This window comes from Streptomyces sp. NPDC023481, from assembly GCF_055560195.1.
On record NZ_JBVHJE010000001.1, the window covers coordinates 503249 to 616262 of the forward strand.

Here is a 113014-nt window from a genome sequence, read left to right on the forward strand (position 1 = left end):
GCGTGGTTGGCGCACGGGCGTCCTACTGTGCAGCCATGGATACGGGTGCCGATGCGGGTACGGGGGGCGCCGAGCCGGACTCGAACGTCGAGTTCCTGCGCTGCTTCGGCCGGCAGATGAAGCTGCTGAGGGAGGCGGCCGGGCTGACCCAGCCGCAGCTGGGGAGCCTGGTCGGGTACGGCGAGGCGCAGATCGCGGCGGTGGAGCAGGGGCGGCGCATTCCCAAGCCGGAGCTGATCGACGCGGTGGACCGGGCGGTGGGGGCGCGGGGCGTCCTGGTGGCCATGAAGGAGGAGGTGGCCAAGGCGCGGTATCCGTCGTTCTTCCGGCGGTACGTGCAGGTGGAGGCGGAGGCTGTCGAACTGCACGCGTACATCAGCCATGTGGTCAAGGGACTCCTGCAGACGGAGGAGTACGCGCGGGCCGTGTTCCAGATGTGGCGCCCGCTGCTCAGCGAGGAGTCGATCGAACAAGGAGTGTCCGCCCGCATGGAAAGGCAGAAGCTCTTTTCGCGCCGACCTGCTCCGCTCCTGAGCTTCGTCATCGACGAGAATGTGCTCCGCCGACCGTTGGGCGGTCAGGAAGTCTGGCGCGGCCAACTTGAGCAGCTTCTCATCTACGGCCATCAACGCAATGTCGAGATGCAGGTCATGCCGCTCTCGCGGGAGGAACATGCCGGACTGGCGGGGCCGTTCACATTGATCCACTCGCCCAGAGGGCGCAGGATGGCCTACATGGAGGTGCAGGACGTGAGCGCCCTGTACGCGGAGCCGAAGAAGGTCAGTCCGCTCGAAGCGACGTATGGCGTTCTCCGAGCACAGGCGCTGACTCCTCGTGAGTCGCTGGCCTTCATCGAGAAGCTGTTGGGAGAGCTATGAAGGAAGTCAGCCCCGAGCCTGCTGTCGGCGAGCTGAGCTGGTTCAGGAGCAGCTACAGCGCGGGCAATGGCGGCGACTGCGTCGAGGTCGCGGCCGCGGGTACGGCCGTGCTGGTCCGTGACTCCAAGCGGCCGGAGGAAGCGTTTCTCTCCGTGGGCGCCGATGAGTGGGCGGCGTTCGTACGGATGGCCGCGCGCGGCTGAACGGTGCGACGGAGGGGCGGTCGGCTGTGGACCGTCCCTCTGCGCCCGCTTGCCCGCTCCTCTTCCCGCGCCCTACCGCTCCAGCGCGTCCAGCGCGCCGAGCTGCTGCATCAGCCCCAGCTGGTCGTGCTGCCACCAGATCTCGGCGATCTTGCCGCCGTCGGCGAACCGGAACAGGGTCATCCCCGTCATGGTGACCCGCCTGCCGGTGGGCGCGATCCCCAGGAAGTCGCCCGTGTGCGTCGCGCGCCACGTCCAGCGCGCGCACGCACGCCCGCCCTGGGCGATCACGTCCTCGACCGTGAACGCGAAGTCGAAGCCGCCGCGCCACATCCGGAACTCCGCGCGGGCGTTGTCCAGCCCCAAGGTGTCCTGCGGGTTCACCGGGTCGTGGCTGTGGACGTCCTCGTCCAGCAGGTCGTTGAGCGGCGGCAGCTCGCCCGGGACCGCGAGCGCCTCGAAGAACCGCCGGACCGTGTCCACCATCAGGCTCTCGTCCCGTACGACGTCCAGGTCGACGAAGGTCGGCAACTCGTCGCACAGCGCGACCAGCCCCCGGAAGATCCGGTCGGTCTCCGGGAGGTTCGAGTTCCGCATCGCGTCCTCGTACGACGGGAACTCCACCAGTTCCACGACGTGCGACGCGTCGGAGCGGTCCGTGCCGACCACCGCGTGCGTCGCCGTCCGCTTCCCCTTGGTCTGCTCGACCCAGTCGTCCATGAGCCGGTTCATCTCGTCCAGCCGGCTCGTCCTGCACTCGATGAGCTGTACGAAGGTCATGGCGTCGCCTCCGGCCCCCCTGGCCCGGTACCGTCCCGCCCATTTTCCCACCGGGACGGCGGCGCCACCCGCCGCTACCGCGGCCCGTACTTACGCCCGGTCCGGGAGGTGATCCCGCCCAGCAGCCCGCGCGGGGCCACCTTCACCAGACCCATCAGCGCCTTGTACCGGGGATCGGGGATGGACAGCGTCCTGCCGCGCGCGAGATCGGCCAGGGCCGCCGCGACCAGCTTGTCGGCGTCCAGCCACATCCAGCCCGGGATGTTGTCCGTGCCCATCCCGGCGCGCTGGTGGAACTCGGTGCGCACGAAGCCCGGGCACAGCGCCATCAGCCGGACCCCGCTGCCCGCCAGGTCCTTCGCCGCGCCCTGGGTGAACTGCACCACCCACGCCTTGGAGGCGCCGTACGTGCCGCGCGGCAGGAACGCGGCCACCGAGGCGACGTTCACCACCCCGCCCCGGCCGCGCTCGCGCATCGCCTCGGCCGCCGCCGACGTCAGGCGCAGCACCGCCTCGCAGTGCACCTTCAGCATCGCCAGCTCGTCCGCCATGGGCACGTCCAGATAGCGGCCCTTGAGGCCGAAGCCGGCGTTGTTGACCAACAGGTCGACCGGGTTCCTCCGGTCGCCGAGCCGGCCGGCGACCGCCTCGATGCCCTTGTCGGCGGACAGGTCGGCGGTCAGCACCTCCACCTCGATGCCGTGGCGGTCGTGCAGTTCCGTGGCCTGCTCGTGCAGCCGCCCGGTGTCCCGGGCCACCAGCACCAGGTCGTGCCCGTCCGCCGCCAGCCGGCGCGCGAACGCGGCACCGATCCCCGCCGTCGATCCCGTAATCAGAGACGTTGTCATGGCGCAAGGGTAGTGACCGGCACCTATCGCCCCCGCTGACCGGCTCGCCCCGTCCGGTTGGTCTCCTGATGGCCGCTCAGGCCCCGTGCTCCGCCACGTACGCCCGGGCCCGTGCCAGCGTCTCCGTGTGCAGGGCCTCGCCCGCCGCGAGCAGCCGGGGCAGCAGCTCCCGCTCGGTGGTGACCGCGCGGAACTGCATCTCCGCCGTGATCCCGTGGTCCGGCCGGTGCACGATCTCGACCGGATCGCCGGCCCGGATCTCACCGGGTTCGATCACCCGGAGGTAGGCACCCGTTGCGCCCTTCCGTGTGAACCTCCTGAGCCAGCCGCGCTCGCCCAGATGGCCCTGGAACGTGTTGCACGGGACGCGGCCCGAGGTCACCTCCAGCACCACCTCGGACCCGATCCGCCAGCGCTCGCCGATCAGCGCCCCGGAGACGTCCAGGCCCTCCGTCGTCAGGTTCTCGCCGAAGGAGCCGTTGGCCAGCGGCCGCCCGAGTTCGCCCTCCCACCCGTCGAGGTCCTCGCGGGCGTACGCGTACACCGCCTGGTCGTCCCCGCCGTGGAAGCGCCGGTGGCACACCGCGTCCCCGGCGAGCCCGCTCCCGGCGATCCCCTTGGGCCCCGGCGCCGCCACGCGCACGGGCCCGTCGGCCGGGCGCTTGTCGATGCCGGTCAGCCCCTCCGGCTGGCTCGTGTAGGAGACCTGCCGTGGGCGGCCCAGATTGACGGAGAGAAGCTTCATGTCGGCACGGTAAGTGATCGGGACCCAAAGTGTCGACGCGTGATCGGGCGACACACCCAAGGCTGCCTTATGCTCAAGGGGTGATCGAGGCCCGTCATCTCCGCGTCCTGCGCGCCGTCGCCACCACCGGCTCCTTCTCCGCCGCGGGCCGCCAACTGGGCTGCACCCAGCCGGCCGTCAGCCAGCAGATGAAGGCCCTGGAGACCTCGGTCGGCACCCCGCTGCTGGTCCGCACCGGCCGCGAGATGCGCCTCACCCAGGCCGGCGAGGCCCTGGTCCGGCACGCCTCCGGCATCCTCGCCGGGCTCACCGCCGCCGAGGAGGAGGTCGCCGCCATCGCCGGGCTGCGCGCGGGCCGGGTCCGGCTGGTCTCCTTCCCCAGCGGCAGCTCCACGCTGGTCCCCACGGCCCTGGCCGCCCTGCGCGCCGCCCACCCCGGCACCCGGGTCTTCCTGGAGGAGGCGGAGCCCCCGCGGTCCGTCGAACTGCTCCGCGAGGGCGACTGCGACCTGGCCCTGGCCTTCCGCTACGAGGGCGCGGCGGTCGCCGAGGACTGGGACGACCTCGTCGTACGCCCCCTGCTGACCGACCGCCTGGTCGCCCTGGTGCCCGAACGGCACCGGCTCGCGCGCGCGGAGGCCGTCGCGATCGGCGAACTGGCCCGGGAGCCCTGGATCGCGGGCTGCCCACGCTGCCGCGGCCAGCTGATCGAGGTGTGCGAGGGGGCCGGATTCACCCCGCGCATCGACTTCGCCACCGACGACTATCCGGCCGTCGTCGGCCTGGTCGGCGCGGGGCTCGGCGTCGCCGTACTGCCCCAGCTGGCCGTGGAGTCGGTGCGGCCCCGGGGCGTGCGCATGGTACGGCTGGAACCGGCGGTACGGCGCGAGATCGTCGCCCTCACCCTGCCCGACCTGGCACAGGTGCCGGCCGTGTCGGCGACGCTGGAGCAGCTGGCCCGGGCGGCGCGTCCGGGCGGGCGCGGCTAGGTCCGACGAGAGGGCCCCGGAGCCGGCGCGGCCAAGGGTCACGCGGAGCGGGGTCACGCGGAGTGGGGTCACGCGGAACGGGCACGGGCACGCGCGAGCGTGCCCGGTCGTGGTTCGAAGGGATGAAACGGATGAAAAAACGTTCCTTCAGTGATCCGAGGCGGGATCCCCGCTGGTGGTCGTCGCCGCCACCAGGCGGTTGCGCGCCCGCCCCATCAACTCCTCACGCTCGTCCTCGGTCAGTCCGCCCCAGACCCCGTACGGCTCGCGCACCGCCAGCGCGTGCGCCGCGCACTCCGCACGGACCGGGCACCTCATGCAGACCTCTTTGGCCGAGTTCTCGCGAGCGCTCCGAGCCGCCCCGCGCTCGCCCTCCGGGTGGAAGAAGAGCGAGCTGTCCACCCCGCGGCAGGCTGCGAGCAGCTGCCAGTCCCACAGGTCCGCGTTCGGTCCGGGAAGGCGGGAGAAATCTGCCATTACGTGACCCCTTGTCGCCGTTCTGGGCGGATACGGTGCCAACGACCGTACATCTCCGGTCTAAGGAGATGAAAATATGACTCATTGCGAATCTAGCCCCGGACACTACGAAACGGGAAGAAAATGGGCCAAATGGGGCATAGGTTGTGATGAAAAGTTGAGAGTCCGACGGGCATGTCTGCACCGTGTCGACCCCCTCACATAGAGTGCCGAAGACGGCACGCGGCCCCGTAACTCTTTCGAGTGACCGTCGTTGAGAGTGCGGAGGCGGTTGAAAACACAAGCGCTCGGGCAGGCGTCCGAGACGGTCGACCGCACAGGTGACGATTCCGTACCAGCCTGGAGGCTCAAGGTGACGCGCATCAGCTGCGGAGGGCGGTCATGACATCCGTCCTCGTCTGCGACGACTCCCCGCTTGCCCGAGAAGCACTGCGCCGCGCGGTAGCGACCGTGCCCGGTGTCGAGCGCGTGACGACGGCGGCCAACGGCGAGGAAGTCCTCCGCCGCTGGGGCGCCGACCGCTCGGACCTCATTCTGATGGACGTGCGCATGCCCGGCCTGGGCGGCGTCGAGACCGTGCGCCGGCTGCTGTCGGCCGACCCCGGCGCACGCATCATCATGCTCACCGTCGCCGAGGACCTCGACGGCGTGGCCCTCGCGGTCGCCGCCGGCGCGCGTGGCTACCTGCACAAGGACGCCTCGCGCGCGGAACTGCGCGCCACGGTGACGCAGGCCCTCGCCGACCCGACCTGGCGGCTCGCCCCACGCCGCCTGCGCTCGGCCGAGATGGGCGCAGCGCCCACGCTCACCGCGCGCGAGATCCAGGTCCTGGAGGGCATGAGCCACGGCCGCTCGAACGCCGAGATCGGCCGCGAGCTGTTCCTCTCCGAGGACACCGTCAAGACGCACGCCCGGCGCCTGTTCAAGAAGCTCGGCGCCTCGGACCGGGCCCACGCGGTGGCCCTCGGCTTCCGCTGGGGACTGGTCCGCTGACCCGGCGCGGGGCCCTGCGGGCCGCCTGACACGGGGGACCGTCCGGTCGGGCCCCGGTGCGCGGCGGCCGGCGGAGCGGGGGGCCGGCTCGCCGGTGAAGGCCCGCGTGGCGGCGGGCTCCGGCCGAGCCGCCGGGCTGGTCGAAGGGCAGGGCGACGGGACCGGCCGGGTCGTACGGCAGCGCCGTACACACCGGCCCGCCGGCGCCCGGGCCCCGCCGTCCCCGTCGTGCGCCCCCGTGCTCCGGTAGCACACGCACCACCCCCGCGAGCCCCCGGAGGGGCCCGTGCAAGGCGGCCCGCCGGACGCGCGCTGCTTGTTTCGGCGCGGATGCCGCATCCTTGAGATGTGGAGTCTCTCGGGGACGAGTCGGTCGAGCGGAAGGGGAGGGCGCAGGGAATGAGTGCCGGCGCACCTGCTCATAACGCTTCGGTGCACAACCACGAGCACGATGCGACGGACCGGACGGCCGCAGGGCACCATGGACCGATGCGCGACGACGAGGCGGGCACGGCCCACGGGGCGATCGGTGCGCTCGTACATCGCGCCGTCGACGGGGACGAGCAGGCCACGCACGATCTGCTCGCCCACGTCCACCCGCTGGCGTTGCGCTACTGCCGCACCCGGCTGTCCCGGCTCCCCGGCGACGCGCGCCACTTCGTGGAGGACCTCGCCCAGGAGGTCTGCGTGGCCGTCCTCCTCGCCCTGCCCCGCTACCGGGACACCGGCCGCCCCTTCGAGGCGTTCGTCTTCGCCATCGCCTCCCACAAGGTCGCCGACCTGCAGCGCGCGGCGATGCGCCACCCCGGGTCGACCGCGGTGCCGTCCGACGAGATGCCCGAGCGGCCCGACGACTCCCTCGGCCCCGAGGAGCGCGCCCTGCTCAGCAGCGACGCCGAGTGGGCCAAGAAACTGCTGGCCAACCTGCCCGAGAACCAGCGCGAGCTGCTCCTGCTGCGTATCGCCGTGGGCTTGACCGCGGAGGAGACCGGACAGATGTTGGGAATGTCACCCGGTGCGGTCCGCGTGGCCCAGCACCGGGCCCTGAGCCGCCTGAGGGCGCTCGCCGAGCAGTAACCGCCCTGCGCGGAGCCGTCGTCACTCCGGCGCTGAACGGGCCCGCCGTCGTTTCCGTACGAACATACGAAGCCTGAAGCGACCCCCTACCGTGGAATTTGCTAGCGATGCTTCCCGTTAGCATGGACATCCGCACCGAGCAAGGCCATTTGGGAAGGTGTCATGACTGCCAACGTCGACGGAGTGCCCGGTAAATTCGCGACACTCGGGCTGACCTACGACGACGTGCTGCTGTTGCCGGGCGCGTCGGACATGGCACCCGACGAGATCGACACCGCCTCGCACGTCTCGAAGAACGTGCGGGTCAACATCCCGCTGCTGTCCGCCGCCATGGACAAGGTGACCGAGTCCCGCATGGCGATCGCGATGGCCCGTCAGGGCGGCGTCGGCGTCCTGCACCGCAACCTCTCCATCGAGGACCAGGCCAACCAGGTCGACCTGGTGAAGCGCTCCGAGTCCGGCATGGTCACCGACCCGATCACCATCCACCCGGAGGCCACGCTCGCCGAGGCCGACGCGCTGTGCGGCAGGTTCCGCATCAGCGGCGTCCCGGTGACCGACGGCGACAAGAAGCTGCTCGGCATCGTCACCAACCGGGACATGGCCTTCGAGAGCGACCGCAGCCGCCGCGTGCACGAGGTCATGACCCCGATGCCGCTGGTCACCGGCAAGGTCGGCATCTCCGGCCCGGAGGCCATGGAGCTGCTGCGCAAGCACAAGATCGAGAAGCTGCCGCTGGTCGACGACGAGGGCGTCCTCAAGGGCCTGATCACGGTCAAGGACTTCGTCAAGGCGGAGAAGTACCCGAACGCCGCCAAGGACGCCGAGGGCCGCCTGCTGGTCGGCGCCGCGGTCGGTGTCGCCGGTGACGCCTTCGAGCGCGCCCAGGCCCTGATCGAGGCGGGCGTCGACTTCATCGTCGTGGACACCGCGCACGGCCACTCCCGGCTGGTCGGCGACATGATCGCCAAGATCAAGTCGAACTCGTCGGGCGTCGACGTCATCGGCGGCAACGTCGCCACCCGCGACGGCGCCCAGGCCCTGGTCGACGCGGGCGCCGACGGCATCAAGGTCGGTGTCGGACCGGGCTCCATCTGCACGACCCGCGTGGTCGCCGGCGTCGGCGTCCCCCAGGTCACCGCGATCTACGAGGCCGCGCTCGCCGCCAGGGACGCCGGTGTCCCGGTCATCGGCGACGGTGGCCTGCAGTACTCCGGCGACATCGCCAAGGCCCTGGTCGCGGGCGCCGACACGGTGATGCTCGGCTCGCTGCTCGCGGGCTGCGAGGAGTCCCCGGGCGAGCTGCTCTTCATCAACGGCAAGCAGTTCAAGTCGTACCGCGGCATGGGCTCGCTCGGCGCCATGCAGACCCGCGGCGACCGCAGGTCGTTCTCCAAGGACCGCTACTTCCAGGAGGGCGTCGCCTCCGACGAGCAGCTGATCCCCGAGGGCATCGAGGGCCAGGTGCCCTACCGCGGCCCGCTGTCCTCCGTCGTCCACCAGCTGGTCGGCGGCCTGCGCCAGTCGATGTTCTACGTCGGCGGCCGGACCGTGCCCGACCTCCAGGCGAACGGCCGCTTCGTGCGGATCACCTCGGCGGGCCTCAAGGAGAGCCACCCGCACGACATCCAGATGACGGTCGAGGCGCCGAACTACAGCAGCAAGCGGTAGTCCTCGGGTAGCACACGCGCGCCGCCACGCGCGCGTGAAGGCGGTGAAGGGCGGCCCCGGAACATCCGGGGCCGCCCTTGTCGTACCCGTCGGCGATACTGGAAGGCGCTGCAACGCATAGGGAAAGGCCACCAACGTGACTGAGATCGAGATCGGGCGCGGCAAGCGCGGCCGCAGGGCGTACGCCTTCGACGACATCGCCGTCGTCCCCAGCCGCCGTACGCGGGACCCGAAGGAGGTCTCGATCGCCTGGCAGATCGACGCCTACCGCTTCGAGCTGCCCTTCCTGGCCGCCCCCATGGACTCCGTGGTCTCCCCGGCCACCGCGATCCGCATCGGCGAGCTGGGCGGCCTCGGCGTGCTCAACCTCGAAGGCCTGTGGACGCGGCACGAGGACCCGCAGCCGCTGCTGGACGAGATCGCCGAGCTGCCCGCCGAGCAGGCGACCCGCCGCCTCCAGGAGATCTACGCGGCGCCCATCAAGGAGGAGCTGATCGGCGCCCGCATCAAGGAGGTCCGCGACTCCGGCGTGGTCACCGCCGCCGCGCTCTCCCCGCAGCGCACCGCCCAGTTCTCCAAGGCGGTCGTGGACGCGGGCGTGGACATCTTCGTCATCCGGGGTACGACGGTCTCGGCGGAGCACGTGTCGTCCTCGCACGAGCCGCTGAACCTGAAGCAGTTCATCTACGAGCTGGACGTCCCGGTGATCGTCGGCGGCTGCGCCACCTACACGGCGGCCCTGCACCTGATGCGGACGGGCGCCGCGGGCGTGCTCGTCGGCTTCGGCGGCGGCGCCGCGCACACCACGCGCAACGTGCTCGGCATCCAGGTCCCGATGGCCACGGCCGTCGCCGACGTGGCCGCGGCCCGCCGGGACTACATGGACGAGTCCGGCGGGCGGTACGTGCACGTGATCGCCGACGGCGGCGTCGGCTGGTCCGGCGACCTGCCCAAGGCGATCGCCTGCGGCGCCGACGCGGTCATGATGGGCTCCCCGCTGGCCCGTGGCACGGACGCGCCCGGCAAGGGCCATCACTGGGGCATGGAGGCGGTCAACGAGGAGCTGCCGCGCGGCAAGAAGGTCGACCTCGGTACGGTCGGCACCATCGAGGAGATCCTCACCGGCCCGTCCCACACCCCGGACGGCTCGATGAACTTCTTCGGCGCCCTGCGCCGCGCCATGGCCACCACCGGCTACAGCGAGCTGAAGGAGTTCCAGCGCGTCGAGGTGACGGTCGCGGACAGCCAGCACCGGCGCTGACCACCGGCGCGGCCACGGCCGGCGACGCCCTGAGGGCCGGGCACCCCGAGCGGGGGTGGCCGGCCCTTCGCGTGCCCGCGCGCCCCCTTCACAGCCGGTGCGCCGCCCCCGTGGGCGTGGCGCCCCGGGTGTCCAACAGCAGCTGGGCCTTCACCGACAGGCCCTGGAGGTCGTACGTGCGGTGCTGCTGGAGCAGGATCGTGAGGTCGGCGTCGGCGGCGGCCTCGTACAGCGAGTCCACCCGCTCCACCGGTTTGTCCTGGACGCTCCACGCGGGCACGTACGGGTCGTGGTAGGTCACGTCCGCGCCCAGCCCTCTCAGCCGTACGGTGATCTCCTGGGCCGGAGTGCCCTGCAGGTCGGCGATGTCGGGCTTGTAGCTGACGCCGAGCAGCAGCACCCGGGCCCCGCGCGCGGACTTGCCGTGTTCGTTCAGCAGCGTGGCCGCGCGCTGGACGACGTACCGGGGCATCCGGTTGTTGACCTGCTGCGCCAGCTCGACCATGCGCAGGGTGCGGGTCGCGTGCCCCGTCAGGTCCTGCGCCGCGCCGTGCCCGCCGACGCCGGGGCCGGGCCGGAACGCCTGGAAGCCGAAGGGCTTGGTCTCCGCACAGCGGATGACGTCCCACAGGTCCACGCCCAGCTCGTGGCAGAGGACGGCCATCTCGTTGACGAGCGCGATGTTGACGTGCCGGTAGTTGGTCTCCAGCAACTGCACGGTCTCCGCCTCGCGCAGCCCGCGCGCGCGGACGACCTTGTCGGTGAGCCGGCCGTAGAAGGTGGCGGCCGACTCGGTGCAGGCGGGGGTGAGGCCGCCGATCACCTTGGGGGTGCCGGCGGGCGTGCGGTCCCGGCTGCCGGGGTCGACCCGGCTGGGGGAGTAGGCGAGGTGGAAGTCGCGGCCCGCGCGCAGCCCCGAGCCCTCCTCCAGCAGCGGACGCAGGAAGTCCTCCGTCGTCCCCGGGAGCACCGGCGACTCCAGGATGACCGTGGTGTGCGGGCGCAGCCGCGCGGCCAGCGTGCGGGCCGCCGCCTCGACCTGGCCGAGGTCGAGGGCGCCGTCGGTGCCGCACGGGGTGGGCGCGCAGATCACCGCGGTGCGCACCCGGCCGAGCTGGGCCGGGTCGCTCAGGGGCCGGAAACCGGCGGAGTGCATCCGGCGCAGCTCCGCCGGGCTGAGGGAGCCGACCTCGGGGCCGGTGGCATAGCCGACGGTGGAGACACCGGCGGCGACGGCGGCCTGGGCGAGCGGCAAGCCGTAGGGACCGAGTCCGATGACGGCGAGGTCTGCGGGCATGGCGTGGGCCGTCCTTCCCAGTAACCGAAGCGGGACAGGTGCGCAACCGCTGTGGACAGCATGAGCGAGTGCACTGCCAGACTAGGTACACATATGACCGTTATGTGTGATTGTGTTTGTGTGTCTTCCCAAGGGTTGTGCGTGAGTTGTCCACAGGTGGGGAGCCCGTGGTGGCCGTGGCCGGACAACACCGTCAGAATTTGGGCATGAGGAGGGGATGAACCGGGCTTCGCCCGCCGGGTGCGGCCGACGCGAGTGAGTGTTGCGACAGCGGGAGGCAGCGGTGAGGACAGCGACTCTGGGGCCGGCGCAGCGCGCCGAGGCACTGGCGGCGATGGCGGAGCGCGAGCTGGACGTGCTGGTGGTCGGCGGCGGAGTGGTGGGCGCCGGCACCGCGCTGGACGCCGTCACACGCGGCCTGTCCACCGGCCTGGTCGAGGCCCGCGACTGGGCCTCCGGCACCTCCAGCCGGTCCAGCAAGCTGATACACGGCGGCCTGCGCTATCTGGAGATGCTCGACTTCGCCCTGGTCCGCGAGGCCCTCAAGGAGCGCGGCCTGCTGCTGGAGCGGCTCGCCCCGCACCTGGTCAAACCGGTCCCGTTCCTCTACCCGCTCCAGCACAAGGGCTGGGAGCGGCTGTACGCCGGCTCGGGCGTCGCGCTCTACGACGCGATGTCGATGGCCCGCGGCCACGGCAGGGGCCTGCCCCTGCACCGTCACCTGACCCGCCGTCACGCCCTGCGCGTGGCCCCCTGCCTGAAGAAGGACGCCCTGGTCGGCGCCCTGCAGTACTACGACGCCCAGATGGACGACGCCCGCTTCGTGACCACCCTGGTGCGCACGGCCGCGTCCTACGGCGCGAAGGTGGCCAACCGCGCGCGCGTGACCGGTTTCCTGCGCGAGGGCGAACGGGTCGTCGGCGCCCGGGTGCAGGACGTCGAGGGCGGCGGGGAGTACGAGATCCGCGCCCAGCAGGTCGTCAACGCCACCGGCGTGTGGACCGACGACACGCAGGCCATGGTGGGCGAGCGCGGGCAGTTCCACGTCCGCGCCTCCAAGGGCATCCACCTGGTCGTGCCCAAGGACCGCATCCACTCCACCACCGGCCTGATCCTGCGCACCGAGAAGTCCGTCCTGTTCGTCATCCCCTGGGGCCGGCACTGGATCGTCGGCACCACCGACACCGGATGGGACCTGGACAAGGCCCACCCGGCCGCGTCCAGCGCCGACATCGACTACCTGCTGGAACACGTCAACTCGGTGCTGGCCGTGCCGCTCGGCCGCGACGACGTCCAGGGGGTGTACGCGGGGCTGCGCCCGCTGCTGGCCGGCGAGTCCGACGCCACCAGCAAGCTGTCCCGCGAGCACACGGTCGCCCATCCGGCGCCGGGGCTGGTGGTCGTGGCGGGCGGCAAGTACACGACGTACCGGGTGATGGCCAAGGACGCCGTGGACGAGGCGGTGCACGGCCTGGACATGCGCGTCGCCGACTGCGTGACCGAGGAGACCCCGCTGATCGGCGCGGAGGGCTACCAGGCGCTGTGGAACGCGCGGGCGCGCATCGCCGCCCGCACCGGACTGCACGTCGTCCGCGTGGAACACCTGCTGAACCGGTACGGCTCCCTGGCCGAGGAGGTCCTCGACCTCGTCGCCGCCGACCCCGCGCTCGGCGAGCCGCTGCACGCCGCCGACGACTACCTGCGCGCCGAGGTGGTGTACGCCGCCTCGCACGAGGGCGCCCGCCACCTGGACGACGTCCTCACCCGCCGCACCCGCATCTCCATCGAGACCTTCGACCGCGGCACCCGCAGCGCCCGCGAGGCCGCCGAGCTGATGGCACCGGTCCTCGGCTGGGACAAGGGCCAGATCGAGCGCGAGGTCGAGCACTACGAAAAGCGCGTGGAGGCCGAGCGCGAGTCCCAACTCCAGCCGGACGACCAGACGGCGGACGCGGCGAGGCTGGGGGCGCCGGACATCGTGCCGCTGTGAGCCGCCCGGCCCGCCGGCACGGGCGAGCGGTGCCGCGCGACCGGGTCCGCGGCGGCCGGGGCCGGCGGCAGCGCCGGACACACCGGTATGGGCAGGACTGTCCGAAGGGTCGGCATCCCGGTTCCTCCCTTCTTACGACCCATCATCCCGATAAGCGGAACGGCCACTTCAGCAGGGCTCGGGGGCCGCGGGGGGTGGGCCGGGGGCCGGGACACCCTGGGCGCCGGGCACTTGCCGGGTGAGAGACAATGGAGGCTCTGTCAGGGCGGGTTGTATGAGGGGACGCATGTCGGAGGCGGAGCGGGCGGGAACATCTCGTCAGGAGACTCGTCAGGACAAGAGCGCGCGGCGTCTCCTCGCCGGGCGGTACCGGCTGGGAGACGTGCTGGGCCGGGGCGGCATGGGCACGGTCTGGCGGGCCGAGGACGAGACCCTGGACCGGACGGTCGCCGTCAAGGAGCTGCGGTTCCCGTCGAACATCGACGACGAGGAGAAGCGGCGCCTGATCACGCGCACCCTGCGCGAGGCCAAGGCGATCGCCCGGATCCGCAACAACAGCGCGGTGACGGTCTTCGACGTGGTCGACGAGGACGACCGGCCGTGGATCGTCATGGAGTTGGTCGAGGGCAAGTCCCTGGCCGAGGTCATCCGCGAGGACGGCGTGCTGGAGCCGAAGCGCGCCGCCGAGGTGGGGCTCGCCATCCTCGACGTGCTGCGCTCCGCGCACCGGGAGGGCATCCTGCACCGGGACGTGAAGCCGTCCAACGTGCTCATCGCCGAGGACGGCCGGGTCGTGCTCACCGACTTCGGTATCGCGCAGGTCGAGGGCGACCCGTCCATCACCTCCACCGGCATGCTCGTCGGCGCCCCCTCCTACATCTCGCCGGAGCGGGCCCGCGGCCACAAGCCGGGCCCGGCGGCCGACCTCTGGTCGCTCGGCGGTCTGCTGTACGCGGCGGTCGAGGGCACGCCGCCGTACGACAAGGGCTCGGCGATCGCCACGCTCACCGCGGTGATGACCGAGCCGCTGGAGGAGCCCAAGAACGCGGGACCGCTCCGGGACGTCATCTACGGCCTGCTGTCGAAGGACCCGGCCAAGCGGCTCGACGACGCCGGGGCCCGGGCCATGCTCAACGCGGTGATACACGCGCCCGAGCCGGAGCCGATGGACGCCACGCGGGTGGTCCCGCTGCCCGCGCAGCCCGGCGGCCCGGAGGGCGAACGCGGCGAGGAGAGCGGGGAGAAGCGGCGCGGCGCGCTGCGGTCGGTCCGCAAGGCGGCCGCGCTGGCCACCGGCGCGGCGGCGGCGCGGATCAAGGGCGGCGGCGAGCCGGCCGCCCCGGGTGCGGGCGGCGGCACGCCGGGCACCGGGGGCGCGGTGTCCGGTGGGACGCGGCCCGCCGCGCCCGCAGCGCCCGCCGCTCCGACGGCGCCGGGAGCCGGGTCCGCCGCGCGGCCCGGGACGCCCGTGTCCGGTGCCTCCCGTGCCGCCGGTGTCTCCGGTGCGGCCGGCTCCGGCGCGAAGAAGACCGGTTCCGGCTGGCCCGTGGTGCCGCCGCCGGACCTGGACCTGCCGCCGCGACCGGTGCCGAGGGCGCCGCTGACCGACGTGGTGCCCCGGCGCACGCTCATCGTCATCGCCGTGGTCGTCGTCCTCGCGGTGCTCGGAACCGTGCTGGCCCTCACCCTGGGCGGCGACGACGGCAAGGGCGACAAGAGCGGCGCCAGGGCGGTGAGCAGCGCCAGTGCGTCCACCAAGCGGGACAAGAACGGGGGGAGCGGCACGGACACCGGGAAGCGGACGGACGGGACGTCGTCGTCGACCCCGCGGGACGGCTCCGGCTCGCAGGGCACGGGGGAGGCCGGGGCGAGCCCGTCCGCCGACGGCTCCGCCTCCGCCTCCGGCTCCGACGCGTCTGGCGGCTCCGGGTCGAAGGGCGACGGCGCCGCCCCGGCGGTCTCGACGCGCAAGGCCCCCCAGGGCTACTCGATCGGGCTGCCCAAGGGGTGGAAGTACCAGTCCACCGGAGCCGCCGGCGACCGCTACACCGGCCCCGACGGGCAGAGGCTGCTCCTCGGATGGACGAGCACTCCCAAGAGCGACCCGGTGGCGGACTGGAGGAACCAGGAGCACGACATGGTGCGCTCCCAGTACCACCGGATCCGTATCGAGAAGGTCGGCTACCGCGGCTGGAACACCGCCGACTGGGAGTTCACCTACGTCGACGGCGGCACCCGGTACCGGTCGATCGACCGCGGGTTCGTGGTGAACGGCCGTCTCGGCTACGGGATGATGTACACCGCGAAGGACGCCGACTGGCACAGCGGTCTGCGCGAGGACACCTGGAAGACGTTGACGGAGACCTTCACGCCGAAGTCGTAGGCACCGGGCGCCTCTTCGGCGCGTGAGAATCCGTCATCTCTCGATGCGGGGTTGCCTCCGGCACGTATCGTGAAGGATCGCGGACCGTACGCAGCCGCATGCGTGAGCGAAACGGACCGCGAGGCGATCGGACATGACCAACCGGGCGGCCGGGGGAGGCACAGTGGACGACTACGCGGGCCGGGTGCTCGCCGACCGCTACCGCCTGCCGCTGCCGCCCTCCGACGAGTACGAACTCACCGAGACCCGGGCCTTCGACACCTACAGCGGTCAGGAGGTCCTCGTCCGGCAGGTGCCGTTGCCGGAGGTCGTCGAGGCCGAGGTGCTCGACGCGGAGGGACTGCCCGAGGGGTTCACCGCACGGCAGGGCGGCCGCCGGCCGCCCGACGGCAGGACCGCCACCCGGCAGCCCGCCGACCCGGCGGTGCGGCGCGCCGTCGAGGCGGCGCAGGCCGCGGCCGGCATCCCCGACCACCCGCGCCTGGACCAGGTCTTCGACGTGTTCGCCGAGGGCGGCTCGCTGTGGGTCGTCAGCGAACTGGTGGCGGCGCGTCCGCTGGCCGCACTCCTCGCCCAGCAGCCGCTGTCGCCGTACCGGGCGGCCGAGGTCGCCTCCGACGTGCTCATGGCGCTGCGGGTGCTGCACGCCCACGGCTGGGTGCACCGCAATCTCACCGCTCGTACCGTCCTGGTCTGCGACGACGGCCGTGTGATGGTCACCGGTCTGGCGGTCGGCGCGGCGGAGGAGGCGCTGTGCGGGTACGACCCGGTGCCGGCGCCCGAGGCCCCGGACCCGGCCGGTGAGCCGTACTCCGCCGACGGCCCCCTCGGCTTCGGTCCCGGCGCGGCGGGCACGGAGGCGCCCGGTGACCCGGTCGCGGACCTCGATCCCGAGGCCGCGCGGCGGGCCGCGATCCAGGCACGGGCGGCCGGCGGTCTCCCGGCGCCGGACGCGAACGGGGTGGCACGCCCCGCGGGACAGCCGGCCCCGGAGAGCGGCGCCGACATCCGGGCCGCCCGGGCGGGGGCCATCGCGGCCTACCGCGCGGGCGCCCGCGCCGCCTCCCGGATGCACGAGGCGCAGCAGAGGGGGCGCGCGGCTCTGCCCGGTGCGCGCTCCTCCGGGGAGGGCGACGCCGGCACGGGAGGCCAGGAGGGCACGGGGGCGGCGTCGTTCTCCCCGGACGCCGGGGCGGCGCGGTATCCGTACGACTCCCCGGACGCCGGGAGCGCGGGGCCGCCCGGGCGGACAGCCGACCCCTACGGGGTGCGGGGTGCCCCCTGGCGCGGTGCCGCGCCCCGTACCGGAGCCGGCGGCGCGCCCCCGGCCTCCCTGGACGCCGGTCCGCTCCGGCCGGGGCTGCCCGCGGCGGATCCCCGGCCCTCGCGCGCCTCCGTGCCGGGCCAGGGGTACGGGCCGGACGCCGAGCCGGGCTCGCGGTCCGCCGTGCCCGCGCAGAGCGGCGGCCGGTGGGACGAGCCGGGTGCCGTACGCCGGGGGCCCGGGACCGCGCTGGCCGCCGAGCGGGCGCGGCAGGTGCGGATGACCGTGGTGGGGCCGGTGACCGAGCGCTGGGCGCCGGAACAGGCCGGCCCCGTGCACGAGAACTGGCAGCTGGCGGCGCCGATCGGCCCGGCGACCGACCTGTGGGCGCTGGGCGCCCTGCTGTTCCGGGCCGTACAGGGGCACGCGCCCTACCCGGAGGATTCGACGGCCGAGCTGGTGCAGCTGGTGTGCGCCGAGCCGCCCGCCTTCGCCGAGGAGTGCGGCCCGCTGCGCCCGGTCGTGGAGTCGCTGCTGCGTCAGGACCCCACCGAGCGGCCCGACGTGGAGGAACTGAGCGGCTGGCTGCGGTCGCTGGTGCGGTCCGCGCCCGAGCCGGACGCCGGTACCCGCGTGGTGCCGGTGCCGCCCGCCGACCCGAGCCGGCTGCCGATCGTGCGGCGCCGCGGCGAGTTGGTGCGCCGGCGGCGCGCCGGACTGCCCGCGGCCCATCCGCACGGCCGGCACAAGCGGGCCCGGGAGGAGGCCCGTTCGCCGCGCAGCCTGGGCCGGACCCTGCTCCTGCTGGTCCTGCTCCTGCTGGCCGGCGCGATCGCGTACGCGATGCTGTTCATGCCGAAGCAGGGCGCGAGCGGCGCGGCGGGCGGCGACCGTACCGGCAGCGCCGGACAGGCGAGCCCCGCGCCCTCGAACACCGGGCAGCCGTCAGGCGGTCCGGGCACACCGGGCGGTGAAGCGACCGCCTCCGCGCCCGCGACCGAGACGCAGACCGGCGGGGACCCCTCCGTTCCGGACGGGTTCACGCTGCGCAAGGACCCGGACGGCTTCCAGGTCGCCGTCGCCGAGGGCTGGGACCGCACCCCGAAGAACGGCAGCGGCCAGGTGGTGTACACACACGGGAACTTCGAGCTGATCGTCGTACCGGGCCGGGACGGCACGTCCGCGTACGGCAGCGATCCGATGGTCTACCAGCGGGACAAGGAGCGCGAACTCCAGCCGTACCGCGACTCCAGCTGGGCCACGGCCGCCGGGCTGCGGACCATCGAGGTGGGCGGACGGACCATGGCCGAGGGGCAGTTCACCTGGACCGACGGGCAGGGCCGGGACCTCTTCGTGCGGAACATGGCCCTGCTGCTGAACGGGAGATACCACATCGTCCAGGTGCGCGGCCCCGAGGCCGAGCGCGACGAGGTGACACGGCTGTACGAGCAGGCTACCGCGACGTATCGCTACACCGGTTGAGCAGCGCGTACACGAGGGCGGACGAAGTGGCTCCGGTTCCCTTTCTCGCGCGGAAATGACCATCGTCACAGTGCGGTTTCCTTGGGACCCCACTGGTTCCCTGCGAGCAGGCCGGTCCTTAGTCTGACCCAGTCAAGAGCATTGCGGGGCAACGTGAATCAGATGCAGGGCCTGCTCATAGCGGGCCGCTACCGGCTCGCCGACTCCATCGGCAGCGGCGGCATGGGCCGGGTGTGGCGCGCCCACGACGAGGTGCTGCACCGGCAGGTCGCCATCAAGGAGTTGACCGCCGCGCTCTACGTCTCCGACAGCGACCAGGCCGTCCTGCTCGCCCGCACCCGGGCCGAGGCGCGGGCCGCCGCGCGCATCAACCACTCCGCCGTCGTCACCGTGCACGACGTGCTGGAACACGACGGCCGCCCGTGGATCGTGATGGAACTGGTCGAGGGCGCCTCGCTGGCCGACGCGGTCAAGGAGCGGGGGCGCGTGGCGCCGGCGGAGGCCGCGCGGATCGGGCTGTGGGTGCTGCGGGCGCTGCGCGCCGCGCACTCCGCCGGGGTGCTGCACCGGGACGTCAAGCCGGGCAACGTGCTGCTCGGCGACGACGGCCGGGTCCTGCTCACCGACTTCGGCATCGCCCAGATCGAGGGCGACACCACCATCACGCGCACCGGGGAGGTCGTCGGCTCCGTCGACTACCTGGCGCCCGAACGGGTCCGCGGCCACGACCCCGGGCCCGCCTCCGACCTGTGGGCGCTCGGCGCCACGCTCTACACGGCGGTCGAAGGGCGCTCGCCGTTCCGGCGCACCTCGCCGCTGACCACCATGCAGGCGGTCGTCGAGGAGGAGGCCGGCGAGCCGCTGCACGCCGGTCCGCTCGCCCCGGTCATCGCCGCGCTCCTGTGCAAGGAACCGGCCGGGCGACCGGGCGCGGAGGAGGCCGAGCAGATGCTCGCGGAGGCCGCGGAGGGGCGCCGCCCGCGCGCGGCCCAGGCCTTCGTGCCGACCCACGGCTCGGGCATCCACACCCGCCCGGACCGGGACGCGCCCGCCTCCGACCACGGCGTGGACCGCGGGACATCGGGCGCCGGCCAGGGCTCGGGCCCCTCCGGCGGTGGCTACGGCCCCGGTTCCGGGACTTCGTCCCCCGGGCACGGCGCGGTGGCCACCGCTGGCGGTGGCGGCGGTGGTCGTTCCGCGACCGGGCCGACGGCGGTGGCGCCGGCGGACGGCGTGTTCGCGGCGGGCGGCTCGGCGCCGGCCCGGCCCCGCCGGCGGCTGCGCACCCTCGCGCTGGTCGTCGCCGTCGCGGCGGTGCTCGGCGGCGCCGGGGCGATGGCGATCCAGCGGTGGGGCGGCACGGACACCGGCTCCGGCGGCGGTACGAGCCCGGCCCCGGCGCCCGCCGACAGCGCCACGCCCGCCGCCGAGGGCGCGCTCCCGGCCGACTGGAGGACGTACCACGACCCGCTGGGCTTCAGCCTCTCCCTGCCCAAGGGCTGGAAGCGCAAGGTGTACGGCATCGACGGCGACCTCAAGCAGATCGACTACACCCCGGACAAGGGCCTCCACTTCGTCCGCATCGCCATCGACACCTCACCGGACTACTTCGACGCCCTCTCCCACCAGAAGGACCTGGAGCTGCAACTCCAACGCCTGGTCGACTACCGGCGCATCACGCTGCAGGAGAACCTCTACCGCGACCGCAAGGGCGCGCGATGGGAGTACACCTGGACCGCGCTGAAGAAGGACCCGCCCTACGTGGCCGGTCCGCGCCACGCCGTCGAGGAGACGTACTTCTCGCGCCAGGGCACCGAGTACGCGATCTACATGTCCTCACCGGCCGGTGACTGGTCGACGACCGGCAAGCAGTTCTCCTGGGTGCTGCGCGGCTGGCAGCAGCCGGACGAGGGCTGAGCCGACCGCACCGGCGCGCCCGAGTCGGCCGAAAATGGCTGGCTGCGCGGGGTGTCTTGGCCGGGCTGCGCCCCGGAGGGCGGGCGTCCCGTGCGGCATGATGGGGCGCATGGGGACCGAGGGAGCCGGCTTCCGGCTGATCGCGGGCCGTTACCGCCTGGAGGAACGCATCGGGCGCGGCGGCATGGGCGTCGTGTGGCGGGCGAGCGACCAGGTGCTCGGCCGCCGGGTGGCGGTCAAGGAACTCCTCCCGGACGACTCGCTCCCGGACGACGACGCGCGCCGCCGCCGTGACCGCACGTTCCGCGAGGCCCGAGCGGTCTGCCAGTTACGGCACCCGCACATCATCGTCGTGCACGACGTGGTCGAGCAGGACGAACGGCCGTACCTGGTCATGGAGTTGATCGACGGCTGCTCGCTCGCCGAACGGATCGTCCGGCAGGGCCCGGTGGACGCCGCCGAGGCCGCGCGGATCGGGGTCGCCCTGCTGAGCGCGGTACGCACCGCACACGAGGCGGGGGTGCTGCACCGGGACATCAAGCCCGCGAACGTCCTGATCGAGGCCGGCACCGACCGGGTCGTCCTCACCGACTTCGGTATCGCGCAGGTCGAGGGCGCCACCACGCTCACCGAGACCGGTTCGTTCGTCGGTTCGCCCGAGTACACCGCGCCCGAGCGGATGTCCGGGCTGCGCACCGGTCCGGAGTCCGACCTGTGGTCGCTGGGCGCGCTGCTGTGCACGGCGCTCAGCGGCGAGTCGCCCTTCCGGCGCGACTCGCTCGGCGGCATCCTGCACGCCGTCGTCACCGACGACATCCGCCCGCCGGTCCAGGCCGAGCCGCTGCTGCCCGTCGTACGGGGCCTGTTGGAGCGCGACCCGGACCGGCGGCTGGGCGCGGCGGACGCCGAGCGGATGCTGCGGACGTACCTGGAGACCGGCCGGACGCCGGACGCGCCGGGCCAGGGCGCCCCGGGGACGCACGGCGGGCTCATCCACCGCATCGGCGCCGGCCGCGCGGCGAAGCCCCCGGTGCCCTACTCGCCGGCCCGACCGGACCCGCCCCACGGCACACCGCCGCCCGCGGAGGCGGCCCCGGCCCGCTCGTCCCGGCGCGCGGTCCTGGTGGCGGCGCTGCTCGTCGCCGCGCTGGCCGGGGCCGGCGTGTCGGCCGCGACGCTGCTGCTGCACCGGGGCGGGGACGGGGGCGGCGGCACCCCGGGCGGTACGGCGACGACCCCGGCGACCCCGGCGAGCCGGACCGGTACGGCGGGTACGTCCGGTACGGCGACGTCCCGGACCGGTACGGCGGGTACGTCAGGTACGGCGACGTCCCGGACCGGTACGGGGGGTACGGCCGGGTCGCCCACGCCCACCGGGACCCGGCCGGGGCCGACGGCCACCGCCGGTCCCGGCGGCTCGCACACCGCGCCCTCCGGGTACCGCACCGCCCGGGACCCGGCCGGCTTCTCCCTCGCCGTACCGGAGCACTTCACCCGCAGCGCACAGGACCAGCGCGTCTTCTACCTCTCGCCCGGCGAGGTCTTCCGCCTGGGCATCAGGATCGGCGCGCCCCAGCCGGGCGGTCCCGAGAGCGTGATGAACCGCTCGGCCGCCGCCGGCCCCTCCACCAACCCCGGCTACCACGACGGCCGGGTCACCCGCACCGCGCACGACGGACACCCGGCCGCGTTCTGGGAGTTCACCTGGGACGGCTTCAGCGCGGCCGAGGGCCCCCGGCACACCTACGACCTGTGCTGGGAGCAGAACGGGCTGCTGTACGACGTATGGGTGTCGGCGCCGGTCGGGAAGGTGCGGGAGGCGCGGGAGTACTTCGACGTGGCGGTCGACACGTTCTCGGCCCCGGGCGCGTGACGGGTTCGCCGTACCGGTCCGCCGTACCGGTCCGCCGTACCGGCTCGCTGTACTGGTGAGCGTGCGGGCCGGGGACCCGGGGCCGCACCGGTCAACGCGCCGCCGCTGGCACCCGTTTCGACAACGGCCCGCCGCGCACGGTACTCATGGGGCATGACCGAAGACGGCGAACACCCGCCCGACGCACGTCTGATCGGTGGCCGCTACCGGCTGGCCGGGCGCCTCGGGGCCGGACCGGCCGGGATCGTGTGGCGGGCCCGGGACGAGCCGGGGCGGCGCGAGGTCGCCGTCAAGGAGCCGCTGCTGCCGGGCGATCCGGCCGCCGACGAGGACAGCGGGCGCATCGCGCACCGGCTGCACCACGAGGCCCGGGCCGCCACCCGGGTGCGCCACCCCTCGGCCGTCACGGTGTACGACGTCGTCAGCGAGGCCGGAGTCCCCTGGATCGTCATGGAGTTGGTGTCCGGCGAGTCGTTGCGCGAGGTGCTACGGCGCGGGCCGCTGCCGCCCGAGGAGGCCGCCCGCATCGGTCTCGCGGTGCTCGGCGCGCTGCGCGCCGCCCACGCCGTCGGCATCGTCCACCGGGACGTCAAGCCGGCCAACGTCCTGCTGGAGTCCGGCACCGGGCGGGTCGTCGTCACCGACTTCGGTGTCGGCGGCGGTCACGCGCCGGACGGGCCCGCCGGTTTCGTCGCGCCCGAGCGGGCGGCGGGTCCCGGCGCCGGCCCGGCGAGCGACCTGTGGTCCCTGGGCGCGCTGCTGCGTGCCGCGGTGGGCGACACGGACCCCGGCCCGCTGGGCCCCCTGCTGGACCGGCTCCAGGCCCAGGAGCCGGCGGCCCGTCCCGACGCGGCGGAGACGGAGGCCGCGCTCCAGGCCTACCTGCGCCTCACCGCCGTACCGCAACGGACACAGGAACCCGCCGGGGAACCCACCACACCGACGCCGACCCTCCCGGGCCCTACGACCGTGAGCCCCGGCCCTGCATCCGCCGCTCCGGAGGCCGCCGCCCCCGGGCCCGCCGTTCGGGGCCCCGCGTCCGCCGCCCCGGGCTCTACGCCCGCCGTCCCGGGCTCTATGACCGTGAGCCCTGGCCTGGCATCCGCCGTCCCCGCGCCCGCCGTTCCGGACCCAGCGCCCGCCACCTCGGATGCCGCACCCGCCACCCCGGCCCCCGCACAAGACACCCCGCCCCCCGAGCCTCCCGCCCCCCGCCGCACCCCCCTGGCCGCGCTCGGTCTGCTCCTGGCGCGAAAAAGCGAAGGGGACTGATCGTTCCCGGCCCGCTCCCCTCAACGCCCTGATCAGCGCGTTGTCTGCCAGTGATCGCTGGCAGCGTGTGAGCGGTCGGTGAATCCCCGTTACCGACGGGTACACAAAGCCTCCGCCGCGGCATACCCTGCGCGTCATGACGGACACGCAGGCCTCGGACATCGCCGGTACCAACCCGCTCGCGCCCGCCCCCGAAGGCGCCCGCACCGCCGCCGACGTGGTCACGCCGGAGTGGGTGGCCCAGCTCACCAAGGGCGTCATCGGCTCCGGCCGTACCGCCAACCACACCCCGTTCACCGGCGAGAGGCTGGCCGAGCTGCCCGAGTCCACCCCGGAGGACGTCGGCAAAGCCTTCCAGGCGGCCCGCGCCGCCCAGGCCGTATGGGCGAAGGTCCCGGTCCGGCAGCGGGCCGCCGTGCTGCTCCGCTTCCACGACCTGCTGCTGGAGCGGCAGGGCGAGGTCCTCGACCTGGTCCAGCTGGAGACCGGCAAGGCCCGCCTGCACGCACACGAGGAGGTGCAGGCCGTAGCCGTCGCGGCCCGCCACTACGGCCGGCGCGCCGCCGCCTACCTCAGGCCCAAGCGGCACACGGGCGCCGTACCGACCCTGACGAAGGTCACCGAACTGCGCCACCCGCGCGGGGTCGTGGGCCAGATAGCCCCCTGGAACTACCCGCTGGAGCTGTCCGTCGGCGACGCCCTGCCCGCCTTCGCCGCCGGCAACGCCGTCGTGATGAAGCCGGACACCGAGACCTGCCTCACCGCGCTGTGGGCCCGCGACCTGCTGATCGAGGCCGGGCTGCCCGACGGCGTGTTCCAGGTCGTCCTCGGCGAGGGCCCGGTCGTCGGCCCGGAACTGGTCAGGCACGCCGACTACGTCTCCTTCACCGGCTCCACCCGCACCGGCCGCGAGGTCGCCGTGGGCGCCGCCTCCCGTCTGGTCGGCGTCTCCCTCGAACTCGGCGGCAAGAACGCCATGCTGGTGCTGGAGGACGCCGACATCGAGAAGGCCGCCGCCGGCGCCGTACGGGCCTGCTTCTCCTCCGCCGGGCAGCTGTGCATCTCCATCGAGCGGCTCTACGTCCACGAGTCGATCGCCGACGCCTTCCTGGAGCGGTTCGCCGCCCGCACCCGGGCCATGCGGCTCGGTAACTCCCTCGCCTACGGCGCCGACATGGGCTCACTGGTCGGCGAACGCCAGCTGGAGACCGTCGAACGGCATGTGCGGGAAGCCGTCGACAAGGGCGCGAAGGTGATCGCGGGCGGGGTGGCCCGCCCCGACATCGGCCCCTACTTCTTCGAGCCCACCATCCTCGACGGCGTCGAGCCCTCCATGTCCGTCTGCGAGGAGGAGACCTTCGGCCCGGTCGTCTCCGTCTACCGCTTCAAGAGCGACGACGAGGCCGTCGAACGCGCCAACGCCACGCCGTACGGCCTCAACTCCTCCGTGTGGACGACGAACGCCCGCCGCGGCCGGGACGTCGCCGCCCGCCTGCGCACCGGCACGGTCAACGTCAACGAGGGCTACGCGCCCGCCTACGGCAGCGTCCAGTCCCCGATGGGCGGCATGAAGGACTCCGGCCTCGGCCGCCGCCACGGCTCCGAGGGCATCCTGAAGTACACGGAGGCCCAGACGGTGGCGCAGCAGCGGCTGCTGCCGATGGCGCCGTCGCTCGGGATGGACGACGAGTCCTACGCCCGCTTCATGAGCACGAGCCTCCGCCTGATGAAGGCGTTCCGGTTCCGCTAGACCACCGCGTCACCACCACCCCCGATACACGCACCCCCGATACACGCACACCCGTTCAGACCACCCCGTTCAGACCACCCCCGTTCTCGACGAGGAGAGCACGTGTCGCAGGAGAAGTCCGTCCAGACCCGGGACGACGAGGGCGGGTACGACTACGACGTCATCGTGATCGGATCGGGGTTCGGCGGTTCCGTGTCCGCCCTGCGCCTGACCGAGAAGGGATACCGGGTCGGTGTCCTGGAGGCCGGCCGCCGCTTCACCCGCGAGGACCTCCCCAAGAACTCCTGGGACCTGAAGAACTACCTCTGGGCCCCGAAACTCGGCATGTACGGCATCCAGCGCATCCACCTGCTGGGCAACGTCATGGTGCTGGCCGGCGCGGGCGTCGGCGGCGGCTCCCTGAACTACGCCAACACCCTCTACGTACCGCCGAAGGCCTTCTTCGACGACCCCCAGTGGCGGCACATCACCGACTGGCAGGAGGAGTTGAAGCCGTACTACGAGCAGGCCCGGCGCATGCTCGGCGTCCGGCTCAACCCCACCATGACCCCCTCCGACGTGCACCTGAAGGCGGCGGCCCAGCGGATGGGCGTCGGCGACACCTTCCACATGGCCCCGGTGGGCGTGTTCTTCGGCGACGGCGAGGACGCCGACGGCACGTCGAAGGCCCGGCCGGGGGAGACGGTGAACGACCCGTACTTCGGCGGCGCCGGTCCCGCGCGCACCGCCTGCACCGAGTGCGGCGAGTGCATGACCGGCTGCCGGCACGGCGCGAAGAACACCCTGAACGAGAACTACCTCTACCTCGCCGAGAAGGCGGGCGCGGTGGTCCACCCCCTGACCACGGTCGTGTCCGTCACGGACGACTCGCGGGGCGGCTACGCGGTGGCGACCCTGCCGACCGACCGGAAGAAGAAGGGCGAGGGCCGGCTCTTCACGGCCCGCAGGGTCGTCCTCGCGGCCGGCACCTACGGCACCCAGACCCTGCTGCACCGCATGAAGGCCGGCCGCCAGCTGCCGTACCTGTCCGCCCGGCTCGGCGACCTCACCCGCACCAACTCCGAGGCCCTGGTCGGCGCGCAGACCGACAACCGCCGCTACGGCAGGGCGCACGGCGCCGCGAAGGCCGACTTCACCCGGGGCGTCGCGATCACCTCCTCGATCCACCCGGACGAGAACACCCACATCGAGCCGGTCCGCTACGGCAAGGGCTCCAACGCGATGGGCGGCCTGTCGATCCTGCAGGTGCCGTACGCCGAGGGCTCCTCGCGTGCGCTGGCCTGGCTGGCGAACGCGGCCCGGCACCCGGTGCTGGTCGCCCGCTCGCTGTCCAACCGGCGCTGGTCGGAGCGGACCATCATCGGGCTGGTCATGCAGTCGCTGGACAACTCCCTGACGACGTACCTGAAGCCCGGCGGCGTCGGCAAGGGCCTGCTCACCGCCCGGCAGGGGCACGGCTCACCGAACCCCAAGCAGATCAAGGCCGCCACGGAGGCCGCCTCCGCGCTCGCCGCCGAGATCAACGGCTTCGCCGGCAGCAACGTCGGCGAACTGATGGGCACCCCGCTCACCGCGCACTTCCTCGGCGGCTGCCCCATCGGCGACTCCGCGGAGACCGGTGTGATCGACCCGTACCACCGGCTCCACGGCCACCCCGGCATCTCGGTCGTGGACGGCGCCGCGGTCTCGGCGAACCTGGGTGTGAACCCCTCGCTGACGATCACCGCGCAGGCCGAGCGGGCGATGTCGTTCTGGCCCAACAAGGGCGAGCGGGACCCGCGGCCGGCGCCGGGGGCGGCGTACGAGCGGCTGAAGCCGGTGGAGCCGAAGGCCCCGGTGGTCCCGGCGGACGCGTTCGGCGCGCTGCGGCTGCCGTTCCTGGGGATACCGGCGGTGCCTCCGAAGGAGTGAGCGCGGCGGCGGGTGCAGAGGGACCTGCCTCCCCCTCCGAAGGCAGGTCCCTCTCACCGTTTGTTGATCCGGGAGGTTTGATCGGCGAAATGTGAGAAGGGTTGCTTCGGAGGCCCGGGATTGTCGTGTGAGCCGGGTCACATCGAGTGGTGGCTGTCCGAGCGTGGGCATGACGAAGGGCCCCACGGGACGGTGAGGCCGCGGGGCCCTTCGCTCGGTCAGCACCGGCGTCAGGGCAGCGCCGGTGCCCGGGAGCGGCGCCGGGGGGGGGTGCGCCGCGTGTTCGTGTGCCCTGTGCCTGTCTTCAGTTGTCCGCCGGCCGGCCCCGGGCGTCCCCGGAGCCGGCCGTTCTCTTGGGTGACCGGGCTGCTGTCCCCTGCCGTCCGGTCACTTCCTGGAGCGAGGTCCCACGGCGTGCGGCACGACCCGTACGCCTCATCGCTCCAGCGAGCCACGCGTGGTTCTTCGGGCCCGCCCCTGGCTGGCACGGACACCCCGCTCAACGAAGCGGTGCGCGGGCCGGTCACGCGCCGTACGGGTGAGAGCGGGGCCGAACTCAGATACGACCCCGGCTCAGCTCCAGCAGGGTCATGGCGAGGTGGGTGCCGGGCTTGCCGAGGGCGTCCCGGTAGCGGGCGAGGATCTCCATCTCGCGGGAGAGGTGCACCCGCCGGCCGCCGGAGGCGATCCGGGTCTGCTGGACCACGGTGGAGACGGCCACCCGTTCCTGGATGAGGCCGATGATCCGGTCGTCGAGCGCGTCGATGCGCTCACGGGCGTCGGCGATGACCGCTTCGGGGCCGGCCGTGGCTTCCGGGCCGGCGGTGGCTTCCGGGCCGGCGGTGGCCTCCGGACTGATGATGGCTTCCGGGCTGGTGGTGGTCATGTGGGGCTCCTTGTCGGGGAGGCGGCCGCCCTGGAACGACAGGACCCGGAAAACGACAGGCGCCCCGGGCCTTGTCGGCCCGGGGCGCCTGGTAAGTCGCTTGGCGGTTCGCTCAAGCAGCACGACCATGGCAGCCGGCGGGCCGGATGCCATAGGTAAAGACGAAGGTCGAGTGCTTGCGCATGCGGCCAGTATGCCACGGCGCCCGTCCCCGGGGTCGGCGGCCATGTCGTCGGGAAGCGGAGGTCCTGAGCCCCCCCGCCGCGAACCACGGGCCCCGCGCCTTCCCTTTCCCGCCGCGAACCGCATCCTCCCGGGCCACCCCGCCGCGAACCGCGGGCCCCCCGCTCACCCCGTTAGAATCGGAAGTACAGACCCCCGCCCGACCACCAGAAGGCACCCCGTGTCATCAGCGACCCAGTCTGCCGCCACCTCCGACACCGTCCTGGTCGTCGACTTCGGCGCGCAGTACGCCCAGCTCATCGCCCGTCGCGTCCGCGAGGCGCGGGTCTACAGCGAGATCGTGCCCAGCACCACACCGGTCGCCGAGATGCTCGCCAAGAACCCCGCGGCGATCATCCTCTCCGGCGGCCCCTCGTCCGTGTACGAGGAGGGCGCCCCCACCCTCGACCGCGAGATCTTCGAGGCCGGCGTCCCCGTCTTCGGCATGTGCTACGGCTTCCAGCTCATGGCCCAGGCCCTCGGCGGCACCGTCGACAACACCGGCGCCCGCGAGTACGGCCGTACCGACCTGCACGTCGCCAAGAACTCCTCCACCCTCTTCGAGGGCACCCCGGCCGAGCAGCACGTGTGGATGTCCCACGGCGACGCCTGCTCCGCCGCCCCGGAGGGCTTCTCGGTGACCGCGTCCACGGACGTCGTCCCGGTCGCCGCGTTCGAGAACGACGAGAAGAAGCTCTACGGCGTCCAGTACCACCCCGAGGTCATGCACTCCACGCACGGCCAGCAGGTGCTGGAGCACTTCCTGTACCGCGGTGCCGGGCTGAAGCCGAACTGGACCACCGGCAACGTGATCGAGGAGCAGGTCGAGGCCATCCGCGCGATGGTCGGCGACAAGCGCGCGATCTGCGGCCTGTCCGGCGGTGTCGACTCCGCCGTGGCCGCCGCCTTGGTCCAGAAGGCCATCGGCTCCCAGCTGACCTGTGTCTACGTCGACCACGGCCTGATGCGCAAGGGCGAGACCGAGCAGGTCGAGAAGGACTTCGTCGCGGCCACCGGCGTCCAGCTGAAGGTCGTCGACGCCGAGGAGCGCTTCCTCAACGCCCTCAAGGGCGTCTCGGACCCCGAGGAGAAGCGGAAGATCATCGGCCGGGAGTTCATCCGCGTCTTCGAGCAGGCGCAGGCCGAGATCATCGCCGACGAGGGCCCGGCCGTGGAGTTCCTGGTCCAGGGCACCCTGTACCCGGACGTGGTCGAGTCCGGCGGCGGCACCGGCGCCGCCAACATCAAGTCACACCACAACGTCGGCGGCCTGCCCGAGGACCTCGAGTTCAAGCTGATCGAGCCGCTGCGCAAGCTGTTCAAGGACGAGGTCCGCATGGTCGGCCAGGAGCTGGGCCTGCCCGAGGAGATCGTCCAGCGCCAGCCCTTCCCCGGCCCCGGCCTGGGTATCCGGATCGTCGGCGAGGTGACGAAGGAGCGGCTCGACCTGCTCCGCGAGGCCGACGCCATCGCCCGCGAGGAGCTGACCGCGGCCGGCCTGGACCGGGACATCTGGCAGTGCCCGGTGGTCCTGCTCGCCGACGTCCGCAGCGTGGGCGTCCAGGGCGACGGCCGCACCTACGGCCACCCGATCGTCCTGCGCCCGGTCTCCTCCGAGGACGCCATGACCGCCGACTGGTCCCGGCTGCCGTACGACGTCCTCGGCCGCATCTCCACCCGGATCACCAACGAGGTCCGGGACGTCAACCGGGTCGTCCTGGACGTGACCTCCAAGCCGCCGGGGACGATCGAGTGGGAGTGAGCCCCGCTCGCTGACGCTCAGGTCCGCCTGAGCGTCCGCAGGGGCCGCCCGGGCTTCCAGACCTGGGTGACCAGATACGTGTCGTCCTCGACGGTGGTCCGTACGACCTCCGTCAGCTCGGTGCGGAAGAGGTGGAACGGCTGCGGCGGTTCCACCTCTTTCCCGTACGCCGCCTTGACCGCGCCCTCCTCCACCTCGAACGCCCGCCCACCGATCCGGACGTCGCCCCCGCCCATGCCCGTCCCCTCGCCGGGGTTCGCCTGGAGGGTGAAACGCGGGTCGCGGTGCAGGTCGAGGGACTTCAGGGAGCCCGGCATCATGCCGAACCACAGCTCCCCGTCCAGGAAACGGACCTCGATCCCACAGGTGCGGGGCGAGCCGTCCGCGCGGAGGGTCGCGAGGACGTGGTGCCGGTACGCGCCGAAGCGCTCCTCGGCGGTCTGTGCCAGCCCGGGTACGGCGGTGCGGAAGTCTCCCCAGTTCATACGGGGCAGCTTCCTCCGGAATCCCGACACCTCGTGTCGGGTATGCGTGGCGCACGGCATCTTTACAGAACAGCCCTGCCCTTTTGCGCCGGCCGAAGGTACCTTCCGGCCGTACCGCCATTCCCGCACGGGAGGATCTATGCCCGGGCCCACCCCGCCCCTGCCGCTGCCCACCGACCGGCTGCGGTTCGCCATGCCGCCCAAGCACGAGTCCACCGAGGACGAACGCCGGCACCGCAAGGAACGGCTCGCGGGCGCCCTGCGGATCTTCGGCCGGGCCGGGTTCGAGGACGGGGTGTCCGGCCACATCACCGCCCGGGACCCGGAGTTCACCGACTGCTTCTGGGTCAACCCGTTCGGGATTCCGTTCAAGCACGTCACCGTCAGCGACCTCGTCCTCGCCAACCAGGACGGACAGGTCATAGAGGGCCGCTACCACGTCAACCAGGCCGCCTTCACCGTGCACGCACAGGTGCACGCCGCACGGCCCGACGTCGTCGCCGTCGCCCACTGCCACTCCGTGCACGGCCGCGCCCTCGCCGCCCTCGGCGACCTCATCGACCCCCTCACCCAGGAGAGCTGCGCCTTCTACGAGGACCTCGCCCTCTACGACGCCTACACCGGCGTCACCGTCGACGCCGGGGAGGGCCGCCGCATCGCCGCCGCGCTGGGCTCCCACAAGGCGCTCGTCCTGCGCAACCACGGCCTGCTCACCGTGGGCGACTCGGTGGACGCGGCGGCCTGGTGGTTCCTGTCCCTGGACCGCTCCTGCCAGGTGCAGCTGCTGGCGAAGGCGGCCGGCCGACCGGTGCTCATCGACCACAAGCTCGCCGTCGCCACCCGCGAACAGCTCGGCGGCGACCTGGTGGCCTGGATCAACTACCAACCCCTGTGGCAGGACATCAGCCGGGCCGAACCCGACCTGTTCGGCTGAGCCCGCACCCGGAGCCGGACACCCACACCACCCGGACACCGCCCCGCCGGAGGACACCGCCCCGCCGGCGGACGCCGTGCCGCCGGAGGACACCGTGTCGTCAGAGGAACCGCACGGGCACCGGCACCGGCTGCCGTACGGCGTTTCCCGCGGCCGGGTCAACACGGCGGCCCCGGCTTCACCCCCGCTGACCCGGACCGCCGCCCCGAAGGGCCCGATGTAGGGCACAATGCGCTCTCGTCACCGGGGAGTTGCCCGGCCGTCGTGCGCCCCGCCGGGGCGGGCGGACGGAACGGCAGGTCGTGGGGAAGGCGGGCGTCGGGCGTGGCGGTGCAGGAGGCGAGAGGGGACACGGATGCCGAGGGCGTCCACGAGGGCGGCTGCACCTGCGAGGAGTGCCCGCACGGCGCCCGGCAGGGGCACCGGCGGGCCGTCGCCGCGTTCCTGCGCCGGCGCGACGAGTTCGCCGCCGGCCGGGGACTGCCGGCGGGCGTGGCGCACTCCGCCTCGGCGTCCCGCCAGTGGGTCTCCGAGGAACTGACCCAGCGGGCCGAGGCCGTCGCCGAACGGAGCCGGGCCGAGGGCGCCGCCCGGCTCGCCCGGCTGTGGCTGCGGACGGTGAGCGCCGTGTGGGGCGCGGTCGTCGCGCTGCTGCTCGCCGAGGCGCTCACCGCGATCGGCGCGGGCTGGACCGGCGCCCGCACCGCGGCCCTGCTCGCCGCGCTGGCCGTCGCCGGCGCGCTGACCGCCGCCTGCTTCCTCCACCGGGCGCGCGGCGGAGCGCTCGCCCCGGTGATCGGCGAGGACAACCGCATGTCCACCTCCCGTACCGTCGCCGCCTGCTGGGTGCTGTTCGTCGGTTACGCCGTCCTGCTGCTGGCCGCCCGCCTGGCCGCCGCCTCCGACCACGCCGGACGCGACGCGCTGATCTCCGGCCTCGATCTCGCGCGCGGCGCGGGCGTGGTGACCGTCCTCGCCGTGGTGTGCGGCATCGCCGTCCTGGTCCGCCGGGTGGTGGGCCTGCGCGTCCTCTCCCAGCGGCTGCAGAAGGTGCCGGCCCACCGCCCGCGCGCCGCCGACCTGCTCACCGACGACTCCGGCAAGGGCGCCTTCGCCGACATCCAGTACGTCGCCATCAGCGCCGTCGCCCTGCTGTTCGCCGCCGTACGGCTGGCCCGCCGCCCCGACCAACTGCCCGACCTGCCCTGGGGCCTGGCCGTGGTCGTACTGATCTCGGCCGCGACCTACCTGGCCGGCAAGTACGCCGAGGGCGGCCGGCCGGTGATCCTCTCGGTGGTCCGTGCCCGCGAACCCGGCGACCTGGACGGCCCGATCCGCACCGGCGACGACATCGAGATCCGCGGCAGCGGCTTCGTCCCACCCGGCGCCCAGACCGCCGACCGGCTCTCCCGCATGGTCGTCCGCATCGGTGCCGTCGACGTCCACGTCCCGCTGGTTCCCGTCGCCGGCGGCTTCCGCAACCCCACGGACCACGCCCTGACCGTCCCCGTACCCGCGGACGTGGAGCCCGGCGCCGTGGACGTCCAGGTGGTGACCGCGGCCGGTGTGGCGACCAACCGGTACCCCCTCCGGGTGGCGGAGTGAGCGCTGGGCAGGTTCGCGAGGGCGCCCGAAATCCGGAAAATCATCTGCGAGAGGGTTGAACCGACTCCCTTCGTCATACGTATGGTCAAGCGAGGGGTGCACGGCGGGCGAGAGGCGGCTGCGGCGATGACTCACGGCATGCGGACCGAGACACACACCACCGGGCCGTGGGGCCCCCGCACCTGGCGGGACACCGCCGCCCACTACGCCCTGCTGCCCCTGCGCGTCTTCCTGGGCATCACCTTCCTCTACGCCGGCCTGGACAAGCTCACCGACAGCGCGTTCATGCGGTCCGCCGGCAGCGGCTCGATCGGCGACACCATGCGCGCGGCCCGCGACTCCTCCGCGATCCCGGCCCTGGTCGACCTGGCCCTGAAGAGCCCGGTCGGCTTCGGCTACGCCGTCGCCCTGGGCGAGCTGGCCGTCGGCATCGGCACCCTCCTCGGGCTGCTCGGCCGGCTGGCCGCGCTGGGCGGCGCGCTGATCTCGCTCAGCCTCTGGCTGACGGTGAGCTGGGCCACCACCCCCTACTACTACGGCAACGACCTCGCCTACCTGATGGCCTGGATCCCCCTCGTCCTGGCCGGCGCCCCCTACCTCTCCGTGGACGCGGCCTGGCGGGCCCGGCGCCGACGGCCCCACGGCTACCTCTGACCGCCCTCCGCTTCGACCTTCGCACCGGTCCGTCTGCGTATCCCCCGGGTCAGCGCGGCCGTCATGCCGGCCAGGCAGAGCCCGCCCACGACCAGCGGCACGACCGCGAACCACGGGGCGTCCCACCGACCGCCCGCGTTCCCCGCGTACACCGCGGCGGTGGCGGTGAGGAAGAGCCCGGCGACCAGCTTCCCGGGCTGGAACTCATGACGCAGCACGGCTGACCTCCACCTGTCCCACTCCGACGCCCAGCGTCAGATCCAGCGTGCCGGCCTTCCCGGCATCCCCGGCCGGCGCCAGCGTCACCTCCTGGTGCCTGCCCGGCCGCATGTCCACGTCCCTTGTGCTGTCCCCGGGCAACCGGAGGTCCCCCATTCCCACATCGATGCTCATTTGCACGGTCGTGTCGGCCGGCACGACCACCTTCAGCTCTCCCGCCCCCACCCGGGCGTCCGTCGAGACCGTCCGGCCCCTGCCCGGGTGCACCCGGGTCAGGTCCAAGGTCCCCCGCCCGGTGCCGAGGTGGTACTCGGGCCGCACCTGGGCCGCCGCGGCCGGCTTCCAGGACGTCTTGCGCCAGTCGGTGGTGATGTCCCGGGGCAGGGCCGCCGCCCCGGCGAGCAGAGCCGCCGTGAGCAGCGCCAGGAACACCGTCCCGGATCCGGTCCGGCCCAGGACCGCGCTGACCGCGATGCCCAGTCCGAACACCGCCAGGGCGCCCGCCAGGCCGGCCTGCAGGCTGATGCCCAGTGGCTGCGTGTGCCAGCCGAGCCCGGTGCCCAGGCCGCCCGCCAGCAGGGCCAGCAGGAACACCCAGCCGCCGATCCGGCGCGGGCCGCGCGGTCTCGCCGGCGCGGGCCGCGGCGGCCGTATCACCCCCGGGTGCGTCCAGGGGTTGGCCATGCCGACGTCCACGACCGAGACCAGGTCCCGCTCCCGGGCGTCCTCGCCCGGCCCCCACAGATAACCGGTCCCGCCGACATGGGAGCCGTCCTTGACGATCGGGTCCCGCCACCACGACGGGTAGACGGTGACGACCGGCGGCGCCTGCGCCTCCGGCGGGGCGTCGGCGGCGGCCTGCGCGGCGAGCGGGTCGGGGCCGGGGGCGCCACGGCGCGGCGACCAGTACCCCGCGCCCGCGAGCAGCAGTGAGAGCACCGCGGCGAACGTCAGCACCCCGCCGTTCTTCAGCAGGGTCAGCAGGATTCCGCAGCCGACCAGCGTGAACAGCACGGCGGCCAGCGCCTGGCCGTCTACCCGGGCCGTGAAGAGCTTGCGCAGCTCGTTCTCCTCCTCGTCCTCGTACGGCACCAGGAGCCAGACGAAGCCGTAGAAGATGAGGCCCAGGCCGCCGGTCGCGGACAGCACGGCCAGCGTGATCCGGAAGATCACCGGATCCATGTCGGTCTGCCGGCCCAGTCCCGCGCACACGCCCGCGATCATCTTGTGCCGGCGGTCGCGCCGGAGCCGGCCGGGGGCGCCGGCGCCCTCCTGCCGCGCGGGCTCGTCCGTGGGCGAAGGGGCGCCGGCGCCGGCCGCTCCCGTCTCTCGCGTCGCGGCGGGCGCGGCATCCGTCGGCCCGGTGCCCGGGGCCGGGCGCGGGCCGGGGCCGGGTCCCGGACCCGTCGCGGCGTGCTCGTGATCCGTCATGCGTTCCATGGTGACGGCCCGGCCGCCGCGACGGCAGTCGGGACGACCCTGGGCGAACCCTGAAATCGGCCCTGAGACGAGGCGGGGAAGCGTCCGACCGGCCCGCACCGGCCGCCTTCCCCCTCACCCGGACCGCCCCCCGACCGAAGATCAGGGGCGTCTCGGGGACCGACCCTGATGCCTCCTCCGCCCGGCCGTGTGACCATCGTTGGCATGCCGGAAGCCGCAAGCCTGCCACTCGACGACCCGCGGCCGCCGCGCAAGCTCTACCGCAGCAGCGACGGACGCTGGCTCGGCGGGGTGGCGCGGGGCCTCGCCGGGCATCTCGGGCTGCCCGTCGTCTGGGTGCGGCTCGTCTTCGTCGGCCTGTTCCTGGCCGACGGCCTCGGAGCGCTGCTGTACGCCGCGTTCTGGTTCTTCGTCCCGCTCGGTGTCGGCGGCGTCGGCGACCAGAAGCCGCCGCTGGTGGGCACCGAGAGCTGGCCCGACGGCCGCCGCAGACTCGTCGCCCGCAAACCGGACCGGGGCCAGATCGTCGCGCTGCTCCTCATGGTCGTCGTGTCCATGGTCTTCGTGAGCAGCGTCGACCTGGACAGCGCGGCCAAGGCCTATCTGGTGCCCGCCGTCCTCGTCGCGGCCGGTGTCGCCCTCGTCTGGCGCCAGGCGGACAACGCCCGCCGGGCCCGCTGGGTCGAGGCCGGCCGCCGGCGCCGCACCCTCACCCTGCTGCGCACCGCCGGCGGCGTCCTGCTCGTCACGGCCGGTGTCACCGTCGTCTTCGTCCTCCAGGGCTCGGCCGCCCACCTGGGCGCGGTGCTGCAGGCCGCGCTCGCCGTCCTCGTCGGTATCACCCTGCTCGCCGGCCCCTACCTGGTCCGCATGACCCAGGACCTGTCCGAGGAGCGGCTGATGCGCATCCGCGCCCAGGAACGCGCGGAGGTCGCCGCCCACGTCCACGACTCCGTGCTGCACACCCTCACCCTGATCCAGCGCAACGCCGACCAGGCGGGCGAGGTGCGCCGCCTCGCCCGCGCCCAGGAGCGCGAACTGCGTGCCTGGCTGTACAAGCCGGAGGGCACCGGCAAGGAGGAGGCCGACGAGCCGGACACGGTCGCCGAGGCGGTGCGTCGCAACGCCGCCGAGGTGGAGGACAAGCACGGCGTCCCCATAGAGGTCGTGATCGTCGGCGACTGCCCGTTGGACGAGCGGACCGGTGCGCAGATGCAGGCCGCGCGCGAGGCGATGGTGAACGCCGCCAAGTACGGTGGCGAGGGCGGTGCCGTACAGGTCTACGCCGAAGTCGAGGGGAAGACGGTCTTCGTGTCCGTACGGGACCGCGGACCCGGCTTCGACCTCGACGCGATACCCACCGACCGTATGGGTGTCAGAGAATCGATCATCGGCCGCATGGAACGCAACGGCGGCACGGCCCGGCTGCGGGCGGTGCCCGGCGGCGGCACCGAGGTCGAGCTGGAGATGGAGAGGGCGGAGAAGACGTCATGAGTGACGCGACCGAGGCGAACGGCACGGCGGGGGCGGGGGAGCCGGCCGAGCCCGGCGGCGCGGGCGGGCGGCACGTACGGGTGGTCCTCGTGGACGACCACCGGATGTTCCGTGCGGGCGTGCAGGCCGAGATCGGCCGGACCGCCGAGACCGGCGTCGAGGTGGTGGGCGAGGCCGCGGACGTCGACGAGGCGGTCACGGTCATCACCGCGACCCGGCCCGAGGTCGTCCTCCTCGACGTCCACCTGCCGGGCGGCGGCGGGGTCGAAGTGCTGCGCCGGTGCGCGGCGTTGACCGCGGACGCCGAACATCCCGTCCGGTTCCTCGCGCTGTCCGTGTCGGACGCGGCGGAGGACGTGATCGGGGTGATCCGTGGCGGCGCCCGGGGCTATGTCACCAAGAACATCACCGGCGGCGACCTGGTCGACTCCGTCTTCCGCGTCCAGGAGGGCGACGCCGTGTTCTCCCCGCGGCTCGCCGGGTTCGTGCTGGACGCCTTCGCCTCCACCGACGCCCCGCCGGTGGACGAGGACCTGGACCGCCTCACCCAGCGGGAACGCGAGGTACTGCGCCTGATCGCCCGTGGCTACGCTTACAAGGAGATCGCCAAGCAGCTGTTCATCTCGGTGAAGACGGTCGAGTCCCATGTCTCGGCGGTCCTGCGCAAGCTCCAGCTGTCCAACCGGCACGAGCTGACCCGCTGGGCGACAGCACGCCGACTGGTCTGACCCTGCCCCGATCCGGCCCTCAGGCCACCCTGGCCGCCCCCGCGAACGGCATCTCGTCGATCGGGGCCAAGCGGACCGGTGCCGACGGGTTGGGGGCGTGGATCATCAGGCCGTTGCCCACATAGATGCCGACGTGACTGACCCCGGAGTAGAAGAACACCAGGTCGCCCGGCTGGAGTTCGGAGCGGGAGACCCTGCGGCCGGCGCTGATCTGGGCGTAGGTGGTGCGGGGCAGGGAGATGCCGGCGGAGCGGTAGGCGGCCTGGACCAGGCCCGAGCAGTCGAAGGCGGTCGGGCCGGTCGCCCCCCACACATAGGGGCTGCCCAGCTTGCCGTAGGCGTAGGCGACGGCCGCCGCCGCGCGGGTGGTGGGGGCCGGGGCGGTCCCGGCCGGTTCCAGTGGCTCCCGTGGGTCCGCGGCCGACCGGGAGGCGCGGGGCCCGGCCGCCGCGCCGGCGCCGGTGACCTCGGTCCGCTGCCGCGGAGTCAGCCGGGCCAGCAGCCGGCGGGCCTCGCCGAGCTTGCCGGTGACGATCTTCTTCTGCCGGTTAAGCTCGGCCTGCCGGGACCGCAGGGAGGCCAGCTCGACGCGGGCGGCACCGCGCAGCCGTTCGATCTCCCGCAGCTGTCCGCGCACCTGCGAGACGGCGGCGGCCTGCCGGTCACCGGCCCGCTCGGCGAGCGCGGCACCGTCGAGATACCGGTCGGGGTCGCTGGAGAGGGCCAGTTGCCAGGCCGGATCGATGCCGCCGTCCCGGTACTGGGCCGCCGCGACCGAACCCAGTGCCTCCCGGGCCGAGTTCAGTTTCGTCTGCTCGCGGGCGGCCTCGTCCTGGAGGGAGTGCAGCCGCCGCTGGGAGGTGTCCGCCTTCTCCTTCGCCCCGTTGTACTTCTCGGTGGCGGCCTCGGCCTCCCGGTACAGGGTGTCCACCTTGGCCTTGACCTGCTCCGGCGTCAGCTGTGGCTCGGCGTGTCCCGTCCCGTCGAAACCCGTCGCGGTGGCCGCGCCCGCCAGGGCGAGGGTGACGGCCGTGCGGGCCGTATGGCCGCTGAACGGGCGTTGCGAGGGTTTGCGGTGCGCTGCCACCTGAACGGTCACGTCCTTCCGTACGACGCGTACGACCGGTCTCAGCCGGTCACTTGGGGGAGGACGCTAGGCCGGACGGTGACGAGAAGGTAACGCGCTGTGCGGAAGTGGTGCGAACGGACCGGCTTGTGACCGTACGTGACCACGGAGGAGTGCTGGAGCCGTCACGTTTACGGAGTGTGGTGACCGAAGCGGGGAAAGCGGGACCGACGGCGAGCACGGGCTGCTATAGCTCGCATTTATGCAAGATCTTTCCCGGTGGTCCGGGGTCTGCCCCTCGGGCCGCCGGGGTCTTTCGGCGGGCCCGGTGGCGGGGCGGCCGGAGTCCCCTGGCTAGGCTCCGGGCCCATGGACGTACTCACCCATCTCTTCGTCGGCCTGCACATCGTCGGTATCGCCGCGCTGCTCGGCGGTTTCCTCACCCAGATGAAGGCGATGGGCCAGGGCACGGCCCGGTTCGTACCCGGGATGCTGCACGGCGCGCTGACCATGCTGGTCACCGGCGTCGCCCTGGTCGGCCTCAACCAGGCCGACGACCACCACGTCAACACGATCAAGATCGGCGTGAAGCTGGCCCTGCTGATCGTGATCCTCGGCCTGGTCTACGTGAAGCGGGACGAGGAGCGGATCGACAAGGGCCTCTTCGGTGTGGTCGGCCTGCTCACCACGGCCAACATCTTCATCGCCGTCCTCTGGACCTGACCCCCACGCGCCCCGGGTCTCAGCCCGGCCGCACCACGCTGTGGACGGCCGACTCGCCGATACCGGAGACCGGCTCCTCACGGACGTACGCGCCCGGCCTGGGGGCGTGGATCACCATGCCGTCGCCCGTGCAGAGCCCGACGTGGCTGACGTCGTCGTGGAAGAAGACGAGGTCGCCGGGGCGGGCGTCGGCCGGCGGTACCGGAGTGCCCGCTTCGGCCTGCTCCCGCGCGGTGCGGGGGAGGGTGACGCCGGCGGACTTCCAGGCGGCCTGGGTGAGGCCCGAGCAGTCGTAGGAACCGGGGCCGGCGGCGCCCCACACGCACGGCTTGCCGACCTGCGCGCGGGCGAAGGAGATCGCCTTCCTGGCCTTGGTCGCGTACGTGCCGGACGGGGCGGCGGCGGCCTGCGCCACGTGCTGGGACAGCAGCACGCGCGCGTGGGCGAGCTTTGTCTGCACGGCGGCCTTGGCGGCCTTGGGCCCGCTTGCGGCGGGGCCCGGGCTGCCGGCGGCACCAGCGGCAACAGGGGCAGTCGTGGCCGCGGCCGACGCTCCGTGGCTCGCCGCGCTGACGGCGCTGTGGGGGAGGGACGGGATCACGGCGGTGTTCTGCGCCGAGACCGCGGGTCCGGTGCTCTGGACCGGCTGCTCGATCCCGTCCCGAACCGGCGGGGCGACTCGCGTGTCACGAGCGTGCCGCGCGGCTCGGGTGCCTGACGAAGGCCGGGTGACGGTCAGCTTCCCGACGGAGGATGCGGTGCCCGAGCCCCCGATGGCCGGGGAGAGGGCCGTGTCCCCGAGGAAGGGTGCGGCGCCTGAGCCCCCGACGGTCGGAGAGAGGGCCGTGTCCCCGACGGAGGGTGCGGTGCCTGAGCCCCCGACGGCCGGGGAGAGGGTCGTATCCCCGAGGGAGGGGGAGAGGCCCGTGCCGCCAAGGGGCGGTGCGATGTCCGCACCCCCCACGGTCGGCATGACCGCCGTACTCCCGGCGGGACCCGCGCCGCGCTGGGCCGGGATCATGCCGCGCAGGCTCGGAAGGGCGCGGTGCTGTGCACGGCGGGCAACCTCGTCCCGCAGCCGCTGGAGGCTGTCCGCACGGCGCCCCGAGGCCTCGGCCCTCTCGGCGCCCTCGACCCGTTCACCGCGCCCGGAACCCTGTTCCGCCGGCCCCCCGGCCCAGCGCTCGACCCGCTCGGCCCACCCCTCGCGCCGCCCGATCCCCTGCACCGGCCCCCCGGTCACAGGCTCGCCGCTCCGGGCACCCTGCTCGACCCGCTCGGCCCACCCTTCACGCCGCCCGGCGCCCTGCACCGACCTCCCGGCCCCGCTCTCGCCCCGCCCGGACTGCCGCTCGCTCCTGGCGACCCCCCGCTCGCCCCGACCGGCCCCCCGTTCCACCCGGCCGCCCCACTCCTTGCTCGCGGCGGAGGTCTCGGCGGCCGATTCCGCGCGGCGGTAGAGGTCGTCGATCTTCCGCTCGACCTCTTCCGGGCTCGGCGCGGCGTGCCCGGGGGTCTGGGGGAGCACGGCCACGGAGGTGGGCGCGGGGGTGCTGATGCCCGTTCCCGGGGTCCCGCCGGGGCGCGGCTTGCGGTGCGACGCCAAGGGAGGCGACTCCTTCCGTACTGCCGCCTACCGGGTCAGCGGTGGGGGCCCCAGGCCTCGTGGGCTCTGGGGGAGGGTTCGGGCGGACGCTCGGAAGGTCGCCCTACGGCGTCGTCCCGGGCGGGAGTCGGCCGATTCGCCCCAGGATGGGTGGGTCCCCGGCTCCGGGCACCGTGCGGGCGCGCCGGACTCGGCGGAGGCCGTGCGGCCCGGCGAGGTTCGCCGGAGAGGGGTCGTACGGCCTGACGGAAACCTAGCCAACTCGTGTGTCTTCTGTGAAGGTTGGTGTGCGGTATGTCCGATACATTTCCGTGACCTGGAGCCGGTTTCACATCCGCGTCACCGGCCGCTTCCGCTGTGTGAGCGGCGCGGACGCGTTTTCGGTACGAAGATCAACTCGCCGTCGGTGCCGCGATGTTCCGGGGACGGTGACCGGTTGTCGGTGGGGCGCCCTAGACTCGGAGAGCGATGAGCAGCCTCTTTGACGACAGCTTCCTGGCGGACCTCCAGCCCCCTCGCGGGCATCAGGAGGAGCCCCCGCCGCCGCCCGAGGACGATCACGCTCCGGAGTCGATTCCGGACGATCTGTTCGGCGGGAAGTTCGACGCGCCGCCGGACCGGGACGCCTACTACCGCGACGGCGCCCCACGCCCCGTGCTCGACCCGGCGGCCCTCCTGGAAGGGCTGAACGAGAACCAGCGCGCGGCGGTCGTGCACGCCGGCTCCCCGCTGCTCATCGTCGCCGGCGCCGGCTCCGGCAAGACCCGCGTGCTGACCCACCGCATCGCGCACCTGTTGGGCGAGCGGGGCGTCCACCCCGGCCAGATCCTCGCGATCACCTTCACCAACAAGGCCGCGGGCGAGATGAAGGAACGCGTCGAGCAGCTCGTCGGACCGCGCGCGAACGCGATGTGGGTGATGACCTTCCACAGCGCGTGCGTGCGCATCCTGCGCCGCGAGAGCAAGAAGCTCGGCTTCACGTCGTCCTTCTCGATCTACGACGCCGCCGACAGCAAGCGCCTGATGGCCCTGGTCTGCCGGGACCTGGACCTGGACCCCAAGCGCTTCCCGCCCAAGTCCTTCAGTGCCAAGATCAGCAACCTGAAGAACGAGCTGATCGACGAGGAGGACTTCGCCGCCCAGGCCACCGACGGCTTCGAGAAGACCCTCGCCCAGGCCTACGCGCTCTACCAGTCGCGGCTGCGCGAGGCGAACGCGCTGGACTTCGACGACCTGATCATGACGACGGTCAACCTGCTGCGCGCCTTCCCGGACGTCGCCGAGCACTACCGTCGCCGCTTCCGGCACGTCCTGGTGGACGAGTACCAGGACACCAACCACGCCCAGTACGCGCTCGTACGGGAGCTGGTCGGCACCGGCGCACACGACGAGGACGTGCCCCCCGGTGAGTACGACATCCCGCCCGCCGAACTGTGCGTCGTGGGCGACGCGGACCAGTCGATCTACGCCTTCCGCGGCGCGACGATCCGCAACATCCTCCAGTTCGAGGAGGACTACCCGGACGCGACGACGATCCTGCTGGAGCAGAACTACCGCTCCACGCAGACCATCCTGTCCGCCGCCAACGCGGTCATCGAGCGCAACGAGTCCCGCCGCCCGAAGAACCTGTGGACCAACGCCGGCCAGGGTGCGCGGATCACGGGGTACGTCGCCGACACCGAGCACGACGAGGCCCAGTTCGTCGCCGACGAGATAGACCGCCTGGTCGACGCGGGCGAGGCGCGCGCGGGAGACGTCGCCGTCTTCTACCGCACCAACGCCCAGTCCCGTGTCTTCGAAGAGATCTTCATCCGCGTGGGCCTGCCCTACAAGGTCGTCGGCGGCGTCCGCTTCTACGAGCGCAAGGAGGTCCGGGACGTCCTGGCCTACCTGCGTGTCCTCGCCAACCCCGAGGACTCGGTGCCGCTGCGCCGCATCCTCAACGTGCCCAAGCGGGGCATCGGCGAGCGCGCGGAGGCCATGGTCGACGCCCTCGCCCAGCGCGAGAAGATCAGCTTCCCGCAGGCCCTCAAGCGCGTGGACGAGGCCTACGGCATGGCCGCGCGCTCCACCAACGCGGTCAAGCGGTTCAACACGCTGATGGAGGACCTGCGCACCATCGTGGAGTCCGGCGCGGGCCCGGCCACCGTCCTGGAAGCGGTCCTGGAACGCACCGGTTACCTGGCCGAGTTGCAGGCCTCCACCGACCCGCAGGACGAGACCCGGATCGAGAACCTCCAGGAACTCGCGGCCGTCGCCCTGGAGTTCGAGCAGGAGCGCGGTGAGGGCGAGCAGAGCACGCTCGCCGAGTTCCTGGAGCAGGTCGCCCTGGTCGCCGACTCCGACCAGATCCCCGACGAGGAGGACGGCGACGGCGTCATCACGCTGATGACCTTGCACACCGCCAAGGGCCTGGAGTTCCCGGTCGTGTTCCTGACCGGCATGGAGGACGGCGTCTTCCCGCACATGCGCGCCCTCGGCCAGACCAAGGAGCTGGAGGAGGAGCGGCGCCTGGCGTACGTCGGCATCACACGCGCGCGGGAGCGGCTGTATCTCACGCGGTCGGCGATGCGCAGCGCCTGGGGCCAGCCGTCGTACAACCCGCCCTCCCGTTTCCTGGAGGAGATCCCGGCCACCCACGTGGAGTGGAAGCGGACGGGGGCGGCGGCGCCGGTGTCCTCCGGGCCGGCGTCCGGGATCGCCGCCTCGCTGTCCTCCAGCCGTTCGCGTTCGTCGGCGTCGGGCGCGTCCGGGTTCGCCACGCGGCGCACCGCGGAGAAGCCGGTGGTCGCCCTGGCCGTCGGTGACCGGGTCACGCACGACCAGTTCGGGCTCGGCACGGTCGTCGCGGTGAAGGGCACCGGCGGGAACGCGGAGGCGACGATCGACTTCGGCGACGACAAGCCGAAGCGGCTCCTCTTGCGGTACGCGCCGGTGGAGAAGCTCTAGACGGAGGAAGGGGCCCCGGTGAGGGGCCCCTTTGCGGGTGGTTCCTAGGTCGGGTCCAGCCCGTGGCTGCGGAGCCACGGCAGGGGGTCTATGGCCGCCCCGCCCGCCGGCCGGACCTCGAAGTGCAGGTGCGGGCCCGTGGAGTTGCCGGAGTTGCCGGAGTAGGCGATCGGCTGGCCGGCCTTGACGGTCGCACCGGTGGCGACGCGGTAGCTGGAGAGGTGGCAGTACCAGGTCTCCGTGCCGTCCTTCGCCGTCAGGATCAGCATGTTGCCGTAGGCGCTGTTCCACTTGGTGGTGACGGTGCCGTCGGTGGCGGCCATCACCGTGGTGCCGTAGGAGACCGGGAAGTCGATGCCGGTGTGCACCGACATCCAGTTGATGCCCGCCTGCCCGAAGTAGGCGCTCAGCCCGTGCTGCGTGACCGGCAGCGCGAACTTCGGGCGCAGCCGCTCCTTCAGCGCGGCCTCGGCGGCCGCCTTCTTCTTCTCCAGGTCCTGCTGGGCCTTGAGGTCGATCCGCTCCTGCGTACGGCTCGCCCGGTCGGCGAAGTCGGTGGCGCCGGCCGACAGCGTCTTGAGCTGGCTGTCCAGCTTGTCGTTGGCGATCGACGGCTTGACCGGCTGCGCGTCCGCCGCGGTGGTGGCGGTGTCCTTGGAGTCGTCGGTGAGCGCGCCGACCGAGGCGGCGGCGATCCCGGCGACCCCCATCACACAGGCCGACGGTACGGCGACGGTCAGCAGCGCGGAGCGTTTCGCAGGCGTACGACGCCGGGAGCGCGCCCCGCTGCGTGAGCCCGCGCGGGTCGCCGGCGCCGGGCTGATCTCCTCCTGGTCGTCCAGCAGGCCGGTGACGGCGGGCAGTTCACCGGTGGAGTCCGGCTCGCCCGCGCCGGAGGCGTGTTCGCCGAATTCGGCGGCCTCGTACGGCACCTGCTCGAAGCCCGCGGTCGCCTGCGGGTCACCGGCCTGCTCGAACCCGGTCTGCCGGTCGCCGACCGCCTCGAAGGTCGCGGTGGCCTGCTGGTCGAACGGTTCGCCGCCCCGCTCGGACTGCGCCGGCACGCTCTGCCCCGCGGAGTTCCACTGGGTGGCGTCGTACGCGCCGGTGTCGAAGGTCTGGGTGCCCCACTCCCACTGCTGGGTGGCGTCGGCGCCGGCGGACTGGTCGGGCCGCAGCCAGGCGCCGGTGTCCCACTGGCCGCTCACGTCGTTCCCGGCGGGCTGTGCGGGGGCGTTCCAGGCGGTGCTGTCGTAGGCACCGGTGTCGTAGCCGGTGTGCTGGGCCGCGTACGGGTCGTAGGCCGGGGCCGGGGCGGTGCCGGACTGCCACTGCGTGCTGTCGTACGCCCCGGTGGCCTGCTCGCTGCCCGGGAGGCTGCCGAAGAGTGGGTCGGCGTGGAAGGCCGTGGTGCTTCCGGGACCACCGGCGAAACCGGTGGCGTCATAGCCGCCGTACGTGGTGAGGTCGTCGTAAGGAGCTTCCTGCGCTCCGTACTGCGCGTAGTGCGCGGTGGAGGCGTCGGAAGCCGGGGCCGGGGTGGTCATGGTCCCCGACGGGTGACGGTCGTTCACCAACTTCTCTTTCGCCTCGACAACAGGGGCTGCCAGAGCAGTGCGGCGACTGTACCCGGCGGTACCTGGGCGCGACAATCTTCGGCCTGTTTCGCGTGGGCCGGAAACGGGCATTCGGCCGTGTTTAGGGGGAGCGCGGACGCTACCTTGGCCTGACGTTCGAAGAATGTTCGATGTCGATCGGCGATGGGGCGGTGTGTGCCCGTCTCTCAGGCCACCGTCAGGCCGCCCGCGGCCCGGTCCACGGGGTTCGGGACCTCCAGCGCCTCGCGTATACCGGCGGCCACGGCCGGGTGCACGGGCAGCGCGAGGTGGCCGATACCGGACACCCGGACGTTCTGCGCGTCGAGGTCGGGATGCTCCAGGCAGGCCGACTCCAGCGGGTCCATCAGGGAGTCCAGGTCGCTCCAGAAGCTCACGAAGCGGGTCCGGCAGCCGGCCGCCGGCCGGGCCAGCTCCTCGATCACCGCTGATCCGGGCCGCATCTGCCGCACGATCGGATGCGCGTCCGCCAGCGGAGCCACCCGGGTCCCCGAGTGCGGTGTACCGAGCGTGACCAGGGTGCGAACCCGCAGGTCACCGCCCAGGCACTGGACGTAGTAGCGCGCTATCAGACCGCCGAGGCTGTGTCCCACGATGTCGATCCGGGCGCTGCCGGTGCGCTCGCAGATCTCCTCGATGTGCCGGCCGAGCAGCTCGGCGGCCGCGCGGATGTCGCAGGTCAACGGAGAGTAGTTGAGCGACTCCACGCGCTGTCTACCGTGCTGGGCCAGGGTGCGGCGGAGCAGGACGAACACCGACCGGTTGTCGATGAAACCGTGCAGCAGGACCACCGGCGGGGCGGGACGCAGCGGCAGCCGGGCCGTGCCGTCCGGGTCGGGCAGGACATCGGAGCGGCGCTCCTGGATCAGGCCGGTCGGATACAGCAGGAGGTGACCCGCCAGGATCGCGGCCTCCAGGGCCGTCGCCCGCAGCAGTGTCATGGACAGACCGGCCAGTCTGCCGGGCCACAGGCGGCGACAGAGCGGGTAAAAGAGCGGCAGCACCCCGGTGACCTTCATGGCCGACCTCCTGTCGGCACGCCGGAGGACGGCTAGGTCCCCCGTGTGCCCTCATGTCCCACCATGTGATTTCCCCCTCCCCGCGTCCCGTAAAACTGCTCGCTGCGGGATGCTGGAGATAACGTTCGTTCACTTCGCGGCGGTGGCGGAGCACGCCGGAAGTGCGGTACTTGTCGGTACGGACGGAAGCCGATCGCTTCCGGGCTCGCTTGATGGAGGCAGTGATGGGTGTGGCAGCCGGTCCGATCCGCGTGGTGGTGGCCAAGCCGGGGCTCGACGGCCACGACCGCGGGGCCAAGGTCATCGCGCGCGCCCTGCGCGACGCCGGCATGGAGGTCATCTACACCGGGCTCCATCAGACGCCGGAGCAGATCGTGGACACCGCCATCCAGGAGGACGCCGACGCGATCGGCCTGTCCATCCTGTCCGGCGCGCACAACACGCTGTTCGCGGCGGTCATCGACCTGCTCAGGGAGCGGGAGGCCGAGGACATCCTCGTCTTCGGCGGCGGCATCATCCCCGAGGAGGACATCCCGCCGCTGAAGGAGAAGGGCGTCGCGGAGATCTTCACCCCGGGCGCGACGACCACGTCGATCGTGGAGTGGGTCCGGGAGAACGCCCGTCAGCCGACCGCGTCCGGGGGCTGAGCGGCGACCTCCCCAGGGGTGGGCGGGGCCAGCTCACGTCTCATCGCCGCCCGCAAGCGCAGCGTCGTGACCAGCCGCTGGAAGGCCTCCGACCAGTACCCGCCGGCTCCCGGGGCGGCGTCCTCCCGTTCGTCGGGTATCGCCAGCAGCGCCTCCAGCCGTACCGCCTCCGACGGGTCCAGGCAGCGCTCGGCCAGCCCCATCACCCCGCTGAAGCTCCACGGGTAACTGCCCGCGTCCCGGGCGATGTTGAGGGCGTCCACGACGGCCTGGCCCAGCGCGGGGGCCCACGGGACCGCGCACACCCCGAGCAGTTGGAACGCCTCCGACAGGCCGTGCGTGGCGATGAACCCGGCGACCCACGCGGCCCGTTCGGCCGGTTCCAGCGCGGCCAGCAACTTCGCCCGGTCCGCCAGGGACACCGCGCCCGGGCCGCCCGCCTCCGGTGCCGACGGCGAGCCGAGCAGCGCCCGCGACCACGTGGCGTCCCGCTGCCGCACCGCCGCCCGGCACCAGGCCGCGTGCAGTTCGCCCTGCCAGCCGTCCGCCACCGGCAGCGCCACGATCTCCTCGGCAGTCCGCCCGCCGAGCCGCCGCGGCCAGGTGCCGAGCGGTGCGGCCTCCACCAACTGCCCCAGCCACCAGGACCGTTCACCCCGGCCCGTGGGCGGTGTGGCCACCACGCCGTCCCGTTCCATACCGGCGTCGCACTCGTGCGGCGCCTCCACCGCGATCGTCGGCGCGCCCCCCGTACGGTCCAGGGCCACACACGCCGTGGCCCGCACCGCCATCCGCGCGGCGAGCGCCGAGTCCGGCAGCCCCGACAGCAGTTCCGCCGCCGTCGCCCGGACATTGCGGCTGCGGTCGCCCAACGCCTGCTCCAGGAACGGCTCGTCCGCCGCGGACAGGCCCGTGCGCAGCGAGTCGAGGAACATCAGCCGGTCCTCCGCCCGTTCCGTCGCCCAGGTCGACACCAGCAGATCGCGGCCCAGCGCGGGCGTACGGGTGCGCAGCGCGCCCAGCAGCGCCGCCCGTTCGGCGAACAGCCCCTCCTGCCACAGCCGGCGCACCGCCTCGGCGTCCTCCGGGTCGGGCAGGGCGGCGCCGCCCCCGGAAGTGGTGCGCAGAGCGAACCGCCAGTCCGGGTTCAGCCGGGCCAGCCACACCGCGCGCGGACCCGCGAACGCCAGCGCCGCCGGGCGCAGATCCGTACGCCCCCGGGCCGCGTCCAGCAGCGCGGGCAGCGCCTGCGGGGGTGCCGCGTACCCGTGGGCGTTGGCCGCCGCGAGCCACTGCGGGAGCAGTTCCATGAGGTCCGGGGTGCTGCCCCGCCGGCCGCCGGACCCGCCGCCGGACCGGTCGGCCAGCAGGGTGGTGAGCCGGCGCGCCGCCGCTGCGGGCAGTGCCGGGCGGGGGTCGGCGGGCGCGCGCCCGGGCCGTCGCGCCGCCCGCGCGGGCCGCAGCCCGGCCCGCCGCCGTACGGTCGCCACGGCGGCCGCGTCGAGCAGCGCCAGCGGCGCCGGCCGGCCGGGCGTCGCGTGCGCCGGGGCGCGCCGGTCCGTGCCGAGGACCGCGGTCGTCACCAGCTCTTCCCAGGAACTCTCCGGTGAGCGTTCCGGCATGCTTTCGGGCGCAGCGGTGTCCCCACCGGCCGGTGTCCCCTGCATCACGTCCCTTCCCCTTCCCTTGCTCTCTTCCCGTCGCCTGCCTGCGCGTGGGTGTCCGTACGGCCGGTCAGCACAGCGGCACCGCCTCGCCCGCCTCCTCCGGCCAGGCTGTGAGCGGGGTGAAGCCGCGATGGCCGCACTCGCCGAAGACCGTGACGGGGGCGCCGCCGGACAGCGCGACCAGCCGCCACAGACCGGGCCGCGACCGGGCGGCCCGGCTCAGCGGCAGGGCCGCGTCCGTGTCGGCGTCGGCCAGCTGCCACCGGTCGCCGTCCGGAACCGGTACCACCCGGCCCAGGGTGACCGGGACCGAGTCCAGCCAGGGGTCGTCGGTGAGGGCCGTGCCGTAGCGGGCCGCCGCCTCGGCGGTGGTCACGCCCGGCGGCCGGAACCCGGCCGGGGCCGGCGGGGCGAACCGCTCGCCCAGCGCGGCCCGGGCCTGACCGGAGCCCGGATACGCCGTCAGCTCCGCCTCCAGGGCCAGGCCGACCGGCAGGGACAGCTCGGGTGCCCGCCCCGCCGCGCCGTAGCCCAGCAGCAGCCTGGTAGCGCCGGACGCGGCGCCGTGCAGCCATATCCGGCGCGTCGTCAGTTTCGGGTCCGCCGTGTCGTACTGGGCGAGGACCAGCCAGCGGTCGCGCACCGGCGGGCCGTCCGGCGAGGCGGGCAGGCCGAGCCGGGAGCGGACCGTGGCCGCGAGGGCCTCCGGCAGCCGGTCGCGGCGCAGCCAGCCCTGGTCGAGCAGATGCAGCAGCGCGCACTCCTCCAGCAGCCGCGCCGGCCAGCCTGCGCCGGACGCCGGCACCGCCCCCAGCTCCCGCACCCGCGCGGCCAGACCCGGCGCCTGGGCGTCGACCATGCGGGCCGCCGTCTCGTCCCACACGCCGTACCCCGCCTGCTCGGCCGTGGCCAGGCCGCCGCGCAGCAGGTCCGCCAGGCGCTGCTCCAGCTCGCTCGCCCCCGCCGTGACCCGCTCGGCCCGGCGCTCGGCCCGCCGCCGGGCCGCCTCCGGATCCGCGGGCGCCGCCGCCGAACCGCCCTCGCCCCGCGCCTCCTTCGTCCGCGCGCGTCCGCGCCGGCCGGTGAGCCACTGCCCGGCCCATTCCGGCGGCAGCGCGCCGGCCGGCACCGCTCCCTCCTCGCCCGCCCACAGCAGGAGCAGGCCGAGCGCGTGCTTGCACGGGAACTTACGGCTCGGGCAACTGCACTTGTACGCCGGTCCGGCAGCGTCGGCCAGGTCCACCACCGTCTGGTACGGCCTGCTGCCACTGCCCTTGCACAGTCCCCACACCGCCCCCTCTCCGCTCCCGGTCCCGGACCACGGGCCGGCCACGCCGAGTCTGCTCCCCGCCTTGCGTGACGCGGCGTCAGGCGCCAGTGCCAGCACCTGCTCCGCGGTCCGTCGCACCCCCTGCTCAGTCATGCCACCGACGGTAGGTCCCGCCACTGACAATCGACCCGGCGAGCGTATCCGTGCAGGTCAGAGCAATTGTCAGTGGCGTGGTGCACGGTGGGTGCCAGAACCGAACCGGCCGAGCTGGAGGGGGCCTCAGCCATGACTGTGTCCGTGGAACCGACGATCGCCGCACCCGACCGCGACCAGGCCGCGCAGGCGTTGCGACCGCACGCCGAGCACGCCTTCGCGGCCGAACTCGCCGCGCTCGCCGCACAGGACGACCGCCCGCGCCCGGCCCGCTGGAAGCTGTCGCCGTGGGCGGTGGCGACCTACCTGCTCGGCGGCACCCTGCCCGACGGCACGGTGATCACACCCAAGTACGTGGGCCCGCGCCGCATCGTCGAGGTCGCCGTCACCACGCTGGCCACCGACCGCGCCCTGCTGCTGCTCGGCGTGCCCGGCACCGCCAAGACCTGGGTGTCGGAGCACCTGGCCGCCGCGGTCAGCGGTGACTCGACGCTGCTGGTGCAGGGCACGGCCGGCACCCCGGAGGAGGCGATCCGGTACGGCTGGAACTACGCGCAGCTGCTCGCCCACGGCCCGAGCCGCGACGCCCTCGTGCCCAGCCCCGTCATGCGCGCCATGGCCGAGGGCATGACGGCCCGCGTGGAGGAACTGACCCGTGTCCCGGCGGACGTGCAGGACACGCTGATCACGATCCTGTCGGAGAAGACCCTGCCCATCCCCGAGCTGGGCGCGGAGGTCCAGGCGGTCCGCGGCTTCAACCTCATCGCCACCGCCAACGACCGCGACCGCGGGGTCAACGAGCTGTCCAGCGCGCTGCGCCGCCGCTTCAACACCGTGGTGCTGCCGCTCCCGGAGAGCGCCGACGCCGAGGTCGACATCGTCACCCGCCGGGTCGAGCAGCTCGGCCGCTCCCTCGACCTGCCGGCCGCGCCCGACGGCATCGAGGAGATCCGCCGGGTCGTCACCGTCTTCCGCGAGCTGCGCGACGGCGTCACCGCCGACGGGCGTACGAAGCTGAAGTCCCCCAGCGGCACGCTGTCCACGGCGGAGGCGATCTCCGTCGTCACAGGCGGCCTCGCGCTCGCCACACACTTCGGCGACGGCGTGCTGCGGCCGGGAGACGTCGCCGCGGGCATCCTCGGCGCCGTCGTCCGCGACCCGGCGGCCGACCGGGTCGTCTGGCAGGAGTACCTGGAGACGGTCGTCCGCGAACGCGAGGGCTGGACCGACTTCTACCGCGCGTGCCGCGAGGTGAGCGCATGACCGGCACCGACGGGAGCACGGCGTACGCCGCCGGGCCGCTGCTGCTCGGCGTACGGCACCACGGGCCCGGTTCCGCGCGTGCGGTGCGGGCCGCCCTGGACGCGGCGCGCCCGGCCGCCGTCCTGATCGAGGGCCCGCCCGAGGCCGACGCGCTGATCCCGCTCGCCGCCGATCCGGGCCTGCGGCCGCCGGTCGCGCTGCTCGCCCACGCCGTGGACGAGCCCGGCCGCTCGGCCTTCTGGCCGTTCGCCGAGTTCAGCCCCGAGTGGGTGGCCCTCCGCTGGGCCGTGGAACAGGGCGTCCCGGCCCGCTTCATCGACCTGCCGGCCACGCACACGCTCGCGGGGGAGCGGGGGACGTGCGACGCCGGTTCCGAAGAAGAGACGTCCGAGCCCGACCGCGGTGACGAGGTCCGCGTCGACCCGCTCGCCGTGCTCGCCGAGACGGCCGGGTACGACGACCCGGAGCGCTGGTGGGAGGACGTCGTCGAACACCGGGGGCCGGGCGCCCGCGACCCCTTCGCGCCGTTCGCGGCGGTGGCGGAGGCGATGAGCGCGCTGCGCGAGCGGTACGGCACCGGCGGGCACACCCGGGACCTCGTCCGCGAGGCGCACATGCGGCTCCGGCTGCGGGACGCGCGCAGGGAGTTCGGGGACGCCGTGGCCGTCGTGTGCGGGGCCTGGCACGTGCCCGCGCTGCGCGAGAGGACCACCGTCACCGCCGACCGGGCCCTGCTCAAGGGCCTGCCCAAGGTCAGGACCGACCTGACCTGGGTGCCGTGGACGCACCGCAGGCTGGCCCGCGCCGGCGGATACGGCGCGGGCATCGACTCCCCGGGCTGGTACGGCCATCTGTTCCGCGCCCCGGACCGGCCGGTCGAGCGGTGGCTCACCAAGGTGGCCGGGCTGCTGCGCGCGGAGGGCCGGGTCGTGTCCTCCGCGCACGTCATCGAGGCCGTACGGCTCGCGGAGACCCTGGCGGCGTTGCGCGGCCGCCCGCTGCCCGGCCTGGGCGAGACCACCGACGCGGTGCGCGCGGTGCTGTGCGAGGGCTCGGACGTGCCGCTGGCGCTGGTGCACGACCGGCTGGTGGTCGGCGACGTCCTCGGCGAGGTCCCGGAGTCGGCGCCCGCGGTGCCGTTGCAGCGGGACCTGGCCCGGCAGCAGCGCTCGCTGCGGCTCAAGCCGGAGGCGCTGGAGCGCGAGCTGGAGCTGGACCTGCGCGGGGACACCGACGCCGGCCGCAGCAGGCTGCTGCACCGGTTGTGGCTGCTCGGCGTCGGCTGGGGCGAGCCGGGCCGGTCCCGGGGGAGCACGGGCACCTTCCGGGAGACCTGGCGGCTGCGCTGGGAGCCCGAGCTGTCCGTGCGGGTCGCCGAGGCGGGCGTGTGGGGGACGACCGTACGGGCGGCGGCCCGGGCCAGGGTGGAGGCGGACGCGGCGGCCGCGCGGGCCCTGGCCGACGTCACCTCGCTCGCCGAGCAGTGCCTGCTGGCCGGGCTGCCGGACGCGCTGCCCGTGGTCATGCGGGTGCTCGCCGACCGGGCGGCGCTGGACACCGACGTCGGCCACCTCGCGCAGGCCCTGCCCGCCCTCGTCCGCTCCCTGCGCTACGGCGACGTGCGCGCCACCGACACCGGCGCGCTGGCCGAGGTCGCGTCTGGTCTCGCCGAGCGCATCTTCGTCGGCCTGCCCCCGGCCTGCACCGCACTCGACACGGACGCGGCGGAGGAAATGCGCGACCACGTGGACGCCGTCCACACGGCGGTGGGCCTCCTGACGGAGAGCCTGCCCGAGGCGCCGACGGGCGGGGTGGCCGGCGCGGAGGGGGTGGCCGGGGGCGGCGCCGGGGCCGACGGCGGCGGCAGCGGGCCGGGCCCGGGCCGTGAGAAGCGCGAGGAGCACCGGGCGTACGAGCGCGGTGGTGGGCTTCGGGGGCGTTGGCGTGCGGTGTTGCGGGTGCTGGCGCTGCGGGACAACGCGCCCGGTGTCATCCGGGGGCGGGCCGTGCGGCTGTTGCTGGACGACGGGGCGCTGCCGGCCGAGGAAGCGGCCCGGCTGATGGGGCTCGCCCTGTCGCCGGGCACCGCGCCCCCCGCTGCCGCCGCCTGGATCGAGGGGTTCGCCGGTGGTGGGGGCGGGCTGCTGCTGGTGCACGACGAGCGGCTGCTCGGCCTGCTCGACACCTGGCTGACCGAGGTGCCGGCGGAGGCCTTCACGGATGTGCTGCCCCTGCTGCGGCGCACCTTCGCGGCGTACGAGCCGGGGGTGCGCAGAACCCTTGGCGAACTGGTCCGACGCGGCCCCGGGGACCGGCCGGGCGGACCCGCCGCCCAGCACGCCACGCTCCCCGGCTTCGACGCCGAACCGGACAGCGACCGCGCGGACGCCGTGCTCCCGGTACTGCGGCTCCTGCTCGGCCTCGACGGGGACCACGCCCCCGCACCCGGCGCGGCACCCACCGCGCCACCCGGCACGAACACGGCGCCCACCCCGTCCCCCGGCGCACGGCCCGACACGGCGACCGCCGTGGCGGACAGCATGGCGACCGCCGTGACACGCGTCCCGGGACACGGCGCCCCCGACATCCCCTCGCGCGGCGCACGGCACAGCAGGACGCCCGTCGCCGCGGGCACCCAGCCGCGCGTCGCATAGCCCGGCACAGCGGCCGTCGACGCACACAGCACCGGGCACCCCGCAGCACACCGCCCCGGCCCCCGACCCGACAGCCCCCAGCCCGACCGCCCCCGACCCGACCGCCCCAAGGCCCAAGGAGGTAGGCCCATGACAGACACGACGGCCGAGCCGCAGCACCCCCCGCAGGACCCCCCTGCGAACACCCGGGGGGAGCGGTTGCGGCGGTGGCGGTTGGTGCTGGGCGGGGAGCAGGCCGACGGGACCGGGTGTGCGCTGGCGGGGCGGGACGCGGAGATGGATGCCGCGCTGGCCGCGCTCTACGGGAGGAGCGAGAGAGGAGCGCGGTCGGGGCGGGACCGGTCGGCGGGGCTCGGGGCCTCCGCGCCGTCCGTGGCGCGCTGGCTGGGGGACATCCGCCGCTACTTCCCGTCCTCCGTCGTCCAGGTGATGCAGCGCGACGCGATCGACCGGCTCGGCCTCGCCTCGCTGCTGCTGGAGCCGGAGATGCTGGAGGCGGTGGAGGCCGACGTCCACCTGGTCGGGACGCTGCTCTCGCTGCACAAGGCGATGCCGGAGACCACGAAGGAGACCGCCCGCGCGGTGGTGCGCAAGGTGGTGGAGGACCTGGAGAAGCGGCTCGCCACCCGCACCCGGGCCACCCTCGCCGGCGCCCTGGACCGCAGCGCCCGGGTCAGCCGCCCCCGCCACCACGACATCGACTGGAACCGCACCATCGCGGCCAACCTCAAGCACTACCTGCCGGAGAACCGCACGGTCGTACCGGAACGGCTCGTCGGCTACGGCCGGGCCGCCCGGTCGGTGCGGAAGGAGGTCGTGCTCTGCATCGACCAGTCCGGGTCGATGGCGTCGTCGGTGGTGTACGCGTCGGTGTTCGGCGCGGTCCTCGCCTCGATGCGGTCGGTCAGCACCCGGCTGGTCGCCTTCGACACGGCGGTGGTCGACCTCACCGACCAGCTGGACGACCCCGTCGACGTGCTGTTCGGCACCCAGCTCGGCGGCGGTACGGACATCAACCGGGCGCTCGCCTACTGCCAGGAGCGGATCACCCGGCCGGCCGAGACCGTCGTCGTGCTGATCAGCGACCTCTACGAGGGCGGCATCCGCAACGAGATGCTCAAGCGGGTCGCGGCGATGAAGGCGTCCGGGGTGCAGTTCGTGTCGCTGCTCGCGCTGTCGGACGAGGGGGCGCCCGCGTACGACCGCGACCACGCGGCGGCGCTCGCCGCGCTCGGCGCACCGGCCTTCGCCTGCACCCCCGACCTGTTCCCCGAGGTGATGGCGGCCGCCCTGGAGAAGCGGCCCCTGCCCCTACCGGACACCGCGTGAGTGGAACCGGCCGGGCGTGGGCACCCGGTGGGCAGCCGGTCCGAGGGTTCGGAGCAGCTCCGCGGGGCGGCCGGCCCGGGTGGCCGAAAGCCGTCGGTCCGTCCAGGAGGTGCCTCGCGGGCGGGACGGGTGGTCCCCATTGGGGTGGGGACCAAGCGTCCCGGCCCCGGTCGCCCGGGGCCGCCAGGGGGGTCTCACCGGGTACACCCCAGCCCGGTGAGGCCTCGCACATCGCCCGTACCGCGACGATGCGGCGGCACCCCGTGCCAGGGAATCCGGCATCATGTGACAGGTATCACCGCTCAGGTGTGACCCGCGATTTAGAGGGCCCCCGCAAGCAGAGATAACCTGCGAGACGGACATGCCGCGCGCTCGGACACCGTGTGCGCCCCCCTAGTGACATGCGGACGTCACGTTGCCCTTCGCGGCACGCCCACGCATCCAACGAACCGCGAGATCACTGATAGGGACGGAAGCGCGTGGACCTGTTCGAGTACCAGGCGAGGGACCTCTTCGCCAAGCACGATGTACCGGTGCTGGCCGGTGAAGTCATCGACACGCCTGAGGCGGCGCGCGAGATCACCGAGCGTCTGGGCGGCAAGTCCGTCGTCAAGGCGCAGGTGAAGGTCGGTGGTCGCGGCAAGGCCGGTGGCGTCAAGCTGGCCGCCTCCGCGGACGAGGCCGTCGCCCGCGCGACGGACATCCTCGGCATGGACATCAAGGGCCACACGGTCCACAAGGTCATGATCGCCGAGACGGCTCCGGAGATCCTCGAGGAGTACTACGTCTCCTTCCTCCTCGACCGTGCCAACCGCACCTTCCTCTCCATCGCCTCCGTCGAGGGCGGCATGGAGATCGAGGAGGTGGCGGCCACCCGTCCGGAGGCCGTCGCCAAGACCGCGATCGACCCGATCGACGGCGTGGACGAGGCCAAGGCCCGCGAGATCGTCGAGGCCGCCAAGTTCCCGGCCGAGGTCGCGGACAAGGTCGTCAACGTCCTGATCAAGCTGTGGGACACCTTCATCAAGTCGGACGCCCTCCTGGTCGAGGTCAACCCGCTCGCGAAGGTCGCCTCCGGTGAGGTCATCGCCCTCGACGGCAAGGTGTCGCTCGACGACAACGCCGAGTTCCGTCACCCGGAGTACGAGGAGCTGCACGACAAGGCAGCCGCCAACCCGCTCGAGGCGGCCGCCAAGGAGAAGGGCCTCAACTACGTCAAGCTCGACGGCGAGGTCGGCATCATCGGCAACGGCGCCGGTCTCGTCATGAGCACCCTGGACGTCGTCGCGTACGCCGGTGAGCAGCACGGCGGCGTCAAGCCGGCCAACTTCCTGGACATCGGCGGTGGCGCCTCCGCCCAGGTGATGGCGAACGGCCTGGAGATCATCCTGGGCGACCCGGACGTCAAGTCCGTCTTCGTGAACGTCTTCGGTGGCATCACCGCCTGCGACGAGGTCGCCAACGGCATCGTGCAGGCCCTGAAGCTCCTGGAGGACCGCGGCGAGAAGGTCGAGAAGCCGCTCGTCGTCCGTCTCGACGGCAACAACGCCGAGCTGGGCCGGAAGATCCTCACGGACGCCGACCACCCGCTGGTGCAGCGCGTCGACACCATGGACGGCGCGGCCGACAAGGCCGCCGAGCTGGCCGCCGCCAAGTAAGCACGAGGACGAGGACTCACACCACCATGGCTATCTGGCTCAACAAGGACAGCAAGGTCATCGTCCAGGGCATGACCGGCGCCACCGGCATGAAGCACACCAAGCTCATGCTCGGTGACGGCACGAACGTCGTGGGCGGCGTCAACCCGCGCAAGGCGGGTCAGACCGTGGACTTCGACGGCACCGAGGTACCCGTCTTCGGCAGCGTCAAGGAGGCCGTCGAGAAGACCGGCGCCAACGTCTCCGTCATCTTCGTGCCGGAGAAGTTCACCAAGGACGCGGTCGTCGAGGCCATCGACGCCGAGATCCCGCTGGCCGTCGTGATCACCGAGGGCATCGCGGTGCACGACTCGGCGTCCTTCTGGTCGTACGCCGGCAAGAAGGGCAACAAGACCCGGATCATCGGCCCGAACTGCCCCGGCATCATCACCCCGGGCCAGTCGAACGTCGGCATCATCCCGGGTGACATCACCAAGCCGGGCCGTATCGGCCTGGTGTCGAAGTCCGGCACGCTGACGTACCAGATGATGTACGAGCTGCGGGACATCGGCTTCTCCACCGCCGTCGGCATCGGTGGCGACCCGATCATCGGCACCACGCACATCGACGCCCTGGCCGCGTTCCAGGACGACCCCGACACCGACCTGATCGTGATGATCGGTGAGATCGGTGGCGACGCCGAGGAGCGCGCGGCCGCGTTCATCAAGGAGAACGTGACCAAGCCGGTCGTCGGCTACGTCGCGGGCTTCACCGCGCCCGAGGGCAAGACCATGGGCCACGCCGGCGCCATCGTCTCCGGTTCCTCCGGCACCGCCCAGGCCAAGAAGGAGGCCCTGGAGGCCGCGGGCGTCAAGGTCGGCAAGACCCCGACCGAGACGGCCAAGCTCGCCCGCGAGATCCTGAGCGCCTGACCTTCTCCGCTCCGCTCGGTAGGCCCGTTCCCCATGCCGGGGGCGGGCCTACCGCCGTTCGCGCCGCGTCGGCACCGCCCCTCCCGGGGCGTGTCCGCAGTTCTCACCGCGGCTCCGGGAACACCCGCTCCGGGCCGGTCGTCCGCCGGCGCAGCTTGGCCCGCAGGGCCTGCTCCTTGTGGGAGAGGGGGCCCGCGGCGACCGGGGGCGGGACGCCCTGCACCGCCTGGGCGGGGGCCACCGGGGCCTCGTAGCGCGTCGGTGCCGTGCGCAGCGTGAGCGTCGTCGCGCCGATGATCGTGACCGTGAAGGCGATGGCCGCCCGGGTCCAGAAGACGTTCCGGCGTTCGCAGCCGGTGCGCACGACCGTCGGGCCGGCCGCCCGCAGATGCTCCGTCGAGGCCAGTTCGAGCAGCCGGCGGTGCAGCTCGGCGGGGTCGGACAGCTCCGGCAGCCGCGCGGCCACCGCCTCGCGCGCGTGGGTGAGCCGGCTGGCGGCGGCCGGTGTGCTCGCCTCGGTCTCCGCCGCCGTCTCCGGCAGGTCGAGGCCCACACCGTCGTACAGCACGAGTGTGCGCCGGTACGACGCCGGCAGTTCGAGCAGCGTGTACAGCAGCGCCCGGTGCGCCGGGTCGGCGGGCGGGGGTTCCGGGGACCGGTAGCGGGGGCGGAAGCGGTGCCAGGGGGAGAGCGCGTAGTCGTACGCCACAGCCCGCACCCAGCCGGCCGGGTCCCGGTCCCGGGCCACCTCCGGCCAGCGCTGCCAGGCCAGCTGGAAGGCCCGCTCCACGGACTCGCGGGCGAGCTCCCGGCGCCCGGTGAGCAGATAGGTCTGGCGTACGAGGGCGGGTGCGCAGAAGGCGTACAGCGCGTCGAAGGCCTGAGCGGGCGTCAGCGGAGGTGTCTTTTCGGTCGTCAGACCCGCCTGGGGCGACCGTTCCTGAGGGGCCGTCGGCCCGGCACTCTGTGTCGCCATCATGCACCCTTCTGTACGAAAAAGAACATAAACGTATATTGAGCGACACTTCGGAAGTTCGCCTGTTACGACGGGAAAGCGCGTGTCGTTGGGAGCATGGCGTGCGTGATCCACATGACCGCTCGCCGCTCTCCGTCGCCGCTGCTGTCGACCCGCATGCGCGACCGCTCGCCCGGCCTCGGCGCGAGCCTGCTGGGCGGTGCCGTCGCGGCCGGACTGGGCCTCGGTTCGTTCGCCGTGCTCGTCATGGTGCTCTGGGTCAGCTCGCCGTACCCGGACAGCGGACCGGACGGCGCGCTGCACATCGCCGCCGCCCTGTGGCTGCTCGCGCACGGCGTCGAACTGGTCCGCACCGACACGCTCTCCGGCACCCCCATGCCCGTCGGCCTCACCCCGCTGCTGCTGCTCGCCCTGCCGCTGTGGCTGGTCTACCGGGCGGCACGGGACGCCACGGACGCCTCCCCCGAACCGGACGGCCCGCCGCCGGTGGGGGCGCGTACCGCGTGGACCGGTGTGGTCCTCGGCTATCTGGGTGTCGGCACCGCCGCGACGCTGTACTGCTCCGGCGGCGAACTGCGCCCGCAGTGGGCCTGGGTGACGCTGTGTCTGCCGCTGGTCGCGGCGAGCGCGGCCGGCGCCGGGGTGTGGTCGGCGCACGGCCGTCCGCCCGAGCCGGTGCTGAGCGTGCTGGTGGTGGTGCCGGGGCCGGTGCGGCGGCTGGTGTTCGGCACGGACGCGCGGGCCCGGCTGGGTGCCGCCGTACGCGCCGCCGGCGCCGCGACGACCGTGCTCTTCGGCGGCGGCGCCCTGCTGGTCGGGGCGTCGCTGGTGTGGCACGGCGAGCCGGCGCGGACCTCCTTCCTGCAGCTGACCGAGGGCTGGACGGGCCGGTTCGCGGTGCTGCTGCTCGGCATCGCCCTGGTCCCCAACGCGGCGGTCTGGGCCGCGTCCTACGCGCTCGGCCCCGGCTTCCTCCTCGGCACCGGGCACCTGGTCGACCGGTTCGCCTCCCACCCGGCCCCGCTGCTGCCGCCGTTCCCGCTGCTGGCTGCGGTGCCCGGGCCGGGCCCCGGCACGCCGTACACGTGGGCGGTGGGCGCGGTGCCCGCGGTGGCCGGGATGACGGCGGGGTGGTTCGTGGCGCGGGCGGCCGTGGAGCGGCCCGCGTCCGGGGCGCCGGCGCGGGCCCGCTGGTCGGCCGGCCGGACCGCCGGGGTGGTCCTGCTGACGGCCCTGGTCTGCGCGGGGTTCGTCGCCCTGCTCGCCGGGCTCGCGGGCGGCTCGATGGGCGTGGCCGCGCTGGCCCACCTCGGCCCGCTGTGGTGGCGGACCGGGGGTGCGGCCGGGGCGTGGACGCTGGTGTTCGCGCCGCCGGTGGCGCTGACCGCCCGCCTCTGGCGGCTGCGCCGCCGGCGCCGGCCCCGCGGCGGCGTCCCCGCACAGGGCACGCAGACGGGGGCCCCGACCGGGGCGAAGAGCGGTGGCGTGCAGCCGGCGGGGGAGACCGCGGGGGCCGGGGGCACTGCTGCGGGAGCCGCTACGGCCCCCGACGCGGCCACGGCCGGCGAGGCACCGGCCACGGCCGCCGACGGCGACACCCCGGGCGCGGCGGCCGCGGGCGGACGCGGCCCGTGGGGGCGGGGCAAGGACCCGGTCAAGGGGGGTACGGCCGCTCAGGCGGCCGGTGCGGACGAGGAGGAGCCGTACGAGGTGCTGCCCGCCGCCGACGCGTTCCCGACCACCTATCCGAGCCCCTTCCCGACCTCGTTCACCGAGCCGTTCCCCTCGGGCTGGCACGACGACGTCGCCCGGGCCTCGCGCTGGGCGGCCCTGAAAGAGGTGGCGGGCACGCCCGGACTCCCCGAGGACGACGCCGACACCACACCGCCGCCGGGCCCCGCGACCAAGCCCGAACCCGAACCCGAGGCCGAACCCGAGCCCGGTGCCGAAGCCGAGCCCGGTGCCGGTCCGCGTCCGGAAGCCGCCGAGTGAGGGGCGTCAGCCGTTGTCCACGCCCAGGACGCCGCGCAGCTCCCGGGGGAGCAGGGTGTCGCAGGACTGCTTGGCCTCGTGGGTGAGCGCGTCGTTCACGCAGGTGTAGTAGTCGCGGTAGACGAGCTGCACGGTGAACGTGGACGCCACCAGGACCAGGGCCAGGGACGCCGTGACCAGGCCGCTGACGGCCGCCGTCGTCTGGGGGCGGCCGGTCTGGGCCGCCGGAGCCCCCGGAGTTGCCGGGGCCGCCGGGGCGTCCGGGGACGGCCGGAGCGGCTTGGCGCGCAGCGCGCTGATGCCCCAGTACAGGGCCAGCGCGCCCAGCAGCAGCGCCACGTAGGGCCAGCTGAACAGGGCGAAGAAGACCGACCACATCCCGCAGAGCAGGGCGTACCGCGCGCGGCGCTGGGCCGGGTCCGTCGGGTCCCAGCGCATGCCGGGGCCGGCCGGTCCGCCGGGCCCATGGGGGCCGCCGCCGGGCCGTTCGCCGAAGCCGTCGGGGGAGCGGCCGGGCTGCCGGTCACTCCACTGACTGCCCCAGGGGGAACCACTACCGGGCCCCTGACCGCCACCCTGCCCGTGCCCGTGCCCGTGCCCGTGCCCGTGCCCCTGCCCGTGTCCGGACGCGCCCCCGGGGTGGCGGGGCTGCCACGGCCGGTCGGGAGCCCCCTGCGGCGGCGGCGCGAACGGATTGTCGTCCTGCGATCCGCGACCACGCCCGGAGTCACCCTGGCCCGAGCGGCCGTGTCCCGAGTCGCCCCGCCCGGAGCCGCCGCCCCAGCCGGAACCGCCCTCGCCCGATCCGCCCTGCCCGGAGCCGCCCTGGCCCGAGTCGCCGGGGCCGCCCCCCGGTGTCTCGGTCGGCGGTGAGGTCGGGCGCTCCCGCAGCAGCGCGGCGCCACGCTCGCCCCCCTGGGCCGGGCGCGGCGGGAACGTGAGGAGTCGCAGGCTGCGGTCGGGCATCAAAAGAGCGTCTTCCCCTAGGTGACTACGGCAGTCCGTCATGAGCTTCCACCCCCGTGAACGCACCGCACGACGACCGCGTTCCCGAGGCTGCTCCTTCGTGACTCCTTGCGAACGCTACCGTCCGGCCGGCCACCCGTCCCCGGGGCCCCTTCCCGAGTGCCGGTATCGTTGCTGGCGGTCGGCCGCTTCGTAGACTTCCCCGTATACCGGGGCGCGAAGCATTCGTACGACTGTACAAACCGCCCGGCCGGCCGACGGCCGGACCCGTCGTTTCCCGAGAAAGGGCCCCACCGTGGCCGCCACCACCCCTGGCCCAGCGGTCAAGCGCCTCGTCGTGCTGGTCTCCGGATCCGGCACCAACCTGCAGGCGCTCCTGGACGAGATCGAGCGCACCGGAGCCGAGGCGTACGGCGCGCGGATCGTCGCCGTCGGGGCCGACCGGGAGGGCATCGAGGGACTGGCCCGCGCCGAGCGCGCCGGGATCCCCACCTTCGTCCGCAAGGTCAGGGACCACGGCTCTCGCGAGGAGTGGGACGCGGCGCTCGCCGGGGCCGTCGCCGCGTACGAGCCCGACCTCGTCGTCTCCGCCGGCTTCATGAAGATCGTCGGCAAGGAGTTCCTGGCCCGTTTCGGGGGACGGTTCGTCAACACCCACCCCGCCCTGCTGCCCAGTTTCCCGGGGGCCCACGGGGTCCGTGACGCGCTCGCGTACGGCGCCAGGGTCACCGGCTGCACCGTCCACTTCGTCGACGACGGCGTCGACACCGGCCCGATCATCGCCCAGGGCGTGGTCGAGATCCGGGACGAGGACGACGAGAGCGCGCTGCACGAGCGCATCAAGGAAGTCGAGCGAAGGCTGCTCGTCGAGGTCGTGGGGCGGCTCGCCCGCAACGGCTATCGCATCGAGGGACGAAAGGTAGTTATCCAGTGACCGCCGAGAGCAACAAGCGGGCCATCCGTCGCGCGCTGGTCAGCGTCTACGACAAGACCGGTCTTGAGGAGCTGGCCCGCGGGCTGCACGAGGCCGGGGTGGAGCTGGTCTCCACCGGGTCCACGGCCGGCCGGATCGCCGCCGCCGGTGTCCCCGTCACCAAGGTCGAGGAGCTGACCGGCTTCCCGGAGTGCCTGGACGGCCGGGTGAAGACCCTGCACCCGAGGGTGCACGCGGGCATCCTCGCCGACCTGCGTCTCGACAGCCACCGCGAGCAGCTCGCCGAGCTGGGCGTGGAGCCGTTCGACCTGGTCGTCGTCAACCTGTACCCGTTCCGGGAGACGGTCGCCTCCGGTGCCTCGCCCGACGAGTGCGTGGAGCAGATCGACATCGGCGGCCCCTCGATGGTCCGCGCCGCCGCCAAGAACCACCCCTCCGTCGCCGTGGTCACCAGCCCGGAGCGGTACGCCGACGTGCTCGCCGCGGTGCAGGACGGCGGCTTCGACCTCGCCGCCCGCAAGCGCCTGGCCGCCGAGGCCTTCCGGCACACCGCCGAGTACGACATCGCCGTCTCCTCCTGGTTCGCCTCCTCCTACGCCCCGGCCGACGACTCCGCGTTCCCGGAGTTCCTCGCCACCAGCCTGCAGCGCGCGCACACCCTGCGTTACGGCGAGAACCCGCACCAGCCCGCCGCCCTCTACACCTCCGGCGAGGGCGGCCTCGCGGCGGCCGAGCAGCTGCACGGCAAGGAGATGTCGTACAACAACTACGCCGACACGGACGCCGCCCGCCGTGCCGCGTACGACCACGCCGAGCCCTGTGTCGCGATCATCAAGCACGCCAACCCGTGCGGCATCGCGGTCGGCGCGGACGTCGCCGAGGCGCACCGCAAGGCGCACGCCTGCGACCCGCTGTCCGCGTTCGGCGGTGTGATCGCCGTGAACCGGCCGGTCACCAGGGAGCTGGCCGAGCAGGTCGCCGAGATCTTCACCGAGGTCATCGTGGCCCCGGACTACGAGGAGGGCGCGCTGGAGGCCCTCACCCGGAAGAAGAACATCCGCGTGCTGCGCTGCCCCGACGCCCCGGCCCATCCGGTCGATGTCAGGCCGATCGACGGCGGTGCGCTGCTCCAGGTCGCCGACCGGCTCCAGGCCGAGGGCGACGACCCGGCCCACTGGACGCTGGCCAGCGGCGAGGCGCTCCCCGCGGAGGAGCTGAGGGAGCTGGCCTTCGCCTGGAAGGCGTGCCGCGCGGTGAAGTCCAACGCGATCCTGCTGGCCAAGGACGGCGCCTCGGTCGGTGTCGGCATGGGCCAGGTCAACCGCGTCGACTCCTGCAAGCTGGCCGTCGAGCGGGCCGGCGAGGAGCGGGCCCGCGGCTCGTACGCGGCCTCCGACGCCTTCTTCCCCTTCCCCGACGGCCCGAGGATCCTCATCGCCGCCGGTGTCCGGGCGATCGTCCAGCCGGGCGGCTCGATCCGGGACGAGCAGGTCGTGGAGGCCGCCAAGAAGGCGGGCGTGACCATGTACTTCACGGGCACGCGCCACTTCTTCCACTGATCGTGCGCCGCGCCCCGGGGGCGCACGCACAAGGTCCCGCCCGTCGGCCGACGGGCGGGACCTCGTCTTCGTGTACGGCGGCTCACCGCCGCCCTGCCGGCGGGGTGCCGGGTGACTCAGTACTGCGGGCGGTTGAACCAGGCACCGCCGCCCTTGTTGGCGCAGAACACGATGATCAGGATGCCGAGCACCAGGCTGATGAGCGCGAAGACGTTGGCGGTCAGCAGGCTGATCAGGCTGAACAGCGTGACCACCGAGCCGTAGACGATCGCCGAGACGCGCGCACCGCCGCGCCCGCCGGAGAACTTCACGCCGGTGAAGACCGCCCAGAAGGCGAACGCCAGGACGATGACGCCCAGGACGACCAGCGCGCCCACGCCGTAGCTCGTGGCCTTGTCGGCGTCGTCCGAGGAGACGCTGCCGTCCGACGAGATGAGGTTGCGGATCCGGTCGGCGAAGACGACGCTGCCCACGACGAACAGCAGGCCGGCGAGCGCCTGGAAGCCGCCCAGGATGAACAGGAACACGCGCGCGGCCTTCACCCCGCCCGGCATCTCCACGGGACCGGCCGGGTAGCCGTAGCCCGGCTGCTGGACCGCGGGGGCGGCCGGGTAGCCGTAGCCCGGCTGGCCCTGGGGGGCGGCGGGGTAGCCGTAGCCGGGCTGCTGCTGGCCCTGCGGGGGACCGTAGGGGTTCTGGGGCTCGCCAAAGCTCATGGCGGTCTTTCCTCCGTTGCTCAAGTGCGGGGACGACGCGCGGCACGGTTCGGAGGAGAGTTCTACAGATGCGGTCCGTCCCCCCGGCACTGCCCGCGGCACTGTGCGCCCATCGTTCTTTAACGGGCTCTTACTTGTCCAGCCGGATCCCCAGGTGTTGTGCAAGTGCAACATCACTGATCAAGCCGTGACACCCGGATTGGAACCGGGGCCGGGTCATCCGCGAGGATGGGACCCATGACCGCCCAGATTCTCGATGGCAAGGCCACCGCAGCCGCGATCAAGTCCGATCTGACCGCCCGCGTGGCGGCGCTGAAGGAAAGGGGCGTCACGCCCGGCCTCGGCACGATCCTCGTCGGGGAGGACCCCGGCAGCCAGAAGTACGTCGCCGGCAAGCACCGCGACTGCGCCCAGGTGGGCATCGCCTCCATCCAACGCGAGCTGCCGGCCACGGCGAGCCAGGAGGAGATCGAGGCGGTCGTACGCGAGTTGAACGAGGACCCGGCCTGCACCGGCTACATCGTCCAGCTGCCGCTGCCCAAGGGCATCGACGAGAACCGCATCCTGGAACTCATGGACCCGGCCAAGGACGCCGACGGGCTGCACCCGATGAACCTGGGCCGCCTGGTGCTGAACGAGCCGGCCCCGCTGCCCTGCACCCCCAACGGCATCCTCAGCCTGCTGCGGGCCCACGGCGTGGAGATCAAGGGCGCCGAGGTCGTGGTCGTCGGCCGCGGTGTCACCATCGGTCGCCCGATGCCGCTGCTGCTCACCCGGCGCAGCGAGAACGCCACCGTCACCCAGTGCCACACCGGCACCCGTGACCTCTCCGCCCACCTGAAGCGGGCCGACATCATCATCGCCGCGGCCGGCTTCCCGCACCTGATCCGCGCCGAGGACGTCAAGCCCGGGGCGGCCGTCCTCGACGTCGGTGTCTCCCGCAACGCCGAGGGCAGGATCGTCGGCGACGTCCACCCCGACGTGACGGAGGTGGCCGGCTGGATCTCCCCGAACCCCGGCGGTGTCGGCCCGATGACCCGGGCGCAGCTGCTGGTCAACGTGGTCGAGGCGGCGGAGCGCAGTGCCGGCTGAGGACGCACCCGGATCCGCGGAACCGACCGTGCGCGACGCGATCAGCGCCCCCGACGCCGAGGGGCGCCCGCGCCGCGTCACCCGCCGCTTCCCGCTGTTCACCAAGGACACCGCACGCCCCGAGGGCGGCGGTCGGGCCGCGGCCGGCGACGCCCCGGCGCCCGCCCGGCAGTGGCCGATGCTCGTGGTGGTGTCGGCGGTCGCCCTCGGCCTGCTGCTGACGGCGCTCGACATGCTCCGCGCCGGCACCCTGCTGATCGGCGCCGCCCTGCTGGCCGGGGCGGTCCTGCGCTGGATGCTGCCGAGCGTCGGCATGCTCGCCGTCCGCTCCCGCTTCACCGACATCGTCACCTACGGCGTGCTGGGTCTGGTCATCTCCCTGCTGGCGCTGATGATCCAGCCCGACCCGCTGCTGAAGATGCCGTTCCTGAAGGACATCCTTCACCTCACGGTCACCAAGTAGCGGCCCGCGTACGGCCGGTGGCCCACGCCTCCCCCGGGGACGCGGGCCACCGTCGTACCCCCCGTCCCGACGACGCTACGGCCGTCCGCCGCGCGGCGCCTCAGCCGCCGGGTTGAGCCGCCCACCCACCTGCGGGCGCAGCCGGCCCGGGAGGTGCAACTTCCGCGGTACCGCGTGCGGTTGATCCCGGCGTGCGCCCGTGCGGGTTACCCTGCGGCGATGCGACTGAGGACCCCCCGCCCGCTGGTCGTGGACGCGCTGATCGCGGTGGCCATGACCGTGGTGGCCGTCCTGCTCGGTCAGGAGTCCCGCTCGCAGGGATGGCCGGAACTCGACACCCGCGCCTACGTCCTCGTCGCCTTCGCCCATCTCCCGGTCGCCCTGCGCGGCCGCCGCCCCCTCGTCGTCTTCGCCGTCATCGAGGCCGCAGCGGTCGTCTTCGTCACCCTCGGCTACTGGCCCGTGGTGTGCACCTTCGGCGTCATGCTCGCCCTGTACACCGTGGCCTCCGTCCGCCCGGTGCGCACGGCCCTGGCCTGCGCCGCCTGCGCGACCGCGGTCTGGGTGTACGCCGGTGTGGTCAGCCACAGCCCCTCCATGGCGTCCGTGGTCGGCCAGGCGCTGCTGTACTGCTCGGTGCTCGTCTGGTTCGGGCAGCTGGCCCGGCGCAGCGCCGAACTCACCCGGCGGCTGCGGGACGAACAGGCCGAGCGGGCCCGGCGCGCGGTCGCCGAGGAACGCGGCCGGATCGCCCGCGAGCTGCACGACGTCGTCGCCCACCACATGTCGGTGATCTCCGTGCAGGCCGGACTCGCCCGGTTCGTCTTCACCTCCGACCCAGCGAAGGCGCGGGGGGCGCTCGGCACCATAGCGGACACCAGCGGCGAGGCCCTGGAGGAGCTGCGGCGCATGCTCCAGGTGCTGCGCGAGGAGGACCCCGAGGCGCCCGAGCGGGCCCCCATGCCCACCCTGGCCCGGCTCGGTGAACTCGTGGACCGGGTCCGGGCCGGCGGCCTGCCCGTGGACCTCGTGGTCGAGGGCACCGCCCGGCCGCTGCCGCCCGGCGTCGAACTGTGCGCCTACCGCGTCGTCCAGGAGGCCCTCACCAACGCCCTCAAGCACGCCGGGCCCGCACACGCGCACGTCGAACTCCGGTACGACACAAACGAGTTGAGCGTCCGCGTCACCGACGACGGCGAGGGCGCGGATCCGGCCAGAGTGCCGGCGGGCAGTGGCCACGGCTTGATTGGCATGCGGGAGCGGGCCAAGCTCTACGGGGGGACGATCACCGTCGGCCCTCGCTCCGAGGGCGGCTACGAGGTCCGGCTGACCCTGCCGACGACGGCCGCCGAACGCGGCCGCGGGGGCACGCCGGAGGCGGAGCGGTAAGGCAGCGCACGTCGGGGGGACGACCGTACGGCATGATCAGAGTGCTCGTCGTGGACGACCAGTTCCTCATCCGCGCCGGACTCGTCGGCCTGCTGGACGCCGCGCCCGGCTTCGAGGTGGTGGGCGAGGCGGGGGACGGCGAGGAGGCCGTACGGCTCGCCGCCGAGACCCGCCCCGACGTCATCCTCATGGACATCCGGATGCCCGGAGTCAACGGCATCGAGGCCACCGAGCGGATCCTCGCCGAGGCCGCCGACCGCCCGCCCCGGGTCCTGGTGCTGACCACCTTCGACCTCGACGAGTACGTGTACGGGGCACTGCGGGCCGGTGCCTCCGGGTTCCTGCTGAAGGACTCCGGGCCCGAGCGGCTGCTCGCCGCGGTCACCGCGGTCGACGGCGGTGACGCGTTGTTCGCGCCCAGTGTCACCCGGCGCCTGGTGGAGGCCTTCGCCCGGCAGCAGGAGCCCGCGCAGAGCGCGCCGCCGCCCGACCTCGGCGTGCTCACCTCCCGTGAGGTGGAGGTCCTCAAGCTCACCGCCCGCGGCCTGTCCAACCTGGAGATCGCCGACCGCCTCTACATCAGCGAGGCCACCGTCAAGACCCACCTCAACCGCACCATGACCAAGCTCGACCTGGGCAGCCGGGCGCAGGCGGTGGTGCTGGCCTACGAGTCGGGCCTGGTGACCCCGGGCGGCTGACCGCCCGCTCCCGTGCACGGCTCCCCTCGGGGAACTGGGATCCTTGGTCAGCGCGGAAAGCGCGGCAAGGAGCACGGGGGAAGAGGGGAAGAGGGGATAGGCGATGCCTCGCTGGGAAGCCCTGCCGGAGGATCTGGAACCGCAGATCGAGGAACTCACCGGCCGTTTGCGGCGGTTGGTGGACGACAGCGGCCTGAGCATCGCGGCACTGGCCGAGCGCACGGGCTACGGCACGAGGTCCTGGGAACGGTATCTGGGCGGCCGGCTGCTCGCGCCCAAGGGTGCGGTCATCGCCCTCGCGGAGGCCACCGGCACCGAGCCCGCCCGGCTGACCCCCCTGTGGGAACAGGCCGAACGCGCCTGGACCCACGCGCACCTACGCCGCCCGCAGGCACGGGCCGCCCTCGACGCCACGGGGGGCGGCGCCGCCGACACGGGGGGCGGGGGTGGCGGTGCCGCTTTTACGGGGGGTGCGGGTGGCGGTGCCGTCGCGTCGGGGGCCACGGGTGCGGGTGCCGACGTGCCGGGGGCCGCTGGTGCGGGTGCCACCGTCGTGCCGGGGACCACGGGTGCGGGTGCCGCTGGTACGGGGGGCGGGGGTGGTGGTGCCGCCGTTGTGCCGGGGAGCGCCGATGCCGGTGCCGCCGTCGCCAAGGGCAGGGGTGGCGGTGCCGCTACCGCGCCGGGGACCGCGGGTGCGCCGGGGACCGCCGGTGCCCCGCCGAGGACACCGGGCCGGCCGACGGACGCAGGCACGGACAACGACACCGACACCGGCGCCGACATCCAGGACAGCGCCCCGAAGGGCTCCCGTTCCGCTTCCGAGGGCACCGACGCGCCCCCCGGCAACTCCTGGGGCCTGGCCGGTTACCGGGGCCCGTCGAAGGCGACGGCCCGCAGGGGTGCCCGGCCGCAGGAGGATTCCGCCGGCAGCCAGCCGTCGGCCGAACCTGCCGGGGACCGGCCGACGGTCGACCCCACCGGCTCCCGGTCGTCGGCCGAGCCCGCTGATTCCCGGTCGTCGGCCGAGCCCGCCGGCCCCCGGTCCTCGGCTGAGTCCAGCGGCTCCCGGTCGCAGGCGGATTCCGCCGACATCTGGCCGTCGGCAGCACCTGCCAGCCCTTGGCCGTCGGTTGAGTCCACCGGCGCCGGGCCGCAGGCCGAGGCTGCTGATTCCCGGTCCTCGGCTGAATCCAACGGCTCCCGGTCGCAGGCGGATTCCGCCGGCAACCGATCGTCGGGTGTACCCATCGGCCCCCGGTCCTCGGCTGAGTCCAGCGGCTCCCGGTCGCAGGCGGATTCCGCCGACATCTGGCCGTCGGCAGCACCTGCCAGCCCTTGGCCGTCGGTTGAGTCCACCGGCGCCGGGCCGCAGGCCGAGGCTGCTGATCCCCGGCCGTCGGCCGATCCCACTGGCACCCGGTCGCAGGCCGATCCCACCGGAATCCGGCCGCAGGCGGATCCCACCCCCGCCCGGCCGCAGCCCGCACCCGCCAGCCCCTGGCCGTCCGCCGCATCCGCCAGCCCCTGGCCGTCGGCCGGATCCCCCGGCACTCGGCAGCCGGCCGCATCCGCCAGCCCCTGGCCGTCGGCCGAACCCACCGCCGCCCGGCCGCAGCCCGCATCCGCCAGTCCCTGGCCGTCGGCCGGATCCACCGGTGCCCGGCAGCCGGCCGCACCTGCCGGCCCCCGTTCGTCGGCCGCGCGCACCGGCACCTGGCCGCGGGGCGACTCCACCGGCGCCCGGCCGCAGGCGACCCCGGACGGGTCCGCCCCGGCCTCCACCGCCCGGGAGGCGTCGTCGCCGCGGTGGCAGCAAGTCGTGATGTTCTTCGCGGGGCTGGTCGGTGTGGGTGCGCTCATCGCCGGGGTCTTCTACTTCACCCACGGGGACCACGACGGGCACAAGAACGGCGGTGGGCGGGCGCCCTCGGCGTCGGCTTCGGCGCGTACCAGTCCGCCGCCGGGGGTGAAGTGTGTCGGGGACGCCTGTGCCGGCAAGGACGCGGAGGCCATGGGGTGCAGCGGGGAGTCGGTGACGACCGCCAAGACCGCCACCGTCGGGACGACCACCCTGGAGGTCCGCTACAGCAAGGTGTGCGGCACGGCCTGGGGGCGGATCACCAGCGGCGCACCGGGGGACACCGTACGGGTCCTCGTGGGGAGCAAGCGCCTGGCGGGTGGCATCACGGCTGCCGGGGACACCATCGGATACACCCCGATGATCGTCGTACGGGACCCGGCGCAGGCCAGGGCCTGTGCCACGCTCGCCACGGGGCAGACGGGCTGCACGGAATGAGGGACCGGGCGGCCTGAGGAACAGGAAGTTCCGGTGGGGCGGCATAGGGGGCCCGCCTCCGGGGCAGGCGAACGGTACCCCCACGGGAGTCCGGTACCCCGGTACCCCCCACCGGCGGCCGCCTCCGTCCCCCCTCTCCCGGACGGGCGGCCGCCCCCGCGTACCCCGCCCGTGCCGCGGCCGGCACGGCGATACGTCCCCGCTGATCCCCTTGTGGGGTGAGCCACACGGCCCCGGACGTCCCACCTGCCGGATGCGCGATAGCCTGACCGCTGGATCTCTCTTGATGCCAAGAGATCGATCATCCGCCCGGGGCAGTGACGCCCCACCGCCAGCTGTCATACGGAGAACGCCATGACCCGCACTCCCGTGAACGTCACCGTCACCGGCGCGGCCGGCCAGATCGGTTACGCCCTGCTCTTCCGCATCGCCTCCGGCCAGCTGCTCGGCGCGGACGTGCCGGTCAAGCTGCGCCTCCTGGAGATCACCCCGGCCCTGAAGGCCGCCGAGGGCACCGCGATGGAGCTGGACGACTGCGCCTTCCCGCTGCTCCAGGGCATCGAGATCACCGACGACCCGAACGTCGCCTTCGACGGCGCCAACGTAGCCCTGCTGGTCGGCGCCCGCCCGCGCACCAAGGGCATGGAGCGCGGTGACCTGCTGGAGGCCAACGGCGGCATCTTCAAGCCGCAGGGCAAGGCCATCAACGACCACGCCGCGGACGACATCAAGGTCCTCGTCGTCGGCAACCCGGCCAACACCAACGCGCTCATCGCGCAGGCCGCCGCTCCGGACGTCCCGGCCGAGCGCTTCACCGCGATGACCCGCCTGGACCACAACCGCGCGCTGACCCAGCTCGCGAAGAAGACGGGCGTGACGGTCGCCGACATCAAGCGCCTGACCATCTGGGGCAACCACTCCGCCACCCAGTACCCGGACATCTTCCACGCCACCGTCGCCGGCAAGAACGCCGCCGAGGTCGTGAACGACGAGAAGTGGCTGGCCGAGGACTTCATCCCGACCGTCGCCAAGCGCGGTGCCGCGATCATCGAGGCCCGCGGTGCCTCGTCGGCCGCCTCCGCCGCGAACGCCGCCATCGACCACGTGCACACCTGGGTCAACGGCACCGCCGAGGGCGACTGGACCTCCATGGGTATCCCGTCGGACGGCTCCTACGGCGTCCCGGAGGGCCTGATCTCCTCCTTCCCCGTCACCACCAAGGACGGCAAGTACGAGATCGTCCAGGGCCTGGACATCAACGAGTTCTCCCGCGCCCGCATCGACGCCTCCGTCAAGGAGCTGACCGAGGAGCGCGAGGCGGTCCGCGGTCTCGGCCTCATCTGACCTGACGTGGTGTGACCCCGGCGGCGGTGCGCTATAGTTGATCACGCACCGGCCGCCCGGAAACCGGCACCAGGTGATGCGTTGGTGGTCCAAGGAAAGACGCCCCGCTTCCTGCGGGGAGATGCAGGTGCAAGGCCTGCCCGGCGCTCCACACACGAAGTCCCCTTCCACAGCCGCGGAAGGGGACTTCGTCGTATCCGGCCTCTACGCGCCCCGGAGCAGTTCGATCCCGGCCCGGTCCGTGTCCTCGGACCGCCCGTTCAGCCGGTGGACCACGACCCAGCTCCCGTCCGGCACCGCCCCGGCGAACACGGACGCGTCCCGGGTGGCGCCGTTGTGCCAGTACAGCGGCCCCGCCGTCTGCCAGCCGACGGCCGGTTCGCCCAACCGCCGCCGCACCAGCAGCCGTACGACGAGATCGGCGACGGCGCGCGGGGTCGCCCACAGCCCGCCCGCCGGCAGGACCGCGCCGTCCATCGTCCACGGCCTGCGCCGCGTGCCCGGCAGCAGTCCGGGCGCGGTCAGCCGCTGTCCGGGAGCCGGGTGCGCGGTCACCTCGGTGAGGCCCAACGGCCGCAGCACGTAGGCCTCCAGGAGGTCCTCGTAGGCGGCGCCGCCCGCGGCGGTCAGGGCGGCGCCGAGGACGGCGTACCCGAGGTTGGAGTACTCCTCCTCGCCCGGCGGGCGTACGACGACGGTGTCCAGGGTGCGCACCAGCCGCAGCAACTCCGCCCGGCCGAAGGGCGCGTACGGGTCCCGGTGCCCGAGGCGCGGCGGCAGCCGGGGCAGTCCCGAGGTGTGCCGGGCCAGGTGGAGCAGGGTGATGCCGGTGCCGGGCGGCGCCGGGAGCCACCGGTCGAGGGGGTCGTCGAGGCCGAGCACGCCCGCCTCCGCCATCCGGGAGAGCACCGTCCCGGTCAGCGCCTTGGTGAGGGAGCCGATCTGGACGTACCGGTCCACCGCGTGCCCCCCGGTCACCCGCGCCGGCCCCGCGTCGGTCAGCACACAGGTCGGGATACGGCGCACGGGCGGGTCCTCTCGGCGGTCGGCTGGCAACGACACCACGCGTCTCGGCGGGCACCCGCCCACCGCACCACGGATTCTCCGCCCCGGACCCGCACCCGGGGGCGCCTTCAGGCCACCGGCTCCTCGGCGGCGGCGGCGCCCGTGGCCGTGCGGGACCGGCGGGTGGCGGGGCGGTAGCCGGTCACGACCAGCAGCGTCGCCAGCAGGACCACCGCGCCGACGGTGCGCAGCGCCGGACCCATCCCGCTCGCGAAGTCCGGGTGGCCCGCCAGCGCCGTGCCGGCGACCGCGACCCCGAGGGCCGCGCCGATCTCCCGGGCCGAGGTGCCGAGCCCGGAGCCGAGGCCCGCCTGGTGCGGCGGCAGGGACACCACCACGCCCAGGGTGAGCGCCGGCATGGCGAGGCCGGTACCCACCGAGATGACCAACAGCCAGCACGCGTACAGCGCGTACGGCGTGTGCGCGTCCGCCGTGGACGCGGCCAGCAGGCCCGCGCCGATCAACGCGAGCCCGGTGCCGACGACCGGGCGCGGACGCGCCGACCAGCGGGCCGCGAACCTCGGGACCAGGGCCATGCCGACGATCAGCGGCACGATCGCGACCCCGGTCATCGCGGGCCCGAACCCCTTGACCCCCTGCAGGTACTGCGAGTTGACGAAGAACAGCGCGAACAGGCCGAAGAAGCCGGTCGCCAGGCCCAGCGTCGTCGCGCGCAGCCGGCCGGAGCGGAAGACGCGCGGGTCGAACAGCGGGGCCCGCGAGCGCAGGGCGTGCGTGGTGAAGGCCGCCACCAGCAGGGCACCGACGCCGAACGCGGTCAGGATGCGCGCCGACGTCCAGCCGTGGCCGGGGCCCTCGATGATGCCGAACAGCACGGCCACCAGGCCCGCGGTGAGCAGCAGGGTGCCGACCGGGTCCGGGCTGCCGTGCGCGGAGCGGGCGGTGCGCGGGGTGGTGACCGCCACGGCGACGGCGAGGACGGCCGCCAGCGGCACCATCGCGGCGAACAGCGCCCGCCAGGACAGGTACTGGCCGGCCAGGCCGCCGCCCAGGTTGCCCGCCATGCCGCCCAGCCCGATGGCCAGCGTCCAGGACGCCATCGCCTGGGCCCGGCGCTCGGGCCCGGCCAACTGCACCAGGATGGACATCGTCGCCGGGGTGATCAGCGCGGCCCCCGCCCCGGACAGGCCCCGGCCGGCGACGAGCAGCGCGGGCACGGGGGCGAGCGCGCTGGTCGCGGCGCCCGCGGCGAACAGGGCCAGACCGCCGAGCAGCGCACCCTTGCGGCCGTACCGGTCGCCGAGCGCGCCGGCCGGGATCAGCAGACCCGCGAAGACGATGACATAGGCGTCGACCGTCCACAGGATCTCGGTGTGCGAGGGGTGCAGGGCGGACGAGGCCAGTTGGGGGATCAGCAGGTTGACGGCGGCGACCATGCTCTGCGCGACCAGTACGCAGGCGCACAGGGTCAGCAGGGCCGGACGTGCAAGGGCGTGCGAGGGCACGGCTCCTCCCGGGAGCTGGTGGTGTGGGATGCGCTCTCACCGTAGGCTCGCCCCCGACCTGCCTTCCAGTGCAACCTTCGCAAGGAACACCTGCACATGACGCAATCCACGGGCCTGGACCTGAATCTGCTGGTCGCGCTGGACGTGCTGCTGGAGGAGGAGAGCGTGCAGGGCGCCGCCCGCCGGCTGCACCTGTCCGAGCCCGCGATGAGCCGCACCCTCGGCCGGATCCGCAAGGCGCTCGGCGATCCGGTGCTGGTCCGCGCCGGCCGCCGGATGGTGCCGACCCCGCACGCGCTCGCGGTGCGCGCCGAGGTCGGTGCGGTGGTGGAGCGGGCCCGCGCGCTGTTCGCGCCGCACCGGGACACCGATCTGCGCACGGTCACCCGCACCTTCACGATCATCGGCCACGACGCGATCGCCGCGACCCACGGTGCCGCCCTGTTCGCCCGTGCCGCCCGCGAGGCCCCCGGCATCCGCCTGCGTTTCCTGAGCGAGAGCCACGTCGACGCCCCGTTCCTGCGCCAGGGCACCGCCGACCTGGAGGTCGGGGTGATCGACTCGGTCGCGCCCGAGGTGCGGGTGGAGACGGTGTGCGAGGACCGCATGCTGGGCGTCGTACGGCCCGGACACCCGCTCCTCCAGGGCGAGTTGACACCCGAGCGGTTCGCCGGGGCGGCGGGCCACCTCATCGTGTCCCGGCGGGGCAGGCAGCGCGGCCCGGTCGACGACGCCCTCGCCGAACTCGGCCTGGAACGCCGGGTGGTGGGGAGCGTCGGCACCTATCCGGCCTCGCTGTTCGTGCTGGCCGAGACCGACCTGATCGGGCTGGTCAGCCGGTGGGGCCGGCCGCTCGCCGACACCCTCGGCCTGGTCGTCTTCGAGGTCCCGCTCCGGCTGCCCGCCGTGGGGCTGGGCCTGGCCTGGCACCCGCGCCACGACGCCGACCCGGCCCACGCCTGGCTGCGCGGCTGCGTACGCGAGCTGATGACGGACGTGTCAGCCCCGCGGTGACGCGCGCCCTTCCGGTGCCCCCGATTCCGGGAGGACCACCGCGTCGTCTTCCGGCCACCGCTCCTTTCCGGCCATCGTGCGCCTCCGTGCAGGGCGGTTAACATTTCTTTTCAGAGTAGATTTGTCTGATTTAGGCCGCCTTTTTAGTGACGCGGAACACTTTCGGCCATAGATTGCGCATGCAACGCGAACGCTCGGGGCAGGCGGCGACGGTCCCCACGCGAGACACCCGTGTGACGCAGGGGCACCGAACAGGAACGGAAGGCGACACCGATCATGGCGGAAAGAACGGAACGAAAGGCCCAGGCGACCATCCACGCGGGCGGCGAATGGCTGGAAGCCGCCTCCGGCGCGACCCGGGACATCCTCGACCCCGCGGACGCCCTCCCCTTCGCCGTCGTCGCCGAAGGTGACGAGAAGGACGCGGAACGCGCGATAGCCGCCGCCCGGCAGGCCTTCGACGAGGGCCCCTGGCCGCACACCCCGGCCGCCGAGCGCGCCGCCCTGCTGCGCCGGGTCGCCGACCTCCTGGTGCGCGACCGCGAGGAACTGGGCCTGCTGGAGAGCCGGGACGCGGGCAAGACCGTCGAAGAGGGCCGCGTCGACATCGACTGCGTCGCCGACGCCTTCCGCTACTTCGCCGACCTGGTCGCCGCCGAGGCCCCCGGCCGGGTGGTCGACGCGGGCTCGCCCGACATCCACAGCGTGGTCGTCCACGAACCCGTCGGTGTCTGCGCGCTGATCACCCCCTGGAACTACCCCCTCCTCCAGGCCAGCTGGAAGATCGCCCCGGCCCTCGCCGCCGGCAACACCTTCGTGATCAAGCCCAGCGAGATCACCCCGATGACGACGATCGCCCTGATCGAGCTGCTGACCGAGGCCGGTCTCCCCGCCGGCGTGGCCAACATCGTCACCGGCCCCGGCCACACCGTCGGCGCCCGGTTCGCCGACCACCCCGACGTCGACCTGGTCTCCTTCACCGGCGGCCTGCTCAGCGGTACCAAGGTCGCCCAGGCCGCCGCGCCCACCGTCAAGAAGGTCGCCCTCGAGCTCGGCGGCAAGAACCCCAACGTGGTCTTCGCCGACGCCTGCGCCACCGAGGAGAGCTTCGACACCGCCGTCGACCAGGCCCTGAACGCGGCCTTCATCCACAGCGGCCAGGTCTGCTCGGCCGGCGCCCGCCTCATCGTCGAGGAGTCGGTCCGCGAACGCTTCGTCGCCGAACTCGCCCGCCGCGCCACGAAGATCCGCCTCGGCCGCGGCACCGAGGACGGCGTCGAGTGCGGCCCGCTCGTCTCCGAGCAGCACCGCGCCAAGGTCGAGGCGTACGTCACCTCCGCGCTGGTGGAAGGCGCCGTACTGCGCTGCGGCGGCAAGCGTCCCGAACCGTCACCCGAGCGCCCGGAGGCCGGCTACTTCTACGAGCCGACCGTCCTCGACGCCTGCCACCGCGAGATGAAGGTGGTCCGCGAGGAGGTCTTCGGTCCGGTCCTCACCGTCGAGACCTTCCGCACCGAGGAAGAGGCGGTGTTCCTCGCCAACGACACCGAGTACGGCCTCGCCGGCGGGGTGTGGACCAGCGACCCCGGCAAGGCCCGCCGCGTCGCCGGCCGGCTGCGCCACGGCACCGTCTGGATCAACGACTTCCATCCCTACCTGCCGCAGGCGGAATGGGGCGGCTTCGGCAAGAGCGGTACCGGCCGCGAGCTGGGCCCGGCCGGACTCGCCGAGTACCGCGAGACCAAGCACGTCTACCAGAACCTCGCCCCGAAGCCCGTCCGCTGGTTCGCCGGCTGACCCCCGGCCCCACCGCACCCCTCCCCTCCCTCCCCGTCCCCGGCACACCCCCGGAGTAGTACCCCATGTCCCACACCCCCCATGTGTACGACTACGTCGTCATCGGTGGCGGCACCGCGGGCTCCGTCATCGCCTCCCGCCTCACCGAGAACCCGGACGTCACCGTCGCCGTCATCGAGGGCGGCCCGAGCGACGTCGACCGCGACGACGTCCTCACCCTGCGCCGCTGGATGGGCCTGCTCGGCGGCGACCTCGACTACGACTACCCGACGGTGGAGCAGCCCCGCGGCAACTCCCACATCCGGCACAGCCGCGCCCGCGTCCTCGGCGGCTGCTCCTCGCACAACACCCTCATCTCCTTCAAACCCCTGCCCTCCGACTGGGACGAGTGGGAGGCCTCCGGCGCCAAGGGCTGGGGCGCCGTCCCCATGGAGGCCTACTACGCCCGCCTGAAGAACAACATCGTCTCCGTGGACGAGAAGGACCGCAACGCCATCGCCCGCGACTTCGTCGACGCCGCCCGGTCGGCGCTCGGGGTACCCCGGGTCGAGGGCTTCAACCGCAAACCGTTCACCGAGGGCGTCGGATTCTTCGACCTCGCCTACCACCCCGAGAACAACAAGCGGTCCTCGGCGTCGGTGGCGTACCTGCACCCGGGGATGGACGAGCGGCCCAACCTGACGATCCTGCTGGAGACCTGGGCGTACCGGCTGGAACTCGACGGCACCCGCGCCGAGGGCGTGCACGTGCGCACCAAGGACGGCGAGGAACTGCTGATCCGGGCCCGCAACGAGGTCGTCCTGTGCGCGGGCGCCGTCGACTCCCCGCGGCTGCTGCTGCACTCGGGCATCGGCCCCGCGAAGGACCTCCGGGCCCTCGGCATCCCCGTCGCGCACGACCTGCCGGGCGTCGGCGAGAACCTGCTCGACCACCCCGAGTCGGTCATCGTCTGGGAGACGAACGGACCCATCCCGGAGAACTCCGCGATGGACTCCGACGCGGGCCTCTTCGTCCGCCGCGATCCCGATCACGCGGGCCCCGACCTGATGTTCCACTTCTACCAGATCCCGTTCACCGACAACCCGGAACGGCTGGGCTACGAGCGGCCCGCGTACGGCGTCTCCATGACCCCGAACATCCCCAAGCCCAAGAGCCGCGGCCGCCTCTACCTCACCAGCGCCGACCCCTCCGTGAAGCCCGCGCTGGACTTCCGGTACTTCACCGACGAGGACGACTACGACGCCCGGACCCTGGTCGACGGCATCCGCATCGCCCGGGAGATCGCCAAGACCGAACCACTGGCCGGCTGGCTCAAGCGCGAGGTGTGCCCCGGCCCCGAGATCCTCGGCGACGCCGAGCTGAGCGAGTACGCCCGCAAGGTCGCGCACACCGTCTACCACCCGGCCGGCACCTGCAGGATGGGCGCCGCCGACGACGAACTGGCCGTGGTCGACCCGGAGCTGAAGATCCGCGGTCTCGACGGCATTCGCATCGCCGACGCGTCCGTCTTCCCCACCATGACCGCCGTCAACCCGATGATCGGGGTGCTCATGGTCGGGGAGAAGGCCGTCGACCTGATCGGAGGTGACCCCCGATGAGTCTCACCGTCCCCACTCGCAAGCCCCCCACCACCAACGAGCCCGTCTTCTCGGTGTCCGGCCTGTGGAAGGTCTTCGGACCCAAGCCGGAGCGGATACCCGGCGACCCCGAGCTGACCGCGCTCGACCCCGCCGAACTGCGCTCCCGCACCGGCTGTACGGCCGCCGTCCGGGACGTCTCCTTCGACGTCCGCAAGGGCGAGGTCTTCGTCGTCATGGGCCTGTCCGGCTCCGGCAAGTCCACCCTCGTCCGCTGCCTGACCCGCCTCATCGAACCGACCGCGGGCACGATCTCCATCGACGGCGAGGACGTCCGCGCGATGGACCGGTCCCGGCTGCGCGAACTGCGCCGGCACCGGGCCGCGATGGTCTTCCAGCACTTCGGCCTGCTCCCGCACCGCACGGTCCTCGACAACGTCGCCTACGGCCTGGAGATCCAGGGCGTCGGCAGGTCCGAACGCCGCGAGCGGGCCGCCGAGTTCGTCGCCAAGGTCGGCCTCGAAGGCATGGAGAAGCGCCGGCCCGGCCAGCTCTCCGGCGGCCAGCGCCAGCGCGTCGGCCTGGCCCGCGCGCTGGCCGTGGACCCCGAAGTACTGCTCTTCGACGAGCCGTTCAGCGCGCTGGACCCGCTCATCCGGCGCGACATGCAGGAAGAGGTGGCCCGCCTGCACAGCGAGGAGGGCCGCACGATGGTCTTCATCACCCACGACCTCAGCGAGGCCCTCAAACTCGGCGACCGCATCGCCCTCATGCGCGACGGCCGCGTCGTCCAGCTCGGCACCCCGGAGGAGATCGTCGGCTCCCCGGCCGACGACTACGTCCGCGAGTTCGTCCGGGACGTTCCGCGCGAGCAGGTCATGACGGTGGGTACGGCCATGCGCCCGGCCCACGCCGGCGAGTCCGCCAACGGCCCCGCGGTACGCCCCGAGGCCACGGTGGCCGAGGCCATCGAGGCGGTGGCCCGTGCCGGCACCCCGGCCCGCGTCATGGACCAGGGCCGCTGCCTCGGCGTGGTGGACTCGGACGCCCTCCTGGGCGTGGTCGCGGGAACGACCGTGGAACCGGCGGACGGAACCGCCGGGGAGACGACGAGCGACGGTACGGGCGCCGGCGTACCCGTGGGTGACGGTGCTGCCGGAACGACGGGTGACGGTCCCGGCGCGGCGACTGGTGACGGTCCCGGCGCGGCGACGGGTGGCGGTGCCGCCACGGCCGCGCACGACGATGCCGCCGTAGCCGCGGACACCGGCGCCCCCGCAGCCCCGCGCGACGAAACCGCCGTGAAGGCGGACGGTGACGCCCCCGCGTCCCCGCGCGATGACGCCTCCGTGAAGGCGGACGGTGCCGCGGGAAGGCGGGCCGGCCGGAAGGCCGCGTCCCTCCCGGAGACGGCGTCCCGCAGGCGTGGGCAGGAGAACTCCCGCGGGCCCCGGAGCACCCCGGAGGCCGTCTGATGGCAACGCTCGGTATCCCGGCCCTGCGCACCGGTAAACCCCGCATCCTGAAGAGCCGAGCCGCGGGCAAGCTGCTGCTGCTCGCCCTCGTCGCCGCGGTCCTGGCCCCCTGGGCCGCCGCCCACTGGCCCGGCGCCGCCTGGCCGCACCAGCTGACGATCAGCCTCGACAAGTCCCTCAGCAGCGCCAGCGACTGGGTCATCGACAACCGGGACAGCCACCCGCTGTTCCTGTACTTCTTCGGCTACATCAGCAACGCCGTCATCCTGGCCGTCCGCGCCGTCTACCTCACCCTGCTCGCCGCGGGCTGGGCCGGTGTCACGGCCCTGGGCGCGCTCACCGCCTGGCGCCTCGGCGGGGCCCGCCTGGCCGCCGGCACCGCGGCCGCGTTCCTGGCCTGCGGTGCGCTCGGCATGTGGATCCCGACCATGCAGACCCTCGCGCTGATGGTCGCCGCGGTCCTCGCCTCCGTCATCGTGGGCGCGCTGCTCGGTCTCGGCGCCGGCCTCTCGGACCGCCTGGACCGCGCCCTGCGCCCGGTCCTGGACACGATGCAGGTGCTCCCCGCCTTCGCCTACCTCCTCCCCGTCGTCCTGGTCTTCGGCATCGGCGTCCCCGCGGCCGTCCTCGCCACCGTCGTCTACGCCGCCCCGCCCATGGCCCGCCTCACCGCGCTCGGCCTGCGCGGCGCCGACCCCGAGGTCCTGGAGGCCGTGGAGTCGCTCGGCGCCACCCGCCGCCAGCGGCTGCTGACCGCGCGCATCCCACTGGCCCGCAAGGAACTCCTCCTCGGCCTCAACCAGACGATCATGATGGCGCTGTCCATGGCCGTGATCGCCGCCGTCATCGGCGCCGGCGGCCTCGGCGACCGCGTCTACCAGGCGCTCGCCTCCGTCGACGTCGGCGCGGCGCTCGCGGCCGGCATCCCGATCGTGCTGCTCGCGGTGGTCCTGGACCGCGTGACCGCGGCCGCCGGGGCCGCCGCCGACGGGACGCGCACCCGGGCCATCGGCTGGCCGTACGCCCTCGCCGTCACCGTGGCCGTCGCCCTCGCCGCCCGCCTCCTCGGCGCGCTCGACTGGCCCGCCGGCTGGACCGTGGACATCGCCGCACCGGTCAACCGCGCCGTCAACTGGATGACCGCCCACCTGTACTCCGGCGTCCCCGTGATCGGCGGCACCGCGGACTGGGCAGGCCACTTCACCACCTGGGTGCTGGACCCCGTCCGGGACGGCCTGCAGTGGCTGCCGTGGTGGTCGGTGCTGCTGATCGTCGCCGCGCTGGCCTGGCTGATCGGCACCTGGCGCACCGCGCTGACCGCCGTCCTGGCCATGGCCGTGATCGGCGTGCTCGGCGTGTGGGAGCCGTCGCTGGACACCCTCTCCCAGGTGCTCGCCGCCGTCGCCGTCACCCTCGTCCTCGGTTTCGCGACCGGTGTCGCCGCGGCCCGCAGCGACCGGGTCGAGCGGATGCTGCGCCCGGTCCTGGACGTCTTCCAGACCATGCCGCAGTTCGTGTACCTGATCCCGGTCGTCGCCCTGTTCGGCGTCGGCCGCGCTCCCGCCGTCGCCGCGGCCGTCGTCTACGCCCTCCCCGCCGTCGTCCGGATCACCACGCAGGGCCTGCGCCAGGTCGACCAGGCCGCGCTGGAGTCGGCGCGCTCGCTCGGCGCGACCGGCCGCCAGCAGCTGTGGCAGGTGCAGCTCCCGCTGGCCCGGCGCGCGCTGCTGCTCGCCGTCAACCAGGGCGTGGTCCTGGTACTGGCCGTGGTCATCATCGGCGGCCTGGTCGGCGGCGGTGCCCTCGGCTACGACGTCGCCTTCGGCCTCGCCCAGGGCAACCTGGCGACCGGCCTGGTCGCCGGTGCCGCCATCGTCTGCCTGGGCCTGATGCTCGACCGGGTGACCCAGCCGACGGAGGGCCGCCCGAGGAAGGGGGCCTGACATGCGCCTTCGTACGACCCTCCCGGCCGCCGTCGCCGTGCTGGCCCTGGCCACCGGCTGCGGCGCCGCCGACATGACCAAGCAGGCCTCGCCCTTCGCGCACGCGGGCGGCGGGAAGTCGGTCACGCTGTCCGTGCAGTCCTGGGTGGGCGCGCAGTCGAACGTGGCCGTCGCCCAGTACGTCCTGGAGCACAAGCTCGGCTACCGGGTCGACACCGTCCAGGTCGACGAGGTGCCCGCCTGGGACGCGCTCAGCCAGGGCCGCGTCGACGCCCTTCTGGAGGACTGGGGTCACCCGGACCAGGTGAAGCGGTACGTCACCGACAAGAAGACGATCACACCGGGAGGCGCCCTCGGGGTGACCGGGCACATCGGCTGGTTCGTGCCGACGTACCTGGCCAAGCAGCTCCCGGACATCACCGACTGGCGGAACCTGAACAAGTACGCCTCGCTCTTCCGCACCGCGGAGAGCGGCGGCAAGGGCCAGCTGATGGACGGCTCGCCGTCGTACGTCACCAACGACAAGGCGCTGGTGAAGAACCTGAAGCTGGACTACCAGGTCGTCTTCGCCGGTTCCGAGGCGGCGCAGATCACCCAGATGAAACAGTTCGCCAAGGAGAAGAAGCCCTTCCTGACGTACTGGTACTCGCCCCAGTGGCTGTTCGAGAAGGTGCCCATGACGGAGGTGAAGCTGCCGCCGCACAAGGACGGCTGCGACACGGACCCGGCGAAGGTCGCCTGCTCCTACCCGCACACCCCGCTGCAGAAGTACCTGAACGCGGACTTCGCGAAGACCGGCGGCAAGGCGGCGGCCTTCCTCAAGAAGTTCCGGTGGACGACGGAGGACCAGAACGAGGTCTCCCTGATGATCGCCGACCAGAAGATGGACCCGCAGACGGCGGCGAAGAAGTGGGTGGACAGCCACCCCGACGTGTGGAAGAAGTGGCTGTCCTGACGTCGCTCACCGGGCCAGCCCGTCGGCGATCTCCCGCAGCGCGGCCGCCGACCGCCGCTGGAGACCCGGCCCGAAGGTGACCCGGGTGGCCCCGAGCCCGCCGAGCGCGGCGGGCCCGGGGCCGTCCCCGTCCAGCCGGGCCAGGGCGTTCAGCGGCCCCTGGATCCCGGCCCGCAGCAGGGGCAGCACCGCCGCCGGGGCGAGGATCGGATACACGCAGTCCGCGCCCGCGGCGACGTACAACGCGGCCCGCTCGATGGCCCGTTCGGGGTCGCCGTCGCCGTGCACGAAGACGTCCACGCGGGCGTTGACGAACAGCCGGTCGGCGGCCGCGGCCCGCACCTCGGCGAGGAAGTCGGCGTGCTCGTGCGGGTCCTTGAGGACACCCCCGTCGGAGTCCTCAAGATTGCAGCCCACGGCGCCCGCCGCCAGCAGCCGCTCGACCAGCTCCCGCGGGGCGAGCCCGTACCCTCCCTCGACGTCCGCCGACACCGGCACGTCCACCGCCCGGGTGATCCGGGCGACCGCCGCGAACATCTCGTCGGCGGGGGTGGCCCCGTCCTCGTACCCGAGTGCGGCGGCCACGCCGGCGCTCGGCGTGGCCAGCGCGGGGAACCCGGCGGCCACACACACCCGTGCGCTCGCCGCGTCCCACGGCCCGGGCAGCACCAGGGGCTCACCCGGGACGCGGCCCCGGTGCAGGGCGCGGAACGCCTCCGCCTTGTCCCGCCCGGGCCGCTGCGGGCCGCCGCTCACTTGTGCTGCCCGGGCCGGTAGTGCCCCGGGGTCATCCGGAAGGTCACACCGAACCGGTTCCAGGCGTTGATCACCGTGATCGCGGCGACCAGCCGGGCCAGCTCGGTCTCGTCGAAGTGCCGGGCCGCCCGCTCGTACACCTCGTCCGGCACGAAGCCGTCGGTGATCACGGTGATCGCCTCGGTCAGCTCGATCGCCGCCAGCTCCCTGTCGGTGTAGAAGTGCCGGGACTCCTGCCACGCGCTCAGCTGCACGATCCGCTCGACGCTCTCGCCGGCCGCCAGGGCGTCCTTGGTGTGCATGTCGAGGCAGAACGCGCAGTGGTTGAGCTGCGAGGCGCGGATCTTCACCAGCTCGTAGAGCGTGGGGTCCAGGCCCTGCCTGGCCGCGCTGTCCAGGCGGATCATGGCCTTGTAGACGTCGGGGGCGTGCTCGGCCCAGCCGAGCCGCGGGGCTTCTTCGGTGGCGTAGATATCGGTTTCCTGTGCGGTGCTCATGCCTTCGACCCTAGGAGCGAGGCAGCCCAGGAGTATGGTCCATTTCCATGGCGGATTCCTGGGCCACCCTGGGTGTGGACCTGCACCTCGAACACACCGGGGCGGGCGGTGTGCGCCGGGGCCTGACCGACGCCCTGCGCGACGCGGTCCGCTCCGGCCGGCTCGCCCCCGGCACCCGGCTGCCGTCCTCCCGCTCCCTCGCCGTCGATCTCGGCGTCGCCCGCAACACCGTCGCCGAGGCCTACGCCGACCTGGTCGCCGAGGGCTGGCTCACCGCCCGGCAGGGCTCCGGCACCCGGGTGGCCCCCGGCGCCCCCCACGGCCACACGGCACCCGCCGCCCCCGCGCCACCCCACCGCGCCCCCGCCCGCCCGCGCCACGACCTCGTCCCCGGCACCCCCGACCTGGCCGCCTTCCCACGCACCGCATGGCTGGGCGCCACCCGCCGGGTCCTGGCCACGGCCCCCTTCCACGCCCTCGGCTACGGCGACCCCCGCGGCCGCCCCGAACTGCGCACCGCCCTCGCCGGCTACCTCGCCCGCGCCCGCGGGGTGCGCACCGACCCCGAGACCCTGGTGATCACCGCGGGTTTCTCGCACGCCCTGACCCTCCTCGGCAAGGTCCTGCGGGCCCGCGGGGTGCGCACGGTGGCAGTGGAGTCGTACGGGCTCCACGTCCACCGGACGCTGCTGGGGAACGCGGGCCTGGCCACACCCCCGCTGCCCTACGACGACCTCGGCACGGACCCCGGCGAGCCGGGGGACGCCGGCGCGGTCCTGCTCACCCCCGCCCACCAGTTCCCGATGGGCATGCCGCTGCACCCCGACCGGCGGGCCGCCGTCGTCGCCTGGGCCCGCCGCACCGGCGGTCTGGTCCTGGAGGACGACTACGACGGCGAGTTCCGCTACGACCGTCAGCCCGTCGGCGCCCTCCAGCAACTCGCCCCCGACCGGGTCGTCTACCTCGGCACGGCCAGCAAGTCACTCGCGCCCGGACTGCGGCTGGGCTGGATGGTGCTGCCGCCGGCCCTGGCCGCGGAGGTGGTCTCGGCCAAGGGGGCCGCGGACACCGTCGGCGCGCTGGAACAGCTCACGCTCGCGGAGTTCCTCACCTCCGGCGCGTACGACCGCCATGTCCGCTCGTCCCGGCTGCGCTACCGCCGGCGCCGTGACGCCCTCACCGCCGCCGTGGCCGCCCGGGCCCCCGAGGTCCACGTCACCGGCATCGCCGCCGGCCTCCACGCGGTCCTGCGCCTCCCGCCGGGCACCGAGGAGTCCGTGGTCCAGGCCGCGGCCTGGCAGGGTCTCGCCCTGCACGGCCTCTCCTTCCACCGCCACCCCCAGGCCGTCACCCCACCGCTGGACGCCCTGGTCGTCGGCTACGGAACCCCTCCGGACAGCGCGTGGGCGGCGGCACTGGAGGCGCTGTGCCGGGTGTTGCCGTAGGCCCTCGACGCGCGCGGGGGCCCTCACGCCTCCCCGGCCGCCCCCTCCGTCACCGGAGCCTCCCCGAACCGCGCCAGCAGCAACGCGCCCGCCACCGCCACCGCGAACCCCAGCGCCGCCACCCCGGTCATCCCCTCCCGGGTCCGGTCGCCGAGCCAGATCACGCCCACCGCGGCCGGACCGAGCGTCTCCCCGATCACCATGCCCGCCGTCGCGGTCGTCACCGAGCCCCGCTGGAGGGCCGAGGTGAGCAGGAGGAACGCGGCACCGCCGCCGAGCAGCAGCGCGTACGCCGCCGGGTTGACCAGCAGGTCGGCCGGCCGCAGCGAGTCGATCAGCCGTACCGCCACCTCCACGACGCCGAACCCGCACCCGGCGCCGAGCCCCAGCAGCAGCGCGCGGGCCCGGCCGGACAGGCGCCCGCCGATCCAGCCGAGCAGCAGCACCCCCGCCGCGGCCGCCACCATCGCGTACCGCAGCCAGTGCGGGCCGGTCCGGTCGCCCTCGGCGCCCGAGGCCAGCCCCAGCAGGGCGAGCCCGGCGCACACCACCCCGACCGCGCCCCACTCCAGGCCGCTCAGCCGGACCCGCAGCAGCCGCGCCGCCACCACGGCGGTCACCGCGAGGCTCGCCGCCAGGGCCGCGCCCACCGCGTAGATCGGCACCGACCGCAGGGCCGCGATCTGCAACACGAAACCGAGCCCGTCCAGCGCGAGCCCGGCGAGGTACCGCCACTGCCGCAACGCCCGCAGCAGCAGCGCCGCGTCCCCGCCGCCGCCCTCCTGCGCACCCGCCACCCGCGCGGCCACCGCCTGCAACACCGTCGCGGTCCCGAAGCAGACCGCCGCCCCCAGGGCGCACACCATTCCCAACAGCACGAAGCGACTCTAGGCGAGCGCGGGATCGAGGGCCCCCGTGCAGGGGGCCGTACCGGCTCTCTAGGCTGGCCACGGACACGACAACTCGACGGGGGAGACACCACCATGGAGCGCACACGCCGGCCTCTTCGTTCCGGCACGGTCGTCCTGGGGGGCGTGGGCCTGCTGGCCGCCGCGCTCACCGCCTGCTCGTCCGACCCGGACAAACGCTGCGTCGACCGCGAAAGTTACCAGCGCGGCAAGGGGTACGAGGTCGTCTCCGACAGGAACTGCAAGACGTCGGGCACGACCGGCAAGACGACCGGCAAGACGACTGGCAGGACGACCGGCAGGACCGGCGGGAAGAAGGCCGGGAAGCAGCCCGACGCCGCCTGGTACTACGGCGGCGAGAAGAAGAACGGCCGGGTCGACGGCGGTTCCTTCACCAAGCCCGGCGGCGGCTCGGGCAGCGGCTCGCGCGGCGGTGACGACGACCACCACGGCGGGAGCGGAGTGCACCGCGGGGGATTCGGCGGCGGCCACGGCAGCTCCGGCGGCTGAGCGGAACACGCGCATGGAACGCCGCACCCTCACCCCCCGCCCCGGCTGGCAGCAGACCGTCGAGGCCCAGGGCCTGGTCTACCCGCTCACCCGCCACCCCGACGGCTCGCTGCGCCCCTACTGGGACGAGAGCGCCTGCTACGTCTTCTCCCTGGCGGAGGTCGAGGCGCTGGAGGAGACCGTCGGGGAACTCCACCGCATGTGCCTCGCGGCGGCCGGGCACATCGTGGCCGAGGACCGGCTCGCCGACCTCGGCATCACCGACCCGCGGGTGGCCGCCGCGGTCACCGAGGCCTGGCACCGCCGTGCCGAACTCCCGTCCGTCTACGGCCGTTTCGACCTCCGCTACGACGGCACGGGACCGGCGAAGCTGCTGGAGTACAACGCGGACACCCCGACCTCCCTGGTCGAGGCGGCCTCCCCGCAGTGGTTCTGGATGGAGGACCGCTTCCCCGGCGCCGACCAGTGGAACTCCCTGCACGAACGCCTGGTGGAGGCCTGGCGCTCCCAGTCGGCCCTGCTGCCCCCCGGCGGCACGCTGCACTTCGCGCACTCCTCGGCCGACGAGATCGGCGAGGACCTGATGACGGTCGCCTACCTCAAGGAGACCGCCGAGCAGGCCGGCCTCACCACCGACTGGCTCGCCATGGAGGAGATCGGCTGGGACGGCCTCTCCGGCCGCTTCGTCGACAACCGGCTCCGCTTCATCCGCGGCATCTTCAAGCTCTACCCGTGGGAGTGGCTCACCGCCGACGCCTTCGGCGGGCACGTCCTGGACACCCTGGACAACGGCGGCGGCACCGGCAGCACCCTGTGGATCGAACCGGCCTGGAAGATGCTCCTGAGCAACAAGGCCCTGCTGCCCGTCCTCTGGGAGCTGTACCCGGGCCACCCGAACCTGCTGCCGGCCTACCTGGACGGCCCCCGCGACCTGCCCGGCACCACCGGCTACGTCGCCAAGCCCCTCCTCGGCCGGGAGGGCGCCGGCGTCACCGTCCACCCCCCGGGCACCCCGGCCCTCCCACGCGACGAGCCCTGCTGCTACCAGGCGTTGGCCCCGCTCCCCGCCTTCGACGGCAACCACGTGGTCCTGGGCGCCTGGGTGGTCCAGGGCGAACCGGCGGGCCTCGGCATCCGCGAGTCCACCGGCCTGATCACCGACGAGTACGCCCGCTTCCTGCCCCACGTCATCCTCTAGCCCCGTGGTCCGGCGCGGACGCCAGCACCGCCCGGAGCTGCTCCACCCCCCAGTCCAGGTCCTCCTCGCCGATCACCAGCGGCGGCGCGATCCGGACGGTCGACCCGTGGGTGTCCTTGACCAGGACCCCGCGGGCCAGCAGCCGCTCGGAGAGCTGCCGCCCGGTGCCGAGCGCCGGCGCGACGTCCACCCCGGCCCACAGCCCGCGCCCGCGCACCGCCGTCACCCTGCCGGTGCCCGGCAGCTCGCCCAGCGCCCGGTGCAGCCGCTCGCCCAGCCGGGCCGCCCGCTCCTGGTACTCCCCGGTCCGCAGCATCGCGATCACCTCCAGCGCCACCGCGCAGGCCAGCGGGTTCCCACCGAACGTCGACCCGTGCTCACCCGGCCGGAACACCCCGAGCACCGCCGCGCTCGACACCACCGCCGACACCGGCACGATCCCGCCGCCCAGCGCCTTGCCCAGCACGTACACGTCCGGTACGACCCCCTCGTGCTCGCACGCGAAGGTCCGCCCGGTCCGGCCCAGCCCGGACTGGATCTCGTCGGCGACGAACAGCACGTTCCGCTCGCGCGTCAGCTCCCGCACCCCCGCCAGATAACCGCCCGGGGGCACGATCACCCCGGACTCGCCCTGGATCGGCTCCAGCAGCACGGCCACCGTGTTCTCGGTGAGCGCCGCCCGCATCGCGGTCAGATCGCCGTACGGCACGATCTCGAACCCGGGCGTGTACGGCCCGTAGTCCGCCCGGGCCCGGGGATCCGTCGAGAAGCTGATCACCGTCGTCGTACGGCCGTGGAAGTTGCCGCCCGCCACGACGACCTTCGCCATCTCCGCGGGCACCCCCTTCACCCGGTACCCCCACTTCCGGGCCGTCTTGATCGCGCTCTCCACCGCCTCCGTGCCCGTGTTCACGGGCAGCACCATCTCCATCCCGCACAGCCCGGCCAGCTCCGTGCAGAACGCGGCGAACCGGTCGTGGTGGACCGCCCGGGAGGTCAGCGTCACCCGCTCCAGCTGCCGCCGCGCCGCCTCGGTCAGCCGCCGGTTGCCGTGCCCGAAGTTCAGCGCCGAGTAACCGGCCAGCAGGTCCAGGTACCGCCGCCCCGCCACGTCCGTCAGCCACGCCCCCTCACCGGTGGCGATCACCACGGGCAGCGGACGGTAGGTGGGCGCGCAGTGCGCGTCGGCGGCGGCGATCAGGTCCTCTGCAGCGGTCACGGCCTCTCCCGAGTACGACCGGAAACGACGGCGACCCCCTTCATATCCCCGCTCGCATGGTGGACGCGGGACCTGCGCCGCACGGCGCGCCCGGTAGTCTGACGACGGGCCGTGACTGGCGCGCTGGGATGGGACGGACCATCGGGGAGCGGCCCGAGCGGGAAAGAGTGCCGTGCGCCTGGGCCGAACGTGAACGCTGTACGCACGCCGTCCGGAGGTCCCCATGCCAGAGCAGTCCCTGTCGACCGAATCCACGGCCTTCCGCGCCGCCCTCGACGTCATCCGCACGGTGGAGCCGCGCGTCGCCGACGCCATCGGCCAGGAGGTCACCGACCAGCGCGGGATGCTCAAGCTGATCGCGTCCGAGAACTACGCCTCCCCGGCGACCCTGCTCGCCATGGGCAACTGGTTCAGCGACAAGTACGCCGAGGGCACCGTCGGCCGCCGCTTCTACGCCGGCTGCCGCAACGTCGACACCGTCGAGGCCCTCGCCGCCGAGCACGCCCGCGAACTCTTCGGCGCCCGCCACGCCTACGTCCAGCCGCACTCCGGCATCGACGCCAACCTCGTCGCCTTCTGGGCCGTCCTCGCCGACCGCGTCGAGGCGCCCTTCCTGGAGAAGACCGGCGTCCGCCAGGTCAACGACCTGTCCGAGGCCGACTGGGCCGAGCTGCGCCAGGCCTTCGGCAACCAGCGCATGCTCGGCATGTCCCTGGACGCCGGCGGCCACCTCACCCACGGCTTCCGCCCGAACATCTCCGGCAAGATGTTCGACCAGCGCTCCTACGGCACCGACCCGGCCACCGGCCTCGTCGACTACGACGCGCTGCGCGCCCAGGCCCGCGAGTTCAAGCCGCTGATCATCGTGGCCGGCTACTCCGCGTACCCCCGTCTGGTGAACTTCCGGATCATGCGCGAGATCGCCGACGAGGTCGGCGCCACCCTCATGGTCGACATGGCGCACTTCGCCGGCCTGGTCGCGGGCAAGGTCCTCACCGGCGACTTCGACCCGGTCCCGCACGCCCAGATCGTCACCACGACCACCCACAAGTCCCTGCGCGGCCCGCGCGGCGGCATGGTCCTGTGCGACGACTCCCTCAAGGACCAGGTCGACCGCGGCTGCCCGATGGTCCTCGGCGGCCCGCTCCCGCACGTCATGGCCGCCAAGGCCGTCGCCCTGGCCGAGGCCCGGCAGCCCTCCTTCCAGGACTACGCCCAGCGCATCGTGGACAACTCCCGCGCCCTCGCCGAGGGCCTGACCCGCCGCGGCGCCACCCTGGTCACCGGCGGCACGGACAACCACCTCTGCCTGATCGACGTCGCCGGCTCCTACGGCCTCACCGGCCGCCAGGCCGAGGCGGCCCTGCTGGAGTCGGGCATCGTCACCAACCGCAACGCCATCCCGGCCGACCCGAACGGCGCCTGGTACACCTCCGGCATCCGCGTCGGCACCCCCGCGCTCACCACCCGCGGCCTCGGCACGGCGGAGATGGACGAGGTGGCCGCCCTGATCGACCGCGTCCTGACCACCACCGAGCCGGGCACCACCAAGTCGGGCGCCCCGTCCAAGGCCGCCCACGTCCTGGACGCGAAGGTCGCCGAGGAGATCTCCCAGCGAGCGACGGACCTGGTCGCGGGCTTCCCCCTGTACCCGGAAGTCGACCTGGGCTGAGGCGCCCCCGAAGGGGCGCGGGGAACCGCGCGAGCCGGCACGCACGGCCCGCGGTCCGCCGCGCCCCGGAGCCGACCCCCCCTCGACGGCCAAACCCACCCGTGCCCTCTGAGACAATGGGGGACATGGCCAACGACCGTCCCCGCGTGCTGTCCGGCATCCAGCCCACCGCCGGCTCGTTCCACCTCGGCAACTACCTCGGCGCCGTCCGCCAGTGGGTGGCCCTGCAGGAGTCCCACGACGCCTTCTACATGGTCGTCGACCTGCACGCGATCACGGTCCCGCAGGACCCCCGGGAGCTGCGGGCCAACACCCGGCTCGCCGCCGCGCAGCTGCTGGCCGCCGGCCTGGACCCGGACCGCTGCACCCTCTTCGTGCAGAGCCACGTCCCCGAGCACGCCCAGCTCGCCTGGATCATGAACTGCCTCACCGGCTTCGGCGAGGCCAGCCGCATGACCCAGTTCAAGGACAAGTCCGCCAAGCAGGGCGCCGACCGGGCCTCCGTCGGCCTGTTCACCTACCCGGTCCTCCAGGTCGCCGACATCCTGCTGTACCAGGCCCACGAGGTGCCGGTCGGCGAGGACCAGCGCCAGCACATCGAGCTGACCCGCGACCTCGCCGAGCGCTTCAACGGCCGCTTCGGCGACACCTTCACGATCCCGAGGCCGTACATCCTCAAGGAGACGGCGAAGATCTACGACCTGCAGGACCCGACGGTCAAGATGAGCAAGTCGGCGTCCACGCCGAAGGGCCTCATCAACCTGCTGGACGAGCCGAAGGCCACGGCGAAGAAGGTGAAGAGCGCGGTCACCGACACGGACACGGTGATCCGCTACGACGTCGAGAACAAGCCGGGCGTCTCCAACCTCCTCACCATCTACTCCACGCTCACCGGCAGGTCCGTCGCCGAGCTGGAGCAGGAGTACGAGGGCAGGATGTACGGCGCGCTCAAGACCGACCTCGCCGAGGTCATGGTCGAGTTCGTGACGCCGTTCCGCGAGCGCACCCGGCAGTACCTGGACGACTCCGAGACGCTGGACTCGATCCTCGCCAAGGGCGCCGAGAAGGCGCGCACCGTCGCCGCCGAGACCCTCGCGCAGGCGTACGACCGCGTGGGCTTCCTCCCGGCCAAGCACTGAGGCGCCCGGCCGCCGGACCCCGCGCGGGCGGAGCGCTGCACATCACTTCCGCTGCGCCTGCCCACAGGACACTCATGGCCGTACAGTCATAGCCGACGGCTGGACAGAAAACAGACACGACGACAGGAGACGACGTGGGGACCGTAACGATCGGCGTCTCGATCGCGGTCCCGGAGCCTCACGGCAGCCTGCTCCAGGAGCGGCGCGCGGGCTTCGGCGACGCCGCGGCTCACGGTATCCCCACCCACGTCACGCTGTTGCCGCCGACCGAGGTCGACCAGGCCGACCTGCCGGCGGTCGACACGCACCTCAGCCGGGTCGCGGCGGCCGGCCGGCCGTTCCCGATGCGGCTGTCCGGCACCGGCACCTTCCGGCCCCTGTCCCCGGTGGTCTACGTCCGGGTCGTCCAGGGCGCCGAGGCCTGCACCCGGCTGCAGCAGCGGGTCCGGGACGCCTCCGGACCGGTGGCGCGCGAACTGCTGTTCCCCTACCACCCGCACGTCACCGTCGCGCACGGCATCGAGGACGCGGCGATGGACCGCGCCTTCGAGGAACTGGCCGACTTCGAGGCCGAATGGCCCTGCACCGGCTTCGCGCTGTACGAGCAGGGCGCCGACGGCGTCTGGCGCAAGCTGCGCGAGTACACCTTCGGCGGATCCGTCGTACCGCCGCAGCCGGGCCACGCGGACGTGTGCGCCCCCCGGGTCGCCCAGTAGCGTCCCGCCTCGCTCGGGCGCTAGATCTCCAGCCTGCGGAACAGCGGTCGTGGAGTGTGGCGCAGGGCCGACATCACCCAGCGCAGCGCGCCCGGCACCCACACCGTCTCCGCGCCGCGGCGCAGGCCGAGTTCGATGGCCGCGGCGACCGCCTCCGGCGTGGTGGCCAGCGGGGTCCGCGGCCGTCCGGCCGTCCGCCGGGTCCGCACGAAGCCGGGGCGTACGACCATGACGTGCGCGCCCGTGCCGTGCAGGGCGTCGCCGAGACCCTGGGCGAAGGCGTCGAGGCCGGCCTTGCTGGAGCCGTAGATGAAGTCGGCGCGGCGGGCGCGTTCGGCCGCGGCGGCGGACAGCACCACGAGGGAGCCGTGGCCCTGCGCCTGGAGGGCGCCGCCGGCCACCAGGCCCGCCGAGACGGCCCCGGTGTAGTTGGTCCGGGCGACCTCCACGGCCCGGGCCGGGTCGCGTTCGTCGTGCGCCTGGTCGCCGAGGACACCGAAGGCCAGCAGCACCAGGCCGACGGGCCCCTCGGCGAAGACCTTGCCGAGGACGCTCGCGTGCGCGTCGGGGTCGAGCGCGTCGAAGGCGACGGTGTGCACGTCCGCGCCGAGCGCCCGCAGGCTCCCGGCGGCGTTCTCCAGCGCGACGGAGGGGCGGCCGGCCAGCCACACCGTGCGGGTGCGGCGGGCGATCAGCCGGCGCGCGGTGGCCAGCGCGATCTCGGACGTGCCGCCGAGGACGAGCAGGGACCGGGGCAGTTCGATGGCATCCTTCATGACAGTTGACCGTATCGCCCCCATATGCCCGTTCAGGCGAAGAAACGCGGTGTTGACGTTCCCGCGGACCGGGCACAGTCGGATCATGGACTGGCTGAAGAAGCTGCCCGGCATCGGGCCGATCGTCATCCGGCTGACCGCCACCCACGCCTGGCGGTCCTACGAGCGGCTGGCCCGGGTGAAGTGGACCCGGCTGGCCGCCGCCATGACGTTCGTCAGCTTCGTGGCGCTGTTCCCGCTGCTGACCGTGGCCGCCGCGATCACCGCCGCCACGCTCAGCCCGGCCCGCCAGAAGACCGTGGAACACCGGATCGCCGACCAGTTCCCGGGCCTGTCCGACCAGTTGGACCTCACCTCCCTGGTGCAGAACGCCGGCACGGTCGGTGTCATCGCGGGCGCGGCCCTGCTGTTCACGGGCATCGGCTGGGTCGGCCAGATGCGGGACTGCCTGCGCGCGGTGTGGGAGCTGCCGGACCATGAGGAGAACCCGGTCGTCACCAAGGCCAAGGACGCCGGCATCCTGTTCGGCCTCGGCGGCGCCCTGCTCGTCACGCTCGCCGCGTCCACCCTGGCCTCGGCCGCCGTCGGGCTGCTGTCCCGGCGGATCGGCCTGGACGAGCACGGCTGGGGCAGTTGGCTGCTGCAGATCGCCGCGTTCGCCGTCGCCGTGCTCGCCGACTTCCTCGTCCTGCTCTACGTCCTGACCCTGCTGCCCGGCGTCGAGCCGGCGCGCCACCGCCTGCTGGTCGCCGCGCTGCTCGGCGCGGTCGGCTTCGAACTGCTGAAGCTGCTGCTGAGCGGCTACATCCAGGGCGTCGCCGCGAAGAGCATGTACGGCGCGTTCGGGGTCCCCGTGGCGCTGCTGCTGTGGATCAACTTCACCGCCAAACTGGTCCTGTTCTGCGCCTCCTGGACGGCGACCCGCAGCAAGGAGGCCGAACTCACGGACGCGTCCGGCGGCGCACCAGGTCCGGCAGCGGCCACCGGCGGTTGACCAGGAACACCGCGCCCCCGAGCAGCACCAGCAGCCCGCCCGCGACGGCCAGGGCGATCCCGGCCCCGCTGGAGCCGGACGCGGCGGTGGCGCTCGCCACCGGCTTCGCGCCCGCCCCGCCGGTCCCGGAACCCTGCCCCGCCGTCCGCCCCGTGGCCTGTCCCGCCGCCTGCGCCGCGTCCTGTCCGGTGGACGCGCTCGGGTCGGGCCGCGCGGTGGCGGCGCTCCTCGGCGGCACCAGCTCGCCCACCGGTCGCACCTTGCCGGCCGCCTGGAAACCCCAGTCGAACAGCTTCGCGGCCTCCTTGTAGACCTCGTTGTGCTCGTGCTTTTGCGGGTTCATCACCGTGACCAGCAGCACCTTGCCGCCGCGTTCGGCGACCCCGGTGAACGTGGCGCCGGCGTGCGTGGTGTTGCCGTTCTTCACGCCCGCGATGCCCTGGTAGACGGGCACGTCGCTGTCGCCGCTCAACAGCCGGTTGGTGTTGCGGATCTCGGCGGAGCCGAACTTCGCGCTCACCGTCGAGCAGTAGTCCCGGAAGTCCTTCTTCTGCAGCCCGGAGCGGGCGAACAGCGTCAGGTCGTACGCCGACGACACCTGCCCCGGCGCGTCGTAGCCGTCGGGCGAGACCACGTGCGTGTCCAGGGCCTGGAGTTCCTCGGCGTGGTCCTGCATGTCCCGCACGGTCTGCTCGACACCGCCGTTCATCGCGGACAGCACGTGCACCGCGTCGTTGCCCGAGCGCAGGAACACGCCGAGCCACAGGTCGTGCACCGAGTAGGTGCCGCCCGCCTTTATCCCGACCACGCTGGAGCCGACGCCCACACCCTGGAGGTCCGACGGGGCGACCCGGTGCTCGGTGCCCCCGGGGAACCGGGGCAGCACGGTGTCCGCGAACAGCATCTTCAGAGTGCTCGCCGGGGGCAGCCGCCAGTGCGCGTTGTGCGCGGCGAACACCTCGCCCGACTCGGCGTCGGACACGATCCAGGACCGGGCGGTGAGGTCCTCGGGCAGCACGGGGACACCGGGGGCGAGGTCGACCTGCGTGCCCGGCTGCCCGAGCCGGGCACCGCCCAGGCCGGACATCACGGCGGGGGGAGTGGCCGTCGGGCTCGGGGAGGGGGCCGGCGCGGCGAGCGCGGCGGGCGCGGTGACGGACAGCGACAGCAGGGTGGCGGAGGTGACCAGCAGGGATCGCCGGCCGGTCGTCTTCGGTGCGGGCACGGTCGAGAACGTACCCGCCCCGGACCCCGAAGTCCCGCCCGCCGCCCCACCCCCGGCACGGCCCCGGACACCGGACGGCGATACTGGACCCATGAAGCTCAGCCGCCCGGTCTCCTGGTTCCTGCTCGTCTTCGGGGTGTGGTCCTGGGTCATCTGGGTCACTTTCGTCAAGAACCTGGTCAAGGACGGCAGCGGACTCGCCTTCGACGACGGCCACCCGACCGCGTACTTCTGGGTGCATCTGCTGCTGGCGGTCGTTTCCTTCGTATGGGGGACGGTCATCGGGGTCATCGGGTTGCGCGGGCTGCGCGCACTGCGCCGGAACTCGTAGCCCGGGACGCGGGCCCGGGCCCCCTGGCGCCCACAGTTCTCCCACAGTCGGCAGAAAGCCCTTCCGCGAGGTGAAACCCATGTGATTAGGTGAGCCGCGTCACTCAAGGGGAAGTGGCTGGGGAGGTCACCACCATGCGATCTGTTCGCATGCGGATGCTCGTGACGCTGCTCGTGCTCGCCGTCGTGGGGATCGGCGGCTGGCAGCTGCTGCCGTCGCAGGGCAACGGGAACCGGACCATCACCGTCGGCACGACGGACGCGGTCACCGCACTCGACCCGGCGGGCGCCTACGACGCCGGGTCCTGGGCCCTGTTCAGCAACGTGTTCCAGACGCTGCTGACCTTCGAGCCGGGCGGCGTGGAACCGGTCCCGGACGCGGCGAAGAGCTGCGGTTTCGAGGGCGGCGGCCTGAAGACCTACCGGTGCACCCTGCGGTCGGGGATCACCTTCCCGAGCGGGCGCGCCATGACGGCCGAGGACGTCAAGTACTCCTTCGACCGGGTCAAGAGGATCAACTCCGATGTCGGACCGGCGTCCCTGTTCGCCACGCTCGACTCGGTGACCGCCGACGACGCGCACACCGTCACCTTCCACCTCTCCTCCGCCGACGCCACCTTCCCGCTGAAGGCCGCCACCGGCGCCGGGTCGATCGTGGACCGGGAGAAGTACCCGGCGGACGCCCTGCGCACGGACGCCGCCGCCGACGGCACCGGGCCCTACACCCTCACGGCGTACACCAAGGGACAGCGCGCCGTCCTCGCCCCCAACCAGAACTACGAGGGGTACCTGAGCGGCACCGGCCGCCCGGTCGAGCTGCGCTACTACGCCGACTCGGCCAAGCTCGACCAGGCCTGGAAGGACCGGCGCATCGACGTCGCCGCCGGAACCCTGCCGCCGGGGGTGCTCTCCCGGCTGAACCCGAGCGACCCCCACCAGCGGGTCACCGAGTCCGACAGCACCGAGACCCACAACCTGTACCTCAACACCCGCCCCGGCTCCCCGCTGCACGAGCCGCGGGTGCGCCGGGCGATGGCCTGGGTGGTCGACCGGGAGCAACTGGCCGCGAAGGTCTACCAGGGCACGGTCGACCCGCTGTACTCGCTGATCCCGACCGGCATCACCGGCCACACCACGTCCTTCTTCGACGACTATCCGGCCCCGGACCCCCGCAAGGCCCGCGAGCTGCTCACCGGCGCCGGGGTCAGCCTGCCGGTGCACTTCACCCTGGGCTACGGCATCGGCCGGGTCGCGGGTGAGCAGGAGGCCCTGGAGCTGAAGAAGCAGCTGGAGGCGAGCGGCCTCTTCGCGGTGGACGTCAAGGGCTACGAGTGGACCGACTTCCAGAAGCGCTGGGCCGCCGGGAAACTGGACGCCTGGGCGGTCGGCTGGTCGGCCGACTACCCCGACCCGGACACCTTCGGCACCGCGCTCGTCGGCACCGGCTCCACCATGAGCACCGGGTACAGCAACAAGCTGGTCGACCATCTCATCCTGGACAGCCAGCAGTTCGCCGACCGCAGCCGGGCCGCGAAGGACTTCAGGGACATCCAGGCGGACGTGGCCGAGGACGTCCCGCTGATCCCGCTGTGGCAGCGCAAGGAGTACGTCGTCAGCACCGAGGACGTGGGCGGCAGCCAGTACCTGACGGACGCCACCGGCGTCTTCCGCCTGTGGCGCCTTGACTGGATCTGATCAGCCGGCGTCCTTCCGGCACGGAGGCGCTGGTGCCCGCGGTCGACGATCAGGCGTCCTGTTCCCGCGCGTTCCCCCGGAAGTGATCACTCCGCCTGTTCCCGTGCCCGCCCCGGATCCGGCAGCACCCTCGTCATGCCCGGCAGGAAGTCCGTGAACAGTTCGTGGATCTCCAGGACCAGGGGCCGTAGCACCCGGAAGCGGGCCAGGGAGACGCCGCGGGCGGTCAGGCGGGCGCCCCGCCGGGCCAGCCGGTAGCTGCGCTCCCGGCCCTCCGTGCGGTCGAAGATCCAGTACAGGACCAGGCCCATCTGGGCGAGCCACATCAACTCGGGCAGGACCTCCCGGAGTTCGGGCGCCACCTTGGACCTGGAGCCGGCCAGCACCTCCCGGTGCACGCTGATGGCCAGCTCGCGGGCGTGCTCGCTCTCCGGGGAGAAGGGGCTGAGCGGGCTGTCGGGGTCGGCGGCGTTCTTGAAGAACTGGACGGCGAACTCGTGGTACGGGCGGGCGATGTCCAGCCAGGCGGTCAGCACGCCCCCGAGCCGCGCCTCCAGGTCGGTCTCCCGGTCCAGCACGCCCCGGACCGCCGCCCGGTGCTCGGCGGCGATCCGGTCGTAGAAGCCCTGGATCAGGTGTTCCTTGCCCTCGAAGTAGTAGTAGGCGTTGCCGACGGAGACCCCGGCCTCCTTGGCGATGGCCCGCATGGTCGTCTTGTCGTACCCGCGCTCCTGGAACAACCGCATCGCGGTCTCCAGGATCAGCGCACGGGTCTGCTCGGACTTGCTGCTCTGGGGGCCGGCCGCGTCGGGGCCGTCGTTCTTCGCGGGCACGGGAGGAGCCTAACGACTGGTGGGGCCGGCCTCGGCGCGAGGCGGCGGGCCGGCAGGTCCAGCCGGTAGTCCCGCGGACCTGTTCTCGAACGCGTTCGACACAGGGGCGCGGGTCAGCTCCTGCGGGCCAGTGCCCGGCGTTTGGTGTAGTCCGTGAGGCCGAGGACGTTCCCCCACGGGTCGGCCAGCTCCACGGTCCAGCCGGTGGCCCCCTGGAACACCTCGTCCAGGGGCGCGATGCCCGCGGCGGCCAGCCTCCGCGCCGCCACCCGGGCGTCCGGCACCTCCAGCCAGATCCGCGCCGAGGGCCAGTGCGGCGACCGGTGCCGCAGCCCCTCCTCGACCCGCAGCAGGATGCCCGGCGTCTCCCCGCCGACCTTCAGCAGCGCGATCCCGGCCTCGTCGAACCGGAACCCCACGACGAACCCGGCCCGCTCGTAGAAGGCGACCGCCTCGCCCAGGTCGCCGACGGGGAGCAGCACGTTGTCGAAACCGAGCAGTTCGTACGACTCTTCGTCTGACATGTCGTCAGATTAGGAGTCCTTCTGCGCGGAAGCTCGGAGCCCCGCCGGAGCGGACGCCCGACCTCCGCCGCCTCGCCGCCGCAGCACGACGAGGGCCCCGTCTCCCGGGACGTCGGTCCGGGAGACGGGGCCCTCGTGCGCGGGGCGTACCGCGGGTCAGTAGCGGCGCGTGATCAGCGCGCGCTTGACTTCCTGGATGGCCTTCGTGACCTCGATACCGCGCGGGCAGGCGTCCGTGCAGTTGAAGGTCGTACGGCAGCGCCACACGCCGTCACGGTCGTTGAGGATCTCCAGGCGCTGCTCCCCGGCCTCGTCACGCGAGTCGAAGATGAAGCGGTGGGCGTTCACGATCGCGGCCGGGCCGAAGTACTGGCCGTCGTTCCAGAACACCGGGCAGGAGGAGGTGCAGGCCGCGCAGAGGATGCACTTCGTGGTGTCGTCGAAGCGCTCGCGGTCCTCGGCGGACTGCAGCCGCTCACGCGTGGGCTCGTTCGTGTCCTTCGTGATGAGGAAGGGCATGACGTCCCGGTACGCCTGGAAGAACGGCTCCATGTCCACGACCAGGTCCTTCAGGACCGTCAGGCCCTTGATGGGCTCGATCGTGATCGGCTTCTCGGGGTTGATGTCCTTGATCAGCGTCTTGCAGGCGAGACGGTTCTTGCCGTTGATCCGCATCGCGTCCGAGCCGCAGATGCCGTGCGCGCACGAGCGGCGGAAGGTGAGGGTGCCGTCGACGTCCCACTTGATCTTGTGGAGGCCGTCGAGGACGCGCTCCTTCGGGTCGATCTCCAGCTGGAAGTCTTCCCAGCTCGCCTCGGCCGCGACCTCCGGGTTGAACCGGCGGACCCGGAAGGTGACCGTGATGTAGGGGGAGTCGGCGAAGCCGGGCTCGGGCTTGCCGGCCGCCTCTTCCTTGTCCAGAACGGGGGTAGCCATCAGTACTTACGCTCCATCGGCTGGTAGCGGGTCTGGACGACCGGCTTGTAGTCGAGACGGACGGTTTCCGAGCCGTCGGCGCCGACCTCGCGGTACGCCATGGTGTGGCGCATGAAGTTGACGTCGTCGCGGTTCGGGTAGTCCTCGCGGTAGTGACCGCCGCGGGACTCCTTGCGGGCCAGCGCCGAGACGGCCATGACCTCGGCCAGGTCCAGCAGGTTGCCCAGCTCGATGGCCTCCAGCAGGTCCGTGTTGAACCGCTTGCCCTTGTCCTGGATCGCCACGTTCCGGTAGCGCTCGCGCAGCTCGGCGATCTTCTCGACGGCCGTCTTGATCGTCTGCTCGGTGCGGAACACCATGACGTTGGCGTCCATGGTCTCCTGCAGCTCGCGCCGCAGGGTCGCCACCCGCTCGCTGCCGGTGGAGGTGCGCAGCCGCTCGATCTGCTCCACGACGAAGGCCTCCGGGGCCTCCGGCAGCTCGACGTAGTCGGCCTTGGCCGAGTACTCGGCGGCGGCGATGCCCGCGCGCCGGCCGAAGACGTTGATGTCCAGCAGCGAGTTGGTGCCCAGGCGGTTGGCGCCGTGCACCGACACGCAGGCGACCTCGCCGGCCGCGTACAGACCCGGGACGACCGTGGTGTTGTCCGCCAGGACCTCACCCTCGACGTTGGTCGGGATGCCGCCCATCGCGTAGTGCGCGGTCGGCTGGATCGGGATCGGGTCCGTGTACGGCTCGATACCGAGGTAGGTGCGCGCGAACTCGGTGATGTCCGGGAGCTTGGCGTCCAGCTGCTCCGGCGGCAGGTGGGTCAGGTCCAGGTAGACGTGGTCGCCCTCGGGACCGCAGCCGCGGCCCTCGCGGATCTCCGTGTAGATGGAGCGGGACACGACGTCACGGGACGCGAGGTCCTTCATGACCGGCGCGTACTTCTCCATGAAGCGCTCGCCGTCCTTGTTGCGGAGGATGCCGCCCTCACCACGGGCGCCCTCCGTCAGCAGGATGCCCATGCGCCAGATGCCGGTCGGGTGGAACTGGAAGAACTCCATGTCCTCCAGCGGCAGCCCGCGCCGGTACACGGCGGCCTGGCCGTCACCGGTCAGGGTGTGCGCGTTGGAGGTCACCTTGAAGAACTTGCCGCAACCGCCGGAGGCGTAGATCACGGCCTTCGCCTGGAAGACGTGGATCTCGCCGGTGGCCAGCTCGTACGCGACCACACCGGCCGACCGCTTCACGCCGTCGACCTCGGTGATCAGCTGGTCCAGGACGTAGAACTCGTTGAAGAACTCCACGCCCTCCTTGACGCAGTTCTGGTACAGCGTCTGGAGGATCATGTGGCCGGTGCGGTCAGCGGCGTAGCAGGACCGGCGGACCGGGGCCTCGCCGTGGTTGCGCGAGTGGCCGCCGAAGCGGCGCTGGTCGATGGTGCCGTTCGGGGTCCGGTTGAACGGCAGGCCCATCTTCTCCAGGTCGAGGACGGCGTCGATGGCCTCCTTCGCCAGGATCTCGGCGGCGTCCTGGTCGACCAGGTAGTCACCGCCCTTGACCGTGTCGAAGGTGTGCCACTCCCAGTTGTCCTCCTCCACGTTGGCGAGCGCGGCGGCCATACCGCCCTGCGCGGCGCCCGTGTGGGAGCGGGTGGGGTAGAGCTTGGTCAGGACCGCGGTGCGGCTGCGCTTCGTCGCCTCGATGGCGGCACGCATGCCCGCGCCACCGGCGCCGACGATGACGGTGTCGTACTTGTGGATCTTCATGATTCTCGCAGCCCCGTGCCTAGCGGATGTTCGGGTCGAAGGTGAAGATCACCAGCGTGCCCAGCAGGATGGTGAACACCGTGGCGGTGTAGAGCAGGCCCTTGAGCCACAGCCGGGTGTTCGGCCGCTCGGCGTAGTCGTTGATGACCGTGCGCAGGCCGTTGGCGCCGTGCAGCATCGCGAGCCACAGCATCAGCAGGTCCCAGACCTGCCAGAACGGGGACGCCCAGCGGCCGGCCACGAAGGCGAAGCCGATCTTGGAGACACCGCCGTCCAGCACCAGCTGGATCAGCAGGTGGCCGATGACCAGGACGACCAGCACGATGCCGGACAGGCGCATGAACAGCCAGGCCGCCAGCTCGAAGTTGCCCCGGGTCGACTTCGGGGACTTCTTGGTGCGCTTGCGCGGCGCCTCGATGAACGGGGCCGGGTTGTCGACGGTGTAGACGGGGGCGCCCTCGACGGGGCCGACTCCGGAGGCCGCGGTTTCAGTCGTGGACATCGGCGTCAGCTCCCAAACAGGACACGGTAGGCGTGGCCGAGGACGGGGTAGATCGCCCCGATCATCAGCACGATCCAGACACCCATCACGGTCCAGAACATCTGCTTCTGGTAGCGCGGGCCCTTCGACCAGAAGTCGACGGCGATGACGCGCAGACCGTTGAGCGCGTGGAAGAGGATGGCGGCGACGAGGCCGTACTCCAGCAGCGCGACGATCGGCGTCTTGTACGTGGCCACGACCTTGTCGTAGGCCTCGGGGGAGACACGCACGAGAGCGGTGTCCAGCACGTGAACGAACAGGAAGAAGAAGATGAGGACGCCGGTGACTCGGTGAGCCACCCAGGACCACATTCCTTCCCGGCCGCGGTACAGCGTTCCAGCCGGCACGGAAGAACCCTCCGGGAGCGGGGACTAGGGCCGCGCCGGCTTCACTGTCGGTCGGGCCCGGCCGGGTACGGTCCACCGGCCCTCTGCATGGTATCCACGTGCCGCCGTGGTGCTTACGGGGGGCCTACCGGTGTGATCAAAGTGGCACGCGGTTGGGCTAGCGGGCGCGGCCGCCGCGGCGGATTCTGTGGTCATTTGCCGGATGCGGGGGCATTTGTGCTGGTCGCGCCCGCGTGGGGGTAACCACAAATCGAACAGGGCCCCCCGTTCCTGAGCAGGGCCTGGAGGCGTCCCCGCGCGAGGCGCCGCAGCTCGTCCGCCGCCGTCACCCGCTCCTCCTCCGGATCGTTTGCCAATCGTGACCGGATCGCTTCGAGAATGTGGTCGATGAATTCGTCCGGGGGGACATCGCCCAGGTAGATGACGAACGCGTGGCCGAAGCGGGCCTCGTAGGCGGCGTGCGCGGCTCCCAGGGCCATGTGAGCCGCCGAGTAGGTGTCCTCGGGCAGTTCCGGGAGGGTCTCGCCGGCCAGCGCCTCGGCCAGGTCGGCGGGGGAGAGGTCGTACGCCGCCTCGTCCGCCGCGGCCAGCAGGGCGTCCAGGTCCGGGTAGGGACGGTGGGCGGCGATCCGGTCGGCCCAGCGCAGGCTGTGCAGGCAGTGCAGGAGCAGGGCCCGGGCCTCGTCGGCGTGGGCCGTGTTGAAGGCGTCGAGGGGTGTGGGGAGATACGGCAGACGATGGGCGGGCAGCGTGGGTCCTCGCGTCACATGTGGCGTGGCAGGGGATGCTGTGAAAGGTGTGTCGTCAGGTTATCGAGAATGGTCACGCTGTGTCCGAGCGATACCTGAATTTCACCCGAACGGAAGAGTTTCGGGCCGCGTGGGTGACGGGTGATCCGGCGATCGGTCGTACGTTGGCAGGGTGACCCAGCACAGGCTTTGGCGCCGGCGCTCGGCGCGACAGGTGATACGGAAGCGGGCGGTCCTGGCCGCCGCGGTCGTCGGGACGGTCGCGCTCGGCACGGGCTTCGGCGTGTGGGCCTCGGCGGACGGAGGCGGCGGCCCGCCCGGGAGCGCCGCCCGGCGGACGACGCCCGGCCGGCCGGCGGCCGCGTCGGCCACCCCCAGTCCCAGCCGGTCGTATCCGCTCTCGCAGGCGCCGCGCACGATACCCGCGGTCCGCTCCCACACTCCCGCGCACGGCCCCGGCTGGAAGCCGCGGGGCGGCGAGCGGGTCGTGGTGAGCGATCCCGGACTGGCCGACGAGGGACGGCTGGTCGCCGGGGAGCTGGGGCTGGCGTACGCGGGGCCGAAGAGCGACGTCCGGGCCGGGGACGTGCGGCTCGCGCTCGGTGGCGGGGGCGGGAACCCGGAGTCGTACACCATGACCGTCCGCGACGGGCGGGTCGACATCAGCGGGCCCGGCGAGGCGGGCGTCTTCTACGGCACCCGCACCCTGAAGCAGGAGGTCCACGACGGCGGTACGGCCCCCGAGGGCGTCGTACGCGACGAGCCGGCCAAGCCGGTGCGCTCCTTCATGCTGGACATCGCGCGCAAGCCGTACTCCGAGGCCTGGATCGAGGACCGGATCCGCGAGCTGGGCGACCTCAAGTACAACGAGCTGGGCCTGCACTTCTCCGACGACCAGGCCTTCCGGATCGAGTCCACCAGCCACCCGGAGATCGTCTCCCGGGACCACCTGACCAAGGCGCAGGTCAAGCGGATCGTGGCGCTGGCGGACAGCCGGCACATCACCGTCGTGCCCGAGATCGACTCGCCGGGACACCTCGGGGCCGTCATCGCCGCCCACCCCGACCTCCAGCTGCGCAACGCGAACGGGGTGGCGACCAGGGGCGCGGTCGACATCTCCAAGGCCGCCTCCGCCCGGATCGTCGACGACCTGCTGAACGAGTACGCCGGGCTCTTCCCCGGCGGCCAGTGGAACCTGGGCGGCGACGAGTACCAGGCGCTCACCGTGCGCGACCCGCAGGCCTCCTACCCGCAGCTGGCGGCCGCCGCCCGGCAGAAGTACGGCGCCGGCGGGACCGTCGCCGACCTCGCCACCGGCTGGCTCAACGACCGTGCCGCCACCGTCCGCGCCCACCACCGGACCATCCGCGCCTGGAACGACGGCTTCTTCCCCCACACCTCCGTACGGCCCGCGGGCGACCTCCAGGTCGCCTACTGGACCGGGAAGGAGATCGGCGCCCGGCCCCCGGCGGAGTACCTGAGCGCCGGCCGCAAGGTGATCAACTACAACGACGAGTACCTCTACTACGTGCTCGGCCAGCCGCAGACCTTCGTCTACCCGACGGGACAGCGCATCTACGAGCAGTGGAACCCGCGGGTGCTGCGCGGCACGACCGCCGTCCCGGCGCGCTACGACGGGCAGATCCTCGGCGGATCGTTCGCCGTCTGGTCCGACCGCCCGAACGCGCAGACGGAGGACCAGGTCGCCACGGGCATCCGGATGCCGCTGCGGGCCACCGCGCAGAAGCTGTGGGACCCGGGCAAGCCGGCGCTCACCTGGGCCGACTTCCGGAAGCTGGCGGACCGGCTGGGCTGAGCACCGCGCGGACGGGGCGGACGCAACCGAGTGGACGTACGACGGCGTCCGACCGTATGTTCCGGTGTCCGCGCGCGGTCTCGTCCGCGCGCGGCACCAGTGCACGCGTCGGCCAGGGGAGGGCCGCGCGCCGTCTCGGATCTCGTCTCTCGGGGGAACTCCACCATGACCACGCCCATGCCCGCGCCCGTGCCCGCACCGCCGTACGCCGCCCCGCCCGGCGCCTGGCTGCGCTCACCGGCCGCGCTCGGCCGGGCCACCGCCCTGCTGCTCGGCCTCGTCATCGCCTCCGACCTGTTCGCCTGCTACGCGGACTTCCTGGAGATGGACGTCACCGGCGACCTCGCGGGCGGTGTCACCGGCGCCGACGTGATCGACCGGGCGGACCACGCCGACACCCTCTACGGCGCCGCGGGCATCGCGCAGGGCGTGGCGCTGGTGGCCACGGCCGTCGTCTACCTCTGCTGGCTGTGGCGGATCCGGGTGAACGCCGAGGTGTTCGACGCCTCCGGGCACCGCATGAAGCGCGGCTGGACCATCGGCGCCTGGTTCTGCCCGGTCGTGAACCTGTGGTTCCCGCGCCGGATCGTCGCGGACAGCTGGGACGCCAGCGCGCTCTGGGGTTCGCGGTCCGGGCACACGCCGGTCAACGCCTGGTGGACGCTGTGGCTCGTCAGCCTTCTCGCGGGCCGGTTCGCGGACAGCACCTCCCGGCACGCCGAGACGGCCGACGAACTGAGCGCGGCGGCCAGGACGATGCTGTTCGCCGACGGCCTCGACATCGCCGCCGCCGTCCTCGCCGTCGTGGTGGTCGTCCACCTGACCCGGATGCAGGAGCGCAAGGTCCTCTCCGGCGAGCTGCCCGCCCCCGGGCTTGGCTGAAAACACGCCTCTGTGACACTCCCGCCCCGTCCCACGCAGTAAGGGGCGATACGGGCCCGTACCGGTCGGCGCCCTGGCGAGGAGGCATTCATGAGCCTGGTGGACCTGATCGCAGAGGCCGACGCACGCGGACTGGCCGCCGGCGGACTGGCTTGTTTGGATCGGTGTCTGCCGCTGCTCAGCGGTGACGACGACCTGCTGCGCCCGCTGTGGGCGCGGCTCGCCGACGGGACCGACTGGGCCGGGGAGCTGGCCCGGGCCCGCGAGGCGCTCGGCGCCACCGAGTCCGCCGAGCCAGCCGAGCCCGTCGAGCTCGCCGAGCCCGCCGACGAGGCCGCGCGGCTCGCCCGCCGGATGCTCCGGTCGGCCCCGGCCGAGCGCACCGCCGACGCCGTACGGCCCTGGGCCGACGCCTGCTCGATCGCCGGCCTGCGCATCCACCGGCTGCTCGACCCCGCCACGGACGACGGCCCGGCCCCGGCGGGCGCGGACGGACTCGACGCCGGGCGCGCGGGCGACACGGCCGGCCTGCCGCCGCTGGTCGCCGCCGAGCTGCGCCGCCAGGCCGCCGTGCTGGAACTCCTCGCCGCGCACGGCGCGCAGGGCCTGCGGCCGGCGCTGGAGCTGTCGGTGGAGGGCCGCCGGGTGCTGCGCGCGGTGGTGTCCCGGCGGGCGCGCGCCGCCGCGGAACCGGGGGCGTGAGGGCGCGTGACGGGGCGTGTGACGGGGGCCCTGTGACCTTCGTGCGGCGGACCTGGGGTGGTCCTGCGACGGTTGCCGGGACGTCCGGACAAACCCCTCGGAAGCCGGTGACGCAACCCCGGCCCGGCTCGCTCTTCCCTGTGTGACAGCCGATGCGACAGCTCATGTGACAGTGCCCAGGACGGCCCGGTACGGGACGGAGTGGCAGGAGACCAGGCCGCAGGCCGCGGTGAAGCCCGCGCGGTGGGCGGCGGACGCGGTGGCGACCATGCGCGAGGGTGCGCGGGTCCGGCTCGACTACTCGGCGCAGAGCCTGTGGCGGGTGGACCGGATGATCGAGGAGATACGCCGAGAGGGCCCGCCGTACGCGGCCGTCGAGAGCGTGCTGCGCGGCTTCGGCGCCTACGCCGGGGAGGTGATCGCCCGGCAGACCGGCGCCGAGTGGTGGGCGACCGGTGGCGAGCACTGGCTGCGCACCACCGACGGCCGGCTCTACGACCCCATCGACGAGGCCCGCCGCTGCTACGGCGGCCACGGCTCGCTCCGGCTGCTGTGCCGGGACGCGACGACCGCCCCCGGCTGACCGGCCGGAAGGGTGCGCAGGCAACGGCCGGGGCCGCCACCCCCCACAGGAGAGGCCCCGGCCGTTGCGGTGCGGGCCGCGTGCGGCCCGTACTCTTCTCAGCGCCGTGCGTGCTGTTTCTGTCACACCCGGCCACCACCGGATCTCACCCTGTGCACATCCGAACCCGGTCACGAGTTAGTTGCAGCTTCTACGGACATGGACGTGGAGTGGTTTCAGGCCGTAACGTGCCTTTCGCGCCGACCGAAGACAGGCGTAAAGGGAGTACGGTGCTGGGGGACGACGCGGAGCTGACCGCCGCGGTGTGTGCGGCACAGGGCGGAGACGAGACCGCGTTCCGTACGGTGTACCGCGCGGTCCATCCCCGCCTGCTGGGCTACGTCCGCACACTGGTCGGCGATCCGGACGCCGAGGACGTCGCGTCCGAGGCCTGGCTGCAGATCGCCCGCGACCTGGACCGGTTCAGCGGTGACGCCGACCGGTTCCGCGGCTGGGCCGCCCGGATCGCCCGCAACCGCGCCCTGGACCACATACGCATGCGCGGCCGCCGCCCCGCCATAGGCGGCGACGAGACGGAGCTGACCAGCCGGGCCGCCGAGTCCGACACGGCCGGCGAGGCCATCGAGGCCCTGGCCACCGACAGCGCCCTCTCCCTGATCGCCCGGCTCCCGCAGGACCAGGCCGAGGCGGTCGTCCTGCGCGTGGTCGTCGGCCTGGACGCCAAGACCGCCGCCGAGACCCTCGGCAAACGCGCGGGTGCCGTCCGTACCGCCGCGCACCGCGGTCTGAAGCGGCTCGCCGAGCTGATCGGCGCCGATCCGGAAGCGGCGGGCGCGCTCGACGCACTCCCGCCTCAGCGAGAACCGCGCCCCCGCGCGGTGACGTCCGCAACTGTGACGCATACGCGTGCGCGGACGCAGAAGGACATGTGATGGCCGACGAGCAGTACAAGTGGCTGAATCGTGAGGCGGCGGAACGTCTGCTGCGCGGTGAGCCGCTGGAGGCCGTCGACCCCTCCGCCCGTGACCAGGCCGAACGCCTCTCCCAGGCGCTCGGCGCGCTGTCCGCGGAGGCGGCCGGGGCACCCGGTGAACTCCCCGGCGAGCAGGCCGCCCTGGCCGCGTTCCGCAAGGCCCGCGAGGCCGGCGAGGCGGAGCGCACCGCCGCGGCCCGCACCCCGGTGCCCGGAACCGATGCCGGCCTGGTCCGCATCGGTGTCCCGCGCCGTACCGGATCGCGCCCCCGGCGCTCCCGCTGGGCCCGACCGGTGCGCCTGGCGATCGCCGCCGCCGCGGCCGCGGGCACACTCGGCGGGGTCGCCATGGCCGCCGGCAGCGGGGTGCTGCCCACGCCGTTCGGCGACGACCACCCCCGCCCCGCCGCCTCCGCCCCGGTCTCCGGCTCCGCCTCCTCCGACTCGGCCGCCGGACAGCCCCTCGTCACCGGCTCCGGGGCGGCCACGCCGGGCCCCGGCACGGGCACGCCGGAGGGCGGTCCGCCGAGCGGTGGTGCGGACGGGCGGCGCGACGGCACCGGCGCCGAGGCCTCCGGCCCGACCGACGGCCCCGCCGCCACCGGTTCCGGGACTCCCTCCGCCGGCTCCGGCACCGGGTGGCCCGGCGCCGCCTCGGCCTGCCGCGCCCTGCGCGACGGCAAGGCACTGGACACCGGCCGCCGGCGCACGCTGGAGCAGCTGGCCGGCGGCCCCGCCCGCGTCACCCGGTACTGCACGGTCCTGCTGGCCCTCGGCGACCCCGCCTCCGGCGAGGGGCAGACCAAGGGCACGGGCAAGGGCGGCGACAAGAACGACGACAAGAACAACGACAAGGGCAAGGGCGGGGACGGGGGCCACGGCTGGCACCGCGGCCGTGTCGCCCCCGCCCCCTCCTCCTTCCTCCCGGCGCGCCCCGACGCACCGGCCAGCACCCCCGCGCTCCCGTCCCCGTCCCCGACGTACACCGCGCTCTAAGCCCCTGACCTGCGCTTTTGCAGGCGTCGAAAAGTTTTCGGCGCGAGGTGTGACGTTTCTGGAGGCCGCGGCGCAGTACTGAGTGAGCCGACTGGTCATCGGCCGTCGCACTGAGCCGGGGTTCCCCCCGTACCCACGGCTCGTGTGCACCTGGCGCGGGCGGGACACGTTCCCCCGGTCCCGCCCGCGCCCCCCGCGTGACCCGCGCCGGACCAGAGGGCATCGTGAGGAGTACCGGTGTACCGGTCGTCCCGCGGAGGCAGTCATGGCACAGGAATCGGCGCGGCGGTCCGAGTCGGGCCTGCCGATCGAACCGGTGTACGGCCCGGCAGCCCTGGCCGGCTGGGACCCGGAGCGGAAGCTGGGCGAACCCGGCGCGTACCCGTACACCCGCGGGGTGTACCCGAGCATGTACACCGGCCGCCCCTGGACCATGCGCCAGTACGCGGGCTTCGGCACGGCGGCGGAGTCCAACGCCCGCTACCGGCAGCTGATCGCCCACGGCACCACCGGCCTGTCCGTCGCCTTCGACCTGCCCACCCAGATGGGCCACGATTCCGACGCCCCTCTCGCGCACGGCGAGGTCGGCAAGGTCGGCGTGGCCGTCGACTCGATCGAGGACATGCGGCTGCTGTTCGACGGCATCCCGCTGGGCCAGGTCTCGACGTCGATGACGATCAACGCCCCGGCCGCCCTCCTGCTGCTCCTGTACCAGCTGGTGGCGGAGGAACAGGGAGCCCGCGCGGACCAGTTGACCGGCACGATCCAGAACGACGTGCTGAAGGAGTACATCGCGCGCGGGACGTACATCTTCCCGCCGAAACCCTCCCTGCGGCTGACGGCGGACATCTTCCAGTACTGCACCGCCGAGATCCCCCGGTGGAACACCATCTCGATCTCCGGTTACCACATGGCGGAGGCGGGCGCGTCGCCCGTCCAGGAGATCGCGTTCACCCTGGCGGACGGCATCGAGTACGTCCGTACGGCGGTGGCGGCGGGGATGCCCGTGGACGACTTCGCGCCCCGCCTGTCCTTCTTCTTCGTGGCCCGTACGACACTGCTGGAGGAGGTCGCCAAGTTCCGTGCCGCGCGCAGGATCTGGGCACGGGTGATGCGGGAGGAGTTCGGCGCGCGCAACCCCAGGTCGCTGATGCTGCGCTTCCACACGCAGACGGCGGGGGTGCAACTCACCGCGCAGCAGCCGGAGACGAACCTGGTCCGGGTCGCCGTGCAGGCCCTGGCCGCGGTGTTCGGCGGTACGCAGTCCCTGCACACCAACTCCTTCGACGAGGCGATCGCGCTGCCGACGGACAAGAGCGCGCGGCTGGCCCTGCGGACCCAGCAGGTGCTGGCCTACGAGACGGACGTGCCGGCGACGGTGGACCCCTTCGCGGGGTCGTACGCCGTGGAGCGGATGACGGACGACGTCGAGGAGGCGGCCGTCGACCTGATGCGCAGGGTCGAGGACCTCGGCGGGGCGGCCGCGGCGATCGAGCGGGGCTTCCAGAAGGCGGAGATCGAACGGAACGCGTACCGGATCGCCCGGGAGACGGACTCCGGCGACCGGGTGGTCGTCGGCGTCAACCGCTTCCGGCTGGACGAGGAGGAGCCGTACCAGCCCCTGCGCGTCGACCCGGCCATCGAGGCCGGGCAGACGGAACGGCTGGCCAGGCTGCGGGCCGAACGGGACGGCAGCGCGGTGACTACGGCCCTGGACGCCCTGCGCAAGGCGGCCAAGGGCGAGGACAACGTCCTGCCCCCGATGAAAGAGGCCCTGCGAGCCCGCGCGACGGTGGGAGAGGTCTGCGGGGCCCTCCGCGAGATCTGGGGAAGCCACGTACCGGCGGACGCGTTCTGAGCTGTGCGGTCGGTCGGCGGCCTGCCGTACCTTCGTGCGACACTCCCTGTCATGTTCGGTGTCGTCGACCTCCCCACCTACCTCGCGGGCCTGGCTCTGATCATCCTGCTGCCCGGGCCCAACTCCCTCTACGTCCTCTCCGTGGCCGCCCGCCGCGGTGTGCGGGCCGGGTACACCGCCGCCGCCGGGGTCTGGTGCGGGGACACCGTGCTGATGACGCTGTCCGCCGCCGGAGTGGCCTCGCTGCTCCAGGGGAACGCGCTGCTGTTCGGGATCGTGAAGTACGCCGGGGCCGGATATCTGAGCTGGCTCGCGATCGGCATGCTGCGGTCCGCCCGGCAGATGTGGCGGACCCGGCGGGAGCCGGCCGTGGAGGAGGCTCCGGCCGCCCAGGGCGCCGACGAGCGGCCCTTCAGCCGTGCGCTCGTCGTCAGCCTCTTCAACCCCAAGGCGATCCTCTTCTTCGTCGCCTTCTTCGTGCAGTTCGTGGACCCCGGCTACGCCTACCCGGCCCTCTCCTTCGTCGTCCTCGGCGCGTTCGCCCAGCTCGCCAGCTTCCTCTACCTCAGCGCGCTGATCTTCGGCGGCACCCGCCTCGCCACCGCCTTCCGCCGCCGCAGGAGGCTGTCCGCCACGGCCACCTCGGCGGCCGGCGCCCTGTTCCTCGGCTTCGCCGTGAAGCTGACACTGGCCAGCGCG

The 113014-nt window shown here is 73.2% G+C and carries 94 protein-coding genes, 1 tRNA gene, 2 pseudogenes and 1 riboswitch (1 of these 98 only partly in view); of the genes and pseudogenes, 63 read left to right on the top strand and 34 right to left on the bottom strand.

All coding sequences use genetic code 11. The features are described 5' to 3' along the window. Positions 1-35: 35 nt before the first annotated feature. On the top strand, positions 36-878 hold the full coding sequence (locus ACZ3ZD_RS02465; RefSeq protein WP_467392615.1) for a helix-turn-helix domain-containing protein: 843 nt from the start codon (positions 36-38) through the stop codon (positions 876-878). Next, complete coding sequence (locus tag ACZ3ZD_RS02470) at positions 875-1081, top strand: DUF397 domain-containing protein (RefSeq protein WP_467392617.1); 207 nt, start codon at positions 875-877, stop codon at positions 1079-1081. Before ACZ3ZD_RS02465 ends, ACZ3ZD_RS02470 begins: the two co-directional genes overlap by 4 nt. 72 nt (positions 1082-1153) lie before the next feature. Here ACZ3ZD_RS02470 and ACZ3ZD_RS02475 read toward each other — a convergent pair whose 3' ends face one another. From ACZ3ZD_RS02475 to ACZ3ZD_RS02485, 3 genes are all read right to left on the bottom strand, one after another. Beyond that, the gene (locus ACZ3ZD_RS02475; protein ID WP_467392619.1) at positions 1154-1861 is read right to left on the bottom strand and encodes an ester cyclase; all 708 of its coding nucleotides are present in this window, start codon (positions 1859-1861) and stop codon (positions 1154-1156) included. A 74-nt stretch (positions 1862-1935) separates the two neighbouring features. Beyond that, complete coding sequence (locus ACZ3ZD_RS02480; protein WP_467392621.1) at positions 1936-2709, bottom strand: SDR family NAD(P)-dependent oxidoreductase; 774 nt, start codon at positions 2707-2709, stop codon at positions 1936-1938. Positions 2710-2785: 76 nt separating this feature from the next. Further along, on the bottom strand, positions 2786-3454 hold the full coding sequence (locus ACZ3ZD_RS02485; RefSeq protein ID WP_467392623.1) for an MOSC domain-containing protein: 669 nt from the start codon (positions 3452-3454) through the stop codon (positions 2786-2788). 80 nt (positions 3455-3534) lie between these two features. On the opposite strand from ACZ3ZD_RS02485, the gene ACZ3ZD_RS02490 reads away from it, so the two are divergent. Further along, entirely contained in the window at positions 3535-4443 is a 909-nt protein-coding gene (locus tag ACZ3ZD_RS02490; protein ID WP_467392624.1) for a LysR family transcriptional regulator, read from the top strand. 147 nt (positions 4444-4590) lie between these two features. On the opposite strand, the gene ACZ3ZD_RS02495 is transcribed toward ACZ3ZD_RS02490, so the two are convergent. Continuing rightward, a complete protein-coding gene (locus tag ACZ3ZD_RS02495; RefSeq protein ID WP_467392625.1) occupies positions 4591-4920 on the bottom strand; it encodes a WhiB family transcriptional regulator in 330 nt (109 codons plus the stop codon). Between the two features lie 381 nt (positions 4921-5301). Here ACZ3ZD_RS02495 and ACZ3ZD_RS02500 point away from each other — a divergent pair, with 381 nt between their 5' ends. The 4 genes from ACZ3ZD_RS02500 (at position 5302) to ACZ3ZD_RS02515 (ending at position 9922) form a co-directional block, all read left to right on the top strand. Then, a complete protein-coding gene (locus ACZ3ZD_RS02500; protein WP_003948568.1) occupies positions 5302-5913 on the top strand; it encodes a response regulator transcription factor in 612 nt (203 codons plus the stop codon). Positions 5914-6402: 489 nt separating this feature from the next. Continuing rightward, positions 6403-6990 carry a sigma-70 family RNA polymerase sigma factor gene (locus tag ACZ3ZD_RS02505; protein ID WP_030641278.1) on the top strand — a complete coding sequence of 196 codons (588 nt, stop codon included), beginning with the start codon at positions 6403-6405 and terminating at the stop codon, positions 6988-6990. Between the two features lie 162 nt (positions 6991-7152). Then, on the top strand, positions 7153-8661 hold the full coding sequence (guaB, locus tag ACZ3ZD_RS02510) for an IMP dehydrogenase (RefSeq protein ID WP_467392628.1): 1509 nt from the start codon (positions 7153-7155) through the stop codon (positions 8659-8661). 136 nt (positions 8662-8797) lie between these two features. Then, on the top strand, positions 8798-9922 hold the full coding sequence (locus ACZ3ZD_RS02515) for a GuaB3 family IMP dehydrogenase-related protein (RefSeq protein ID WP_030641283.1): 1125 nt from the start codon (positions 8798-8800) through the stop codon (positions 9920-9922). 88 nt (positions 9923-10010) lie between these two features. On the opposite strand, the gene ACZ3ZD_RS02520 is transcribed toward ACZ3ZD_RS02515, so the two are convergent. Beyond that, positions 10011-11219: a nucleotide sugar dehydrogenase gene (locus ACZ3ZD_RS02520; RefSeq protein ID WP_467392630.1), complete on the bottom strand. Its 1209-nt coding sequence runs from the start codon at positions 11217-11219 to the stop codon at positions 10011-10013. Between the two features lie 283 nt (positions 11220-11502). Between ACZ3ZD_RS02520 and ACZ3ZD_RS02525 the strand changes: the two genes are divergently transcribed. The 8 genes from ACZ3ZD_RS02525 to ACZ3ZD_RS02560 all read left to right on the top strand — a co-directional run bounded on the left by ACZ3ZD_RS02525 (position 11503) and on the right by ACZ3ZD_RS02560 (position 27061). Beyond that, positions 11503-13209 (top strand): glycerol-3-phosphate dehydrogenase/oxidase, encoded by a 1707-nt coding sequence (locus tag ACZ3ZD_RS02525; RefSeq protein ID WP_467392632.1) that lies wholly within the window; start codon positions 11503-11505, stop codon positions 13207-13209. A 286-nt stretch (positions 13210-13495) separates the two neighbouring features. Continuing rightward, positions 13496-15592, top strand: a complete 2097-nt coding sequence (locus ACZ3ZD_RS02530) for a serine/threonine-protein kinase (RefSeq protein WP_467392634.1) — start codon at positions 13496-13498, stop codon at positions 15590-15592. A 133-nt stretch (positions 15593-15725) separates the two neighbouring features. Beyond that, positions 15726-18338: a protein kinase gene (locus ACZ3ZD_RS02535; RefSeq protein WP_467392636.1), complete on the top strand. Its 2613-nt coding sequence runs from the start codon at positions 15726-15728 to the stop codon at positions 18336-18338. Between the two features lie 162 nt (positions 18339-18500). After that, positions 18501-20255, top strand: coding sequence for a serine/threonine-protein kinase (locus ACZ3ZD_RS02540; RefSeq protein ID WP_467392638.1), 1755 nt, complete (start codon positions 18501-18503; stop codon positions 20253-20255). A gap of 109 nt (positions 20256-20364) precedes the next feature. After that, entirely contained in the window at positions 20365-22128 is a 1764-nt protein-coding gene (locus tag ACZ3ZD_RS02545; protein WP_467392640.1) for a serine/threonine-protein kinase, read from the top strand. 153 nt (positions 22129-22281) lie between these two features. Then, positions 22282-23400 carry a serine/threonine-protein kinase gene (locus tag ACZ3ZD_RS02550; protein ID WP_467392642.1) on the top strand — a complete coding sequence of 373 codons (1119 nt, stop codon included), beginning with the start codon at positions 22282-22284 and terminating at the stop codon, positions 23398-23400. A gap of 136 nt (positions 23401-23536) precedes the next feature. Next, complete coding sequence (locus ACZ3ZD_RS02555) at positions 23537-25150, top strand: succinic semialdehyde dehydrogenase (RefSeq protein WP_467392644.1); 1614 nt, start codon at positions 23537-23539, stop codon at positions 25148-25150. 102 nt (positions 25151-25252) lie between these two features. Further along, positions 25253-27061 carry a GMC oxidoreductase gene (locus tag ACZ3ZD_RS02560; RefSeq protein WP_467392646.1) on the top strand — a complete coding sequence of 603 codons (1809 nt, stop codon included), beginning with the start codon at positions 25253-25255 and terminating at the stop codon, positions 27059-27061. Positions 27062-27617: 556 nt separating this feature from the next. Here ACZ3ZD_RS02560 and ACZ3ZD_RS02565 read toward each other — a convergent pair. Then, on the bottom strand, positions 27618-27947 hold the full coding sequence (locus tag ACZ3ZD_RS02565) for a chorismate mutase (protein ID WP_467392648.1): 330 nt from the start codon (positions 27945-27947) through the stop codon (positions 27618-27620). 403 nt (positions 27948-28350) lie between these two features. Here ACZ3ZD_RS02565 and guaA point away from each other — a divergent pair, with 403 nt between their 5' ends. Beyond that, positions 28351-29931, top strand: coding sequence for a glutamine-hydrolyzing GMP synthase (gene guaA / locus ACZ3ZD_RS02570; protein WP_467392650.1), 1581 nt, complete (start codon positions 28351-28353; stop codon positions 29929-29931). Positions 29932-29948: 17 nt separating this feature from the next. On the opposite strand, the gene ACZ3ZD_RS02575 is transcribed toward guaA, so the two are convergent. Next, positions 29949-30416, bottom strand: a complete 468-nt coding sequence (locus tag ACZ3ZD_RS02575) for a pyridoxamine 5'-phosphate oxidase family protein (RefSeq protein WP_467392652.1) — start codon at positions 30414-30416, stop codon at positions 29949-29951. A 139-nt stretch (positions 30417-30555) separates the two neighbouring features. Between ACZ3ZD_RS02575 and ACZ3ZD_RS02580 the strand changes: the two genes are divergently transcribed. The 3 genes from ACZ3ZD_RS02580 (at position 30556) to ACZ3ZD_RS02590 (ending at position 33609) form a co-directional block, all read left to right on the top strand. Continuing rightward, a complete protein-coding gene (locus ACZ3ZD_RS02580; RefSeq protein WP_467392654.1) occupies positions 30556-31350 on the top strand; it encodes a class II aldolase/adducin family protein in 795 nt (264 codons plus the stop codon). A gap of 324 nt (positions 31351-31674) precedes the next feature. Continuing rightward, on the top strand, positions 31675-32955 hold the full coding sequence (locus tag ACZ3ZD_RS02585) for a hypothetical protein (protein ID WP_467392656.1): 1281 nt from the start codon (positions 31675-31677) through the stop codon (positions 32953-32955). 126 nt (positions 32956-33081) lie between these two features. After that, on the top strand, positions 33082-33609 hold the full coding sequence (locus ACZ3ZD_RS02590) for a DoxX family membrane protein (protein ID WP_467392658.1): 528 nt from the start codon (positions 33082-33084) through the stop codon (positions 33607-33609). Here ACZ3ZD_RS02590 and ACZ3ZD_RS02595 read toward each other — a convergent pair. Further along, positions 33600-33827, bottom strand: a complete 228-nt coding sequence (locus tag ACZ3ZD_RS02595; protein ID WP_467392660.1) for a hypothetical protein — start codon at positions 33825-33827, stop codon at positions 33600-33602. The genes ACZ3ZD_RS02590 and ACZ3ZD_RS02595 overlap by 10 nt on opposite strands. Continuing rightward, on the bottom strand, positions 33814-35259 hold the full coding sequence (locus tag ACZ3ZD_RS02600; RefSeq protein ID WP_467392662.1) for a PspC domain-containing protein: 1446 nt from the start codon (positions 35257-35259) through the stop codon (positions 33814-33816). The genes ACZ3ZD_RS02595 and ACZ3ZD_RS02600 overlap by 14 nt, the downstream gene beginning before the upstream one ends. Before the next feature lie 213 nt (positions 35260-35472). Between ACZ3ZD_RS02600 and ACZ3ZD_RS02605 the strand changes: the two genes are divergently transcribed. Together ACZ3ZD_RS02605 and ACZ3ZD_RS02610 are read left to right on the top strand one after the other, a co-directional pair. Then, entirely contained in the window at positions 35473-36762 is a 1290-nt protein-coding gene (locus ACZ3ZD_RS02605) for an ATP-binding protein (protein ID WP_467392664.1), read from the top strand. Then, a complete protein-coding gene (locus tag ACZ3ZD_RS02610) occupies positions 36759-37490 on the top strand; it encodes a LuxR C-terminal-related transcriptional regulator (protein WP_467392666.1) in 732 nt (243 codons plus the stop codon). Before ACZ3ZD_RS02605 ends, ACZ3ZD_RS02610 begins: the two co-directional genes overlap by 4 nt. 19 nt (positions 37491-37509) lie before the next feature. On the opposite strand, the gene ACZ3ZD_RS02615 is transcribed toward ACZ3ZD_RS02610, so the two are convergent. Then, entirely contained in the window at positions 37510-38577 is a 1068-nt protein-coding gene (locus ACZ3ZD_RS02615) for a C40 family peptidase (protein ID WP_467393277.1), read from the bottom strand. Between the two features lie 348 nt (positions 38578-38925). Between ACZ3ZD_RS02615 and ACZ3ZD_RS02620 the strand changes: the two genes are divergently transcribed. After that, positions 38926-39279, top strand: coding sequence for a hypothetical protein (locus ACZ3ZD_RS02620; protein ID WP_467392668.1), 354 nt, complete (start codon positions 38926-38928; stop codon positions 39277-39279). A 19-nt stretch (positions 39280-39298) separates the two neighbouring features. Here ACZ3ZD_RS02620 and ACZ3ZD_RS02625 read toward each other — a convergent pair whose 3' ends face one another. Continuing rightward, on the bottom strand, positions 39299-40885 hold the full coding sequence (locus ACZ3ZD_RS02625; protein ID WP_467392670.1) for a C40 family peptidase: 1587 nt from the start codon (positions 40883-40885) through the stop codon (positions 39299-39301). 468 nt (positions 40886-41353) lie between these two features. On the opposite strand from ACZ3ZD_RS02625, the gene pcrA reads away from it, so the two are divergent. Continuing rightward, positions 41354-43834, top strand: coding sequence for a DNA helicase PcrA (pcrA, locus tag ACZ3ZD_RS02630; protein ID WP_467392672.1), 2481 nt, complete (start codon positions 41354-41356; stop codon positions 43832-43834). A gap of 44 nt (positions 43835-43878) precedes the next feature. Here pcrA and ACZ3ZD_RS02635 read toward each other — a convergent pair whose 3' ends face one another. Continuing rightward, positions 43879-45408 carry a M23 family metallopeptidase gene (locus ACZ3ZD_RS02635; protein ID WP_467392674.1) on the bottom strand — a complete coding sequence of 510 codons (1530 nt, stop codon included), beginning with the start codon at positions 45406-45408 and terminating at the stop codon, positions 43879-43881. 209 nt (positions 45409-45617) lie between these two features. Beyond that, complete coding sequence (locus ACZ3ZD_RS02640) at positions 45618-46469, bottom strand: esterase/lipase family protein (protein WP_467392676.1); 852 nt, start codon at positions 46467-46469, stop codon at positions 45618-45620. A 224-nt stretch (positions 46470-46693) separates the two neighbouring features. Here ACZ3ZD_RS02640 and ACZ3ZD_RS02645 point away from each other — a divergent pair, with 224 nt between their 5' ends. Next, positions 46694-47116 (top strand): cobalamin B12-binding domain-containing protein, encoded by a 423-nt coding sequence (locus tag ACZ3ZD_RS02645; protein WP_467392678.1) that lies wholly within the window; start codon positions 46694-46696, stop codon positions 47114-47116. On the opposite strand, the gene ACZ3ZD_RS02650 is transcribed toward ACZ3ZD_RS02645, so the two are convergent. Together ACZ3ZD_RS02650 and ACZ3ZD_RS02655 are read right to left on the bottom strand one after the other, a co-directional pair. Beyond that, positions 47092-48738, bottom strand: coding sequence for a DUF5691 domain-containing protein (locus tag ACZ3ZD_RS02650; protein ID WP_467392680.1), 1647 nt, complete (start codon positions 48736-48738; stop codon positions 47092-47094). The genes ACZ3ZD_RS02645 and ACZ3ZD_RS02650 overlap by 25 nt on opposite strands. Before the next feature lie 112 nt (positions 48739-48850). Beyond that, positions 48851-50206: an SWIM zinc finger family protein gene (locus ACZ3ZD_RS02655; RefSeq protein ID WP_467392682.1), complete on the bottom strand. Its 1356-nt coding sequence runs from the start codon at positions 50204-50206 to the stop codon at positions 48851-48853. Positions 50207-50338: 132 nt separating this feature from the next. Here ACZ3ZD_RS02655 and ACZ3ZD_RS02660 point away from each other — a divergent pair, with 132 nt between their 5' ends. From ACZ3ZD_RS02660 to sucD, 5 genes are all read left to right on the top strand, one after another. Beyond that, a complete protein-coding gene (locus tag ACZ3ZD_RS02660; protein WP_467392684.1) occupies positions 50339-51469 on the top strand; it encodes an ATP-binding protein in 1131 nt (376 codons plus the stop codon). Further along, entirely contained in the window at positions 51466-54123 is a 2658-nt protein-coding gene (locus ACZ3ZD_RS02665) for a DUF5682 family protein (RefSeq protein WP_467392686.1), read from the top strand. The genes ACZ3ZD_RS02660 and ACZ3ZD_RS02665 overlap by 4 nt, the downstream gene beginning before the upstream one ends. Before the next feature lie 129 nt (positions 54124-54252). Beyond that, positions 54253-55452: a VWA domain-containing protein gene (locus tag ACZ3ZD_RS02670; RefSeq protein WP_467392688.1), complete on the top strand. Its 1200-nt coding sequence runs from the start codon at positions 54253-54255 to the stop codon at positions 55450-55452. 479 nt (positions 55453-55931) lie between these two features. Next, on the top strand, positions 55932-57110 hold the full coding sequence (gene sucC / locus ACZ3ZD_RS02675; protein WP_467392690.1) for an ADP-forming succinate--CoA ligase subunit beta: 1179 nt from the start codon (positions 55932-55934) through the stop codon (positions 57108-57110). Positions 57111-57136: 26 nt separating this feature from the next. After that, positions 57137-58021: a succinate--CoA ligase subunit alpha gene (sucD, locus tag ACZ3ZD_RS02680; RefSeq protein ID WP_467392691.1), complete on the top strand. Its 885-nt coding sequence runs from the start codon at positions 57137-57139 to the stop codon at positions 58019-58021. Between the two features lie 103 nt (positions 58022-58124). Here the strand turns inward: sucD and ACZ3ZD_RS02685 are convergent, their stop codons facing one another. Further along, entirely contained in the window at positions 58125-58997 is an 873-nt protein-coding gene (locus ACZ3ZD_RS02685) for a SigE family RNA polymerase sigma factor (RefSeq protein WP_467393279.1), read from the bottom strand. 96 nt (positions 58998-59093) lie between these two features. Here ACZ3ZD_RS02685 and ACZ3ZD_RS02690 point away from each other — a divergent pair, with 96 nt between their 5' ends. Further along, a complete protein-coding gene (locus tag ACZ3ZD_RS02690; protein WP_467392693.1) occupies positions 59094-60989 on the top strand; it encodes a cell division protein PerM in 1896 nt (631 codons plus the stop codon). Between the two features lie 6 nt (positions 60990-60995). Here ACZ3ZD_RS02690 and ACZ3ZD_RS02695 read toward each other — a convergent pair whose 3' ends face one another. Then, on the bottom strand, positions 60996-61955 hold the full coding sequence (locus tag ACZ3ZD_RS02695; RefSeq protein WP_467392695.1) for a hypothetical protein: 960 nt from the start codon (positions 61953-61955) through the stop codon (positions 60996-60998). Positions 61956-62250: 295 nt separating this feature from the next. Between ACZ3ZD_RS02695 and purN the strand changes: the two genes are divergently transcribed. Further along, positions 62251-62889 (top strand): phosphoribosylglycinamide formyltransferase, encoded by a 639-nt coding sequence (gene purN / locus ACZ3ZD_RS02700; protein ID WP_467392697.1) that lies wholly within the window; start codon positions 62251-62253, stop codon positions 62887-62889. After that, positions 62886-64448: a bifunctional phosphoribosylaminoimidazolecarboxamide formyltransferase/IMP cyclohydrolase gene (gene purH, locus ACZ3ZD_RS02705; RefSeq protein WP_467392699.1), complete on the top strand. Its 1563-nt coding sequence runs from the start codon at positions 62886-62888 to the stop codon at positions 64446-64448. Before purN ends, purH begins: the two co-directional genes overlap by 4 nt. A 116-nt stretch (positions 64449-64564) precedes the next feature. On the opposite strand, the gene ACZ3ZD_RS02710 is transcribed toward purH, so the two are convergent. Beyond that, positions 64565-65164 carry a hypothetical protein gene (locus ACZ3ZD_RS02710; RefSeq protein ID WP_467392701.1) on the bottom strand — a complete coding sequence of 200 codons (600 nt, stop codon included), beginning with the start codon at positions 65162-65164 and terminating at the stop codon, positions 64565-64567. Positions 65165-65401: 237 nt separating this feature from the next. Between ACZ3ZD_RS02710 and ACZ3ZD_RS02715 the strand changes: the two genes are divergently transcribed. The 5 genes and pseudogenes from ACZ3ZD_RS02715 to ACZ3ZD_RS02735 form a co-directional block, all read left to right on the top strand. Beyond that, positions 65402-66256 carry a bifunctional methylenetetrahydrofolate dehydrogenase/methenyltetrahydrofolate cyclohydrolase gene (locus tag ACZ3ZD_RS02715; RefSeq protein ID WP_467392703.1) on the top strand — a complete coding sequence of 285 codons (855 nt, stop codon included), beginning with the start codon at positions 65402-65404 and terminating at the stop codon, positions 66254-66256. Then, positions 66246-66719: a DUF3017 domain-containing protein gene (locus ACZ3ZD_RS02720; protein ID WP_467392705.1), complete on the top strand. Its 474-nt coding sequence runs from the start codon at positions 66246-66248 to the stop codon at positions 66717-66719. Before ACZ3ZD_RS02715 ends, ACZ3ZD_RS02720 begins: the two co-directional genes overlap by 11 nt. A gap of 219 nt (positions 66720-66938) precedes the next feature. Next, positions 66939-68108 (top strand): sensor histidine kinase, encoded by a 1170-nt coding sequence (locus ACZ3ZD_RS02725; protein WP_467392707.1) that lies wholly within the window; start codon positions 66939-66941, stop codon positions 68106-68108. Between the two features lie 32 nt (positions 68109-68140). Continuing rightward, the gene (locus ACZ3ZD_RS02730; RefSeq protein WP_467392709.1) at positions 68141-68806 is read left to right on the top strand and encodes a response regulator; all 666 of its coding nucleotides are present in this window, start codon (positions 68141-68143) and stop codon (positions 68804-68806) included. 103 nt (positions 68807-68909) lie between these two features. After that, positions 68910-69125, top strand: a pseudogene (locus ACZ3ZD_RS02735) (helix-turn-helix domain-containing protein); the annotation flags it as partial. 548 nt (positions 69126-69673) lie between these two features. Here ACZ3ZD_RS02735 and ACZ3ZD_RS02740 read toward each other — a convergent pair. Continuing rightward, positions 69674-70516 (bottom strand): hypothetical protein, encoded by an 843-nt coding sequence (locus ACZ3ZD_RS02740; protein WP_467393323.1) that lies wholly within the window; start codon positions 70514-70516, stop codon positions 69674-69676. A gap of 115 nt (positions 70517-70631) precedes the next feature. On the opposite strand from ACZ3ZD_RS02740, the gene ACZ3ZD_RS02745 reads away from it, so the two are divergent. The 3 genes from ACZ3ZD_RS02745 (at position 70632) to ACZ3ZD_RS02755 (ending at position 72600) form a co-directional block, all read left to right on the top strand. Further along, positions 70632-71105 carry a DUF2690 domain-containing protein gene (locus ACZ3ZD_RS02745; protein ID WP_467393281.1) on the top strand — a complete coding sequence of 158 codons (474 nt, stop codon included), beginning with the start codon at positions 70632-70634 and terminating at the stop codon, positions 71103-71105. Positions 71106-71459: 354 nt separating this feature from the next. Then, positions 71460-72449, top strand: a complete 990-nt coding sequence (locus ACZ3ZD_RS02750; RefSeq protein WP_467392712.1) for a malate dehydrogenase — start codon at positions 71460-71462, stop codon at positions 72447-72449. Positions 72450-72527: 78 nt separating this feature from the next. Next, positions 72528-72600 (top strand) — tRNA-Gly (locus ACZ3ZD_RS02755). 53 nt (positions 72601-72653) lie between these two features. On the opposite strand, the gene ACZ3ZD_RS02760 is transcribed toward ACZ3ZD_RS02755, so the two are convergent. Both ACZ3ZD_RS02760 and ACZ3ZD_RS02765 read right to left on the bottom strand, forming a co-directional pair. Continuing rightward, on the bottom strand, positions 72654-73475 hold the full coding sequence (locus ACZ3ZD_RS02760) for a serine hydrolase domain-containing protein (RefSeq protein ID WP_467392714.1): 822 nt from the start codon (positions 73473-73475) through the stop codon (positions 72654-72656). Positions 73476-73582: 107 nt separating this feature from the next. Next, a complete protein-coding gene (locus ACZ3ZD_RS02765) occupies positions 73583-74980 on the bottom strand; it encodes an MFS transporter (protein ID WP_467392716.1) in 1398 nt (465 codons plus the stop codon). 96 nt (positions 74981-75076) lie between these two features. Between ACZ3ZD_RS02765 and ACZ3ZD_RS02770 the strand changes: the two genes are divergently transcribed. The 6 genes and pseudogenes from ACZ3ZD_RS02770 to ACZ3ZD_RS02795 all read left to right on the top strand — a co-directional run bounded on the left by ACZ3ZD_RS02770 (position 75077) and on the right by ACZ3ZD_RS02795 (position 83741). Then, complete coding sequence (locus tag ACZ3ZD_RS02770; protein WP_467392718.1) at positions 75077-75994, top strand: LysR family transcriptional regulator; 918 nt, start codon at positions 75077-75079, stop codon at positions 75992-75994. A gap of 276 nt (positions 75995-76270) precedes the next feature. Next, complete coding sequence (locus ACZ3ZD_RS02775; protein WP_467392720.1) at positions 76271-77791, top strand: aldehyde dehydrogenase family protein; 1521 nt, start codon at positions 76271-76273, stop codon at positions 77789-77791. Positions 77792-77856: 65 nt separating this feature from the next. Then, a complete protein-coding gene (locus ACZ3ZD_RS02780) occupies positions 77857-79389 on the top strand; it encodes a GMC family oxidoreductase (protein WP_467392722.1) in 1533 nt (510 codons plus the stop codon). Next, positions 79386-80450, top strand: a pseudogene (locus ACZ3ZD_RS02785) (quaternary amine ABC transporter ATP-binding protein); the annotation flags it as partial. The gene ACZ3ZD_RS02780 and the pseudogene ACZ3ZD_RS02785, both read left to right, overlap by 4 nt. A 392-nt stretch (positions 80451-80842) precedes the next feature. Then, positions 80843-82786 carry an ABC transporter permease gene (locus ACZ3ZD_RS02790; protein ID WP_467392724.1) on the top strand — a complete coding sequence of 648 codons (1944 nt, stop codon included), beginning with the start codon at positions 80843-80845 and terminating at the stop codon, positions 82784-82786. A 1-nt stretch (position 82787) separates the two neighbouring features. Next, positions 82788-83741, top strand: a complete 954-nt coding sequence (locus ACZ3ZD_RS02795; protein WP_467392726.1) for an ABC transporter substrate-binding protein — start codon at positions 82788-82790, stop codon at positions 83739-83741. Between the two features lie 6 nt (positions 83742-83747). On the opposite strand, the gene ACZ3ZD_RS02800 is transcribed toward ACZ3ZD_RS02795, so the two are convergent. Continuing rightward, positions 83748-84497, bottom strand: a complete 750-nt coding sequence (locus ACZ3ZD_RS02800) for an isocitrate lyase/PEP mutase family protein (RefSeq protein ID WP_467392728.1) — start codon at positions 84495-84497, stop codon at positions 83748-83750. Beyond that, the gene (locus ACZ3ZD_RS02805; protein WP_467392730.1) at positions 84494-84994 is read right to left on the bottom strand and encodes a carboxymuconolactone decarboxylase family protein; all 501 of its coding nucleotides are present in this window, start codon (positions 84992-84994) and stop codon (positions 84494-84496) included. The genes ACZ3ZD_RS02800 and ACZ3ZD_RS02805 overlap by 4 nt, the downstream gene beginning before the upstream one ends. Before the next feature lie 47 nt (positions 84995-85041). Here ACZ3ZD_RS02805 and pdxR point away from each other — a divergent pair, with 47 nt between their 5' ends. Beyond that, positions 85042-86439, top strand: coding sequence for a MocR-like pyridoxine biosynthesis transcription factor PdxR (gene pdxR / locus ACZ3ZD_RS02810; RefSeq protein ID WP_467392732.1), 1398 nt, complete (start codon positions 85042-85044; stop codon positions 86437-86439). 23 nt (positions 86440-86462) lie between these two features. On the opposite strand, the gene ACZ3ZD_RS02815 is transcribed toward pdxR, so the two are convergent. Continuing rightward, positions 86463-87305, bottom strand: coding sequence for a DMT family protein (locus ACZ3ZD_RS02815; RefSeq protein ID WP_467393283.1), 843 nt, complete (start codon positions 87303-87305; stop codon positions 86463-86465). Between the two features lie 117 nt (positions 87306-87422). Here ACZ3ZD_RS02815 and ACZ3ZD_RS02820 point away from each other — a divergent pair, with 117 nt between their 5' ends. Together ACZ3ZD_RS02820 and ACZ3ZD_RS02825 are read left to right on the top strand one after the other, a co-directional pair. Beyond that, complete coding sequence (locus ACZ3ZD_RS02820) at positions 87423-87857, top strand: hypothetical protein (protein WP_467392734.1); 435 nt, start codon at positions 87423-87425, stop codon at positions 87855-87857. Positions 87858-87870: 13 nt separating this feature from the next. Further along, positions 87871-89055: a glutathionylspermidine synthase family protein gene (locus ACZ3ZD_RS02825; RefSeq protein WP_467392736.1), complete on the top strand. Its 1185-nt coding sequence runs from the start codon at positions 87871-87873 to the stop codon at positions 89053-89055. On the opposite strand, the gene rocD is transcribed toward ACZ3ZD_RS02825, so the two are convergent. Next, a complete protein-coding gene (gene rocD / locus ACZ3ZD_RS02830) occupies positions 89045-90274 on the bottom strand; it encodes an ornithine--oxo-acid transaminase (protein WP_467392738.1) in 1230 nt (409 codons plus the stop codon). The genes ACZ3ZD_RS02825 and rocD overlap by 11 nt on opposite strands. A 101-nt stretch (positions 90275-90375) precedes the next feature. Further along, positions 90376-90465, top strand: a riboswitch (ZMP/ZTP riboswitch). 32 nt (positions 90466-90497) lie between these two features. Between rocD and ACZ3ZD_RS02835 the strand changes: the two genes are divergently transcribed. The 3 genes from ACZ3ZD_RS02835 to ACZ3ZD_RS02845 all read left to right on the top strand — a co-directional run bounded on the left by ACZ3ZD_RS02835 (position 90498) and on the right by ACZ3ZD_RS02845 (position 93801). Then, positions 90498-91946 carry a glycine hydroxymethyltransferase gene (locus tag ACZ3ZD_RS02835; protein WP_467392740.1) on the top strand — a complete coding sequence of 483 codons (1449 nt, stop codon included), beginning with the start codon at positions 90498-90500 and terminating at the stop codon, positions 91944-91946. A 125-nt stretch (positions 91947-92071) separates the two neighbouring features. Then, positions 92072-93085: a tryptophan--tRNA ligase gene (gene trpS, locus ACZ3ZD_RS02840; protein WP_467392742.1), complete on the top strand. Its 1014-nt coding sequence runs from the start codon at positions 92072-92074 to the stop codon at positions 93083-93085. A 134-nt stretch (positions 93086-93219) separates the two neighbouring features. Further along, a complete protein-coding gene (locus ACZ3ZD_RS02845; protein ID WP_467392744.1) occupies positions 93220-93801 on the top strand; it encodes a 2'-5' RNA ligase family protein in 582 nt (193 codons plus the stop codon). A 20-nt stretch (positions 93802-93821) separates the two neighbouring features. On the opposite strand, the gene ACZ3ZD_RS02850 is transcribed toward ACZ3ZD_RS02845, so the two are convergent. Then, positions 93822-94577, bottom strand: coding sequence for a decaprenylphospho-beta-D-erythro-pentofuranosid-2-ulose 2-reductase (locus ACZ3ZD_RS02850; RefSeq protein ID WP_467392746.1), 756 nt, complete (start codon positions 94575-94577; stop codon positions 93822-93824). Between the two features lie 85 nt (positions 94578-94662). Here ACZ3ZD_RS02850 and ACZ3ZD_RS02855 point away from each other — a divergent pair, with 85 nt between their 5' ends. Beyond that, positions 94663-95571, top strand: coding sequence for a YihY/virulence factor BrkB family protein (locus ACZ3ZD_RS02855; RefSeq protein WP_467392748.1), 909 nt, complete (start codon positions 94663-94665; stop codon positions 95569-95571). On the opposite strand, the gene ACZ3ZD_RS02860 is transcribed toward ACZ3ZD_RS02855, so the two are convergent. Continuing rightward, positions 95519-96796 carry a D-alanyl-D-alanine carboxypeptidase family protein gene (locus tag ACZ3ZD_RS02860; protein ID WP_467392750.1) on the bottom strand — a complete coding sequence of 426 codons (1278 nt, stop codon included), beginning with the start codon at positions 96794-96796 and terminating at the stop codon, positions 95519-95521. The genes ACZ3ZD_RS02855 and ACZ3ZD_RS02860 overlap by 53 nt on opposite strands. 91 nt (positions 96797-96887) lie before the next feature. Here ACZ3ZD_RS02860 and ACZ3ZD_RS02865 point away from each other — a divergent pair, with 91 nt between their 5' ends. Continuing rightward, positions 96888-97127 (top strand): SCO4848 family membrane protein, encoded by a 240-nt coding sequence (locus ACZ3ZD_RS02865; RefSeq protein ID WP_392053438.1) that lies wholly within the window; start codon positions 96888-96890, stop codon positions 97125-97127. 134 nt (positions 97128-97261) lie between these two features. Beyond that, positions 97262-98821, top strand: a complete 1560-nt coding sequence (locus ACZ3ZD_RS02870) for an ABC transporter substrate-binding protein (protein ID WP_467392754.1) — start codon at positions 97262-97264, stop codon at positions 98819-98821. Positions 98822-98907: 86 nt separating this feature from the next. Here the strand turns inward: ACZ3ZD_RS02870 and ACZ3ZD_RS02875 are convergent, their stop codons facing one another. The 7 genes from ACZ3ZD_RS02875 to ACZ3ZD_RS02905 form a co-directional block, all read right to left on the bottom strand. Then, complete coding sequence (locus tag ACZ3ZD_RS02875) at positions 98908-99654, bottom strand: TetR/AcrR family transcriptional regulator (RefSeq protein ID WP_467392756.1); 747 nt, start codon at positions 99652-99654, stop codon at positions 98908-98910. 113 nt (positions 99655-99767) lie between these two features. Then, positions 99768-100178, bottom strand: a complete 411-nt coding sequence (locus ACZ3ZD_RS02880) for a VOC family protein (RefSeq protein WP_467392758.1) — start codon at positions 100176-100178, stop codon at positions 99768-99770. 156 nt (positions 100179-100334) lie between these two features. Next, on the bottom strand, positions 100335-101114 hold the full coding sequence (locus ACZ3ZD_RS02885) for a succinate dehydrogenase iron-sulfur subunit (protein WP_467392760.1): 780 nt from the start codon (positions 101112-101114) through the stop codon (positions 100335-100337). Beyond that, the gene (gene sdhA, locus ACZ3ZD_RS02890; RefSeq protein WP_467392762.1) at positions 101114-102868 is read right to left on the bottom strand and encodes a succinate dehydrogenase flavoprotein subunit; all 1755 of its coding nucleotides are present in this window, start codon (positions 102866-102868) and stop codon (positions 101114-101116) included. Before sdhA ends, ACZ3ZD_RS02885 begins: the two co-directional genes overlap by 1 nt. 19 nt (positions 102869-102887) lie before the next feature. Beyond that, positions 102888-103370, bottom strand: coding sequence for a succinate dehydrogenase hydrophobic membrane anchor subunit (locus ACZ3ZD_RS02895; protein ID WP_467392764.1), 483 nt, complete (start codon positions 103368-103370; stop codon positions 102888-102890). Between the two features lie 5 nt (positions 103371-103375). Then, a complete protein-coding gene (gene sdhC / locus ACZ3ZD_RS02900) occupies positions 103376-103756 on the bottom strand; it encodes a succinate dehydrogenase, cytochrome b556 subunit (RefSeq protein WP_467392766.1) in 381 nt (126 codons plus the stop codon). A 191-nt stretch (positions 103757-103947) separates the two neighbouring features. Beyond that, positions 103948-104523 carry a 2-oxo-4-hydroxy-4-carboxy-5-ureidoimidazoline decarboxylase gene (locus ACZ3ZD_RS02905; RefSeq protein WP_467392768.1) on the bottom strand — a complete coding sequence of 192 codons (576 nt, stop codon included), beginning with the start codon at positions 104521-104523 and terminating at the stop codon, positions 103948-103950. A gap of 196 nt (positions 104524-104719) precedes the next feature. On the opposite strand from ACZ3ZD_RS02905, the gene ACZ3ZD_RS02910 reads away from it, so the two are divergent. The 8 genes from ACZ3ZD_RS02910 to leuE all read left to right on the top strand — a co-directional run. Continuing rightward, positions 104720-106321, top strand: a complete 1602-nt coding sequence (locus tag ACZ3ZD_RS02910; protein ID WP_467393285.1) for a beta-N-acetylhexosaminidase — start codon at positions 104720-104722, stop codon at positions 106319-106321. Positions 106322-106486: 165 nt separating this feature from the next. Continuing rightward, a complete protein-coding gene (locus ACZ3ZD_RS02915) occupies positions 106487-107203 on the top strand; it encodes a DUF4328 domain-containing protein (protein WP_467392770.1) in 717 nt (238 codons plus the stop codon). A gap of 90 nt (positions 107204-107293) precedes the next feature. Then, positions 107294-107905 (top strand): hypothetical protein, encoded by a 612-nt coding sequence (locus ACZ3ZD_RS02920; RefSeq protein WP_467392772.1) that lies wholly within the window; start codon positions 107294-107296, stop codon positions 107903-107905. Between the two features lie 268 nt (positions 107906-108173). Beyond that, positions 108174-108488, top strand: a complete 315-nt coding sequence (locus ACZ3ZD_RS02925) for a hypothetical protein (RefSeq protein WP_467393287.1) — start codon at positions 108174-108176, stop codon at positions 108486-108488. Between the two features lie 269 nt (positions 108489-108757). Then, positions 108758-109420: an RNA polymerase sigma factor gene (locus tag ACZ3ZD_RS02930; protein WP_467392774.1), complete on the top strand. Its 663-nt coding sequence runs from the start codon at positions 108758-108760 to the stop codon at positions 109418-109420. Further along, positions 109420-110457: a hypothetical protein gene (locus ACZ3ZD_RS02935; RefSeq protein WP_467392776.1), complete on the top strand. Its 1038-nt coding sequence runs from the start codon at positions 109420-109422 to the stop codon at positions 110455-110457. Before ACZ3ZD_RS02930 ends, ACZ3ZD_RS02935 begins: the two co-directional genes overlap by 1 nt. A 265-nt stretch (positions 110458-110722) precedes the next feature. After that, on the top strand, positions 110723-112315 hold the full coding sequence (locus tag ACZ3ZD_RS02940) for an acyl-CoA mutase large subunit family protein (protein WP_467392778.1): 1593 nt from the start codon (positions 110723-110725) through the stop codon (positions 112313-112315). Positions 112316-112366: 51 nt separating this feature from the next. Further along, positions 112367-113014, top strand: partial view of a leucine efflux protein LeuE gene (gene leuE / locus ACZ3ZD_RS02945; RefSeq protein ID WP_467392780.1) — the 5' portion only. It continues 3 nt past the right edge of the window; the window shows 648 of its 651 coding nt (coding positions 1-648); it begins with the start codon at positions 112367-112369; the stop codon falls past the right edge of the window.

What these genes read in the sequence shown, in the direction of transcription:
- ACZ3ZD_RS02465 (WP_467392615.1), top strand. Translation starts at nt 36, where the DNA reads ATGGATACGGGTGCCGATGCGGGTACGGGGGGCGCCGAGCCGGACTCG.
- ACZ3ZD_RS02470 (WP_467392617.1), top strand. Translation starts at nt 875, where the DNA reads ATGAAGGAAGTCAGCCCCGAGCCTGCTGTCGGCGAGCTGAGCTGGTTC.
- ACZ3ZD_RS02475 (WP_467392619.1), bottom strand. Translation starts at nt 1,861, where the DNA reads ATGACCTTCGTACAGCTCATCGAGTGCAGGACGAGCCGGCTGGACGAG.
- ACZ3ZD_RS02480 (WP_467392621.1), bottom strand. Translation starts at nt 2,709, where the DNA reads ATGACAACGTCTCTGATTACGGGATCGACGGCGGGGATCGGTGCCGCG.
- ACZ3ZD_RS02485 (WP_467392623.1), bottom strand. Translation starts at nt 3,454, where the DNA reads ATGAAGCTTCTCTCCGTCAATCTGGGCCGCCCACGGCAGGTCTCCTAC.
- ACZ3ZD_RS02495 (WP_467392625.1), bottom strand. Translation starts at nt 4,920, where the DNA reads ATGGCAGATTTCTCCCGCCTTCCCGGACCGAACGCGGACCTGTGGGAC.
- ACZ3ZD_RS02500 (WP_003948568.1), top strand. Translation starts at nt 5,302, where the DNA reads ATGACATCCGTCCTCGTCTGCGACGACTCCCCGCTTGCCCGAGAAGCA.
- ACZ3ZD_RS02505 (WP_030641278.1), top strand. Translation starts at nt 6,403, where the DNA reads ATGCGCGACGACGAGGCGGGCACGGCCCACGGGGCGATCGGTGCGCTC.
- guaB (WP_467392628.1), top strand. Translation starts at nt 7,153, where the DNA reads ATGACTGCCAACGTCGACGGAGTGCCCGGTAAATTCGCGACACTCGGG.
- ACZ3ZD_RS02520 (WP_467392630.1), bottom strand. Translation starts at nt 11,219, where the DNA reads ATGCCCGCAGACCTCGCCGTCATCGGACTCGGTCCCTACGGCTTGCCG.
- ACZ3ZD_RS02530 (WP_467392634.1), top strand. Translation starts at nt 13,496, where the DNA reads ATGTCGGAGGCGGAGCGGGCGGGAACATCTCGTCAGGAGACTCGTCAG.
- ACZ3ZD_RS02535 (WP_467392636.1), top strand. Translation starts at nt 15,726, where the DNA reads ATGACCAACCGGGCGGCCGGGGGAGGCACAGTGGACGACTACGCGGGC.
- ACZ3ZD_RS02540 (WP_467392638.1), top strand. Translation starts at nt 18,501, where the DNA reads ATGCAGGGCCTGCTCATAGCGGGCCGCTACCGGCTCGCCGACTCCATC.
- ACZ3ZD_RS02545 (WP_467392640.1), top strand. Translation starts at nt 20,365, where the DNA reads ATGGGGACCGAGGGAGCCGGCTTCCGGCTGATCGCGGGCCGTTACCGC.
- ACZ3ZD_RS02550 (WP_467392642.1), top strand. Translation starts at nt 22,282, where the DNA reads ATGACCGAAGACGGCGAACACCCGCCCGACGCACGTCTGATCGGTGGC.
- ACZ3ZD_RS02555 (WP_467392644.1), top strand. Translation starts at nt 23,537, where the DNA reads ATGACGGACACGCAGGCCTCGGACATCGCCGGTACCAACCCGCTCGCG.
- ACZ3ZD_RS02565 (WP_467392648.1), bottom strand. Translation starts at nt 27,947, where the DNA reads ATGACCACCACCAGCCCGGAAGCCATCATCAGTCCGGAGGCCACCGCC.
- ACZ3ZD_RS02575 (WP_467392652.1), bottom strand. Translation starts at nt 30,416, where the DNA reads ATGAACTGGGGAGACTTCCGCACCGCCGTACCCGGGCTGGCACAGACC.
- ACZ3ZD_RS02580 (WP_467392654.1), top strand. Translation starts at nt 30,556, where the DNA reads ATGCCCGGGCCCACCCCGCCCCTGCCGCTGCCCACCGACCGGCTGCGG.
- ACZ3ZD_RS02590 (WP_467392658.1), top strand. Translation starts at nt 33,082, where the DNA reads ATGACTCACGGCATGCGGACCGAGACACACACCACCGGGCCGTGGGGC.
- ACZ3ZD_RS02600 (WP_467392662.1), bottom strand. Translation starts at nt 35,259, where the DNA reads ATGACGGATCACGAGCACGCCGCGACGGGTCCGGGACCCGGCCCCGGC.
- ACZ3ZD_RS02605 (WP_467392664.1), top strand. Translation starts at nt 35,473, where the DNA reads ATGCCGGAAGCCGCAAGCCTGCCACTCGACGACCCGCGGCCGCCGCGC.
- ACZ3ZD_RS02610 (WP_467392666.1), top strand. Translation starts at nt 36,759, where the DNA reads ATGAGTGACGCGACCGAGGCGAACGGCACGGCGGGGGCGGGGGAGCCG.
- ACZ3ZD_RS02620 (WP_467392668.1), top strand. Translation starts at nt 38,926, where the DNA reads ATGGACGTACTCACCCATCTCTTCGTCGGCCTGCACATCGTCGGTATC.
- pcrA (WP_467392672.1), top strand. Translation starts at nt 41,354, where the DNA reads ATGAGCAGCCTCTTTGACGACAGCTTCCTGGCGGACCTCCAGCCCCCT.
- ACZ3ZD_RS02640 (WP_467392676.1), bottom strand. Translation starts at nt 46,469, where the DNA reads ATGAAGGTCACCGGGGTGCTGCCGCTCTTTTACCCGCTCTGTCGCCGC.
- ACZ3ZD_RS02645 (WP_467392678.1), top strand. Translation starts at nt 46,694, where the DNA reads ATGGGTGTGGCAGCCGGTCCGATCCGCGTGGTGGTGGCCAAGCCGGGG.
- ACZ3ZD_RS02650 (WP_467392680.1), bottom strand. Translation starts at nt 48,738, where the DNA reads ATGCCGGAACGCTCACCGGAGAGTTCCTGGGAAGAGCTGGTGACGACC.
- ACZ3ZD_RS02655 (WP_467392682.1), bottom strand. Translation starts at nt 50,206, where the DNA reads ATGACTGAGCAGGGGGTGCGACGGACCGCGGAGCAGGTGCTGGCACTG.
- ACZ3ZD_RS02660 (WP_467392684.1), top strand. Translation starts at nt 50,339, where the DNA reads ATGACTGTGTCCGTGGAACCGACGATCGCCGCACCCGACCGCGACCAG.
- ACZ3ZD_RS02665 (WP_467392686.1), top strand. Translation starts at nt 51,466, where the DNA reads ATGACCGGCACCGACGGGAGCACGGCGTACGCCGCCGGGCCGCTGCTG.
- ACZ3ZD_RS02670 (WP_467392688.1), top strand. Translation starts at nt 54,253, where the DNA reads ATGACAGACACGACGGCCGAGCCGCAGCACCCCCCGCAGGACCCCCCT.
- sucD (WP_467392691.1), top strand. Translation starts at nt 57,137, where the DNA reads ATGGCTATCTGGCTCAACAAGGACAGCAAGGTCATCGTCCAGGGCATG.
- ACZ3ZD_RS02685 (WP_467393279.1), bottom strand. Translation starts at nt 58,997, where the DNA reads ATGGCGACACAGAGTGCCGGGCCGACGGCCCCTCAGGAACGGTCGCCC.
- ACZ3ZD_RS02690 (WP_467392693.1), top strand. Translation starts at nt 59,094, where the DNA reads ATGGCGTGCGTGATCCACATGACCGCTCGCCGCTCTCCGTCGCCGCTG.
- ACZ3ZD_RS02695 (WP_467392695.1), bottom strand. Translation starts at nt 61,955, where the DNA reads ATGCCCGACCGCAGCCTGCGACTCCTCACGTTCCCGCCGCGCCCGGCC.
- ACZ3ZD_RS02710 (WP_467392701.1), bottom strand. Translation starts at nt 65,164, where the DNA reads ATGAGCTTTGGCGAGCCCCAGAACCCCTACGGTCCCCCGCAGGGCCAG.
- ACZ3ZD_RS02715 (WP_467392703.1), top strand. Translation starts at nt 65,402, where the DNA reads ATGACCGCCCAGATTCTCGATGGCAAGGCCACCGCAGCCGCGATCAAG.
- ACZ3ZD_RS02725 (WP_467392707.1), top strand. Translation starts at nt 66,939, where the DNA reads ATGCGACTGAGGACCCCCCGCCCGCTGGTCGTGGACGCGCTGATCGCG.
- ACZ3ZD_RS02730 (WP_467392709.1), top strand. Translation starts at nt 68,141, where the DNA reads ATGATCAGAGTGCTCGTCGTGGACGACCAGTTCCTCATCCGCGCCGGA.
- ACZ3ZD_RS02745 (WP_467393281.1), top strand. Translation starts at nt 70,632, where the DNA reads ATGTTCTTCGCGGGGCTGGTCGGTGTGGGTGCGCTCATCGCCGGGGTC.
- ACZ3ZD_RS02750 (WP_467392712.1), top strand. Translation starts at nt 71,460, where the DNA reads ATGACCCGCACTCCCGTGAACGTCACCGTCACCGGCGCGGCCGGCCAG.
- ACZ3ZD_RS02770 (WP_467392718.1), top strand. Translation starts at nt 75,077, where the DNA reads ATGACGCAATCCACGGGCCTGGACCTGAATCTGCTGGTCGCGCTGGAC.
- ACZ3ZD_RS02775 (WP_467392720.1), top strand. Translation starts at nt 76,271, where the DNA reads ATGGCGGAAAGAACGGAACGAAAGGCCCAGGCGACCATCCACGCGGGC.
- ACZ3ZD_RS02780 (WP_467392722.1), top strand. Translation starts at nt 77,857, where the DNA reads ATGTCCCACACCCCCCATGTGTACGACTACGTCGTCATCGGTGGCGGC.
- ACZ3ZD_RS02790 (WP_467392724.1), top strand. Translation starts at nt 80,843, where the DNA reads ATGGCAACGCTCGGTATCCCGGCCCTGCGCACCGGTAAACCCCGCATC.
- ACZ3ZD_RS02795 (WP_467392726.1), top strand. Translation starts at nt 82,788, where the DNA reads ATGCGCCTTCGTACGACCCTCCCGGCCGCCGTCGCCGTGCTGGCCCTG.
- ACZ3ZD_RS02805 (WP_467392730.1), bottom strand. Translation starts at nt 84,994, where the DNA reads ATGAGCACCGCACAGGAAACCGATATCTACGCCACCGAAGAAGCCCCG.
- pdxR (WP_467392732.1), top strand. Translation starts at nt 85,042, where the DNA reads ATGGCGGATTCCTGGGCCACCCTGGGTGTGGACCTGCACCTCGAACAC.
- ACZ3ZD_RS02815 (WP_467393283.1), bottom strand. Translation starts at nt 87,305, where the DNA reads ATGGTGTGCGCCCTGGGGGCGGCGGTCTGCTTCGGGACCGCGACGGTG.
- ACZ3ZD_RS02820 (WP_467392734.1), top strand. Translation starts at nt 87,423, where the DNA reads ATGGAGCGCACACGCCGGCCTCTTCGTTCCGGCACGGTCGTCCTGGGG.
- ACZ3ZD_RS02825 (WP_467392736.1), top strand. Translation starts at nt 87,871, where the DNA reads ATGGAACGCCGCACCCTCACCCCCCGCCCCGGCTGGCAGCAGACCGTC.
- ACZ3ZD_RS02835 (WP_467392740.1), top strand. Translation starts at nt 90,498, where the DNA reads ATGCCAGAGCAGTCCCTGTCGACCGAATCCACGGCCTTCCGCGCCGCC.
- trpS (WP_467392742.1), top strand. Translation starts at nt 92,072, where the DNA reads ATGGCCAACGACCGTCCCCGCGTGCTGTCCGGCATCCAGCCCACCGCC.
- ACZ3ZD_RS02850 (WP_467392746.1), bottom strand. Translation starts at nt 94,577, where the DNA reads ATGAAGGATGCCATCGAACTGCCCCGGTCCCTGCTCGTCCTCGGCGGC.
- ACZ3ZD_RS02855 (WP_467392748.1), top strand. Translation starts at nt 94,663, where the DNA reads ATGGACTGGCTGAAGAAGCTGCCCGGCATCGGGCCGATCGTCATCCGG.
- ACZ3ZD_RS02865 (WP_392053438.1), top strand. Translation starts at nt 96,888, where the DNA reads ATGAAGCTCAGCCGCCCGGTCTCCTGGTTCCTGCTCGTCTTCGGGGTG.
- ACZ3ZD_RS02870 (WP_467392754.1), top strand. Translation starts at nt 97,262, where the DNA reads ATGCGATCTGTTCGCATGCGGATGCTCGTGACGCTGCTCGTGCTCGCC.
- ACZ3ZD_RS02880 (WP_467392758.1), bottom strand. Translation starts at nt 100,178, where the DNA reads ATGTCAGACGAAGAGTCGTACGAACTGCTCGGTTTCGACAACGTGCTG.
- ACZ3ZD_RS02885 (WP_467392760.1), bottom strand. Translation starts at nt 101,114, where the DNA reads ATGGCTACCCCCGTTCTGGACAAGGAAGAGGCGGCCGGCAAGCCCGAG.
- sdhA (WP_467392762.1), bottom strand. Translation starts at nt 102,868, where the DNA reads ATGAAGATCCACAAGTACGACACCGTCATCGTCGGCGCCGGTGGCGCG.
- ACZ3ZD_RS02895 (WP_467392764.1), bottom strand. Translation starts at nt 103,370, where the DNA reads ATGTCCACGACTGAAACCGCGGCCTCCGGAGTCGGCCCCGTCGAGGGC.
- ACZ3ZD_RS02915 (WP_467392770.1), top strand. Translation starts at nt 106,487, where the DNA reads ATGACCACGCCCATGCCCGCGCCCGTGCCCGCACCGCCGTACGCCGCC.
- ACZ3ZD_RS02920 (WP_467392772.1), top strand. Translation starts at nt 107,294, where the DNA reads ATGAGCCTGGTGGACCTGATCGCAGAGGCCGACGCACGCGGACTGGCC.
- ACZ3ZD_RS02925 (WP_467393287.1), top strand. Translation starts at nt 108,174, where the DNA reads ATGCGCGAGGGTGCGCGGGTCCGGCTCGACTACTCGGCGCAGAGCCTG.
- ACZ3ZD_RS02935 (WP_467392776.1), top strand. Translation starts at nt 109,420, where the DNA reads ATGGCCGACGAGCAGTACAAGTGGCTGAATCGTGAGGCGGCGGAACGT.
- ACZ3ZD_RS02940 (WP_467392778.1), top strand. Translation starts at nt 110,723, where the DNA reads ATGGCACAGGAATCGGCGCGGCGGTCCGAGTCGGGCCTGCCGATCGAA.